The organism is Kribbella sp. NPDC051587, from assembly GCF_044453945.1.
GTDB lineage: Bacteria > Actinomycetota > Actinomycetes > Propionibacteriales > Kribbellaceae > Kribbella.
On record NZ_JBITDE010000003.1, the window covers coordinates 619,293 to 733,052 of the forward strand.

At 68.2% G+C, this 113,760-nt stretch carries 104 protein-coding genes and 1 pseudogene (2 of these 105 running past the window's edge); 62 read left to right on the top strand and 43 right to left on the bottom strand.

Translation table 11 applies throughout. The features are described from left to right. The 4 genes from ACIA49_RS15020 to ACIA49_RS15035 form a co-directional block, all read left to right on the top strand. Nucleotides 1–1,036 carry the 3' portion of a class II 3-deoxy-7-phosphoheptulonate synthase gene (locus ACIA49_RS15020; protein ID WP_396377719.1) on the top strand. It extends 338 nt beyond the left edge of the window, so only the last 1,036 of its 1,374 coding nucleotides appear in the window; its start codon lies beyond the left edge, outside the window; it ends in the stop codon at nt 1,034–1,036. Next, on the top strand, nt 1,033–2,049 hold the full coding sequence (locus ACIA49_RS15025; protein ID WP_396377720.1) for a threonine aldolase family protein: 1,017 nt from the start codon (nt 1,033–1,035) through the stop codon (nt 2,047–2,049). The genes ACIA49_RS15020 and ACIA49_RS15025 overlap by 4 nt, the downstream gene beginning before the upstream one ends. A 452-nt stretch (nt 2,050–2,501) precedes the next feature. Continuing rightward, the gene (locus ACIA49_RS15030; RefSeq protein ID WP_396377721.1) at nt 2,502–3,065 is read left to right on the top strand and encodes an NADPH-dependent FMN reductase; all 564 of its coding nucleotides are present in this window, start codon (nt 2,502–2,504) and stop codon (nt 3,063–3,065) included. A 39-nt stretch (nt 3,066–3,104) separates the two neighbouring features. Next, a complete protein-coding gene (locus tag ACIA49_RS15035) occupies nt 3,105–4,082 on the top strand; it encodes a ribose-phosphate diphosphokinase (protein WP_396377722.1) in 978 nt (325 codons plus the stop codon). Here the strand turns inward: ACIA49_RS15035 and ACIA49_RS15040 are convergent. Both ACIA49_RS15040 and ACIA49_RS15045 read right to left on the bottom strand, forming a co-directional pair. Then, nucleotides 4,079–6,655, bottom strand: coding sequence for a glycoside hydrolase family 97 catalytic domain-containing protein (locus ACIA49_RS15040; protein ID WP_396377723.1), 2,577 nt, complete (start codon nt 6,653–6,655; stop codon nt 4,079–4,081). The genes ACIA49_RS15035 and ACIA49_RS15040 overlap by 4 nt on opposite strands. A gap of 280 nt (nt 6,656–6,935) precedes the next feature. Continuing rightward, a complete protein-coding gene (locus tag ACIA49_RS15045) occupies nt 6,936–10,040 on the bottom strand; it encodes a DPP IV N-terminal domain-containing protein (protein WP_396377724.1) in 3,105 nt (1,034 codons plus the stop codon). Between the two features lie 109 nt (nt 10,041–10,149). On the opposite strand from ACIA49_RS15045, the gene ACIA49_RS15050 reads away from it, so the two are divergent. Continuing rightward, nucleotides 10,150–10,659, top strand: a complete 510-nt coding sequence (locus tag ACIA49_RS15050; protein ID WP_396377725.1) for a hypothetical protein — start codon at nt 10,150–10,152, stop codon at nt 10,657–10,659. A gap of 50 nt (nt 10,660–10,709) precedes the next feature. Beyond that, nucleotides 10,710–11,780, top strand: coding sequence for a glycoside hydrolase family 172 protein (locus ACIA49_RS15055; protein WP_396377726.1), 1,071 nt, complete (start codon nt 10,710–10,712; stop codon nt 11,778–11,780). A 1-nt stretch (nt 11,781) separates the two neighbouring features. Here ACIA49_RS15055 and ACIA49_RS15060 read toward each other — a convergent pair whose 3' ends face one another. The 5 genes from ACIA49_RS15060 to thiO all read right to left on the bottom strand — a co-directional run bounded on the left by ACIA49_RS15060 (nt 11,782) and on the right by thiO (nt 18,164). Beyond that, complete coding sequence (locus ACIA49_RS15060; RefSeq protein ID WP_396377727.1) at nt 11,782–12,957, bottom strand: glucoamylase; 1,176 nt, start codon at nt 12,955–12,957, stop codon at nt 11,782–11,784. 7 nt (nt 12,958–12,964) lie between these two features. Continuing rightward, a complete protein-coding gene (locus tag ACIA49_RS15065) occupies nt 12,965–13,846 on the bottom strand; it encodes a DMT family transporter (protein WP_396377728.1) in 882 nt (293 codons plus the stop codon). A 13-nt stretch (nt 13,847–13,859) separates the two neighbouring features. Next, entirely contained in the window at nt 13,860–15,803 is a 1,944-nt protein-coding gene (pknB, locus tag ACIA49_RS15070) for a Stk1 family PASTA domain-containing Ser/Thr kinase (RefSeq protein WP_396377729.1), read from the bottom strand. A 125-nt stretch (nt 15,804–15,928) separates the two neighbouring features. Next, nucleotides 15,929–16,912, bottom strand: a complete 984-nt coding sequence (locus tag ACIA49_RS15075) for a LysM peptidoglycan-binding domain-containing protein (protein ID WP_396377730.1) — start codon at nt 16,910–16,912, stop codon at nt 15,929–15,931. A gap of 109 nt (nt 16,913–17,021) precedes the next feature. Further along, nucleotides 17,022–18,164: a glycine oxidase ThiO gene (thiO, locus tag ACIA49_RS15080; RefSeq protein WP_396377731.1), complete on the bottom strand. Its 1,143-nt coding sequence runs from the start codon at nt 18,162–18,164 to the stop codon at nt 17,022–17,024. Nucleotides 18,165–18,206: 42 nt separating this feature from the next. On the opposite strand from thiO, the gene thiE reads away from it, so the two are divergent. Genes thiE through ACIA49_RS15095 form a run of 3 tightly spaced genes read left to right on the top strand, consistent with a single transcriptional unit; the run spans nt 18,207 to nt 19,695 of the window. Then, nucleotides 18,207–18,854 carry a thiamine phosphate synthase gene (thiE, locus tag ACIA49_RS15085; RefSeq protein WP_396377732.1) on the top strand — a complete coding sequence of 216 codons (648 nt, stop codon included), beginning with the start codon at nt 18,207–18,209 and terminating at the stop codon, nt 18,852–18,854. Then, nucleotides 18,851–19,273 (top strand): ribonuclease domain-containing protein, encoded by a 423-nt coding sequence (locus ACIA49_RS15090; protein WP_396377733.1) that lies wholly within the window; start codon nt 18,851–18,853, stop codon nt 19,271–19,273. Before thiE ends, ACIA49_RS15090 begins: the two co-directional genes overlap by 4 nt. Further along, the gene (locus tag ACIA49_RS15095) at nt 19,270–19,695 is read left to right on the top strand and encodes a barstar family protein (protein WP_396377734.1); all 426 of its coding nucleotides are present in this window, start codon (nt 19,270–19,272) and stop codon (nt 19,693–19,695) included. The genes ACIA49_RS15090 and ACIA49_RS15095 overlap by 4 nt, the downstream gene beginning before the upstream one ends. Here the strand turns inward: ACIA49_RS15095 and ACIA49_RS15100 are convergent. Next, a complete protein-coding gene (locus ACIA49_RS15100; protein ID WP_396377736.1) occupies nt 19,692–20,795 on the bottom strand; it encodes a polyprenyl synthetase family protein in 1,104 nt (367 codons plus the stop codon). The two genes, ACIA49_RS15095 and ACIA49_RS15100, sit on opposite strands and share 4 nt — an antisense overlap. A 24-nt stretch (nt 20,796–20,819) precedes the next feature. Between ACIA49_RS15100 and metF the strand changes: the two genes are divergently transcribed. Together metF and ACIA49_RS15110 are read left to right on the top strand one after the other, a co-directional pair. Then, nucleotides 20,820–21,737: a methylenetetrahydrofolate reductase [NAD(P)H] gene (metF, locus tag ACIA49_RS15105; protein ID WP_396377737.1), complete on the top strand. Its 918-nt coding sequence runs from the start codon at nt 20,820–20,822 to the stop codon at nt 21,735–21,737. 16 nt (nt 21,738–21,753) lie between these two features. Beyond that, nucleotides 21,754–22,284, top strand: coding sequence for a SixA phosphatase family protein (locus ACIA49_RS15110; RefSeq protein WP_396377738.1), 531 nt, complete (start codon nt 21,754–21,756; stop codon nt 22,282–22,284). On the opposite strand, the gene ACIA49_RS15115 is transcribed toward ACIA49_RS15110, so the two are convergent. The 5 genes from ACIA49_RS15115 to ACIA49_RS15135 all read right to left on the bottom strand — a co-directional run bounded on the left by ACIA49_RS15115 (nt 22,281) and on the right by ACIA49_RS15135 (nt 29,419). Continuing rightward, nucleotides 22,281–23,723: an alpha/beta hydrolase gene (locus ACIA49_RS15115; protein ID WP_396377739.1), complete on the bottom strand. Its 1,443-nt coding sequence runs from the start codon at nt 23,721–23,723 to the stop codon at nt 22,281–22,283. The genes ACIA49_RS15110 and ACIA49_RS15115 overlap by 4 nt on opposite strands. 13 nt (nt 23,724–23,736) lie before the next feature. Further along, nucleotides 23,737–25,173 (bottom strand): alpha/beta hydrolase, encoded by a 1,437-nt coding sequence (locus tag ACIA49_RS15120; protein WP_396377740.1) that lies wholly within the window; start codon nt 25,171–25,173, stop codon nt 23,737–23,739. Between the two features lie 19 nt (nt 25,174–25,192). Then, the gene (locus tag ACIA49_RS15125; protein WP_396377741.1) at nt 25,193–27,409 is read right to left on the bottom strand and encodes a HelD family protein; all 2,217 of its coding nucleotides are present in this window, start codon (nt 27,407–27,409) and stop codon (nt 25,193–25,195) included. Between the two features lie 91 nt (nt 27,410–27,500). Then, nucleotides 27,501–28,808 carry a phytoene desaturase family protein gene (locus ACIA49_RS15130; RefSeq protein ID WP_396377742.1) on the bottom strand — a complete coding sequence of 436 codons (1,308 nt, stop codon included), beginning with the start codon at nt 28,806–28,808 and terminating at the stop codon, nt 27,501–27,503. Beyond that, nucleotides 28,808–29,419 carry a DUF4126 domain-containing protein gene (locus ACIA49_RS15135; protein ID WP_396377743.1) on the bottom strand — a complete coding sequence of 204 codons (612 nt, stop codon included), beginning with the start codon at nt 29,417–29,419 and terminating at the stop codon, nt 28,808–28,810. Before ACIA49_RS15135 ends, ACIA49_RS15130 begins: the two co-directional genes overlap by 1 nt. A 142-nt stretch (nt 29,420–29,561) precedes the next feature. Here ACIA49_RS15135 and ACIA49_RS15140 point away from each other — a divergent pair, with 142 nt between their 5' ends. Beyond that, nucleotides 29,562–31,484 (top strand): N-acetylmuramoyl-L-alanine amidase, encoded by a 1,923-nt coding sequence (locus ACIA49_RS15140; protein ID WP_396377744.1) that lies wholly within the window; start codon nt 29,562–29,564, stop codon nt 31,482–31,484. 1 nt (nt 31,485) lies between these two features. Here ACIA49_RS15140 and ACIA49_RS15145 read toward each other — a convergent pair whose 3' ends face one another. Both ACIA49_RS15145 and ACIA49_RS15150 read right to left on the bottom strand, forming a co-directional pair. Next, entirely contained in the window at nt 31,486–31,956 is a 471-nt protein-coding gene (locus tag ACIA49_RS15145) for a YbaK/EbsC family protein (protein WP_396377745.1), read from the bottom strand. A 10-nt stretch (nt 31,957–31,966) separates the two neighbouring features. Then, nucleotides 31,967–32,503: a DM13 domain-containing protein gene (locus ACIA49_RS15150; RefSeq protein ID WP_396377746.1), complete on the bottom strand. Its 537-nt coding sequence runs from the start codon at nt 32,501–32,503 to the stop codon at nt 31,967–31,969. Between the two features lie 343 nt (nt 32,504–32,846). Between ACIA49_RS15150 and ACIA49_RS15155 the strand changes: the two genes are divergently transcribed. The 4 genes from ACIA49_RS15155 (at nt 32,847) to ACIA49_RS15170 (ending at nt 35,477) form a co-directional block, all read left to right on the top strand. Next, complete coding sequence (locus ACIA49_RS15155; protein WP_396377747.1) at nt 32,847–33,422, top strand: DUF6504 family protein; 576 nt, start codon at nt 32,847–32,849, stop codon at nt 33,420–33,422. Beyond that, nucleotides 33,419–33,892: an SAV_6107 family HEPN domain-containing protein gene (locus ACIA49_RS15160; protein ID WP_396377748.1), complete on the top strand. Its 474-nt coding sequence runs from the start codon at nt 33,419–33,421 to the stop codon at nt 33,890–33,892. Before ACIA49_RS15155 ends, ACIA49_RS15160 begins: the two co-directional genes overlap by 4 nt. 148 nt (nt 33,893–34,040) lie before the next feature. Continuing rightward, a complete protein-coding gene (locus ACIA49_RS15165; RefSeq protein ID WP_391542071.1) occupies nt 34,041–34,787 on the top strand; it encodes a class I SAM-dependent methyltransferase in 747 nt (248 codons plus the stop codon). A gap of 285 nt (nt 34,788–35,072) precedes the next feature. Next, complete coding sequence (locus ACIA49_RS15170; RefSeq protein ID WP_396377749.1) at nt 35,073–35,477, top strand: DUF3040 domain-containing protein; 405 nt, start codon at nt 35,073–35,075, stop codon at nt 35,475–35,477. A 75-nt stretch (nt 35,478–35,552) separates the two neighbouring features. On the opposite strand, the gene ACIA49_RS15175 is transcribed toward ACIA49_RS15170, so the two are convergent. Genes ACIA49_RS15175 through ACIA49_RS15185 form a run of 3 tightly spaced genes read right to left on the bottom strand, consistent with a single transcriptional unit; the run spans nt 35,553 to nt 40,132 of the window. Then, nucleotides 35,553–37,907 carry a transglutaminaseTgpA domain-containing protein gene (locus ACIA49_RS15175; RefSeq protein WP_396377750.1) on the bottom strand — a complete coding sequence of 785 codons (2,355 nt, stop codon included), beginning with the start codon at nt 37,905–37,907 and terminating at the stop codon, nt 35,553–35,555. After that, nucleotides 37,904–39,190 carry a DUF58 domain-containing protein gene (locus ACIA49_RS15180; protein WP_396377751.1) on the bottom strand — a complete coding sequence of 429 codons (1,287 nt, stop codon included), beginning with the start codon at nt 39,188–39,190 and terminating at the stop codon, nt 37,904–37,906. The genes ACIA49_RS15175 and ACIA49_RS15180 overlap by 4 nt, the downstream gene beginning before the upstream one ends. Nucleotides 39,191–39,193: 3 nt before the next feature. Continuing rightward, on the bottom strand, nt 39,194–40,132 hold the full coding sequence (locus tag ACIA49_RS15185) for an AAA family ATPase (RefSeq protein ID WP_396377848.1): 939 nt from the start codon (nt 40,130–40,132) through the stop codon (nt 39,194–39,196). A 478-nt stretch (nt 40,133–40,610) separates the two neighbouring features. Between ACIA49_RS15185 and mraZ the strand changes: the two genes are divergently transcribed. From mraZ to ACIA49_RS15285, 20 genes are all read left to right on the top strand, one after another. Next, entirely contained in the window at nt 40,611–41,042 is a 432-nt protein-coding gene (gene mraZ / locus ACIA49_RS15190; protein WP_396377752.1) for a division/cell wall cluster transcriptional repressor MraZ, read from the top strand. Nucleotides 41,043–41,301: 259 nt separating this feature from the next. Next, on the top strand, nt 41,302–42,267 hold the full coding sequence (rsmH, locus tag ACIA49_RS15195) for a 16S rRNA (cytosine(1402)-N(4))-methyltransferase RsmH (RefSeq protein ID WP_396377753.1): 966 nt from the start codon (nt 41,302–41,304) through the stop codon (nt 42,265–42,267). Further along, complete coding sequence (locus ACIA49_RS15200; protein ID WP_396377754.1) at nt 42,267–42,911, top strand: hypothetical protein; 645 nt, start codon at nt 42,267–42,269, stop codon at nt 42,909–42,911. The genes rsmH and ACIA49_RS15200 overlap by 1 nt, the downstream gene beginning before the upstream one ends. A 274-nt stretch (nt 42,912–43,185) precedes the next feature. Then, the gene (locus ACIA49_RS15205; RefSeq protein ID WP_396377755.1) at nt 43,186–45,147 is read left to right on the top strand and encodes a peptidoglycan D,D-transpeptidase FtsI family protein; all 1,962 of its coding nucleotides are present in this window, start codon (nt 43,186–43,188) and stop codon (nt 45,145–45,147) included. Nucleotides 45,148–45,275: 128 nt separating this feature from the next. Continuing rightward, nucleotides 45,276–46,721 (top strand): UDP-N-acetylmuramoyl-L-alanyl-D-glutamate--2,6-diaminopimelate ligase, encoded by a 1,446-nt coding sequence (locus ACIA49_RS15210; RefSeq protein WP_396377849.1) that lies wholly within the window; start codon nt 45,276–45,278, stop codon nt 46,719–46,721. Next, nucleotides 46,718–48,112, top strand: a complete 1,395-nt coding sequence (murF, locus tag ACIA49_RS15215; RefSeq protein WP_396377756.1) for a UDP-N-acetylmuramoyl-tripeptide--D-alanyl-D-alanine ligase — start codon at nt 46,718–46,720, stop codon at nt 48,110–48,112. The genes ACIA49_RS15210 and murF overlap by 4 nt, the downstream gene beginning before the upstream one ends. Then, nucleotides 48,109–49,185 (top strand): phospho-N-acetylmuramoyl-pentapeptide-transferase, encoded by a 1,077-nt coding sequence (gene mraY / locus ACIA49_RS15220; protein ID WP_396377757.1) that lies wholly within the window; start codon nt 48,109–48,111, stop codon nt 49,183–49,185. The genes murF and mraY (ACIA49_RS15220) overlap by 4 nt, the downstream gene beginning before the upstream one ends. Nucleotides 49,186–49,201: 16 nt before the next feature. Continuing rightward, nucleotides 49,202–50,278 (top strand): phospho-N-acetylmuramoyl-pentapeptide-transferase, encoded by a 1,077-nt coding sequence (gene mraY / locus ACIA49_RS15225; protein ID WP_396377758.1) that lies wholly within the window; start codon nt 49,202–49,204, stop codon nt 50,276–50,278. Next, nucleotides 50,275–51,711, top strand: coding sequence for a UDP-N-acetylmuramoyl-L-alanine--D-glutamate ligase (gene murD / locus ACIA49_RS15230; RefSeq protein WP_396377759.1), 1,437 nt, complete (start codon nt 50,275–50,277; stop codon nt 51,709–51,711). The genes mraY (ACIA49_RS15225) and murD overlap by 4 nt, the downstream gene beginning before the upstream one ends. A gap of 15 nt (nt 51,712–51,726) precedes the next feature. Then, a complete protein-coding gene (gene ftsW, locus ACIA49_RS15235; protein ID WP_396377760.1) occupies nt 51,727–52,971 on the top strand; it encodes a putative lipid II flippase FtsW in 1,245 nt (414 codons plus the stop codon). A gap of 28 nt (nt 52,972–52,999) precedes the next feature. Further along, nucleotides 53,000–54,088: an undecaprenyldiphospho-muramoylpentapeptide beta-N-acetylglucosaminyltransferase gene (murG, locus tag ACIA49_RS15240; RefSeq protein WP_396377761.1), complete on the top strand. Its 1,089-nt coding sequence runs from the start codon at nt 53,000–53,002 to the stop codon at nt 54,086–54,088. Next, nucleotides 54,085–55,545: a UDP-N-acetylmuramate--L-alanine ligase gene (gene murC / locus ACIA49_RS15245; protein WP_396377762.1), complete on the top strand. Its 1,461-nt coding sequence runs from the start codon at nt 54,085–54,087 to the stop codon at nt 55,543–55,545. The genes murG and murC overlap by 4 nt, the downstream gene beginning before the upstream one ends. Nucleotides 55,546–55,578: 33 nt before the next feature. Further along, nucleotides 55,579–56,337 carry a cell division protein FtsQ/DivIB gene (locus tag ACIA49_RS15250; protein WP_396377763.1) on the top strand — a complete coding sequence of 253 codons (759 nt, stop codon included), beginning with the start codon at nt 55,579–55,581 and terminating at the stop codon, nt 56,335–56,337. 151 nt (nt 56,338–56,488) lie between these two features. Continuing rightward, the gene (ftsZ, locus tag ACIA49_RS15255; RefSeq protein WP_396377764.1) at nt 56,489–57,991 is read left to right on the top strand and encodes a cell division protein FtsZ; all 1,503 of its coding nucleotides are present in this window, start codon (nt 56,489–56,491) and stop codon (nt 57,989–57,991) included. 45 nt (nt 57,992–58,036) lie between these two features. Further along, a complete protein-coding gene (locus ACIA49_RS15260; RefSeq protein WP_396377765.1) occupies nt 58,037–59,008 on the top strand; it encodes a S41 family peptidase in 972 nt (323 codons plus the stop codon). 28 nt (nt 59,009–59,036) lie between these two features. Beyond that, complete coding sequence (locus ACIA49_RS15265; RefSeq protein WP_396377766.1) at nt 59,037–59,774, top strand: polyphenol oxidase family protein; 738 nt, start codon at nt 59,037–59,039, stop codon at nt 59,772–59,774. Further along, complete coding sequence (locus ACIA49_RS15270) at nt 59,771–60,481, top strand: YggS family pyridoxal phosphate-dependent enzyme (RefSeq protein ID WP_396377767.1); 711 nt, start codon at nt 59,771–59,773, stop codon at nt 60,479–60,481. The genes ACIA49_RS15265 and ACIA49_RS15270 overlap by 4 nt, the downstream gene beginning before the upstream one ends. Before the next feature lie 70 nt (nt 60,482–60,551). Further along, on the top strand, nt 60,552–61,094 hold the full coding sequence (locus ACIA49_RS15275; protein ID WP_396377768.1) for a cell division protein SepF: 543 nt from the start codon (nt 60,552–60,554) through the stop codon (nt 61,092–61,094). 45 nt (nt 61,095–61,139) lie between these two features. Next, nucleotides 61,140–61,445 (top strand): YggT family protein, encoded by a 306-nt coding sequence (locus ACIA49_RS15280; RefSeq protein ID WP_396377769.1) that lies wholly within the window; start codon nt 61,140–61,142, stop codon nt 61,443–61,445. A gap of 168 nt (nt 61,446–61,613) precedes the next feature. Next, nucleotides 61,614–62,384 carry a DivIVA domain-containing protein gene (locus ACIA49_RS15285; RefSeq protein ID WP_391542050.1) on the top strand — a complete coding sequence of 257 codons (771 nt, stop codon included), beginning with the start codon at nt 61,614–61,616 and terminating at the stop codon, nt 62,382–62,384. A gap of 105 nt (nt 62,385–62,489) precedes the next feature. On the opposite strand, the gene ACIA49_RS15290 is transcribed toward ACIA49_RS15285, so the two are convergent. Next, the gene (locus ACIA49_RS15290; RefSeq protein ID WP_396377770.1) at nt 62,490–62,951 is read right to left on the bottom strand and encodes a pyridoxamine 5'-phosphate oxidase family protein; all 462 of its coding nucleotides are present in this window, start codon (nt 62,949–62,951) and stop codon (nt 62,490–62,492) included. Nucleotides 62,952–62,997: 46 nt separating this feature from the next. Here ACIA49_RS15290 and ACIA49_RS15295 point away from each other — a divergent pair, with 46 nt between their 5' ends. Next, the gene (locus tag ACIA49_RS15295) at nt 62,998–63,474 is read left to right on the top strand and encodes a MarR family winged helix-turn-helix transcriptional regulator (RefSeq protein ID WP_396377771.1); all 477 of its coding nucleotides are present in this window, start codon (nt 62,998–63,000) and stop codon (nt 63,472–63,474) included. Nucleotides 63,475–63,511: 37 nt separating this feature from the next. Here the strand turns inward: ACIA49_RS15295 and ileS are convergent, their stop codons facing one another. Beyond that, the gene (gene ileS, locus ACIA49_RS15300; RefSeq protein ID WP_396377772.1) at nt 63,512–66,667 is read right to left on the bottom strand and encodes an isoleucine--tRNA ligase; all 3,156 of its coding nucleotides are present in this window, start codon (nt 66,665–66,667) and stop codon (nt 63,512–63,514) included. 650 nt (nt 66,668–67,317) lie between these two features. Here ileS and ACIA49_RS15305 point away from each other — a divergent pair. From ACIA49_RS15305 to ACIA49_RS15315, 3 genes are read left to right on the top strand one after another with little or no spacing between them, the layout of a single operon-like run. Next, a complete protein-coding gene (locus ACIA49_RS15305) occupies nt 67,318–67,773 on the top strand; it encodes a TraR/DksA family transcriptional regulator (protein ID WP_391542046.1) in 456 nt (151 codons plus the stop codon). Next, nucleotides 67,746–68,369, top strand: coding sequence for a signal peptidase II (gene lspA, locus ACIA49_RS15310; RefSeq protein WP_396377773.1), 624 nt, complete (start codon nt 67,746–67,748; stop codon nt 68,367–68,369). The genes ACIA49_RS15305 and lspA overlap by 28 nt, the downstream gene beginning before the upstream one ends. Before the next feature lie 14 nt (nt 68,370–68,383). After that, nucleotides 68,384–69,292, top strand: a complete 909-nt coding sequence (locus ACIA49_RS15315; protein ID WP_396377850.1) for an RluA family pseudouridine synthase — start codon at nt 68,384–68,386, stop codon at nt 69,290–69,292. On the opposite strand, the gene ACIA49_RS15320 is transcribed toward ACIA49_RS15315, so the two are convergent. Beyond that, nucleotides 69,284–69,907, bottom strand: coding sequence for a DJ-1/PfpI family protein (locus tag ACIA49_RS15320; protein WP_396377774.1), 624 nt, complete (start codon nt 69,905–69,907; stop codon nt 69,284–69,286). The two genes, ACIA49_RS15315 and ACIA49_RS15320, sit on opposite strands and share 9 nt — an antisense overlap. A 157-nt stretch (nt 69,908–70,064) precedes the next feature. Here ACIA49_RS15320 and dnaE point away from each other — a divergent pair, with 157 nt between their 5' ends. The 4 genes from dnaE to ACIA49_RS15340 all read left to right on the top strand — a co-directional run bounded on the left by dnaE (nt 70,065) and on the right by ACIA49_RS15340 (nt 76,828). Beyond that, nucleotides 70,065–73,616 carry a DNA polymerase III subunit alpha gene (dnaE, locus tag ACIA49_RS15325; protein WP_396377775.1) on the top strand — a complete coding sequence of 1,184 codons (3,552 nt, stop codon included), beginning with the start codon at nt 70,065–70,067 and terminating at the stop codon, nt 73,614–73,616. Between the two features lie 150 nt (nt 73,617–73,766). Next, nucleotides 73,767–74,219 carry a hypothetical protein gene (locus tag ACIA49_RS15330; protein ID WP_396377776.1) on the top strand — a complete coding sequence of 151 codons (453 nt, stop codon included), beginning with the start codon at nt 73,767–73,769 and terminating at the stop codon, nt 74,217–74,219. A 341-nt stretch (nt 74,220–74,560) separates the two neighbouring features. Continuing rightward, entirely contained in the window at nt 74,561–75,154 is a 594-nt protein-coding gene (locus tag ACIA49_RS15335; RefSeq protein ID WP_396377777.1) for a hypothetical protein, read from the top strand. Nucleotides 75,155–75,205: 51 nt separating this feature from the next. Further along, nucleotides 75,206–76,828, top strand: coding sequence for a DUF3352 domain-containing protein (locus ACIA49_RS15340; RefSeq protein WP_396377778.1), 1,623 nt, complete (start codon nt 75,206–75,208; stop codon nt 76,826–76,828). Here ACIA49_RS15340 and ACIA49_RS15345 read toward each other — a convergent pair. Together ACIA49_RS15345 and ACIA49_RS15350 are read right to left on the bottom strand one after the other, a co-directional pair. After that, nucleotides 76,803–77,729, bottom strand: coding sequence for an MFS transporter (locus tag ACIA49_RS15345; RefSeq protein ID WP_396377851.1), 927 nt, complete (start codon nt 77,727–77,729; stop codon nt 76,803–76,805). The two genes, ACIA49_RS15340 and ACIA49_RS15345, sit on opposite strands and share 26 nt — an antisense overlap. A 1-nt stretch (nt 77,730) precedes the next feature. Then, nucleotides 77,731–78,030 (bottom strand): annotated as a pseudogene (locus ACIA49_RS15350) (MFS transporter); the annotation flags it as partial. A 30-nt stretch (nt 78,031–78,060) separates the two neighbouring features. On the opposite strand from ACIA49_RS15350, the gene ACIA49_RS15355 reads away from it, so the two are divergent. Both ACIA49_RS15355 and ACIA49_RS15360 read left to right on the top strand, forming a co-directional pair. Next, on the top strand, nt 78,061–78,879 hold the full coding sequence (locus tag ACIA49_RS15355; RefSeq protein WP_396377779.1) for a helix-turn-helix transcriptional regulator: 819 nt from the start codon (nt 78,061–78,063) through the stop codon (nt 78,877–78,879). Between the two features lie 32 nt (nt 78,880–78,911). After that, nucleotides 78,912–79,271: a VOC family protein gene (locus ACIA49_RS15360; RefSeq protein ID WP_396377780.1), complete on the top strand. Its 360-nt coding sequence runs from the start codon at nt 78,912–78,914 to the stop codon at nt 79,269–79,271. Nucleotides 79,272–79,351: 80 nt separating this feature from the next. Here the strand turns inward: ACIA49_RS15360 and ACIA49_RS15365 are convergent, their stop codons facing one another. Beyond that, nucleotides 79,352–80,053: an SDR family oxidoreductase gene (locus tag ACIA49_RS15365; RefSeq protein ID WP_396377781.1), complete on the bottom strand. Its 702-nt coding sequence runs from the start codon at nt 80,051–80,053 to the stop codon at nt 79,352–79,354. A 97-nt stretch (nt 80,054–80,150) separates the two neighbouring features. Here ACIA49_RS15365 and ACIA49_RS15370 point away from each other — a divergent pair, with 97 nt between their 5' ends. Then, nucleotides 80,151–81,029: a LysR family transcriptional regulator gene (locus ACIA49_RS15370; RefSeq protein WP_396377782.1), complete on the top strand. Its 879-nt coding sequence runs from the start codon at nt 80,151–80,153 to the stop codon at nt 81,027–81,029. 6 nt (nt 81,030–81,035) lie between these two features. Here the strand turns inward: ACIA49_RS15370 and ACIA49_RS15375 are convergent, their stop codons facing one another. From ACIA49_RS15375 to ACIA49_RS15400, 6 genes are read right to left on the bottom strand one after another with little or no spacing between them, the layout of a single operon-like run. Beyond that, the gene (locus ACIA49_RS15375) at nt 81,036–81,605 is read right to left on the bottom strand and encodes a dihydrofolate reductase family protein (protein ID WP_396377783.1); all 570 of its coding nucleotides are present in this window, start codon (nt 81,603–81,605) and stop codon (nt 81,036–81,038) included. A gap of 60 nt (nt 81,606–81,665) precedes the next feature. Beyond that, entirely contained in the window at nt 81,666–83,501 is a 1,836-nt protein-coding gene (recQ, locus tag ACIA49_RS15380; RefSeq protein ID WP_396377784.1) for a DNA helicase RecQ, read from the bottom strand. A gap of 46 nt (nt 83,502–83,547) precedes the next feature. Beyond that, on the bottom strand, nt 83,548–83,958 hold the full coding sequence (locus ACIA49_RS15385) for a VOC family protein (protein ID WP_396377785.1): 411 nt from the start codon (nt 83,956–83,958) through the stop codon (nt 83,548–83,550). After that, on the bottom strand, nt 83,955–84,797 hold the full coding sequence (locus ACIA49_RS15390; protein ID WP_396377786.1) for a helix-turn-helix domain-containing protein: 843 nt from the start codon (nt 84,795–84,797) through the stop codon (nt 83,955–83,957). The genes ACIA49_RS15385 and ACIA49_RS15390 overlap by 4 nt, the downstream gene beginning before the upstream one ends. A gap of 9 nt (nt 84,798–84,806) precedes the next feature. Continuing rightward, nucleotides 84,807–85,820 (bottom strand): SAM-dependent methyltransferase, encoded by a 1,014-nt coding sequence (locus tag ACIA49_RS15395; protein WP_396377787.1) that lies wholly within the window; start codon nt 85,818–85,820, stop codon nt 84,807–84,809. Between the two features lie 54 nt (nt 85,821–85,874). Beyond that, entirely contained in the window at nt 85,875–86,792 is a 918-nt protein-coding gene (locus ACIA49_RS15400) for an RNA polymerase sigma factor (RefSeq protein WP_396377788.1), read from the bottom strand. 115 nt (nt 86,793–86,907) lie between these two features. Here ACIA49_RS15400 and ilvD point away from each other — a divergent pair, with 115 nt between their 5' ends. Next, the gene (gene ilvD, locus ACIA49_RS15405) at nt 86,908–88,758 is read left to right on the top strand and encodes a dihydroxy-acid dehydratase (RefSeq protein WP_396377789.1); all 1,851 of its coding nucleotides are present in this window, start codon (nt 86,908–86,910) and stop codon (nt 88,756–88,758) included. Here ilvD and ACIA49_RS15410 read toward each other — a convergent pair. After that, nucleotides 88,755–89,540, bottom strand: coding sequence for a helix-turn-helix domain-containing protein (locus tag ACIA49_RS15410; RefSeq protein ID WP_396377790.1), 786 nt, complete (start codon nt 89,538–89,540; stop codon nt 88,755–88,757). The genes ilvD and ACIA49_RS15410 overlap by 4 nt on opposite strands. A 62-nt stretch (nt 89,541–89,602) precedes the next feature. Here ACIA49_RS15410 and ACIA49_RS15415 point away from each other — a divergent pair, with 62 nt between their 5' ends. Then, nucleotides 89,603–90,412, top strand: a complete 810-nt coding sequence (locus ACIA49_RS15415) for an SDR family oxidoreductase (protein WP_396377791.1) — start codon at nt 89,603–89,605, stop codon at nt 90,410–90,412. Here the strand turns inward: ACIA49_RS15415 and ACIA49_RS15420 are convergent. From ACIA49_RS15420 to ACIA49_RS15430, 3 genes are read right to left on the bottom strand one after another with little or no spacing between them, the layout of a single operon-like run. Further along, on the bottom strand, nt 90,409–90,711 hold the full coding sequence (locus tag ACIA49_RS15420; RefSeq protein ID WP_391542023.1) for a type II toxin-antitoxin system PemK/MazF family toxin: 303 nt from the start codon (nt 90,709–90,711) through the stop codon (nt 90,409–90,411). The genes ACIA49_RS15415 and ACIA49_RS15420 overlap by 4 nt on opposite strands. Before the next feature lies 1 nt (nt 90,712). After that, a complete protein-coding gene (locus tag ACIA49_RS15425; RefSeq protein ID WP_396377792.1) occupies nt 90,713–90,949 on the bottom strand; it encodes a ribbon-helix-helix domain-containing protein in 237 nt (78 codons plus the stop codon). A gap of 54 nt (nt 90,950–91,003) precedes the next feature. Next, nucleotides 91,004–91,672 carry an LON peptidase substrate-binding domain-containing protein gene (locus tag ACIA49_RS15430; protein WP_396377793.1) on the bottom strand — a complete coding sequence of 223 codons (669 nt, stop codon included), beginning with the start codon at nt 91,670–91,672 and terminating at the stop codon, nt 91,004–91,006. 122 nt (nt 91,673–91,794) lie between these two features. Between ACIA49_RS15430 and hisD the strand changes: the two genes are divergently transcribed. The 12 genes from hisD (at nt 91,795) to ACIA49_RS15490 (ending at nt 104,615) form a co-directional block, all read left to right on the top strand. Beyond that, nucleotides 91,795–93,123, top strand: a complete 1,329-nt coding sequence (gene hisD, locus ACIA49_RS15435; protein WP_396377794.1) for a histidinol dehydrogenase — start codon at nt 91,795–91,797, stop codon at nt 93,121–93,123. Continuing rightward, on the top strand, nt 93,120–94,238 hold the full coding sequence (locus ACIA49_RS15440) for a histidinol-phosphate transaminase (protein ID WP_396377795.1): 1,119 nt from the start codon (nt 93,120–93,122) through the stop codon (nt 94,236–94,238). Before hisD ends, ACIA49_RS15440 begins: the two co-directional genes overlap by 4 nt. Beyond that, nucleotides 94,235–94,834: an imidazoleglycerol-phosphate dehydratase HisB gene (gene hisB, locus ACIA49_RS15445; protein ID WP_396377796.1), complete on the top strand. Its 600-nt coding sequence runs from the start codon at nt 94,235–94,237 to the stop codon at nt 94,832–94,834. The genes ACIA49_RS15440 and hisB overlap by 4 nt, the downstream gene beginning before the upstream one ends. Then, nucleotides 94,831–95,472: an imidazole glycerol phosphate synthase subunit HisH gene (gene hisH, locus ACIA49_RS15450; RefSeq protein WP_396377797.1), complete on the top strand. Its 642-nt coding sequence runs from the start codon at nt 94,831–94,833 to the stop codon at nt 95,470–95,472. Before hisB ends, hisH begins: the two co-directional genes overlap by 4 nt. A gap of 108 nt (nt 95,473–95,580) precedes the next feature. Beyond that, the gene (locus tag ACIA49_RS15455) at nt 95,581–96,975 is read left to right on the top strand and encodes an alkaline phosphatase PhoX (RefSeq protein ID WP_396377798.1); all 1,395 of its coding nucleotides are present in this window, start codon (nt 95,581–95,583) and stop codon (nt 96,973–96,975) included. A 198-nt stretch (nt 96,976–97,173) separates the two neighbouring features. Beyond that, nucleotides 97,174–97,647, top strand: coding sequence for a hypothetical protein (locus tag ACIA49_RS15460; protein WP_396377799.1), 474 nt, complete (start codon nt 97,174–97,176; stop codon nt 97,645–97,647). A gap of 351 nt (nt 97,648–97,998) precedes the next feature. Next, nucleotides 97,999–98,547 carry a hypothetical protein gene (locus ACIA49_RS15465; RefSeq protein WP_396377800.1) on the top strand — a complete coding sequence of 183 codons (549 nt, stop codon included), beginning with the start codon at nt 97,999–98,001 and terminating at the stop codon, nt 98,545–98,547. Further along, on the top strand, nt 98,534–99,391 hold the full coding sequence (locus tag ACIA49_RS15470) for a phosphotransferase (protein ID WP_396377801.1): 858 nt from the start codon (nt 98,534–98,536) through the stop codon (nt 99,389–99,391). Before ACIA49_RS15465 ends, ACIA49_RS15470 begins: the two co-directional genes overlap by 14 nt. Before the next feature lie 771 nt (nt 99,392–100,162). Next, the gene (locus tag ACIA49_RS15475; protein ID WP_396377802.1) at nt 100,163–100,741 is read left to right on the top strand and encodes a hypothetical protein; all 579 of its coding nucleotides are present in this window, start codon (nt 100,163–100,165) and stop codon (nt 100,739–100,741) included. Between the two features lie 315 nt (nt 100,742–101,056). Then, nucleotides 101,057–101,764 carry a hypothetical protein gene (locus tag ACIA49_RS15480; protein ID WP_396377803.1) on the top strand — a complete coding sequence of 236 codons (708 nt, stop codon included), beginning with the start codon at nt 101,057–101,059 and terminating at the stop codon, nt 101,762–101,764. 365 nt (nt 101,765–102,129) lie between these two features. Further along, nucleotides 102,130–103,482, top strand: a complete 1,353-nt coding sequence (locus ACIA49_RS15485; protein WP_396377804.1) for an MFS transporter — start codon at nt 102,130–102,132, stop codon at nt 103,480–103,482. Next, the gene (locus tag ACIA49_RS15490) at nt 103,479–104,615 is read left to right on the top strand and encodes an ROK family protein (RefSeq protein ID WP_396377805.1); all 1,137 of its coding nucleotides are present in this window, start codon (nt 103,479–103,481) and stop codon (nt 104,613–104,615) included. The genes ACIA49_RS15485 and ACIA49_RS15490 overlap by 4 nt, the downstream gene beginning before the upstream one ends. Here the strand turns inward: ACIA49_RS15490 and ACIA49_RS15495 are convergent. The 3 genes from ACIA49_RS15495 to ACIA49_RS15505 form a co-directional block, all read right to left on the bottom strand. After that, the gene (locus ACIA49_RS15495; RefSeq protein WP_396377806.1) at nt 104,597–105,178 is read right to left on the bottom strand and encodes a dihydrofolate reductase family protein; all 582 of its coding nucleotides are present in this window, start codon (nt 105,176–105,178) and stop codon (nt 104,597–104,599) included. The genes ACIA49_RS15490 and ACIA49_RS15495 overlap by 19 nt on opposite strands. A 65-nt stretch (nt 105,179–105,243) precedes the next feature. After that, nucleotides 105,244–106,083 carry an AraC family transcriptional regulator gene (locus ACIA49_RS15500; RefSeq protein WP_396377807.1) on the bottom strand — a complete coding sequence of 280 codons (840 nt, stop codon included), beginning with the start codon at nt 106,081–106,083 and terminating at the stop codon, nt 105,244–105,246. A 100-nt stretch (nt 106,084–106,183) separates the two neighbouring features. Next, the gene (locus tag ACIA49_RS15505) at nt 106,184–106,759 is read right to left on the bottom strand and encodes a TetR/AcrR family transcriptional regulator (protein WP_396377808.1); all 576 of its coding nucleotides are present in this window, start codon (nt 106,757–106,759) and stop codon (nt 106,184–106,186) included. A gap of 85 nt (nt 106,760–106,844) precedes the next feature. Between ACIA49_RS15505 and ACIA49_RS15510 the strand changes: the two genes are divergently transcribed. Further along, the gene (locus ACIA49_RS15510; protein WP_396377809.1) at nt 106,845–107,735 is read left to right on the top strand and encodes an SDR family oxidoreductase; all 891 of its coding nucleotides are present in this window, start codon (nt 106,845–106,847) and stop codon (nt 107,733–107,735) included. A gap of 22 nt (nt 107,736–107,757) precedes the next feature. On the opposite strand, the gene ACIA49_RS15515 is transcribed toward ACIA49_RS15510, so the two are convergent. The 6 genes from ACIA49_RS15515 to ACIA49_RS15540 form a co-directional block, all read right to left on the bottom strand. Continuing rightward, a complete protein-coding gene (locus tag ACIA49_RS15515) occupies nt 107,758–108,126 on the bottom strand; it encodes a YchJ family protein (protein WP_396377810.1) in 369 nt (122 codons plus the stop codon). A gap of 61 nt (nt 108,127–108,187) precedes the next feature. Then, nucleotides 108,188–109,426, bottom strand: coding sequence for an ATP-grasp domain-containing protein (locus ACIA49_RS15520; RefSeq protein WP_396377811.1), 1,239 nt, complete (start codon nt 109,424–109,426; stop codon nt 108,188–108,190). Next, nucleotides 109,423–110,661, bottom strand: coding sequence for an MFS transporter (locus tag ACIA49_RS15525; protein ID WP_396377812.1), 1,239 nt, complete (start codon nt 110,659–110,661; stop codon nt 109,423–109,425). Before ACIA49_RS15525 ends, ACIA49_RS15520 begins: the two co-directional genes overlap by 4 nt. Continuing rightward, nucleotides 110,658–111,899 (bottom strand): acetyl-CoA carboxylase biotin carboxylase subunit family protein, encoded by a 1,242-nt coding sequence (locus tag ACIA49_RS15530; protein ID WP_396377813.1) that lies wholly within the window; start codon nt 111,897–111,899, stop codon nt 110,658–110,660. The genes ACIA49_RS15525 and ACIA49_RS15530 overlap by 4 nt, the downstream gene beginning before the upstream one ends. Nucleotide 111,900: 1 nt before the next feature. Further along, the gene (locus ACIA49_RS15535) at nt 111,901–112,275 is read right to left on the bottom strand and encodes a hypothetical protein (protein ID WP_396377814.1); all 375 of its coding nucleotides are present in this window, start codon (nt 112,273–112,275) and stop codon (nt 111,901–111,903) included. Continuing rightward, nucleotides 112,272–113,760 carry the 3' portion of an FAD-dependent oxidoreductase gene (locus ACIA49_RS15540; RefSeq protein WP_396377815.1) on the bottom strand. It continues 863 nt past the right edge of the window, so the window shows 1,489 of its 2,352 coding nt (coding positions 864–2,352); the start codon falls outside the window, past its right edge; the stop codon is at nt 112,272–112,274. Before ACIA49_RS15540 ends, ACIA49_RS15535 begins: the two co-directional genes overlap by 4 nt.

Below are 113,760 nucleotides of genomic sequence, written 5' to 3' on the forward strand. Positions count from 1 at the left end.
CGTGAAGGTCGGGCGGATTGCCGGGCAGTACGCGAAGCCACGCAGTTCGGGTGAGGAGACTCGGGACGGCGTGACGCTGCCGTCGTACCGGGGTGATGCCGTCAACGGGCTGGAGTTCACGCCCGAGGCGCGGATCCCGGACCCGCGCCGGCTGCGCGGGGTGTACAACGCGGCCGCCGCGACGCTGAACCTGACGCGCGCGTTCACCACGGGTGGGTACGCCGACCTGCACCAGGTGCACGCCTGGAACACCGACTTCGTGAAGTCGTCGCCGGTCGGGCGGCGGTACGAGCAGCTGGCGACCGAGATCGAGCGCGCGCTCGCGTTCATGCGGGCGTGTGGCGCGACGGCCGACGAGTTCCGGACCGTTGATTTCTACGCGTCGCACGAGGCGCTCATCCTCGAGTACGAACACGCGCTGACCCGGATCGACTCGCGCACCGAGCAGCCGTACGACGTCGGCGGTCACCTGCTGTGGGTGGGGGAGCGGACGCGTCAGCTGGACGGCGCGCACATCGAGTTCCTGTCGTCGCTGTCGAACCCGCTGGGCGTGAAGATCGGCCCGACCACGACGCCGGAGTACATCCGGGCGCTGATCGACAAGCTGAACCCGAAGGGCATCGAGGGCCGGTTGACCTTCATCACCCGGATGGGCGCGGGCAAGATCCGCGACGGGCTGCCGCCGCTGCTGGAGGCTGTGCGCGACCACGGTTCGCCGGTCGCGTGGGTCTGCGACCCGATGCACGGCAACACCTTCGAGACTCCGAACGGGTACAAGACCCGCAGCTTCGACGCGGTCATGGACGAGGTCCAGGGCTTCTTCGACGCGCACGAGCAGGTCGGCACCTGGCCGGGCGGCATGCACATCGAGCTGACCGGTGACGACGTCACCGAGTGCGTCGGCGGCGGTGAGGCGCTGGTCGCCGAGGACCTCGCCAACCGGTACGAGACGGCCTGCGACCCGCGGCTGAACCGGCACCAGTCGCTTGAGCTCGCGTTCCTGGTCGCCGAGCGGCTGCGGGCTGCACGGGCATGATCGACCTGCGGTCGGACACTGTCACCCGGCCGTCGGCGGGGATGCTGGCGGCGATGACGAGCGCTCCGCTCGGTGACGACGTGTACGGCGAGGACCCGACGGCCAACCAGCTCGAGGAGACCGTCGCCGGGCTGCTCGGTCATGAGGCCGGGCTCTTCACGGTCACGGGTTCACTCGCGAATCTCCTCGGCGTACGGGCTCTGGTCCCGCGCGGCGGGGAGTTGCTGTGTGAGGCGAGCGCTCATGTGGTGCGTGCCGAGCTGGGCGCGCACGCCGCCGTCAACGGCATCACCACGCGCACGTGGATCGGGCCTACCGACCTCACGCAGGTCGAGGCGTTGATCGCGCCCGACCTCGGCCCGTACTTCGTCACCACCTCGGCCGTCTCGGTCGAGAACACGCACAACTTCGGTGGTGGCGCGATCCAGCGCGGGTACGACGCCCTGGCCGACGAACTCGAATCCCGCAGCATCCCGCTCCACCTCGACGGCGCACGGTTGTGGAACGCCGCCGTCGCCACCGGCCGCACACCCGCCTCGTACGCCGGTCGCGCAGCGGCCGCGAGTGTCTGCCTCTCCAAGGGCCTGGGTGCACCGGTCGGTTCCGTGCTCGTCGGTTCCACCGAACTGATTCGCGAGGCCCGGGTCTGGCGCAAGCGACTCGGTGCGGGCTGGCGACAGGCCGGCGTACTGGCTGCTGCTGGTCTGTACGCGCTGGAGCACAACATCGACCGCCTCGCCGAAGACCACGCCAACGCCCGCCTGATCGCCGAAGCCCTCGCCGACGCGGCCCCCGGCTCGGTCAAACCCGACCAGGTGGACACCAACATCGTCGTCGCCGACCTCGCCGCCACCGGCAAGTCGGTCCCCGAGGTAGTAGCCGCCGCCCGCACCAAAGGCGTCCTCGTCAGCGGCATCGGCGCCACCCAGCTCCGAGTAGTCACCCACCTGGACGCCTCCACCGCGGACTGCCGCACCGCCGCCAACCTCCTGGCCCGCCTCCTCACCACCTGACCCGTCCCGACCAGCCCCCTCCGGACCGGCCGGCCTGCGGACCTTCGCCATTTGGTGGGTCAACCCAGCAGGTTGTGGGTTCTGCACTCGCATGCGGGTCCAGAACCCACCATCTCGTGGGTGAACCCACGAGATGGCGGGTGGCTTGCCCCTCGAGGTGGGTGGGTTGCCCCAGGCAAATGTGAGTGGGCAACCCTCCATTTCAAGGGATGTCCCTTGAGTTGGAGGGTTGTGGCGGAGGAGGGGAGTCCAGCGGGTGGCTTGCCCCTCGAGGTGGTGGGTTGCCCCAGGGAGATGTGAGTGGGCAACCCTCCAGTTGAAGGGATGTCCCTTGAGTTGGAGGGTTGTGGCGGGGGGACGGGAGTCCAGCGGTTGGTTGGGCGGGGGAGGGGCGGTGGGTGGTTGGGGTGGGGTGGTGCGGGGTGGGAGGTGGTTTATGTTTCAATTGTTCTATGACTGACTTGGACATTCTGGGGATCTCGGGCTCGTTGCGGGGCGGCTCGCTCAACACGGCGTTGCTGCGGGCGGCGCAGAAGCATGCGCCGGCGGGGGTGACGATCGACCTGTACGACGGGTTGGCGGGGCTGCCGTACTACGACGGGGACCTGGATACCGAGGAGGCGTTGCCTGCTCAGGTGCGGGCGTTGCGGGAGCGGATTCATGCGGCGGACGGGGTGCTGTTCGCGACTCCGGAGTACAACTACTCGATTCCGGGCGGGCTGAAGAACCTGATCGACTGGGCGTCGCGGCCGTCGGCGACGTCGTCGTTGCTGCACAAGCCGGTGGCGATCATGGGGGCGGCGCCGACGAACTTCGGTACGGTCCGGGCGCAGCTGGCGTTGCGGCAGGTGTTCGTCTGGACGCACTCCGATGTCGTGGTGAAGCCCGAGGTGATGGCGTTCCGGGCGCACGAGCGGTTCGACGAGGCCGGGAACCTGGTCGACGACGACACCATCAAGCTGGTCACCTCGCTCGTGGACGCCCTCGCCGACAAGATCCGGACGGCGGCCAAGTAGGCTTCGCTGTGTCGTAGTCGGCAGCGTTCGGGGAGAGCCGTGCGAGAGATCGTCGTGTTCAGCGGAAATGCCCACACCGAGTTCGCGGAGCGGATCTGCGCCGATCTGGGCGTTGCGCTCTCGCCGGTGGAGATCCATCGATTCAGCAATGACTGCCTGCAGGCGCAGTTGCAGGCGAACTGCCGGCAGCGCGACGTCTACATCGTGCAGCCGTTGGTGCCGCCGACGCAGGAGCACCTGATGGAGCTGCTGCTGATGATCGACGCCGCCCGCGGCGCCTCGGCGCAGCAGATCACCGCGGTGATGCCGCACTACGCGTACGCGCGGTCGGACAAGAAGGACGCATCCCGGATCTCGATCGGCGGTCGGCTGGTGGCCGACCTGCTGGTCGCGGCCGGGGTCGACCGGGTACTCACGATGGCGCTGCACGCTCCCCAGGTGCACGGGTTCTTCTCCGTACCGGTCGACCACCTGACGGCGATCGGCGTACTGGCTGATCATTTCCGCGGCCGCGACCTCAGCGACACGGTCGTGGTCAGCCCGGACCTCGGTGCTGCGAAGACCGCGACCCAGTTCGCCCGGCTGCTCGGGCTGCCGGTGGCGGCGGGCAGCAAGCAGCGGCTGGCCGACGACCGGGTCGTGATCGACGCGATCGTCGGTGACGTGACCGGGAAGCGGGCGATCGTGCTCGACGACGAGATCGCCACCGGTGGTTCGATCATCGAGCTGCTCGACCGGCTGAAGGAGCGTGGTGTCACCGAGGCCGCGATCGCTTGTACGCACGGTCTGTTCGCCGGGAAGGCCGTCGAGCGGTTGCGGTCGCATCCGCTGATCACCGAGGTGATCAGCACGGACACGGTCCCGCGGCCCGACGGCTTCCCCGAGCTGCAGGTCAGCTCGGTGGCCGGCCTGTTCGCCGAGGCGATCAAGCGGATCCACGGTGGCGAGTCGGTCAGCAGTCTCTTCGACGGCGTCGACCCGACCCACGGGCCGCCGCAGCCGAAGCTGCCCTTCTAAGGCCTACAGGTCAGCGCGGCCAGCCCCCAATCGGCGTGGTCGGAGTTCTTACCGTTGCCACCGTCCGTGGTGGCGAGGGTGAGTCGCTTGATCCCGGTGACATCGAGGTCGAGCAAAGTTGCTGCGCCGCGCCGGATGACCGGCGTACTGGCGAGGGTTCGGCCGTCACCGGTGACCACGAACGTGACCGAACCTTCGTCGGTCGTGACGTCGTCGTCCACGCCGACCTCGGCGACGAACCGGGTGCAGGCTGATCCCAGCCAAGTGGTCAACGAGCTGGCCGCATGGGATCCGATGCCCTTGGCATAGGTCTTCCCGCCGATCGTCAACGTCGCCGGCGGGTTCTCGCCGCCATGGCTGTGATCGCGTTGTTGCGGTCGTCCGAAGCCGTTGGTCTCGTCCGTCCAGGGAAGATCACTCACGTACGTCGATCCGCGCGGCGGCAGCGGTTCCGCGAAGATCCGCGCGGCATCCGCGGAGTAGATCCTCCGTCCGTCCGGCGCCGTGTAGTTGCCGCCGACAATGAGATCCAGATCACCCCGGACGCCGTTGGGTCCGAGCGTGAGTGTCCACGACCCGCTCACGCTTTCGCCGTTGCGGAGCAGGCTCTTGCGGACCGGCTTGCCCGACAACGACCACCCAGCCGGTACGTCGGGAGCCAGCACGAGATCGCGGACCGGACCACCGGTTCGTGCCACGAAGATGCCTTGGACCTTGACCGTCGCGCCGGTGGTAACCGTGGTCGGCGTTGCGTCCACGAGGACCGTCGTACTGGGTGCGACCTGGTGTGGTTGGTCGCAGGTCGTCCGGCCGGTTTTGTAGGGGCAGACCTGCAGAACGAAGCCTCCGTGCTCGGCGGTGTTGATCGTGAGCTGATCCTCGCTGGTCCGGACGCTGCTCGACCGCGCCAAGGTAGGCCCGTTGTCGGTGATCGTCTCGACCAGCCATCGGCCGCTGCTCAGGAACGACAGCGGTACGGCGACCGCTCCCGCCGTACCGGAACTGATTCCGCCGACGAACCAGGTGGTTCCGTTGCGCCGGGCAATCACCGCTTGCTCACCTGGTGCACCGGAGACCAGTCGGGTCTCATCCCATGCCGTCGGCAACTGACCCAGGAAGCGGGCGCCTTCGGGTTGGGAGGCGAGCTCTTCGGGGGAGCTGACGATGTGCGTCCAGCCGGATTCGTACACCACGGGCAGTGCCAGCTCGTGGGCGTTGGAGGTCTGCGGTTTGGCGCTGGCGAAGCGGGTCGGCGTGTAGTCCATCGAGCCGATCACGTTGCGGGTGAAGGGCAGGATCGTGTTCCGGGTCGCGTTCAGCCCGTTCTCCTCGCCGCGGACGCCTTCCATCGTCATCAGGTGCGGCCAGGTCCGGGCCAGGCCGTGCGGCACGGTCGAGCCGTGGAAGTTGATCATCAGGTGGCGGCGCGCGGTGTCGGCCAGGATCGCGTCGTACCACTGGTAGCGGGCCTGGGTGTCGGACTCCATGAAGTCGACCTTGATCCCCTTGATGCCCCAGGCAACGAGTTTCGGGAGCCAGTCGTCGCGCTGCGCCTGGGTCTCCAGATTCGTCCAGTGGAACCAGACGAGTACCTCGACGCCACGCGCCCGTGCGTACCGGGTCAGGGCCGGCAGCCAGGCCGGGCTCCAGCCTTCGTCGACAAGGACGTATTTGAGGTTGTTCTTCGCCGCGGAGTCGACATAGTCCTTCTGTCGTTCGAAGTCGCGGGGGCTGGAGTTCTCGGCCAGCCAGGACCACGAGGACAGGCCGGGCTTGATCCAGCTGGTGTCGGTGAACCGCGCGGGGTCGGCCAGGTCGTCCACCAGGGTGGACCCGGTCACGGTCGCGAGGTCGCCGACGATCATGGTCCGCCAAGCGGTTGCCGTGGTCACCACCTCCGGGTCGGCCAGCTGTACGTCGTACCGGCTGGAGCCCTGGGTGTGCGTGAGGCGCGCGCCGGAGTAGCGACCGTCGAGTCCGGATTCGGCCAGCAGCGCGTAGGTGCTGCCGGTGCGGAAGAGCGCGGGGTGGCCGAACTGCCCGGTGGGTGCGGTCGAGGCGGTGGCCTGGGCGTGCTCGTTCTCGTGCTGCGGACTGTATGGCTGCAGCCAGCTGGTCGCGGCGGGCGCCAACTCGTAACCGCCGGTCTCACGCTGCACGGTTACGGGCCCCGGTAGTTCGTACCGGAAGCCGACCCCGTCATCCGACACCCGGACAACGAGCGTGAACGACCCGCTGGCGTTGCCGAAAGTCAGCCGACTCTCTTCCTGTACGACGGTGCGCTGCCGCTGCTTGCCGGTCGTCATCGTGTACGACGTGCGCACGGGCCGATGGCTCTCGGCGCGCAAGGTCAGATCCTTCGACAGGTCACCGGTGGTGGTGATCAGGCCGAGGTCGGCGACTTCGACCGCGTCAATGGGTCCGCTGCGGACCTTGAGCCGGAGCGTGCCGGCGGACGACTCGACGGTCGCGGCGACGGAACCGACGCCGGGGAGCGTCCAGGAAGTGGCCGTAACCGCTGGGAGCGTGGGGATGAGGAGGGCGGTGCTGAGAACGAGGGCGAGACGGGACATGGGCGGTCCTCACGATCGTTGGAAACGATCCCAAGGCTAGCCGAGTTCAAGAGTGTTCGTCGCGAAGATGCCTGTCGTCTCGAGGTCAAGTCGGCGCCGTACCGGACACCTGAGGTCGAGGCGATCGGCTCACCGTCGAGCCGGCCGACGAGGAAGCCGGCCGGGTCGGTGGCGGCGAAGGCGAGGGAATCCGACCGACCCGGGTTCCAGCCTTCGGTAGCGGCCCACTCGCTGAACCGCCGCACATCCGCCGCGCTCGCCGTCGCGATCTCGAACATCCCTACCCTTCACAACACAGTCGGTGCAGCCATTCGGGCTCGTGCCACCAGTATTCCGGGTCGTGGGCGTGTGCCTGCGTCCGGCTGAGCGGCGCCGGGCCTGCCGTCGCCGTCTCCTTCCCGACCCACGGTGCCAGGAGTTGGTCGACCGTGTGCGGTTTGCCCGCGACCATGACCCGATCGACCGCGGCTGCTGCCTGAATGTCGGCCAGCGGATCGCCGGTGACGAACGAGAGGTCGGCCTGGGCGCCCGGCTTGATCACGCCGAGCTTGTCCTCGAGCCGGAGCCAGCGGGCCGGGTTGCGGGTCGCCGTCGTGAGTGCCTCGTACGGCGTGAAGCCGCCGGCCACCATCGACCGCAGGTTGGCGTGCAGTGAGATCGCCATGTTGTCCAGTGGGGTGTCGGTCCCGGAGATCACCAGTCCGCCGCCGCGATGGATCCGCAGCACCATGTCGACGTTCCCGCGCAGCAACTCGCGCGTGGTCACCCCGGCTGGGCCTTTGGCGGTGTCGACCTCGCCTTGCAGGTAGGTGTACTCCCAGGACGGATACAGCGTCGTCGTACGGCGATCTGTGAGCAGCGACGGGTCGTCGACGTGCGCCATCGTCGAGTTGAACAAGGTCGGCGTGACGGACAGCCCGGCCTTGGTGAACAACGTGACGACATCGGCGTACGCGCGGCCGAGCCGGCTGACCGTGTGCGAGTAGCCGAGGCGGTTGGTCGCGCCGGTGTGCTCCATCCCGTCCATGCCGAGGTGCTCGGCCGGGTAGAGGTAGTGCGACGACAGCTGCAGACCAAGCCGATGGACGGCGGCGATCGCGCGGCGCTGGAAGTCGATCGGCAACCGGACGTAGGTCTTCACCAGGTCATAGGCGAGCCCTTCGACCCGGTCGAGCTCGAGTCCCAGCTGCTTCACGGTCAGCGTCGGTCGCATGAAGTTGTAGTAGACGCGTGAACCGTCGATCGCCTCGCCGGTGGCGAAGTACCGCGGGCCGGTCAGAGAACCGTGAGAGAGCGCTTCCCGGGTTTCCTGCATCTGGTACGCCGGGTCGCCGGGAGAGCGCGTACTCGTGATCCCGTAGGCCAGCCAGAGGTGGCCTTGCCGCGCGCCCCACGCCCGGCCACGCAGATGCCAGTGGTTGTGGGCGTCGATCAGCCCGGGCATCACGGTGAGCTTCGACGCATCGATGTCCGCGCGACCGTGATGCGGTCGTACGGCGGCGATCCGGGAACCGTCGAGGACGACGTCGACGTCGCGCCGCAGAGCGGTCTCTCGACCGTCCCACAGCGCTCCCGCGTGGATCGTGACGTGCTGGTTGATCGTTGCCCGCCGCCAGTGCAGGTCGATGTCGACCGTGCGCGGGCGTGCGCCGTGCAGGTCGGTCCGGCGAAGGCGGCCGTTGTTCAGGTACAGCAGCGTGGTGCTGTCCTGCCAGACCGGTGAGTCGGTGACCTCGGACGTGATCGCCCGCGGTTCGCCGGTGAAGCGACCACGTCGGTCGACCGGAACGACGTACAGGAGGCTCTCGACCACGAACGCGAGGTGGCGGCCGTCGGGGGAGAACACCGGGCCGTCGTCGCCGCGAGTGGCGAGTGAGCGGAACGGCATCGGCTCGACGTACTCGAGGGCGGCGGTGGCGACATCGACGTACAGGAGTTGGCTGGTGCCTTCGCGGAAGCGCTTGGAGGTGGGCTTGACCGCGGCGAGGACGAGGGTCTTGCCGTCGCGGGACCAGCTGACGCGGCCGGGCTGGAAGAGGGTCGGGGTCAGTTGGCGGACCGCGTTGGTGGCGAGATCGAGTACCCACGCGATCCCGTCCTGGTCCTGGTAGGCGACCTGCTTGCCGTCCGGCGAGAAGCGAGGCGCGGTCTGGGCACCGGGCAGCGCGGAGAGCTTGCGATCCGTTCCAGTCGTGAGATCGTGCAACCACAGGTCGGCGGTGCCGTCGCGATCGCTTGCGTACAGCAACGACTTGCCATCGGGGGAGAAATCAGGATCGCTGTTGAAGTAGCCGTCAGCAACGAGTTTGCGTGGTTGCCCCCGGCCACTCGTTGCCGCCAGCCACAAGGCGTTCAGGGCTCGGAAGGCGATCCAGCGTCCGTCCGGTGATGCCGTCGGGCCGGCGATCCCCAGTACCGGTCGCGATCCGGTCGGCTCCAGCTCCGGCGACTTCGGTCGCGGGCGGCGGGAGGTGACCGGAACCGTGGCAGCGAACGGTACGACGGTGTGCGCGCCCCCGACCTGATGACGGACGATGTGGCCGTCGGCCGTGTACACGAGCTCGTTCGCCGACACCCAGGACGGTGGTAGGGCGAAGACGTCCTTGCCGCTGGTCACCTTCTGGTCGCCGATCATGAGGTCGCAGACCGGTCCGCTGAGGCGGACATACGCGAGCTGGCCGGTGGGGGAGTAGGCCGGGCCGTAGACGGTGCTGCCGGTCTGCGCCGCGACCACGGTACGGCGGGCGCCGGTGCCGAGGTCGACCTCCGCGATCGACGACGCGTCGACGGTGAACGCGAGCTTGGTGCCGTCGGGCGAGACAGCGGGCTCAGCCTTCTCGGTCGGATCGTCGGTCAGCGTGATGATCTTCGACGTGTCGAGGTCGAGCCGGTAGATGCCGTAGCTGCCGGTGCTGCCGCGGTCGGAGGAGAAGACGACGGCGCGGCCGTCCGGGGTGAAGTGCGGCTCGCGGTGATCCTTCGGGCCGGTAGTGAGCTGACGCAGGTTGTTGCCGTCGGCATCGATCGACCAGAGGTGGAAGTTTCCGTCGCGGTAGGACTGGAAGACGAGCCACCGGCTGTCTGGTGACCATCGTGGCCGGGTGGCGTCCTGCAGGTCGTCGGTCAGTCGCCGGGAAGCGCCACCGGCGGCCGGGGTGACCCAGATCGCGGTGACCAGGTCGAAGGCCAGCCAGCGGCCGTCCGGCGAGGCCGCGACCATGATGTTGGTGCCTTCGCTCAGGATCGCTTGGGCCGGCGTCGCCGCGACGGCGGTCCCAGGCGCGGGCGAGAGAGCGCTTACTGCGGCGACTCCGCCGCTCAGTTGCAGGGCGCGGCGCCGCGAGATGCTCCAGGCGCCGGGGTCGGTCGAGTCCTCGTGAACCACGGTCGTTCCAATCGCTGGGAGGGCGAAGGGGCTCCTCCGACACTGCCAGGCCGATCGGTCGGCAACGACCTGACCGGCGCGTCGCCCGCGCTCGTCTATTGTCTGCGGCATGGTTTCGGTGTCTTCGCGGGTGCAGGCCCTGGCAGTGAGCGCTTTCTGTGTTCTGGTGGCGGTGCTCGCCGCGGTGCTGGTGGACGGCCGGCTCGACCGGCACTGGATCCTGCGGGGGATGACGCTCGCGCTGGCGTTGTGTTGTGCCGCCCTGCTGGCCGGTGACCAGAGCCGGCGGCTGCGGCGGATCATCGTCGCGGTCGGGCTGGCGATGTTCGGAGTGGTCTTCCCGGTGACGACCACCACGTGGGCGAGTCCGCCGGAGATCGACTTCGCCCTGCAGGTCGCTTCGGATGCCGAGGCGGCCGCTCGGAAGGCCGGCCGTTCGGCGATCACGATCGACGAGGTGAAGGCGGCGACCACCGCCCGTGGCGGGGCGGTCGGGTCGCCGGTGGACTCTCGCGGCGCCGACGCCTTCCCGCTCATCGTGCGGGCCGATCCGGCGAAGGGGCGGCCGTGGGCCTGCCTGAGCTTCACCGGCCTGGATGCCAAGGTTCGTCCCTGCTGATCGGCGGTCGGGGGCTGGGCAATCGATTTCTCATCGCCTAGGGTCGCCCTATGACTCTTGGGAACCTGTCCGGAATCAGCGCGCTCGCGGACGTCGAGACGCGCTCCATCAGCGCGGAGAACCCGACCGGTGAGCCGGGGCAGGGCGGCCGTCGTACCGAAGGCACCGGTGCGCACGCGGCCCGGGACCTCGGTCAGGGCTGGAAGGTGTCTCCGTCGATCCAGATCGCGCCGGGGGAGACCGTCACCCTGGCCGACATCACCGGCTCCGGGGCCATCACGCACATCTGGCTGACAACTCATGTAGACCACTGGCGGCGGCTGGTACTGCGTGCGCACTGGGACGGCGACGAGGCTCCGGCGATCGAGACTCCGGTCGGTGACTTCTTCTGCTCCGGCTGGGGCAAGTTCGCTCAGGTGAACTCGCTGCCGGTCGCTGTGAACCCGAACGGCGGCTTCAACTGCTACTGGGAGATGCCGTTCCAGACCCAGGCCACTCTGACGCTGGAGAACACTCACGACGAGGCGGTGGTGGTCTACTTCCAGGTGGACTACTGGCTGGGCGCCGTACCGGACAACTCGGCGTACCTGCATGCGCAGTGGCGTAGGAGCAACCCGCTGGCGGCTGCGACTGTGCACACGCTGCTGGACGGCGTGGAAGGCCCGGGGCACTACGTGGGCACGTACATCGCGTGGGGCGTCAACAGCAGTGGCTGGTGGGGTGAGGGCGAGGTGAAGTTCTATCTGGACGGGGACGAGGAGTTCCCGACCATCTGCGGTACCGGTACGGAGGACTACTTCGGGGGCGCGTGGAACTTCGACGTACCGCACCTGGGTGGGTACACCGAGTTCAGTACGCCGTACCTCGGGATGCCGCAGGTGATCCGGCCGGACGGGCAGTACGCGAGCCAGCAGCGGTTCGGGATGTACCGCTTCCACCTGCCGGACCCGATCCGGTTCCGCACGCGGCTGCGCGCCGACGTACAGGCGCTGGGCTGGCGGTCGGGTGGACGCTACCTACCGTTGCAGGACGACATTGCATCGACTGCGTTCTTCTACTCGGCCAAGACCAGTACGACGCGTCCGGACGCGCCGGTGCACGACGTGATGGAGATCTGCTGACCTAGGGGATCGGGAGAGGCTTCTGCAGGGCCTGATCGGCGAGGACGACCAGGGCGGCGGTCCAGCCCAGGGGTACCTCGCCGGCGGGCTGGTTGTCGCGGTTGACCTTCTCCGACAGGTGTCCGCTCGGAGTGCGGTAGTGATCGAGCCAGCTCAGGATCGACTCGGCCGTGGCGCGGTCACCGCGAGCTGCGGCGCTCAGTGCGAAGAGAGCGGTCTGTGGTGTCCAGGCGACGCCGTCTGCTCGCCAGTCCTCGCCGGGCGTCTGGCCGCCGTTCGGCTGGGTCAGGACAGCGTGGGTGTTGGTGATCGCCTGAGTGACTTCAGCCCGCTCCGGAGCGAATGGCGGGCCGAGCACGGTGACGATCGCATCCGCACCGCCACCAAGCCGGGCCGGCGGTAGACCCGGCTCCAAGAAGCTTTCTGCGTACGCCGGGGTGCGGGGGAAGGTCGGTCCGAACCGGCGCTCTGTTGCCGCCGTCAGGGTCTGCAGAGTGGTCTGCCAGCGGTCGGCCTCGGTGGTGTGACCGAGGTCGGTGGCGATCCGGATCGCTGCTCGCAGTCCGGTGAGCAACGGCGCAACGGTTCCCAGAGTGACCTGGGACTCGTGCTGCTCCCAGTAGTCGGGTGAGGGCGCGGGCAGTCCGCTCGGCTGGAGCTCACGGGTGATCTGGTCGGCGGACTCACGCACCATGTCCCAGTGCTGCTCACCGGTCCGGCAGAACCAGACCGCCCACGGCACCCAGCCGGATCCGTCGAGCTGCTGCTCGCGACCGTCGGCTACCGGCTCGCCGGTCTCGCGGTACCGAGCCTCCCAGCGACCAGTGGCCGGCTTCACCCGCTCCAGGAAGTCGAGCACACGCCTGGCCTCGGCGCTTTGGCCGACCGCACAGCGGGCCGCTGCGACGAAAGACGCGTCCCGCGGCCAGACGTAGCGCCAGGGGCCGTCCCAGCCAGCCAGAGTGGCGCCGTTGGGCAGCGTGAGTGCATCCAGGTCGGCGAGGGCCTGGGAACGCAGGTCCGGCGCTGGAGCCTGCCGCGGTACGCCGGTGATGACGAGGTTCGGCTGTGGGTGGTGAGCGATGTTCACGGCACCACCTCCGGCCAGGACAGCCAGCAGTACGGCGATGGCCGCGGTGGGGAACCACCGGACCCGCCGGGCGCTGTTGTCCCGCATGGCACTCCTACTGGGCGAGGTGTTGCACTTCGGCCTCGAACTTCCGTCGTGGCGCCAGCTCGACCAGGAACATCGCGGCCAGCACCAGAGCGCCACCGGTCAGCATCCGCCAGGTCACACTCTCCGAGCCGAACAGCACCGCGAACGTCGACGCGAACACCGGCTCCATGGTCATGGCAATCGCAGCACGGGTCGGGGTCAGATGGGCCTGTGCCCAGGTCTGCACGATCAGTGCGAGTGCGCCGGCGATCAAAGCCATGTAGACCACACTGATCCAGTCCCGGGTGTTGTCCGGCACCGAGAACCCACCAGGGATGGCGCCGATCGCGCAGACGCAGGTGATGACGACCATCTGCAGCGCCGACAGGCCGAAGGCGTTCTCTGGAGTGGACCAGGCGCCCAGGCCGATGATGTGCAAGGCATACAGACCTGCCGAGGCCAGAGTGAGCAGCTCACCGGTCCCCATGGTGAAGCCGCGCAGCGACAGGACACCGAGACCAACGGTGGCCAGCACTACCGCCACCCACGCCCAGCGGCCGATCTTGTGCCGGAGGATCACTGCGGCCAGCAGCGGCGTGAAGACGACGTACATGCCGGTGACGAAGCCCGAGACGGACGCGGGGGTGTGCCGGAGGCCCTCTGTCTGCACCAGCTGCGCGATGCCGTAAGTGATGCCCAGGGCAACGGCCCGGCCGCGGTCCAGCCGGCTCAGCCTGGCGATGGCCGGCGGATGGATCAGCAGCAGCGCGACCGAGGCGATCAGGAATCGCAACGCCAGGTAGTCGGCGACGTCCATCCTGGTGAGCAGGTCCTTGGTGAGGAAGAACGTCGATCCCCAGGCCGCCGCCACCGAGAGCAACGCCAGTACGGCAAGGCGCGAGCGATTCACACGGGACAGCTAATCACAGCACCGTGACGGTGATGGTGCTGCCTGGCTTGGCCTTCTGGCCGGCACCCGGATTCTGCGCCGCGACGATGTTCAGACCGAGGTTGAGCGCGGCCTTCTCGACCTTCACCTGGAACCCGGCCTGCTTGAGGATCTGCTGGGCGTCGGCGAGCGACTTGCGCTTCACATTCGGTACGTCGACCAGTGGCGGGCCCTTGGAGACGACCACCTGCACCGTGTCCTTGGCGTGCAGCGTGCCGTCCTTCGGCGTCTGGCTGATCAGGGCACCCTCGGGAACCTTCTCGTCGTACTGGTCGGTGCGCTTGACGACGAAGCCGAGTTTGCGCAACGCGCGGTTCGCCTCGCGGTACGTCTTGCCGGTGAAGTCGGGGACCGCGATCGGCTTCTTGCCCTTGCTGACAACGAAGTTGACCGCGGTGTTCGGCTTCACGACCATGTCGAACCGGGGGTAGAAGGCAACCACCCGACCGGCCGGCACGGTCTCGTCGTACTGCTCCTTGACCTGGCCCTGCACGAGTTTGACCGGTGCGAGCGCCAGGTTCGCGGCGTCCAGGTCCAGACCGGCCAGCTGCGGCACGCGGTAGCGCTCCGGGCCCTTGGAGACGGTGAGGTTGATCTCACCGTCCTTGCGGATCCGGTCGCCCGACTTGGGGTCGGTCGACACGACCTGTCCCTTGGGGACGTCCTCGGAGTAGTCCTGGTTGGACAGTGTGGTGCGCAGCCCTGCCTTCTCGGCCTCCGCAGCCGCTGCGGCCGGAGTGAGCTTCACGAGATCCGGAGCGGTCGTGTAGAGGTGCACGCCGTAGTACCAGGCCGTCGTGCCGATACCGATCGCCGCCAGCAGGATGATGATCAACGCGATCAGACCGCGGCGCGGCCCACGCCGTACTGGTGCCGGGGGTGGCTTCCTCGGTGCAGGCTGACCGGTCGGGCGTCCACGGTCCACCGGTACGACGATGGTCTCGTGCTTGAGCACGTTCGGGTTCGACACCTCCCGCGTGTACCCGTCGTCGTAGTCGCTGTCCTGCCGGATCTGCTGGATCGGCACGGTGAGGTCGCCGGTCAGCTCCGGGTCGTCCGGAAGGCCCTCCTCGAGGGCGCTGCGCACCCGGCGTACCTGGCGGCTCAGCACGCGCGCATCTGCCGGGCGGAGGTCACGCTCGCGGGCGGTGGCGCGCTGCACGAGCGCATCGACGTACGGCGGGATCTGCGGCTGCACGAGTGAGGGAGCGGGCACGTCGGCGTGCACGTGCGCGTAGGCGACCTGGATCGGCGTGTCTCCGCTGTGCGGCTTCTCCCCGGTCAGGAGTTCGTAGAGCAGGATGCCGGACGAGTACACGTCCGAGCGGGCGTCGGCACTGCCGTCGGTGACCAGCTCAGGAGCCAGGTAGGAGACGGTGCCCATCAGCAGGCCCTGGGTCGCGGTGTTGCCGGTCGCGCTGACCGCCCGGGCCAGACCGAAGTCGGCGACCTTCACCACGCCGTTGTCCGAGAGCAGGACGTTCTCCGGCTTGATGTCGCGGTGGACGATCCCGGCGTCGTGCGCTGCGGACAGTGCGGACAGGATCGGGGTCAGGAGGTCCAGCGCGCGGGCGGGCGACAGCGGTGCGTGTTCGCGGATCAGGTCGCGCAGCGTGCGGCCGGGGATGTACTCCATGGCCAGGAACAGGGTGCCGTTGTCGTCGCCCTGGTCGAACACTGCCACCACGTTCGGGTGGGAGAGCTTGGCGGCGGCCCTGGCCTCGGCGACGAAGCGGCGGGCGAACTGGGCGTCGTCCCCGAGCCCGTCGTGCATGATCTTCAGTGCGATGGTCCGGTCCAGGCGCATGTCCAGCGCCTGGTAGACGGTGGCCATGCCGCCCTTGGCGACACGGGCGCCCACGCGGTAGCGGCCGTCGAGCACACGCCCGACGAGGCGATCGCCAACCTGCGTGTCCACGTCATCCGTCACTGCTGGTGAGCCGCCTCTCAAGCTACCTCTGCTCCACAGAGTGTAGATAAGGCTCAAGGCCGACAGCGCCAGGCGCACCGCTGCCGGCCCCAGGAGGTGCCCAAGTCAAACGATCACTTGAGCGGGTCCCAGCCCTTCTCGAACTGACCCTTCAGGCGCAGCACGCTCTTCACGTACTGCTTGGTGTCGGGGTACATGCCGTTCTTCCGCACGCCGCCGAGGCCCTGGTAGTAGCCCGCGACCGCGATGTCGAGCTTGGCGGCACCGGTGAGCCGGTCCAGCAGCACGACGCCGGCAGTGATGTTGTCCTGGGCCTTGAGCAGGTCCAGGTCGCGCCCGACGATGCTCGACGAGAACCGTCCGGTGGACGGGATCACCTGCATGGCGCCGATGGCGTTGGCGGGGGAGACCACCCGCTGCTTCCAGCCGGACTCCTGCCAGCTCACGGCGAGCGCCAGCTCCGGATCGACGCCGTACCGCTTGGCCGTCGTGATGATGAGGGCCCGCATCTGCGCCCGGCTCGGGAGCTTGCGCTTCTTCAGCGTGGCCCGGTTCCGGTCGGCCTGGGCGACGATGTGGTCGGCGTAGGTGCGGCCGGCAAAGGTGTTCTTCTTGGTCGCCTTGGGCTTGGCCTTCGCCTTCGGTGCGGTCTTCACCTTGACCGGGACCCGGAGGGTTTTGCCGGCGTAGATGCGGTCGCTGGACCGCATCCGGTTGGCCGCCAGCAGGTTGGCCTGAGAGCACCGGAAACGCTTGGCGATCTTGGAGACCGTGTCGCCCGGCTTGACGACGTACCGGCTCATGCGGAGCTGGGAGCGCTTGGCGGGCGTCTTGGCGGCGGTCCGGCTCTTCGGCGCGGCTTTCGGCGCGCCGGGCAGCTTGATGACCTCACCGGCGTAGATGGCGTTGCCGTTGCCCGGGAGCTTGTTCAGGGCGACCAGCGTCTTGACGCTGGTGCCGTAGCGGCTGGCGATGTGGCTGAGGGTGTCACCGCTCTTGACGGTGTAGGCGCCGAAGCCCGGCGACCCGGCGGTGATCACCCCGGCCACCAGCACCGGGACCGCGATTCCGGTCAGTACACGTACGACGTTCCGCATATCCATCTCCCCGTGTCACGTCACTTGACCGTAAGTGGTGGTACGGATGTGACAACAGAGGCGAATGGGGTGATTGTTACGCCTGTAACTCAATGTTTATATTGTTTGGTCAGAACTGACCGAAACGGCTCCGCAAAAAGGGTTTACCGAGATCCGGCAGTACGCCGGTGCGGACGGTCTCGCCGACGATCGCCGCGGTGATCGGTGTCAGCAGGACGCCGTTGCGGTAGTGACCCGTTGCCCAGAGCAACCCCTCGAGGCCGGACGGCCCGAGGATCGGCGCGTTGTCGGGAGTGGCCGGCCGGAGCCCGGCGATCGTCTCCACCAGTTCGAGTTCGTCGGTGACCGGGAGCACGGTCCTTGCATCGCGCAACAAAGCGAACACCCCGCCGGCGAGCACCCGGGTGTCGTAGCCGAGCTCGTTGCTCGTGGCACCGATCACCAGCTCACCGCCGGGCCGGGGGACCAAATAGACGGAAAATCCGCGGGCGGTGGCACGGACGGTGTGATTGAGCGCCGGGCGATATGCCTCGGGTACGCGCAGCCGCAGTACTTCGCCTTTGACCGGGCGGACCGGAGCCCGCAATTCCGCGGGTACTCCATTCAGTTGTGCCGACCACGGTCCGGTCGCGGCGATCACCTGACCAGCGTGTACGGCGCTCCCGTCCGCGAGCTGGACGCCGACTGCCGTCGTACCGGCGGTGATGACGTGGGAAACGCTCTGGCGGATCAGTGTGACGCCGGAGACCTCCACCGCGCGGAGGAGTGCGGTGACTGCCTGTCGGTTGTCGACGGAGTGGTCGCCGGGGACCCAGACGCCGCCGGAGACCCCAGTTGCCAGCAGGGGCTCACGTTTGCGCGCCTCACGACCGGACAGCACCTCCACGGCCAGACCGAGGCCGCGCTGGTACTCCGCGAGCCTACGGAGCTCGGCGGCGTCGTCGACGTCGTACGCGACCGACAGCGTGCCCGTCTGATGCAGTCCGGCGGACAGACCGGTCGCCTCCTCGAGCCGCGCCGCGAACCCGGGCCACGCTTCGACACCGGCCAGGTTGAGCGCGAGCAGGTCGTCCTCGCCGTACTCGACCTCGGTGACCGGGGCGAGCATGCCCGCGGCGACTATGGAGGTCTGAGCGCCCGGAGTCGGGTCGCAGACCGAGACCTGTAGACCGTCCGTGGCCAACTGCCAGGCGATCGCCAGACCGATCAGCCCACCGCCGATTACCACCACATCAGACGTGTGCTCAGGCATGCCGTCAGCCTACGTCCGGTACGACGTGGCAGGCTGTGCCGTGTGACTGAGTCCACGGACCGCCTGCAGGACGCCCGCCTGTACCTGTGCACGGATGCCCGCGAGAAGCAGGGTGACCTCGAACAGTTCCTGGACGCTGCCCTGGCCGGCGGCGTCGACATCGTGCAGCTTCGCCAGAAGGACATGGAGGCTGCTGACGAGCTTGCGGCGCTGGAGGTGTTCGCGGACGCCTGCAAGCGGCACGGCAAGCTGCTGGCGGTCAACGACCGGGCAGACATCGCCTTCGCCGCCGGGGCCGACGTACTGCATCTGGGCCAGCGTGACCTGCCGGTGCACGCGGCGCGTGGGGTGGTGGGGCCGGAGCCGATCATCGGCCGATCCACGCACACCTTCAGCCAGGTGAACGCGGCCGTGGCTGAGCACGGGTCGGAGTACTTCTGTGTCGGTCCGACCTGGGAGACGCCGACCAAGCCTGGGCGGCAGGCGGCCGGACTGGAGCTGGTTTCGTACGCTGCAAGCCGTCAGCAATCAAAACCCTGGTTCGCGATCGGCGGTATCGATCTGGACCGGCTGGACGAGGTCGTCGGGGCCGGCGCGACCCGAGTGGTCGTCGTACGGGCTATCACCGCGGCTGACGACCCAGGTGCGGCCGCTGCGGAGTTCAGCCGACGACTGCGAGGTCTCGGGTGAACAATCCGAAGACGGTGCGCATCGTCGCGGCCGTCGTAATCGCGATGCTGGTGCTCACGCTGGCGGCGTCACTGTTCGGCTGCTCGCCGCAGAAGCAGCCGTCCGCGACACCGAGCGTCGATCCGGTCAGCGGCCTGAAGTACGTCGCAGTGGCCGATCTGCCCAAAGAAGCCCGGGACATGCTGAAGCTGATCGACAAGGGCGGCCCGTACCCGTACAGCCGCGACGGTGTGGTCTTCGGCAACCGCGAGAAGATCCTGCCCAAGCAGAACAACGGCTACTACCACGAGTACACCGTGAAGACGCCGGGGGAGAGCGACCGCGGCGCCCGGCGGATCGTGGCAGGCAAGAGCGACGAGCGCTACTACACGGACGACCACTACGCGTCGTTCCGCCGGATCGCGGAGGACAACGGATGACCGACCTGCGTGCCTTGCTGACCAAGGGCCTGCGGCCCGGCGTCTACCGCTGGCAGTCCGCCCACACGACCGACCACGTACGTCGTGAGGTCGCCGCGGCCGGCTGGGACTTCGTCCTGCTGGACACCAGCGACATCCACGACAAAGCAGGCTTCCTGGACCTCTGCGCCACCGCTTTCGACTTCCCACGCTGGTTCGGCCGCAACTGGGACGCCCTGGCCGACTCACTCAGCGACCGCTCGACCGGCGAGCCTGAGATCGTCCTGTGGACCGGCCTGGACCACCTGCTCGAACACGACCACGACACGGTCGATGTAGCTCTGCAGATCCTCACCGAGGACACCACCAACTCCGGTCAGCTCCGGGTCATCGTCAAAGACCCCCCGAAGGCCGACCTGCTCAGCGCACTGCCGGCGCTCTAGAGCACCCGAGAGGTTGCGGCGATCGCCAGGTCGGTCAGGCCCTTCCGGGCCGTGTCGTCGGCCAGGGGAGCGCGGTCGAGGGCATCGAGGGCGTCCTCGGTGCGTTCGGTGATGAGGTCTTCGCAGGCCTGGACCGCGCGGGAGTCCTGGAGGATCTCGCGCAGGAGCTGGATCTCGTCGTCGTCGAGGTCGGGGCGGCCGAAGAGGCGATCGAACTCGGCGAGCTGGACCTCGGAGGCGTGGTCGACGGCGTAGGCGACCAGGACGGTTCGCTTGCCCTCGCGGAGGTCGTCGCCGGCGGGCTTGCCGGTCAGGGCCGGGTCACCGAAGACGCCGAGCAGGTCGTCGCGCAGCTGGAAGGCCTCGCCGATCGGACGTCCGTAGGCCGAGAGGGAGTCGATCAGAGGCTGGTCGCAGCCGGCCAGCGCGGCACCCACGTGGAGTGGACGCTCAACCGTGTACGACGCCGCCTTGTAGCGCAGGACTCGCAGAGCCAGGTCCATGTCGGACTCACCACTGGCCTGAGCGACCAGGTCGAGGTACTGACCAGCGGTCACCTCAACTCGCACCGAGTCGAAGAAGCGCGAGGCCCGAGCCAGAGCGGCAGCGTCGAAGCCAGAGGTGTGCAGCAGCTCGTCTGCCCAGATGAGGCACAGGTCGCCGAGCAGAATCGCCGCACCGACTCCGAAGTTCACCGGATCGCCACCGCGACCAGACGCCTGCGAGCGAGCCCGCTGCAACGCTTCGAAACGGCGGTGTGCGGCCGGAGCGCCACGCCGTACGTCGGAGGAGTCCATGACGTCGTCGTGCACCAGAGCGCTGACGTGCAGCATCTCCAGACTCGCTGCTGCGGTCAGGATGGGCTGAGTCGTGTCACCACCGGCGGCGCGGAAGCCCCAGTAGCAGAACGCCGGCCGGAGCCGCTTGCCACCGCTGGTCGCGTCCCGGGCGGCCTGCACCACCTCGGTCAGCTCCGGCCCGATGTCGGTCAGCCGCTGCTGCTGAAGATCCAGGAAGCCCGTCAGCGCGCGCTGGACCTCGGCGGGGATGTCCACTTCGCCATACACGTCTCGGAGCGTAGTCGGTGCCTGCACGAGCATCGACGGCGCGGGTAACCTTGGCGCATGGCAAACGGTCTTCCCTCGACGCTCCCCGGCAGCACTCCGACTGTCCGCGAGCTGCTGGCCAGTGGAAGCCGTTCCTTCTCGTTCGAGTTCTTCCCACCGAAGACTCCGGAGGCGGAGGAGGTGCTGTGGCGCTCGCTGCGCGAGATCGAGCAGCTGCGCCCCACCTTCGTCTCCATCACGTACGGCGCCGGCGGGACGACCCGGGACGGCACCATCCGCGTCACCGAGCGAGTCGCCCAGGACACGTCGCTGACGCCGATCGGTCACCTCACCTGCGTCTCGCACTCCCGTGACGAGCTGCGTTCGGTGATCGGTGCGTATGCCGGTTCCGGCGTCCGGAACATGCTGGCGCTGCGGGGAGACCCGCCCGGCGGTCCGAACCAGCCGTGGGTCGCGCACCCGGAGGGCCTGAACCATGCGGTCGAGCTGGTCGAGCTGATCCGTGAGCTCGGCGACTTCTGCGTTGGAGTGGCTGCGTTCCCGGACAAGCACCCGGAGGCAACCTCACTGGAGGCGGACGCGCAGGTGCTCGCGGCCAAGGCACAGGCCGGTGCGGACTACGCGATCACCCAGATGTTCTTCGGCGCGGACGACTACTTCCGGCTGGTCGATCGGGCCGCGGCGCTCGGCTGTGACATCCCGGTGCTGCCGGGCATCATGCCGGTGACCAACATCAAGCAGATCCAGCGGATGGCCGAGCTGACCGGGATGGCGCTCCCGACGGCCGTCACCGACAGGCTACTCGCGGTCGAGGAGGACCCGGCCGCGGTGCGGCAGGTCGGTGTGGAGCTCGCGACCGAGCTGTGTGAGCAGTTGCTGGCCGGTGGAGCACCGGGCATCCACTTCATCACGCTGAACCGTTCGACGGCCACCCGGCAGGTCTTCCAGAACCTGAGCAGCCACGTCCACTCCTGAGCCCTATTCTGGTCGGATGGCTGATCCGTCCGACCTGTTGGTCGACCGCACTCTCGTCCTGCTCCGGCACTCCAAGGCTGTGCCGCCGGAGTCGATGCCGGACCTGCAGCGGCCGCTGGCCGACCGCGGTCGTGCGGACGCCGCGGCGGCCGGTCGCTATCTGGTTGCCCAGGGCATCGAAGCGGACCTGGTCCTGTGCTCACCGTCGCAGCGCACCCGGGAGACCTGGCAGTACGCCGCCGAGGCCGGAGTGACGGCCACCGACGTCTGGTACGACCGGCGGATCTACAGCGCCGGCACAGACGAACTGCTCGACGTACTGCACGACACTCCGGCCGAGGCTCGCATGGTGATCATGGTCGGACACGCGCCGGGCATCCCGTGGCTGGCCGACGAGCTCGCGCTGGACGGCACCAGCCCCGAGCGTGTCGAGCTCACGCAGAAGTACCCGACGTCCGGTCTGACCATCCTGCATCTCACGTGTCGCTGGGCTGACCTCGCGGCGGACGACGCAGACCTGACGTCGTACGTCGTCCCGCGCGGCTAGGTGCTGGCGGGACAGTTGGTGTTGGCCGGCAGCTGTCCGGTGAGCAGGTACTTCTCGGCCCGGCTGTTGACGCAGTCGTTCTGCTCGTTCAGATACGCCGCATGGTTGCCGTCGTTCTTCACCAGCATCCGTGAGCCCGGCAGGACCGCCTGCATCCGCCGTGCACCCTGCAGCGGGGTAGCGGCGTCGTAGCGCGGCTGGATCAGCAGGATCGGCGGCACCTTCGCGGAGCCGATCCGGCGCTGCAGTACCGGACCCGTCGGCCAGAAGACACAGGGTGCGGTGAACCAGGTGTTGCCCCAGGCGACCAGTGGCGCCCGACGGTCCGAGATCGTGGTGTCGAGGTGCACTCTGGTCCAGCTGCGTGGCCAGCCCGGGTCTGTGCAGCTGTAGGCCAGCAGTCCCGGGTCCACCGACCCCAGCCCGTACTGGTCGACCAGCGACAGCAGGTCGTCTGAGTGGCCCTTGCGGAGCTGAACGACCGCATCGGCCACAGCCGACCACAGGCCGTCGCTGTAGAGGGCTCCGACCAGAGTGTCGTCCACCTCGTTGATCCCGGCCCGTCCACCCAGCGGCTTCTTGGCGGCGTCCGTGCGCACCTTCTGCCAGCTCGCTTGAACCGCCTTCGCCGTCTTGCCGAGGTGGTAGGTCTTGTCCCGCGCGGCGATCCACTGGAACATCGCAGCGGCCCGCGTCTGGAAGCCGGCGTTCTGCGCGAACGTCTGCCGGTACGTCGAGGTCAGCGGATCGACCACGCTGTTGAGGATCATCCGGCCGGTGTGCTGAGGGAACAGCGTCGCGTACGTCGCACCGAGCTTGGTGCCGTAGGAGTAGCCCAGGTAGTCGATCTTGTCCCGGCCGAGCGCGATGCGGATCCGGTCCAGGTCCCGGGCCGCGTTCTCGGTGGTGATGTAGGGCAGCAGTTCCTTGGCCTTACGACCGCACTGCTCTGCGATCTGCTTGGCTTGCTGCACCCGCTGCTGCTCCTGTCGAGCACCGGCAGGCCGGTACGGCGCGGACGGGTGCTTACCGAACTTGGTCAGGTCACCACAGTTGACCGGCGTGCTGTCCCCGACGCCGCGCGGGTCGAAGCTCAGAACGGCGTACTGGTCGTAGAGCTTCTGCGACAACGACACCCGGATGCCCTGCTCCATGCCGATCCCGGGGACGCCTGGTCCGCCGGGGTTCGTGAGCAGGACACGAGATGCGTTCAGGTCGCCGACGCGGGAGATCGTCAGCGTGATCTGCCGGCCGTTGGGCTTCGCGTAGTCGAGTGGGACCTTCAGCGTCGCGCAGGTGGTCTGCCGGGCTGCTCCGGAGTCCAGTGGGCAGTCGCCCCACTTGAGCTTTGTTGGTGCAGCGACAGCCGGAGCCGTGAGCTGTGCGGCCAGCGATACGACGACCACGCCGATCGTGGCCGCACGCAGGACCTTCGTCATGGGTCAGACCTCTCTAGATGCTCGCCGGGCAGGTGCCGTCGGCCGGCAGCTCCCCGGTGAGCAGGTACTTCGCGGCCTTGGCATCGATACAGGGGTTCTGCCGGATCAGGTACGACGCGTGGTTGCCGCCGTTCTCGATCAGGAGACGTGATCCCTGCAGGACCACGTGCATCCGGCGTGCACCGTTCACCGGGGTCGGGCCGTCGTACCGGGGCTGGATCAGCAGGATCGGCGGGACCTTCCCCGAACCGATCTTGGTCTGCTGCACCGGTGCCACCGGCCAGAAGGCGCAGGGCGCGCTGTACCAGGTGTTCAGCCAGGCGAAGTACGGCGCTCGGTGGTCCGCGACCACGGTGTCCCAGTGCCAGGTGCTCCAGCTCCGCGGCCAGCCCGGGTCGGTGCAGTTGTAGGCCAGCATGGCCGGGTCGACGGACTGCTCGGCGAGCTGGTCGGTGATGGACAGCAGCGTCTCCGCATTGCCCTGCCGGTACTGAACGATCGCATCGGCGAGCGACGACCACTCGTCGTCGGTGTAGAGGCTCGACGCCAGCAGGTCGTCGACCTCCGCCATACCGGCCCGCCCGCCAGCCGGCTTCTTCGCCACCTCACTACGCAGCTTGTCCCACACCGCCTGGACAGCCTTCGCGGTCTTGCCCAGGTGATAGGTCTTGTCCTGACCGGCGATCCAGACGAACAGCGCCTGGGCCCGGGCCTGGAACGCGGGGTCCTGCTGGTAGCCGGTCCGGTACGTCGAGACCAGCGGATCGACCACGCTGTTGAGGATCATCCGGCCGGTGTGCTGCGGGAACATCGTCGCGTACACCGCTCCGAGCTTCGTGCCGTACGAGTAGCCCAGGTAGTCGATCTTGTCGCGACCGAGCGCGATGCGGATGCGGTCCATGTCCCGCGCTGCGTTGTCAGTGGTGATGTAGGGCAGCAGGTCCTTGGCCTTGCGGCCGCACTGTACGGCGATCTGCTTGGCCTGCTGGATGCGCTGCTGCTCCTGCTGAGCGTTCGCCGGTCGGTAGGGGAGTGCCGGGTGCTTGGCGGTGACCGCCCCGCAGCTGACCGGCGTGCTGGCCCCGACTCCGCGCGGGTCGAAGCTGAACACGGCGTACTGTTCGCCGACCTTCTCCGGGAGCGCTGCGTTGACCAACTGCTCGATACCGATGCCGGAGGCACCTGGTCCGCCCGGGTTGACCAGCAGGAAGTGCTTGGCGCTGAGACTGCCGACGGCCGAGACAGTCAGCGTGATCTGCCGGCCGTTCGGCTTGGCGTAGTCGAGTGGGACCTTCAGCGTCGCGCAGTACGTCTGCCGGGTCGCGCCCGAGTCCGGCGGACAGGCGCCGAACTTGAGCTTGACCGGTGCGGCTGTTGCGGGGACCGTGAGCTGCGCGGCCAGCGATACGACGGCAACGCCGATCGCGGCCGCGCGCAGAACCTTCGGCAAGGCAAGCCAGCTTTCCTCGTCAAGAGGCGCGGGCGGGCAGCCAATGGGTTGTGCTGTTCACAGTAATCATGCGCTGGGTCGCCCGGGTCAGCACGACATAGAGCGCCCGAACGCCGCCCAGCGTGTCGCTGACGATCCGGTCCGGCTCGACCACCACGACAGCGTCGTACTCGAGGCCCTTGGACTCCAGTGGGGTCAGCGCGACCACTCTGGGGTCGCCGATCTCGGCCAGCACGCTCTCCACGGCCGGACGCTGGGCCGGCGTCACGATGACGCCGACGGTGCCCTCGACGAGCTGCAGGAGCTCGGCTGCGGCATCACCAGCGGCCTCGGCGATCTTGCCGGCATCGAAGATCCGGTGCTCGGGGTCGATCCCGGTCTGGCGGACCGCGTTCGGCAGGTCGGCGTCCGGCAGGGTCTGCCGGATCACCTCACCGGCGAACGCGTAGATCTCGGCCGAGTTCCGGTAGTTGGTGGACAGCCGGAAGCTGTGCCGCTGCAGGTGCGACAGCATCGAGTCCATCGCGGCGCGGGCCTCGTCCGGGTCCGGCCAGGAGCTCTGGGCCGGGTCGCCGACGATCGTCCAGCTGGCCTGCGGGCCGCGCCGGGTGACCATCCGCCACTGCATGGGGGACAGGTCCTGCGCCTCGTCCACCAGGACGTGCGCGTAGTCCTCCGGCTCCTCGGCCTCGCGTGCGGCTGCAGCCCGAGCACGGCGCTCCGAGGTGGTCAGCACCTCGTTCACACCGTCCGACAGACCTTCCAGCCAGTCGAACTCCTCGTCGCGGACCTCCTGGACCGGCGGACGGCCAAGGTACGTGCCGAGCTCGTCCAGAAGCGCCACATCGGCGACGGTGAACTCGTCCGTGCCGCGGATCGCCGCAGCCAGGGTGTCGATCTCGACGGGCGTCAGCTCGTTGCGGGCCCAGCGCTGCAAGCGGCGTGCGTCGCCGAGCCAGCGCAGCACGGCCTCTGGTGTCAGCACTGGCCACCACTGGCTGAAGAACGTCCGGAACGCCGGAGTGTCGGTGACGCGGTCGCCGAACGCCTCACGGTCGGCGTAGACGCCAGTGCGCAGGTCTTCAGGGAACCGCTGCCACAGAGCGGCCACCAGACCCTTGCGGGCCTCAGCAGCGGCTCGGTTGCGTGGCGTCCGGCGCAGCGCGTTCCGGCGAACGTTGTCGAGCTGGTTGGTGTCCACCTCGACGGTGGCACCGCCGATGAAGACCCGCAGCGTGGTCGGTGCGTTGGGTACGCGGTCGCGGGCAGCGCGCGCCAGTACGCCGCTCATCCGCAAGGAGCCCTTGATCGCGGCCGCATCGGCGTCGTCGATCGCGGTGGCCTTCACACCGTCCACCAGTTCGCCGACGGCGCGCAGCGACACGGTGTTCTCACCAAGGCTCGGCAGGACGCGCTCGATGTAAGCCATGAAGGCGGCCGACGGACCAACCACCAGTACGCCGCCACGCTCGAACCGGCGGCGGTCGCTGTAGAGCAGGAACGCGGCGCGGTGCAGTGCGACCACCGTCTTGCCGGTGCCCGGTCCACCACCGATCACGGTGACGCCACGGGCAGGTGCCCGGATCGCCTTGTCCTGCTCGGCCTGGATGGTGGCGACGATGTCGCGCATCGTGTGACCACGAGCCCGGGACAGCGAGGCCATCAGTGCGCCCTCACCCATCACCGGCAGATCCTCCGGCGCACGCTCCGGCGCCAGGAGGTCGTCCTCGATGCCGATGATGCGCGGACCCTTGTTCCGCAGTACGCGGCGGCGGACGACCTTCAGCCGGTCCGTGCCGGTCGCCCGGTAGAACGGCTCCGCGGCCGGTGCGCGCCAGTCGATGACCAGTGGCTCGTACTCGGCGTCACGGACCCCGATCCGGCCGACGTACAGCTTCTCGAGCTCGCTCGCGGCCGCGGCGGCCGGCTGGTCGTCGCCACCGTCGGAGTCGAGCCGCCCGAAGACCAGGCCCTCGTGCTCCGCGTCCAGCTCCGCGATCCGGCGGGCGGCCGCGAACACCAGCACGTCCCGCTCGTACAGGCCGGTCTGCTCCTCTTCACGGACGCGGCCCACGTTCTGGGCCTGGGCGCGCGCGTGACCGTCCACAGCGATCCGGGATGCCGATCGAGCCGCTACGTCGACCCGGTCGTACACCAGGTCAACGTGCTGTTGCTCAGCCGCCAGCTCAGCCCGCTCGACATTCTCGTCATCGGCCGGCAGGGGGGTTTGATCCACCGAGATCCTCTCTACTGCCGGGCACCACCCGACACGAAACACAGGAACGACCAATCTTACGGCGCTGTGTTGAACCAACAGCCGACGGGGCTCAGGCCTTCCCGATTGCTTCGGCGACTATGGCCGCGCCCAGGGTGGTGGCGGGTACGCCGGATCCGGGGTGGGCGCCGGCTCCGACGCAGTACAGGCCTTTGACGGGGGAGACGTTGCCGGCCCGGCGGCGGGCGGTCCGGTAGCCCTCCCAGGCCACTCCGGCCCACCACGACGGCGACACCTGGCGGGAGACCACCTTGTCCCGGATGTGCAGACCACGAGCGACCAGCAGATCCAGTACGTCGTCAGTGGGGTAGCCGTGGACGAGGACCGACCAGGCCTGGTGTCCGGCCGGTGCCTGACCGCCGGTGCGCACCACGACCGTCGGCGTACCGTGCAGGACAGTCTCGAACGGCAGCGCCGGTAGAGGTTCCCGGAGACCGAGGTGGACGACGTAGGCCGCCTGTGCTTGATGGGTCGCCAGAACGCGCTTGCGCACCTTCTTGGCTGCTGAGTCGTCGACGAGCTGCCCGTAGAGCACCTGTGGATCGATGTCGCTGACTACGACATCTCCAGCCAACTCCTCGCCGTCAGCCAGGCGCACACCTGTCACTGTGCCGCTGGTTGTGGTGACGGCGACGACGGAGGCGTTGGTGCGGACGGTGATCTTCCGTTCGCTGGCCCGTTGCACCAGTGCGTCGGCGATCGCACCGAAACCGCCAGGGATGGTCCACCGGCCGAACGTGCGCTCCAGGTAGGACCACACCCCGACATATCCGGGCGTGAGTGATGCATCCGATCCGCCTTGGGCAGCGAAGTGCCGCAGTACGGCGCGAGCCCGGTCGTCGGACAGGTTGCGCTGGGCGACCTTCTCCAGGGACTGCCATGGCTTGAGAGCGCGCACTGCGCTGAGAGGCAACTTGCTCTCCAGCGGCGGTTCGAGTGACGTCTTGCGCAGCAGCTGCCAGGTGTCGCCGTAGCTATCGACCAGGTCGGTCCACTGCTGGGCCACAGCCGCACCAGCCAGGTCGGTCCAGGCCTCGTGCTGAGTACCGCGATCATTCAGCGGTAGGTCGAGTACCGAGCCGTCAGCGAACATGTGCCGACGTGCGTCGAGCACAGGCTCCAGGTTGACGAGACTCTCGATCGGGCGGCCGCTCTTGCGGAACAGGTCGCGCAGGGCGGCCGGGAGCGTCGTACTGGCGGCTCCGGCATCCCACTGGAAGCCGTCGGCCTCGATGCGGCCGAGGACACCGCCCAGCCGCTCGTCCTGCTCGCAGATGGTGACGCTATGCCCCTGCTTGGCCAGTCGCACAGCACTCGCGAGACCGGCGAGGCCGGCCCCGATGACGATCACTTCGGACATCAGACAGCACTGCTCCCGGTCGCTGGATTGCCGCGTTTGTCCCGCCACGCCTTGAACCGCAGCCAGCCCCGCCGGATGAACCGGAAGGCGACATACACACCGATCAGCCCGAGCAGCAGCAGGACCGCGGCGATGATGAGCGCGATCTCCGGGTGGAAGGCGGCCAGCGACATCACGCCGGCGACGGCGACGTCTTCACCGGAGGAGGCGGCGATGTTGGTGACGGGCTCGGGGGAGGTGTTGATCGCGAGCCGGAGGCTGGACTTGACCGCGTGCGAGAGCAGTGCGGTGAGACCGCCGGTGGCCACGATCACCGCCTGGTGCAGGGTGCCGGCCTCGCCCGACATCAGCGCCGCGATGATCGCTCCGACGGTCGGCCGGATCACGGTCGAGATCGCGTCCCAGGCCGAGTCGACGTACGGGATCTTGTCCGCGACGAACTCGAAGGCGAACAGCACGGCGGCGGCGATCAGCACGCCGTTGCTGGTCAGAGCGGTGGGAACGTCCTCGGCTCCGGCGAACCGGCCGAGCAGCCCGAGGATCAGCACACAGGCGTAGGCGTTGACCCCACTGGCCCAGCCCGCTGTGAACGCCAACGGCAGTGCTTCCACCGGCCTACCTTTTCGTCAGAATCGAACCTCTGGAGGGCGAGTCTTGGTTAACCGTTGACATCGCGGGTCGCCTCGACTAACAGTGATCAGAATGCCAGCCTGTGTGACCGGCAGCCCCGCCCTCGGGTCAGGAGAAAACCACATGCTCCGTCGTTCGAAGATTCTCGCCGCACTTGTGGCGGTAGCGTTGCCGATCACCGTGACCGGCGTGTCGTCAGGTGGGCCGCCCGCGGCCGCCGCACCACCGGATCCGGCCGGCGTCGCCGCGTCGGCGTACAGCGTCGCAGCCGCGAAGTACGGCGTACCGGAGTCCGTACTGCTCGCGGTGTCCTATGCGGAGAGCCGCTGGGACGACCACCAGGGCGCATCGAGCTCGTCCGGTGGCTACGGCCCGATGCACCTCACCGCTGTCGACCCCAGCACCGTGGCCGACCTGTCCGGCAAGCAGAAGCTGGCCAAGGTCGACTCGCTGCGCACGCTGTACAAGGCGTCCCAGCTGACCGGGCTGGACCCGGTCGCCCTGCGCACCGACACGGTTGCCAACATCACCGGCGGTGCTGCGCTGCTGGCGTCGTACCAGCGGTCGCTCGGCCTTCCTGTCGGCTCGGACACGTCCGCAGCCCAGTGGTACGGCGCTGTGGCGTCGTACGCGGAGGCATCTGACCGTGCGGGCGCGACGGAGTTCGCCGACGACGTCTACTCGATCATGGCGCGCGGTGCAGCCCGTACGACGAACACCGGGCAGCAGATCGCGATGCCACCGGTCACTGTGACGCCGGACAAGGCTCAGGCCACCAAGCTGGCGCTGCCGGCCGGTGTGAAGCAGTCGAACTCCGATGTCGAGTGCCCGGCCTCACTGGGTTGTGAGTGGCTGCCTGCGCCGTACGCGACGACCGGTACCGGCGCCGGCGACTACGGCAACCACGACCTCGCGAACCGGCCGAAGACCGGCAAGATCGACTACATCGTCATCCACGACACCGAGGGTGGCTGGCAAGGCACTCTCAACCTGGTGCAGGACCCGACGTACGTGAGCTGGCAGTACACGATGCGCTCGTCCGACGGCCACGTCTGGCAGCACGTGAAGGCGAAGGACGTCGCCTGGCAGGCCGGCAACTGGTACGTCAACATGCACAGCATCGGCATCGAGCACGAGGGCTTCGCGGCCCAGGGCGCGACCTGGTACACCGAGTCGCTCTACCGCAACTCGGCCAAGCTGGTGAAGTACCTGGCCGCCAAGAACCACATCCCGCTCGACCGGGCGCACATCATCGGCCACGACCAGGTGCCGGGCACCCTGCCCTCCACCGTCGGCGGCATGCACTGGGACCCGGGACCGTACTGGGACTGGGAGCACTACTTCGACCTGCTCGGTGCGCCGATCTACGGGCACTCGATCTTCCCGGTCAAGGCCGGCTCGATCGTCACCATCAAGCCGGGCTTCGCGGGCAACGCACAGGTCGTCACCGGCTGCACCACGGCCGGCACCGCCTGCCCGACGCAGGCGACCAACTTCGTCTACCTGCGCCAGGCGCCGGACGACAACGCGCCGCTGGTCAAGGACCTCGGTCTGCACAAGGACGGCTCGGCCAGCAGCACTGAGGTCTGGGACCACGGCGCACGAGTCGCCGCAGGTGCCCAGTACGTCGTGGCGCAGCGCCAGGGTGACTGGGTCGGGGTCTGGTACCTCGGGGCGATCGGCTGGTTCAAGAGCCCGAAGTCGGCACCGGACGCGTTCGCGAAGCCGGGTCTCGTGGTGAAGCCCAAGGCCGGCAAGGAGTCGGTACCGGTGTACGGACGCGCGTACCCGGAGCAGGCGGCGTACCCGACGGGTATTCCGTACCAGACCGTCACACCGCTGCAGTACACGATCGGTGCGGGGCAGTCCTACCCGTTGAGCGATGCGTCCATCGAGACCGACTACTACCGGGCTGTCACGTTCGACACGACCACGCCGGGCGACCACGTCCAGGTGCTGGGCAAGGACCGCTACTACCAGATCTGGTTCGGTCACCGGATGTTCTACGTCCGGGCCGCCGACGTGGACATCAAGCCGGCGTTCTGAATCAGTTGACGGTGATCTGGGTCGCCCCGGTGAGGCTGAGCAGTTCGGTGTAGCTCGTCGGGAACACCGAGTGCGGAATGCCGGCGGCCGCCCAGATCACGTCGTACTGCTGCAATGCGGTGTCGACATAGGTCGGCACCGGGGCGGGGTGGCCGACCGGCGCCACTCCGCCGATCGACTGACCGGTGTGTTCCTTCACGAACTCCGGGGACGCCCGCCGCAGCTTGGTGATGCCGAGCTCGGCGGCGACCTTCGCCGTGTCCACCCGGTGCGCGCCCGAGGTCAGGATCAGGACCGGTGTGCCGTCGCCGTCGAAGATCAGACTGTTCGCGATCGCGCCGACCGCACAGCCCAGCTCGGCCGCGGCGGCCGCGGCTGTTGGGACCGCCTCGTCCAGAATCTTGATCGCACCGGTGGCCCCGGCTGCCTGGAGTGCGTCGGCGACGCGTTGCACGTTGGGATGATTGCTCACCCTCCGGAGCTTATTTCAGCGGTGCTGCCCCGAAAGACACATTAAATCGGTCGCACCAGATGGCGACGCTGCGGAAGTCGGCGAGCTCGACGTCCGGGGGGATGGGGTAGTTCTGATTGCCCTGGTTGCCTTTCAGGCGACCGAGCGAGCGGTAGCGGCCGTCGTCGAAGACGTGCCAGCCGGCCCGGCCGGGCCGCACCTCGGCGTCGCTGAGCCAGACCCTCAGGTCAGGACCGTCCGAGGTCTGGAGGTTCTCCAGCCGGAGCACGCGGGTGCCGTCGGGAAGCCGCAGTACGGCGGCGGTGCCCTTCGTGCTGTGTTCGTGCGAGATCAGGCTGCCTCTTGACAACACCTGCACCGAAACTGTCGGTGGCGTCGTCGACGATGGCTTCATGGAGATCGGAACAGCACTCGGGGCGGCGCTGGGGAGCGCCTCGTCGACGACCTTGCCGGTGAGCAGCCGCCAGGGCTGGAAGAGCGGCAGCGCGATCGCTGCCGCCACGACCACGGCGGCCGCCGCCGTGGCGACCAGCGCTGTCCGCTTCATGGACCGTCCTCTCGGTGGGGTGCCTCAAGTCTGTGGGCCGGATCGGTCGCGCGGCGGCGCGCCGGGCTTACGGGGCGTTGACGATTGCCGCCGGGCGACGCTACTCTTCAAGTGTTCGAACAGATGTTCGATTACCTTCGGTCCGGCCTCGTCGGGAGACCGGCCGGAGGTGACCCGGACAGCTGGACGGCCCCGGTGCGGAGTTGCGGCCGCATCGGGATCCGGTGCTCCCGATGGGCCGGGCGCCGTGGTGGACCTCGACCCCCATCACGGTCCCGCCCATCGGGACTCCGCCCCCGCCGTCGACGAAGAGCAGCAGGCCGTTCACAGGAGGCGATGGAGCATGTGGGAGTTCGACGAGGCCGTCGAGGTGCGTTCGAGTGTCGTGGACGGCGTCGAGTCTCCTGAGCAGTTCCTCTGGCGTGGCCGGTTGTGGCGGGTCTGCTCCGTGCAGGCGCACTGGACCGAGACCGCGGCCTGGTGGGAGCGCGGCGTGATCGGCACCTCTTCGTACGACGACCGGCTGGTCGACGACCGCCGCGGCCCCTGGTCGCAGCGGGTTCCGAACGGCGTGGCGACGCCGGTGCATCCCCGTTCCCGCGCCGAGTGCGTCGCCACGCACGCGCCCGGCGGGGGCGCCGCCACCTACGCCCCCGCCGGGACCCCGGAAGAGTGCGCGCCCGGGATGGCGACCGTGGGCGCCGTGATGGCCGCCGGCCTGTTCGACGCCCACCCGGCCGGCTCGGGAATGGCGAACAGCCCGGCCGCCGTTGGTGTCTTGGACGCGGACTGGGGTCCGCGGCGCGCGGTGTACCGAGTGGAGGCGGGCTGTGGCCGGCACGGACGGCGGGAGCTGTTCGACCTGGCGCACGACCCGGACTCCGGCCGCTGGCAACTGGAAAGGGTGACCGACCGATGACCGTTTCTCCGGTGTCTCCGATCGCCGCCGGCGCCGCCGGCCGCGAGCTGTCCCGCGCCCGCGCCGCCCTGGCCGAGGCGATCGACACGAACGACCACCTGCTCCGCTACTCGAGCGCGCACATCGCCGCCCTCCGGGTCGCGGCCGCTGTCCTCGCCGTCCGCGCCCGCCCGGTCCGCTCCGGCAGCCGCCGGCGCGCCCAGCGCAACGCGTGGGTCCTGCTCGCCGAGGTCGCTCCCGAGTTCGCCGAGTGGGCCACCTTCTTCGCCGCCGGCGCTTCCCAGCGCGCCGCCGCCGAGGCAGGCCTCGAGCGTTCCGTCACCACCCGCGAGGCCGACGACCTCATCCGTGCCGTCGAGACCTTCTACGCCCAGGTGGAAGCAAGCCTGCGCCTGTCCACCACCCCGGCCCTCACCGCCACCACCGACCCGGCCTCCGTCCTGGCCCAACCCTGGATGCAAGCCAGCTAACCGCCGCCCAGCGGTCAGCCCATCACCCCACAGGCGCGGGGTGATGGGCTGACTCATGTCCCCGGCAGAGAGTGGGTTTGCCGGTTGTGGCAAGGCGGGAAGTAGGGTGTGGCGCGTCGGGGGTTGGTGTCGTGGAAGGGTTTGCGTGATGGTGGATCGGCGGCGGCGGGCCGTGCGGACGGCGCTGGTGGGCGAGGCTCTGCGCGTTGCGTTGGCGGGGCGGGGCCGGGTCGATCCTGGAGCGGGGCTGGACATCGTGGACCTGGGTGGTGGCACCGGTGGGTTCGCGGTACCGCTGGCGGTCGAAGGACACCGGGTGACGGTCGTCGATCCGAGTCCGGACGCGTTGGCGTCGCTCGAGCGACGGGCTCGTGACGAAGGCGTCAGCGAGCTGGTTCGTGGCGTGCAGGGCGACGCCGCCGAGCTTCCCGGGTTGGCGGGGGAGTCGAGTGCGGATGCAGTGCTGTGTCACGGCGTGCTCGAGTACGTCGACGATCCCGTGCAGGCCTTGCAGGCGATGGCCTCGGTGTTGCGGGAGGGCGGCGTACTGAGTCTGCTTGTTGCCCAGCGCAACGCGGTGGTGCTCGCCCGGGCGCTGGCCGGTCACCTGACCGAGGCGCGGGTCGCATTGCAGGATGCGGATGGGCGTTGGGGTGCCAACGACCCGATGCCGCGCCGGTTCGACGAGGCCGGGATCAGTGCGCAGCTCGCGGACGCCGGCTTCATGGTGCACACCGTGCACGGGGTGCGGACCTTCGCCGATCTGGTTCCGTCGGCGTTCGTGGACTCCGAGCCGGGAGCGGCCGAGTCGCTGGCCGAGTTGGAGCGAACTGCCAGCCAACACCCAGCTTTCCGCGCGCTGGCCACGCAGCTGCACATTCTCGCCACTCGCTGACCTCACTCGCTGACCTCTCAGAGGCCACGCAATCGGGTGAAGGTTGCGGAGTGTGGTTGATCACGCAGTATCTGTTCCGGGAGCGGTTCCGGGACCGATCTGAGCGTTCCGAGGTGCCCGAAGGGGTGCTGACACGCCGCCGGGTGGCGGATTCGGGGGCACTGTGATGGGGGGAGTTGCGCGACCGTGACGCGCGGGACAGGCGGTCAGGGTTTCGTGTGACGCTGGCGCGGCCTAGACTGAAGGTGGCCTATCGAGATCGCGCTCACCATGGAGGGATCGACGGTGCCCCTCTCGGAAGAAGAGCAGCGCCAGTTCGAGCAGCTCGAACGCGCCCTGGCAGCGGAAGACCCGAAGTTTGTCTCCGCCATGCGAGGGACGAATGTGCGCGCTTATTACAAGCGGCGGGCAGTGCTCGCCGGTGTTGGGTTCGTGCTCGGCATCGCGGTGCTGATGACCGGCGCGATCCTGCCCAACACCATCATCGGAGTCATCGGCTTCGTGATGATGGTCGCCTGCCTCTACATCGCCGCGCTGAGTATGAAGCGGATCAGCAACGCGGGCGATGCGGACGACCTCCCGCCCCCGCCGCCGTCCTCGAAGCGGCACCGGACCAAACACGACTCCTCCGGCAGCTTCATGGAGCGGATGGAAGACCGCTGGCGCCGCCGGCGCGACGAAGACCTCTAAAGCGTTCGACGCAAGAACCGCACCTGAGTCCCTGGTGGACTCGGGTGCGGTTCCTTTGTGCGTGCGGAGCTGGAGCTAGTTGGCGTGCCGCCGGCGGAGGATCGTGCTCCGCAGCCGGGCCAGCAGCAGGTCGAACTCGTCCAGCAGGTCGGACGCCTCCGTGGTGCCGCGGCTCAGGTACCAGCGCCACGACGGCGGCAGCAGCCGAGCACGCCAGCGACGACGGGTCGTGGCCTGCTTCCACAGTGCCTTCCGGATCACGGTCGTGTCCGGGCGGAGGTCCACGTCCAGGTCGGCAGCACCGGCGTACCGCATCGCTTCGATGCTGCGGGCAAGCCGCAGGGCCGACGGATGTGCCTCATCGGGCAGCTTGGTGATCAGCCACTCGCCGGACTGGCGTGGCGTCGAGACGTCGTTCCAGTCCAGGCCCAGGTCGCGCGACGTGTCGCGGATCTCCGACCAGAGTCCCTCCGCCGCGAGGCGGCTCGGTGACCGGCTGAACCGCTTCCGCCGGTTCAGGCTGCGCAGGATCCACGGAATCAGCAGCACCAGTACGACGAGCGCCACGATCCCGATCGTCCTTGCGCCACCGTTGGTGAACCAGTTGCCGCTGTCGAAGGCCGCGCCGCCGCCGAGGTCGGTCTGGTCGCGACCGTTGTTGGGCTTGGAGATGTTCGGGTCCTCGGTCTGGCCCGGCGTGGTCGGCACGGTCGTCGGCGCCGTGGTCGGGTTGGTCGAGTCCGGCGACGGAACCGTCCAGTCCGGCGTACTCGCGACCCGGGTGGCCGGGGTCGGTTCGAACCGCACCCAGCCGACACCTTCGAAGTACAGCTCGGGCCAGGCGTGCATGTCGTGCATGCGGACCGTGTACTGACCGTCCTTGCCGGCCTGGCCGGGCAGGAAGCCGATGCCGACGCGGGACGGGATGCCGACCAGCCGAGCCATCAGCGCCATGCCGGTGGCGAACTGCTCGCAGTACCCGGTCTTGTTCTCGAGCAGGAAGTCCTCGATCGCCTTCATGCCGCTGCCGCGCTGGTTCGCGGTGCTGTAGGTGAAGCCGCCGTCGGTACGGAAGAACTTCTGCAGGGCCACCGCCTGGGCGTACTTGTTGTTCTCCGCCCCTTTGGTGACCTGCTCGGTCAGGTCCTTGATCTTCTGCGGAACGTTGCGCGGGATCTGATCGGTGAACTGGTCCGGCGCTCCGCGGGAGATGACGTTGCGCAGTTGCGATTCGGTCGGTCGCAGGTCGTAGGAGGTCACGGTGTACTTCTTGCCGCTGACGACGGCGCCGTCGGAGGAGAAGACATCCAGCGAACTGACGTTGTACGCCCAGTCGCGGCGCAGCGAGATCGACTGGGTCGGGTAGGGGATCGGGGCGAACTGGGACCGGAAGTACTTGCCCACCTCGATCTCCATCTTGACCTTCGGCACCTGGCTGCGGTCACCGGTGAAACCGGGCGGGACCAGTTCGTTGTCGATCTTGCGGCCCTTGCCGCGTTCGGAGATCCGCCAGGTGTTGCCGTCGAACTGGTCGAGTGCGGTCAGCCGCAGATAGGTGCCGCCGGACGGACCGCCCTTGTAGGTCAGGGCGACGTTGTTCGCGCCCTGCTTCAGGTTCTTGCCCATGTCGAGCATCGGGTCGGTCGTCGAGATCGAGGTGCCGATGCCCGTGCCGCCGCCACCGCCACCGCCCAGGCCGTTGCCGATGACACCTTCCGGCAGGGTCGGCAGCAGAGCGGGAATCAACGCGGCCAGAGCGACCACGCTGAGCCCGATCCGTCGGCCTGCTTGGCCGAGCGCAGAGGCCTCGACCGGCTCGGCCGCATCCAGGTGGGAGACGCCGGAGATCCGTCGGCCCCAACGGCTGAGCCGGCTGCGGCCCTCTGCCGACAGCAACACGATGTAGCCCACCGCGGGCGGGATGAAGAGCAGTGCGGGCAATCCGCCGTGCACGGTCGCGGCCGGCACCGTGTACATGATCAGCAGCAGCAGTCCGGCCCACGCCGCCTGCCGCAACTGGACGGCGATGACGTGGATCAGCAGACCGGTGACCGAGATGACCGTGGTGGCGAACAGCAGCAGGTTCCCGTCCGGGGGCAGGGGAGCGCTGTACTGGTTGATCGAGCCCATCGCGTTGACCAGCTGCGAGTTGAACTCGATCGCGGTCCCGCCGGTCGGCAGCAGGCCGAACTTCAGCGTGTCTCGCAGGAAGAACAAGGAGATCAGCTCGACGAGCACCAGCAACTGCACGATCGGTACGACGACCCGTGGCGCGCGCAGGTTCTGCAGCAGCACGCCGACGCCGGTGATGATCGCGCACAGGAACGCACTGATGAACAGGAACGGCCCGGAGAACACCGGCGTCAGCACGAGCGATCCGAGGACGGTGGCGCCCCAGGCGGCGAGTGAGATCCGAGCGTGTCCGGTCATGCGATTCTCCCGGTTCGTAGTCCTAGGCCGGACCACACAGTGGGTAGCTGGTCGCCGCGCTGGACTCTGGCGACTCGCCAGCCGTTGCGGCGGAGCTCGTTCTCGGTGGCGTCCGTGGCGGCGGTCAGCCGGGCCGCCTTCTCGGTCGCCTCGGCACCGACTGCCCAGCTGGCCGCGTCGAGCACGAGGGCGACGCCGGTGGCCTGGCTGGTCCGCCAGCGATTGAGTGCGGTGATGTCGTCACCGGTGCAGGCGCCGAGGATCGCGATCACCAGACTCGGCTCCTGGGCGTGCCGGTCGACGGTCAGCAGTGGCCCGATCTCGGCGTACCGGTGTTCCTCGACGGTCGCGCACTCGGTGAGCAACTGTTGCGAGGTCAGGGGTTGGTGGACGGCGGTCGACGACCGGTGGTTGATCGCCGAGAGGGTGGTCGGGCCGCCGAGCATCGTGGTGGCGTAGCCGCGGCGAATGCGGTCGGCGCCGATCGAGGCGGCCGCGCTGACCGCCCACTCCAGGCTGGACGACGGTCCGTGGCCGTGGTGAGAGATCGTCCGGGCGTCGATGAAGACCGAGCACCGGCTCTGCCAGGGCTGCTCTTCCCGGCGCACCATCAGCTCGCCGCGTCGTGCGGTCGAGCGCCAGTGCACCCGGCGGAGGTCGTCGCCGTCGCGGTACTCGCGGACGGTCGCGTCCTCCTCACCGGCCGAGGCGATCGCGCGCGGCCGGTTCTCACCCGAGCCGGCCCGGTCCGCACCCAACCGGATCTCAGGCAGCTTGTAGACCCGCGGCGTGACCAGCAGGTGCTGGCTGCGGGTGAACGTCCGGCTCGTCTCGACGAGACCGAACGGGTCGGCCACCGTCAGCATCAACGGCCCGACCTGGAACAGTCCCCGGACGTCGGACTTCACCGGATACGAGACGGTACGACGCCAGTTCGGGCTGACGCGGTCGACCACGAACCGGGGCCGATGCCCCAGGACATAAGGAATGCGGTCCTCGAGCAGCAGCAACCCGGCCGGCATCCGGCCCTCGTTGCTCAACGTGAGCTCGACGGTGGCCTGGGTCCCGACCGGGATCTGGTTCGGGGTGAGGCTGCGGCGGACCTGCAGCCGTAGCCGGGTGCGGCCGACGACCAGGGCGGCGACGACCGGAAGCGCGACGAGCAGGATGCCGACGCGCAACAGGTCCTTCTGCCCGAGCAGGAGCGCGCACAGCGACGCGGTGATCCCGGCCGCCACGAACGCCCGCCCTCTGGTGGTCAGCCCGCGCAAAGCCTGCCGCATGGCTCAGTCCCGACGTGTGCGAGGCAGCGGCACCGAGGAGACCAGCCCAGCGACGATGTCAGCTGAGCCGCGCCCACCGAGATGCGCTTCAGCCGCGGGGAGGACGCGGTGCGCGAGCACCGGCACCGCCAGCTCCTGGATGTCGTCGGGCAGGACGAACTCGCGCGAGTCCAGTGCTGCCGCGGCCCGCGCTGCCCGGATCAGGTGCAGTGTTGCCCGCGGGGATGCCCCGAGGCGCAGCTCCTGCGAACGACGGGTCGCGCCGACCAGACCGATGGCGTACTCCTTGACCGACTCCGAGACGTGCACGGACTGCACGGTCTTCACCAGCCGGAGGATCTGCTGGCCGTCGGTGACCGCCTGCAGGTTCGCCAGCGGGTCGTCGGCCGCGTGACCGTCGAGCATCCGCAGCTCGGCCGCCGGCTCGGGGTACCCCATCGAGACCCGGGCCATGAACCGGTCGCGCTGCGCCTCGGGCAGCGGGTACGTGCCCTCCATCTCGATCGGGTTCTGGGTCGCGATCACCATGAACGGCGCCTCGAGCAGGTACGTCGTGGTGTCGACGGTGACCTGACGCTCCTCCATCGACTCCAGCAGTGCGGCCTGGGTCTTCGGCGAGGCGCGGTTGATCTCGTCGCCGACGACGATGTTCGCGAACACCGCGCCCGGCTTGAACTCGAAGTCGCGGATCTCCTGGTTGAAGACCGAGACGCCGGTGATGTCGGACGGCAGCAGGTCCGGCGTGAACTGGATCCGGCGGACGCTGCAGTCGATCGACTTGGCCAGCGCCTTCGCGAGCATCGTCTTGCCGACGCCCGGTACGTCCTCGATCAGGAGATGGCCTTCGGCCAGCAGGACGGTGATGGCGACCTCGACCACGTCGGGCTTGCCTTCGATCACCTGCTCGATCGCGCGGCGGACGCGGCCGGCGACTTCGGACAGTTCGTCGAAGTCTCCGCCTCCTGCCAGCGGGCTGGTCGCGGTGGTGCTCACCCTGAGTCCTCCCCATTGATTTGACGGCCGACACATTCTCACCCGGAGTGAGGGTCGGACCTAGAGCAGCGGATGTTTCGTTACCTGGCGTTTCGGTGCCCTCCCAGCGTACGGGCGGGGGAAATCCCGGGTGCGGCGTTCGACGCCGGAAACAGCCGATCGGTTCGCACCTTTCTTCTACCCGTTCCGCCGGGTCACTCCACTTCCCTCCACTTCGGTCCTCCCTTTTCCTCCACCGGGCCCCGGACGGGTCCCTGCAGGCGCAACGACACGCGGGACACGCCAGCCCGATTTGCGCTTGGAGTGGGGCATAGGGGGCGGAAGTTGGTTGACGGTGGGGCGAAGTGGAGTAAGGTGGAGCGCAGTGGAACCAAAGTGGTAGAAGCAGCTCACCTGAGACAGAGAGCCCGCAACGGGGAGGTGGAGCGTGTTCCTCGGAACTCACTTCCCCAAGCTCGACGACAAAGGACGGCTGTTCCTGCCGGCGAAGTTCCGCGACGAACTGGCGGACGGCCTCGTCATCACCCGCGGTCAGGAACGATCGCTGGCGGTCTGGCCCGAAGCGGAGTTCGTCCAGCTGACCGAGCAGTTGAAGCAGGCGCCGATCACCAACAAGGGTGCGCGGGACTACCTACGGATGTTGTTCGCCGGAGCCTCCAACGAGGTGCCGGACAAGCAGGGCCGGGTCACCATCCCGCCGATGCTGCGCGATTACGCGGGACTGGATCGCGACTGTGTCGTCATCGGGGCGATGAACCGGGTGGAGATCTGGAACACGGAGAACTGGAACAGGTACTCCCAGGAGCAGGAGCAGGCATTCGCCGATCTCTCCGAAGAGGTACTTCCCGGCATCTTCTAAGGCGACAGAGCTTCTGAACAAAAGAATGAGTCTGCGGCGCGCGAGCACACCGGCCGTCCGGTGAGATCACGGGTCCGACCTCCGACTTCGAGTGTTGACGCCACTTCCCCGGCGGCAAACGACGAAGTACTTCCCCGGACGTCGTACCCGCGATCTGACCGGACGGAGTCATATCCGGCCGTCGGCTCACCACAGCACCACGAACATCAGGGACCTGCGGGGGCAGGGTCGCTCCCGCAGCGACGAGAAGGGTCGAGACATGGATGCGTCGGAGCGGCATGTGCCGGTGATGCTGGAGCGCGTGGTCGCGCTGCTGGCTCCCGCACTCGCGCAGCCCGGCGCTGTTCTCGTGGACGCGACCCTCGGGCTCGGGGGTCACTCCGAGGCTTTCCTGCAGCAGTTCCCCGACATCCGGCTGATCGGGCTCGACCGGGACCCGGCCGCACTGCGGCTGGCCGGCGAGCGACTGACGCCGTACCAGGACCGGACCACCCTCGTGCACGCCGTGTACGACGAACTGCCGCAGGTGCTCGCGGACCTCGGCGTACCGGCGATCAACGGCATCCTGTTCGACCTGGGTGTCTCCTCGATGCAGCTGGACGAGGCCGACCGTGGGTTCGCCTACGCCCAGGACGCGCCGCTGGACATGCGGATGGATTCGACCGGCCCGACCACCGCGGCCGACATCCTGAACACCTACAGCGCGGCCGAGCTGGCGCGCATCCTGTTCCAGTACGGCGAGGAGAAGTTCTCCCGACGGATCGCGGACCGGATCGTGCGTGAGCGCGAGACCGAACCGTTCACGAACAGTGCTCGGCTGTCCGAGCTGGTGCGCAACGCGATCCCGCAGGCGGCCCGCCGGACCGGTGGACACCCGGCCAAGCGCACCTTCCAGGCGCTGCGGATCGAAGTGAACGGCGAGCTCGACGTCCTGCGCCGGGCCCTCCCGAACGCGCTGGCCTCGCTGGCGCTGCACGGGCGGATCGTCGTGATGAGTTACCAGTCGCTGGAAGACCGGATCGCCAAGCAGACGCTGGCGGCCGGGACCAAGACCGACGTACCGGATGACCTGCCGGTCATCCCAGCCGGTCACGAGCCCTATCTGCGGGTGCTGACCCGGGGCGCCGAGCGGCCGACCGAAGAGGAGGTCGCGGCGAACCCGCGGGCTGCCTCTGCTCGCGTGCGGGCGGCCGAGCGGGTCCGGGAGAAGGGGATGGTGGCCTGATGAGCACTGTGTTCAGTCCGCAGAAGGCGCGGGTCCAGCCCGCGGCCGCACCTGCGAAGCGGTCGGAGCCGAAGCTCCGCGTCGTGTACGGCGCGCCGTTCCGGCCGCCGCGGATGCCGTTCGTGATCTTCGTGGTGTCGCTGCTCGCGGCCGGCCTGATCGGCCTGCTGCTGCTCAACACCGAGCTGCAGCGCGGGACCTTCGGGATCACCAAGCTGAACGACCAGGCGGGTCAGCTGCGCGACCAGCAGGAGCAGCTGGAGAAGCAGGTCCGCACGCTGGAGTCGCCGCAGAACCTGGCGGACCGCGCGCTGAAGATGGGCATGGTGCCGAACCCGAACCCGGTCTTCCTGCGGCTGTCCGACGGGCAGGTGCTCGGCGTACCGAAGGAAGGCAAGGCAGGGACGGGCAAGGCGATGTTCGGGCCCGGTACGCCGGACGGCGCGCAGCCGAAGCCGTCGGCCGGCGCCACCAAGCCGCCTGCCGCGACCACGACCAAGCCACCAGCCAGTACGGCGACGAAGCCGCCCGCCGGTACGGCGACCAAGCCGCCGGCGAACACGCAGACCAACAAGCCGGTCACGCCGGGCACGAACAAGCCCGGTACGACGAAGCCGCCCGCAAACACGACCACCGGGGGATGATCGGATGACGGACCGACGGGGTAACGAGCCGCCACGCAAGGGCGGATCCGGCCGCGGCACACCGCCGCGTTCCACCCCGTCTCGTCCGTCGTCCGCTACGGACCGCACGCGTGCCACGCCGCAGCGTCCCGAGTCCACCCGCGAACGTCTCCTCCGCCAGGCCCGTGAGCAGGAGGCGCGCGAGCAGGCAGCTGCCGCGCCACGCCGCCCGCGGCCGACTGGCGATGCGCCTCGTCAGCGGGCCGAGTCTCGACCGCGGAGGGACGGCGAGCCGATGCGTCGCCCCGCGGCCAACGGCGGACCGCGGAAGGTGGCAGCCAAGAAGGGTGCCGCTAAGAAGGCGCCAGCCAAGAAGGCCCCGGCTAAGAAGAGCAGTGCGCGGAAGCGGCCGCCACAGAACCGGCCCCAGCCACGGCCGAAGAAGCCACGCGCCAAGAAGCCACCACGCACGCTGACGCTGGGGCGGTCGACGCTGCGGCTGCGGCTGACCTTCGGCGTGATGGCGTTCGTGCTGTCGCTGTTCGCCGGTCGTCTTGTCCTGCTGCAGGGCGTGGACCCGGACAGCTACGCGCTGGCCGCGAGCAAGGAGAACAACAAGACCTACGTCCTGCACGCGTCGCGTGGCTCGATCACCGACCGCAACGGTGTGGAGTTCTCGGTCACCGAGGACACCGTCCGGATCGTCGCGGACCCGAGCCAGACCAAGCCGGTCGCGCCACAGCTGGTGTCGATCCTGGCGCCGAAGCTCGCCGGGATCATCACGCCGGCCGAGCTGCTCGTCCGCCTCACCAAAAAGGGCCGGTACGTCCAGCTGGCCGAAAGGGTCGCCCCGCAGACGTGGAACGAGATCCAGGCCGAGGTCAAGGCCGCCAACAAGGTGATCGCCCAGCAGAACAAGGGCAAGCCGACGCTGGAGAAGGCGCCCGCGCTGCTCGGTCTGTACACCGAGGCGGACCCGACGCGTAATCACCCCAACGGCACCATCGCCGCGACCGTGGTCGGTGTCACCGGTGACGACGGCAAGGGCAAGTCCGGGCTGGAGTACGGCCTCAACGACAAGCTGTCCGGTCAGGACGGTCAGGCGATCTACGAGGTCGACGCGAACGGCAACAAGATCCCGAACGCGAACCACACGGTCGAGGAGCCGCGGCCGGGCGTCGGCGCGCAGCTGACCCTGGACTCCGATCTGCAGTGGTTCGCCGAGAAGCGGATCGAGCAGGCCGTCAAGCAGTACAAGGCCAGCGGCGGCACGGTGATCGTGCAGGAGGTCAAGTCGGGCGAGATCCTGGCGATGGCCAACTACCCGACCTTCGACCCGAACAGCAAGACGTTCAAGTCCAGCGACCTGACGAACGCTGCGCTGGAGCGCACCTACGAGCCGGGCAGTGTGCAGAAGGTCGTCACGATGGCGGCCCTGGCCGACGCCGGACTGATCGACCTGAACACCAAGCTCACGGTGCCGGGCAAGATCAAGCTGCCGGGTGGCTGGGTCAAGGACCACTGGGTCCACGGTGACCTGAACCTGACCATCGCCGGCGTGATCGCGAAGTCGTCGAACGTCGGAACCATCATGGCCGCGCAGCAGATGCGGATCCCGACGTTCGTGAAGTACCTGCACGACTTCGGCTTCGGCGAGCCCACCGGTCTCGGCTTCCCCGGTGAGAGCAAGGGCCGCCTGATGCCGGGCGACGAGTGGCCGGAGATCACCCGGTCGAACGTCGCGTTCGGTCAGGGCCTGTCGGTGAACGCGGTCCAGGAGGCGTCCGCGGTGAACGCGGTCGCCAACGGCGGCGTCTACGTGCCCCCGAAGCTGGTCCGGAACTGGATCGAGCCCAACGGCAGCCTGACCCCGAACACGACGGCACCGCCGCGGCGCGTGGTGAGTGAGAAGGCCGCCAAGGAGGTCGCCACCATGATGGAGGCGGTGACCGCGGAGAAGGGCACCGCGCCGCAGGCGGCGATCGACGGCTACCTGGTCGCCGGCAAGACCGGTACGGCGCAGCAGGTCGACTCGGCGTGCAGTTGCTACCAGAAGTGGGCGACTTCTTTTGCCGGATTTGCTCCGGCCGACAACCCGCGCTTCGTTGTGTACGTCGTACTGCACGACCCGACAGGTGCTCGGGGTGGCGGTTTCCAAGGAGGACCGGTGTTCCGCGACGTGATGAGCTACGCACTGCAGAAGTACGCAGTCCCACCGACGGGGGCGAAGCAGCAGAACGTCCCGATCACCTGGTGACTCAGGGTCAGGTAGGTGTCGAAGGGTCCGGAGCGGTAGCCTCTGGGCCCGTGTCCACCCCTACCGCCGCAGGCGGTGCCGTAGCAGCGATCAGACCCCGGCACGTGGTGCCGGTTGCCCTCTCCGACCTGGCGTTCCTGGTCGGGGCAGCCGCCCCTGACCGGCCGGTCGAGATCACCGGAGTCACCCTCGACTCCCGTTCCGTTCTCCCTGGTGACCTGTACGCCGCTCTGCCCGGTGCGAACACGCACGGCGCGGCCTTCGTGGCCAAGGCGGCCGAGGCGGGAGCGGTCGCCGTACTGACCGACCCGGCCGGAGCGGAGCGTGCCCGAGCGACCGGCCTGCCCGTCCTCGTGATCGACAAGCCCCGTGACGTGCTCGGTGCGGTCGCCTCGCACGTCTACGGTGAGCCGACCAGCCAGATGCGGCTCCTGGGGATCACCGGGACCAACGGCAAGACCACTACCAGCTTCCTGCTCGACTCGGTACTGCGGCAGCTCGGTCCGGCCGGGATGATCGGCACGATCCAGACCCGCGTCGGTGACGAGGTCGTGAAGAGCGTCCGGACCACTCCGGAGGCCACCGACCTGCAGGCGCTGTTCGCGGTGATGCGTGAGCACGCGGTGCAGTGGTGCTCGATGGAGGTGTCCAGCCACGCGCTGGCGATGGGGCGGGTGGACGGCGCGCGGTACGCGGTGGCCGGCTTCACCAACCTCACGCAGGACCACCTGGACTTCCACAAGACGTTCGAGGAGTACTTCGCCGCCAAGGCGTCGCTGTTCACCCCGGAGCGGTGCGATCTGGCCGTGGTGAACATCGACGACGAGTACGGTCGCCGCCTGGCCGCGCAGACCGTCGTACCGCTCCTGACCGTCTCTACGACGCGTCCAGCCGACTGGACGGTCGTGGACACGCACCAGTCCGACCACGGCACCACCGTCATCGACATCCAGGGCCCAGGCGAGACGCTGACCGTGGAGATCTCCCTGCCGGGAGACTTCAACGTGGCGAACGCTCTGCTGGCCACGGTCATGCTGCGGCAGGTGGGTGTCTCTGCTGAGGCGATCGCCGCCGGGCTGAAGGACGCCGCCGTACCGGGGCGGATGGAGCGCTTCGTCCGGCAGGACGGTGTCGCGGTGATCGTCGACTACGCGCACACGCCGGATGCGGTCGCCCTGGCGTTGCAGGCGGCGCGTGGTGCGACCAAGGGCCGCCTGTTCGCAGTGGTCGGCTGCGGTGGTGACCGTGACCCGGGCAAGCGCCCGGCGATGGGTGCGGCCGCAGCCCGTACGGCGGATGTCGTGATAGTGACCGACGACAACCCGCGCAGCGAGGACCCGGCCGGCATCCGGGCCGCTGCGATCACCGGAGCCCGCGAGGCGGTCCGGGAGGTCGACCTGCACGAGATCGGCGACCGCCGGCGGGCGATCGCCACCGCGATCGAGCTGGCCGGTCCGGGCGACACAGTCGTCGTACTGGGCAAGGGCCATGAGACAGGCCAGGACGTCGGCGGTGTGATCCACCCGTTCGACGACCGCGAAACCGTGCGTGAGTTGTTGGAGGCAGAGCAGTGATAGGCGTCAGGTGCGACGAGATCGCCGCAGCGGTCCACGGCGAACTGGTGGGGGTGGACCCCGCAGCCGTCGTCGACGGCGCTGTGGTGACCGACTCCCGCCAGGCCGTCCCCGGCGGACTGTTCGTCGCCCTCCCCGGTGAGCGCGCCGACGGCCACGACTTCGTGCCCGCGGTCAGCGAGGCCGGAGTCACCGTCTCGTTCACCACTCGTCCGATCGACGGTTGTCCCTGCATCGTCGTCGGCGACACCCAGAAGGCCCTCGGCGACCTGGCCGCGCTGGTCATCAGCCGCCTGCCGGACCTGACGATCATCGGCCTGACCGGTTCGTCGGGGAAGACCAGCACCAAGGACCTGATCGCCCAGCTGCTCGCGCCGTACGGCCCGACGGTGGCCGCGATCGGCTCGCAGAACAACGAGATCGGGCACCCGTTCACCGCGCTGAAGGCGGATCTGTCCACGCGCTTCCTGGTCGCGGAGATGGGCGCGCGGCACGCCGGCGACATCACCTACCTGTGCCGGATCACGCCGCCCAAGGTCGGGCTCGTGCTGAACGTCGGTCACTCGCACATCGGTGAGTTCGGCGGCCAGGACGCGATCGCCGTCGCCAAGGGCGAGCTGATCGAGGCCGTCCAGCCGGGCGGCGTCGCCATCCTGAACGCCGATGACCCGCGCGTGGCCGCGATGGCCGGCCGCACCAAGGAGACCGTGGTCACCTGGGGCGAGGGCCCCGACGCGGACGTGCGCGCGACCGGGGTGGAGCTCGATCCGCTCGGCCGCCCTTCGTTCACGCTGCACCTCGGTGGCGAGGAGCACGCCGTACAGCTGCAGGTTGTCGGCGAGCACCAGGTCGCGAACGCGCTCGCCGCGGCGGCCGCCGTACAGGCTGTTGGTCTGACGCCGGCGCAGATCGCCGAGGGTCTCGCTGCCGCGACGGCTGCTTCGAAGTGGCGCATGGAGGTGACCGAGCGCGCGGACGGCGTGACGATCATCAACGACGCGTACAACGCCAACCCGGAGTCGGTGCGCGCTGCACTCAAGGCGCTGGTCGCGATCGGCCGCGCCCGCGGCGCCCGCACCTGGGCCGTGCTCGGCCCGATGGGCGAGCTGGGGGACAGCCACACCGAGGAGCACGACGGGATCGGCCGGCTGGTCGTCCGTCTTGATGTGCAGCGGCTGGTCGTGGTGGGCGAAGAGGCCCGGCCGATCCACCTCGGGGCGTCCCTGGAAGGATCGTGGGGCAACGAGTCGGCGTACGTCGACACCATGGACGAAGCGCTCGAGCTGCTCGGCAAGGAACTGCAGCGAGGGGATGTGGTGCTGGTGAAGGCATCCCGGTACGTCGGTCTCGACAAACTGGCGACCGCGCTGATCGAGGAGGCCGGTCAGTGATCTCGATCCTGTTCGCCGGCGCCGTCTCGATGGTGCTGACGCTGATCGGCACCCGGTGGGCGATCGCCGTGCTGGCCAAGCGCGGCTACGGCCAGGAGATCCGGACCGACGGCCCGACCTCGCACCACACCAAGCGCGGTACGCCGACGATGGGTGGCACGGTCTTCATCATCGCGACCATCGTCGGGTACTTCGCGGCGAAGCTGTTCACGATGACCGAGCCGACCGCCTCGGCGGTGCTGGTGCTGTTCCTGTTCGCCGGGATGGGCGCCGTCGGGTTCGTCGACGACTTCATCAAGATCTTCCGCCAGCGCAGCCTCGGCCTGCGCAGCAAGGCGAAACTGGCCGGTCAGACGATCATCGCGGTCACCTTCGCCGTCCTCGCGCTGCAGTTCCCCGACGCGCGCGGGCAGCGGCCGGCCTCGCCGTTCATCTCGTTCATCCGCGACATCAGCTGGTTGCAGCTGCTGCCGATCCTGGTCGTGGTCTGGATCCTGCTGCTGATCAACGGCATGTCGAACGGCGTGAACCTGGCCGACGGTCTGGACGGTCTGGCCACCGGCGCGTCGATGATGGTCTTCGGCGCCTACACGCTGATCTGCATCTGGCAGTTCAACCAGAGCTGCGCGACCGCTCCGGGCTCGAAGTGTTACGAGGTCCGAGATCCACACGACCTCGCGGTGGTCGCGGCCGCACTGACCGGCGCGCTCTTCGGATTCCTGTGGTGGAACGCGTCACCCGCCAAGATCTTCATGGGCGACACCGGTTCGCTGTCACTCGGCGGCGCCGTCGCCGGCCTCGCGGTGATGACCCGCACCGAGCTGCTCGTGCTGCTGCTCGGTGGACTGTTCGTGATGATCACCGCCTCGGTGATCCTGCAGGTCACCTGGTTCAAGGTCACCAAGCGGACCTCGGGCGTCGGGAAGCGGCTGTTCCGGATGGCGCCGCTGCAGCATCACTTCGAGATGCTCGGCTGGGAACAGGTCAACGTGGTGATCCGGTTCTGGATCATCCAGGGGCTCTGCACGGTCATCGGCCTCGGACTGTTCTACGCCGAATGGGTGGCTGGATGACCGGGCCGGGTCCGCAGTGATCTCGATCCTCTTCGCGGGCGCCGTCTCGATGGTGCTCACGCTGGTCGGTACCCGCTGGGCGATCGCCGTACTGGCCCGGCGAGGTTTCGGCCAGGAGATCCGGACCGACGGCCCGACCAGCCACGCCACCAAGCGCGGTACGCCGACCATGGGCGGCCTGGTGTTCATCTCCGCGACCGTGGTCGGGTACTTCGCGGCGAAGCTGTTCACGATGACCGAGCCGACCGCCTCGGCGCTGCTGGTGCTGTTCCTGCTCGTGGGGTGTGGCGCGGTCGGGTTGCTGGACGACGCGATCAAGATCTTCCGGCAGCGCAGCCTGGGTTTGCGGAGCAAGGCCAAGCTGGCCGGTCAGACGATCGTCGCGGTGACGTTCGCCGTACTGGCGCTGCAGTTCCCGGACGACCGCGGGCAGCGGCCGGCCTCGCCGTTCATCTCGTTCATCCGCGACATCAGCTGGTTGCATCTGCTGCCGGTGCTGGCCGTGGTCTGGATCCTGCTGCTGGTCAACGGGATGTCGAACGCCGTCAACCTGGCCGACGGCCTGGACGGGCTGTCGGCCGGCGCCTCGATGATGGTCTTCGGCGCCTACACGCTGATCTGCATCTGGCAGTTCAACCAGAGCTGCGCGACGTCGCCGGGTTCGAAGTGCTACGAGGTCCGCGATCCGCATGACCTGGCCGTCGTCGCGGCTGCGTTGACCGGCGCGTTGTTCGGGTTCCTGTGGTGGAACGCGTCGCCGGCGAAGATCTTCATGGGTGACACCGGCTCGCTGTCGCTGGGCGGTGCGGTGGCCGGTCTGGCGGTGATGACCCGCACCGAGCTGCTCGTCCTGCTGCTCGGCGGCCTGTTCGTGATGATCACCGCCTCGGTGATCATCCAGGTCACCGTCTTCAAGGTCACCAGGGCGGCGACCGGGGTCGGGAAGCGGGTCTTCCTGATCACCCCGATCCACCATCACTTCGAGATGCTCGGCTGGGAACAGGTCAACGTGGTGATCCGGTTCTGGATCATCCAGGGCCTGTGCACCGTCACCGGGCTCGGACTCTTCTACGCGGAATGGGTAACCGGATGACCCTGACATCACGCACCGACGACGGCTGGGCGACCACGCGGTTCGTCGTCCTGGGCTTCGGTACGGCGGGCTACGCGTGCGCCGACTCGTTGTTGCAGGCCGGTGCCGAGCACGTGATCGTCGTCGACGACCGCGACAACGAGGACCTGCGGGACAAGGGGCAGATCCTCGAGGTGCTCGGCGCGACCATCACGCTCGGTCCGGGCAGTACGGCGACGCTCCCGCCGGAGGTCGACGTCGTGGTGACGTCTCCCGGCGTACCGCCGACCGCGCCGTTGCTGGCGCAGGCGGCCGGGCGGGAGGTCCCGATCTGGAGTGAGATCGAGCTGGCCTGGCGCCTGCGCGATCCCGCCGGCGCCGCGCCCTGGCTGTGTGTCACCGGCACCAACGGCAAGACCACGACCGTGCAGATGCTGACCGCGATCCTGACCGCGGCCGGGCACCGGGCCGTTGCCGCAGGCAACGTCGGGCTGCCGCTGCTGGAAGCCGTCATGGACCCCGAACCGTACGACGTGATCGCGGTCGAGCTGTCCAGCTATCAGCTGCACTTCACGCACTCGATGTCCGCGCACGCGGCCGCCGTACTGAACCTGGCGCCGGACCACATCGACTGGCACGGCTCGATGGACGCCTACGCGGTGGACAAGGGCCGGATCTTCACGAACTGCCAGGTCGCCTGTGTGTACAACGTCGCCGACAAGGTCACCGAGCACCTGGTCGAAGAGGCCGACGTGATCGAGGGCTGCCGCGCGATCGGGTTCACCCTCGGTACGCCGGGACTGTCGATGGTCGGCCTGGTGGAGGACCTGCTGGTCGACCGGGCGTTCGTCGAGCAGCGGCAGACCTCCGCGCTGGAGCTGGCCAAGATCGACGACGTCAACCCGCCCGCACCGCACAACGTGGCGAACGCGCTGGCCGCGGCCGCGCTGGCCCGGGCGTTCGGCGTACCGGCGGCCGCCGTACGGGACGGTCTGCGCGGGTTCCGGCCGGACAAGCACCGAATCGCACACGTCGCAGACGTTGCCGGAGTCAACTATGTCGACGACTCCAAGGCGACCAACCCGCACGCGGCGCAGGCGTCGCTGCTCGCCTACGAGCACGTGGTGTGGATCGCCGGCGGCCAGGCCAAGGGTGCGAAGTTCGACGAGCTGGTGATCGCGGCCAAGGACCGGCTCCGGGCCGTAGTCCTGCTGGGCCAAGATAAAGCGGTCATCGCAGAAGCACTTGAGCGACACGCTCCCGATGTGCCGAGGATCGTCGTCGAGTCAACGGACACTGGAGCCATGGAGATCGTGGTGGGGGAGGCGGCGAAGGTCGCACAGGTGGGCGACACCGTGCTGCTCGCGCCGGGCTGCGCATCCTGGGACATGTTCGCCAACTACGGAGCCCGTGGGGACGCCTTCGCCGAAGCCGTACGCGCCCTCGCGGACTGATCCGGAGGTGATCGCGTGACGTCGATCGCGGATCCGCCGGACGACACGAAGACCCGCGCACCTGAACGCCCCTGGATCACTGCGATCCGTGAGGTGCTGGACCGGCCGCTGACGTCGTACCACATCCTGCTCGGGGCGACCGGCCTGTTGCTGGTGCTCGGGCTGCTGATGGTGCTGTCGGCGTCCAGCGTGCTGTCGCTGCGGGCCAACGGGAACAGCTACACGATCTTCGTCCGCCAGCTGATCTGGGTCGGGGTCGGCCTGCCGATGGCGTACGTCGCCTCCCGGATGACCCCGCGGCACTTCCGGATGCTGGCGTATCTCGCGTTGCTCGGCGCCGTCTTCCTGCTGGTGCTGACGTATGTGCCGGGACTGGGCAAGGGCGTCAAGGGCAACAACAACTGGCTGACCCTGGGCGGTCCGCTGCAGATCCAGCCGAGTGAGTTCGCCAAGCTCGCACTGGTGATGTGGTGCGCGGATCTCTATGCCCGCAAGCAGAAACTGCTCACCCAGTGGAAGCACCTGCTGGTGCCGATGATCCCGGTCTGCGGTCTGGTGATCGCGCTGGTGGTCGGCCAGCACGACCTCGGGACGTCGCTGGTCCTGATGGCGATCATGATCGGGATGATCTGGGTGGTCGGCGCGCCGACCCGCCTGTTCGTCGCGACGATCACGGCGGTCGGCCTGTTCGCGACGTACTTCGTCACCACCGCCAGCCACCGGCTGGACCGGGTCACCTCGTTCATGAACCCGATGGCCGACCCGACCGCGATCGGCTGGCAGGCCTACCACTCGTTCTACGCGCTCTCGACCGGCGGCTGGTGGGGCGTCGGGATCGGCAACAGCCGGCAGAAGTGGGGCAACCTGCCGGAGGCGCACACCGACTTCATCTTCTCGGTGATCGGTGAGGAGCTCGGCCTGTTCGGGTCACTCACCGTGCTCGCCCTGTTCCTCACCCTGGCCTATGCCGGGTGCCGGATCGCGACCCGGAACACCGACCCCTTCGTCCGCTATGCGGCCGCCGGGATCACGGTCTGGATCATGGCCCAGACGCTGGTCAACCTGGGCGCCGTGATCGGACTGCTACCGATCGTGGGAATTCCGCTCCCGCTTTTGTCGTACGGTGGTTCCGCACTGCTGCCGACGCTGATCGCGATCGGCATGCTGCTGTCCTTCGCGAAGGTCGAACCCGGTGCGCAGGCCGCTCTCAAGGAGACGAGACGGTCCCGGTTCCGGTGGCTGCCGTCGCGTTCGTCCTGACCAGAAACGTGCAGGAGATTTGAACGCTGTGCCCAGCATCGTCCTGGCCGGTGGCGGTACCGCCGGCCACACCTCCCCGCTGATCGCCACCGCCGACGCACTGCGCCGGATCGACCCGACCATCGAGATCCTCGCCCTCGGCACCGAGCGCGGGATCGAGACCCGGGTGGTCCCCGAGGCCGGGTACCGGCTCGAGCTGATCCCGCCGGTCCCGCTGCCCCGCAAGCCCACCCCCGCGCTGCTCGCCGTCCCGGGGAAGATGCTGGCCTCGGTGTCGGCCGCCCGGAAGGCTCTGGACGAGGCCAAGGCGGACGTCCTGGTCGGCTTCGGCGGTTACGTGTCCACCCCTGCGTACGTCGCCGCCTGGCGGCGCAAGACGCCGATCGTCGTCCACGAGGGCAACGCCGTACCGGGCATCGCGAACAAGTTCGCGGCCAAGTACTGCACGCAGCACGTCATCACGTCGTTCCCGGGCTCGGAGCTGCCCCACGCCCAGTACGTCGGCCTCCCGATCCGGCGCGCGATCTCGACTCTCGACCGGGCTGCTGTTCGCGCGGAGGCACAGGCTTTCTTCGGGCTGGACCCGCAACTGCCGACGTTGCTCGTGACCGGTGGTTCGCAGGGCGCTCAGCAGCTGAACAACGCGTTCGCCGGTGCCGCCGCGGACCTGCAGGCGGCCGGCGTCCAGGTTCTGCACGTGATCGGCCCGAAGAACTCGCTCGAGGTCGCCCAGACCGGACCGGCGCCGTACCGGGTGCTTTCGTACGTCGACCGGATGGACCTCGCCTACGCCGCGGCCGACCTGGTCGTGTGCCGCTCGGGAGCGAACACGGTCACCGAGGTGTCCGGTGTCGGGCTGCCCGCGATCTACGTTCCGTTGCCGCACGGTAACGGTGAGCAGCGACAGAACGCCAAGCCTGTCGTGGATGCGGGCGGTGGCCTGCTCGTCGACAACTCCGAGGTGACCCCGGAGTGGGTGCGCGCGACGGTGCCGCAACTTCTGCACGACTCCGCGCGTCTGACAGCCATGTCCACAGCAGCGACGGGCGTTATCCGGACGGACGCCGATGACCGATTGGCGCGGATCATCCTCGATGTGGTGAGGTCTGCTTCGTGATCGTCACCGCTCCTGACACCCTGCTCCCAGCCGAGAAGCTAGGGCGGGTGCACTTCGTAGGAATCGGCGGCGCCGGGATGTCCGGGATCGCCCGGATCATGGCGTCGCGGGGGATCGAGGTGTCCGGTTCGGACGCCAAGGACGGCAAGGTGCTGTCCGCGCTGCGCGCGCTCGGCGCCACCTGCTGGGTCGGTCATGCCGCGGAGAACGTGGCGAACGTCGACACTGTCGTCGTCTCCACGGCGATCCGTGAGACCAACCCTGAGGTTGTTGCCGCGCGCGCTGCCGGGATCCCGATCCTGCCGCGGGCGGCCGCGCTGGCCTCGGTGATGGTCGGTCGCCGGACGATCGCGGTCGCCGGCACGCATGGCAAGACGACCACCACGTCGATGCTGACCGTGGCGTTGCAGCACTGCGCCGTGGATCCGTCGTACGCGATCGGCGGCAACCTGAACGAGTCGGGCTCCAACGCCCACGACGGTTCGGGTGACCTGTTCGTCGCCGAGGCGGACGAGTCGGACAAGTCGTTCCTGACCTACTCGCCGGAGGTGTCGATCGTCACGTCGGTCGAGCCGGACCACCTGGACAACTACGGTGACGAGGCGTCGTACCGGAAGGCCTTCGAGGACTTCACCGCCCGCGTGCTGCCCGGCGGGTTCATGGTGATCTGCCATGACGACGAGGGCGCGCGGAAGCTGACGGCGTACGCGCGGGAGCGGGGGGTCGACGTCCGGACGTACGGCGAGTCCGACGACGTCGACCTGCAGGTGACCGAGCTCACCGCGACCGGCGCCACACAGACGTTCGTACCGATCTACCGCGGGCGGCGGCTGCCGATGGTGCAGCTGCAGCAGGCGGGCAAGCACAACGTGCTGAACGCGTCGGCGGCGCTCACGGTCGGGCTCGGGCTCGGTTTCTCCGCGGCCGACCTGGCCGAGGGGCTGGCGGCGTTCACCGGGACCGGACGGCGGTTCGAGTTCAAGGGTCTCGAGGACGGTGTGCGGGTCTTCGACTCGTACGCGCACCACCCGACCGAGCTGACCGCCGACCTGATCGCGGCCCGGCAGGTGGCAGGGGAGGGGCGCGTGATCGCGTGCTTCCAGCCGCATCTGTTCAGCCGGACGCGGATCTTCGCGGCCGAGTTCTCCGAGGCGCTCGCACTGGCCGACGAGGTCGTGGTGATGGACGTGTTCGCGGCCCGCGAGGACCCCGAGCCCGGCATCACCGGCGCCCTGCTGGCCAACCACGTGCCGCTGAAGCCGGAGCAGGTGCGGTTCGAGCCGTCGTGGTCCGCCGTACCGCAGCTGGTCGCGGATCTCGCCGTACCGGGCGACCTGGTGGTCACCCTCGGCGCGGGCGACGTGACCTTGATCGGCCCGGAAGTCGTTGGTTTGCTGGCCGAACGGGCCGCCCTCCGCGAGTCTGCGCCGGTCTCCGCCGACCCTGTGCTGAAGTAATTGCGTGGGGTTTGCTGAACGTGGGGTTGCTGCATGAGCCAGAGCGCTGATCTGGCTCGGGCTCAACAGCGGTTCGCGCGCCGGCAACGGCTGGTGCGCTGGCGCAGCTGGTTGCCGTGGGCGATCGGCGGTGCGGTGGTTCTGCTCGGCGCCCTGGTCGTCTGGCTGTTCTACTTCTCCTCCGCGTTCGCTGTCCACGGAGTCCGGGTGAGCGGCGCCGATACGGTGCCGGTGGCAACGATCGAGCAGACCGCGGCGGCACCGCTGGGCACACCGCTGGCGAAGGTCGATCTGGGCGCGATCGCGACCCGGGTGCGGACCATCCCGGCGGTGGCCGACGCGCAGGTGACCCGGGCGTGGCCGAACAAGGTGGTGATCGTGGTCACCGAGCGGTTGCCGGTGGTCGTGGTGACCGACGGCACGCGATGGGAACTCGTCGACGCGACCGGTACGTCGTTCAAGACTTTGACGACCCGGCCGGCGGGATTGCCTGAGGCCAAGGTGACCGGACCGCGGCGGGATCAAACGATTCGTTCAGTGGTGACGGTCTCGGCCGCGCTGCCGGAGGTTCTGCGGGGTCAGGTGGGGTCCATCTCGGCCGCGTCACCGGACTCGATCACACTGAACCTCGGCGGTGGCGTGAAGGTCGTCTGGGGGAGCTCCGATGACAGCGCGCGCAAGGCCGAAGTACTTACCGTGCTGATGAAACGCAAAGCCGTCGTGTACGACGTGTCCGCCCCCGATCTCCCTGTCACCAAAGGGGAAAAGAGTGTTGGTGGGTCTGGGCGGTGAGCCGTCTCACCACGGCGAGGCGCGTGGACTTTGTTGTCAAGGGTCCCGTACGGTGCGACGTAATCTAAAGTTGACATAAGTCTAAGTATTCAGTTGAGGTTCAGTCTTTTCGCTGGACAACGGGAACAGAACGAGGCGAGAGGCGCGGACTGTGGCGGCACCGCAGAACTACCTGGCACTCATCAAGGTCGTCGGTATCGGCGGAGGCGGCGTAAACGCCGTCAACCGGATGATCGAGCACGGTCTGAAGGGCGTTGAGTTCATCGCCATCAACACCGACGCGCAGGCGTTGTTGATGAGCGACGCGGACGTCAAGCTCGACATCGGCCGCGAGGAGACCCGCGGCCTCGGCGCCGGGGCGAACCCGGCGATCGGGCAGAAGGCCGCGGAGGATCACGCCGAGGAGATCGAGGAGGCGCTCAAGGGCGCCGACATGGTCTTCGTCACCGCCGGTGAGGGCGGTGGCACCGGAACCGGCGGCGCGCCCGTCGTGTCGCGGATCGCGCGCTCGCTCGGCGCGCTGACCATCGGTGTGGTGACCCGGCCGTTCTCCTTCGAGGGCAAGCGCCGGGCGACCCAGGCGGAGGACGGCATCGCCGCGCTCCGCGAAGAGGTCGACACGCTGATCGTGATCCCGAACGACCGGCTGCTCACCATCTCCGACCGGGCGGTGTCCGTGCTGGACGCCTTCAAGCAGGCCGACCAGGTGCTGCTGCAGGGTGTCTCCGGCATCACCGACCTGATCACCACCCCGGGGCTGATCAACGTCGACTTCGCCGACGTCAAGGCGGTCATGTCGAACGCCGGCTCCGCGCTGATGGGCATCGGCTCGTCGCGCGGTGAGGACCGCGCGGTCGCGGCGGCCGAGGCGGCCATCTCGTCTCCGTTGCTGGAGGCAAGCATCGAGGGTGCGCACGGCGTGCTGCTCTCGATCGCCGGCGGCTCCGACCTGGGCCTGTTCGAGATCAACGAGGCCGCGCAGCTGGTCTCGGAATCGGCGCACACCGACGCGAACATCATCTTCGGTGCGGTCATCGACGACGCGCTCGGTGACGAGGTGCGGGTCACGGTGATCGCGGCCGGGTTCGACGGCGGCATGCCGAAGCGCCGCGAGCAGGCGACCAGCCAGGCTCGCCCGCAGACCAGCCGCCCGGCCACCACCCCGCCGCCTGCCCAGCAGCAGCCTGCCCAGCAGTCGGCCCCGGCTCAGCAGCCGCCTGCCCAACAGCAGCCGCCGCAGCAGTCGTCGTACTCGGAGCAGATGTCTACTCCGGCTCAGCCGCCGACCCCGCCTGCTCAGCAGCAGCCGCCTGCCCAGCAGTCGGCGCCGGCTCAGCAGTCAGCTCCGGCGAGCCAGCCTGCCGCGTCGCCGTTCCCGACGTCGCCGACCGACGACACCGTCCCGGTCCCGACGCAGAACGACGGCCGCCCTGGCCAAGGCACTACGCACTCGGCTCGTCCGCAGACCGGTGACCCGGTCCGCACCGTGCAGCCGACGCAGCCCGCACCGGCCACCCAGGGCGGCACCTGGCCGACCAACGGACCCAGCACGTCCACGCCGCCTCCGGCGCAGACGCGTCCGGCCGCTCCCGCCCGTCCGGCCCCCAAGCCGGAGCCGGAAGACGACCTGGACATCCCGGACTTCCTTAAGTAGAAACCCGGACGACCGTCGGCGCATGGCGGTGATTCACTATCCGCCATGCGCAAAGACGAAATCACCGCAGTCATCGATCGAACCGCCGCTCTGGTGCGGACCCACTACGTGTTCCCCGAGGTGGGTGCGGCGGTCGCGGATCGACTGCTGGCAAGCCAGTACGACGACCTGAGCGATCCGCTCGTGCTGGCGGAACGGGTGACCGCGGACCTTCAGGTCGGCAACGACGACAAGCACCTGCGACTGCTCCACCATGTCGACGAGCTCGTCCCCGTGGAGACCGATCCCGTTGCCGAAGAGGCGTTCTGGCGGGCGCGGGCCGAGCTGAACACGGCCGGGATGGCCCGGGTGGAGCGGCTGGCCGGGAACGTCGGCGTACTGGAGATCCGGCCGATGCTGTTCGAGCCGCGGCACGCTGGTGGTGCCTTTGCCGGTGCGATGGCGATGCTGCACACGACCGACGCGTTGCTGATCGACCTGCGCGGTTGCCGGGGTGGCTCGCCGGACATGGTCGCGCTGGTGTGCAGCTACCTGTTCTCCGATGAGCCCGTGCACCTGAACGACCTGGTCACACCGGCGGCCGGGACGGTCCGTCAGTTCTGGACCACGCCGCAGCTGGTCGGCCCGCAGTTCGGTGCGAGCAAGCCCATCTGGGTGCTGACCTCGTCGATCACCTTCTCGGCGGGCGAGGAGCTCACGTACGACCTGCAGCAGCTCGGCCGCGCGGTCGTGGTGGGCGAACGAACGCGAGGCGGCGCACATCCGCGCGAAGGCTTCACCGTGCACCCGCATCTCGAGGTCAGCGTTCCGGTGGCCAAGGCGGTCAACCCGGTCTCCGGCACGAACTGGGAAGGGACCGGAGTCACGCCGGACGTCGAACTGGCGGCCGAGGACGCGTTCGACGCGGCCTATCGCAGTGCTCTCGAGCATGTGCTCGGCCTGTCGGACAAGCCGGGCCGCCGGGAAGTGACCGAGGAGGCCAAGACCGTGCTCGACAGGCTCAGCGTCACTGCCTGAGTGCCAGTACCGCAGGTAGCCTTTGATGGTGTTCAGTTACGACGCGGTTCATGGTGCTGCCCGCTTCGCCGTCACCGACCGCTTCGGCGGGATCAGCGAACCGCCGTACGGCGAGCTGAACCTCGGCGGAGCGGGGGAGCTGGGGGAGGACCCCACCCGGATCGGGGAGAACTTCCGCCGGGTGGGTGCGGCCTTCGGCGTTGCGCCGGAGCACGTGATCCGGGTGAGCCAGGTGCATGGGCGGGACGTTCATGTCATCCGGCCCGGCGATCCGATTCCGCTCGACCCGGTGCCGCGGGTGGACGGGTTGGTCACCACGCGCACGGACATCGTGCTCGCCGTACGGGCTGCTGACTGTCTGCCAGTTCTGCTTGCTGACAGTGAGAACGGCGTCATCGGCGCCGCGCACTCGGGACGACCTGGCATGTACGTCGGTGTCGCGCCCGCGACTGTGGAGGCGATGCGCGCGCTCGGCGCCGACCGGATCACCGCGGTCCTCGGGCCGAATGCTTGCGGCAAGTGCTACGAGGTGCCGGACGCGATGCGGGCCGAGGTCAGCGAACGCGTGCCGGCGTCGTACTCGGAGACGAGCTGGGGAACTCCGGCGCTCGATGTGGCTGCCGGGGTCAAAGCCCAGTTGGAGGAGCTCGGGGTCGACGTGATCGAGGACGCGCGCGGCTGCACGATGGAGTCCGCGGACCTGTACTCGTACCGCCGCGAAGGCAAGCAGAGCGGCCGGCTCGCCGGTCTGGTGAAGCTCGTATGAGCCGAGAGCAAGAGCTCCGCGACAATCTGCAACGAGTGCAGGAGCGGATCGAGAAGGCCTGTGTGGCGGCCGGGAGAGCTCGGGAGGAGGTCACCCTCGTCGCGATCACCAAAACCTTCCCAGTCAGCGACGTAGCGGCGCTGGCGGCCCTCGGGGTCGTGGACGTCGGAGAGAACCGTGAGCAGGAGCTGAAAGTGAAGGCTCCCGAGTGTCCGGAGCTCACCTGGCACTTCGTCGGTCAGCTGCAGTCGAAGAAAGCTCGCTCGGTCGTGCGACACGCTTCGGTTGTCCACTCGGTCGACCGAGTGTCTCTTGTCACCGCTCTGTCGAAGGCTGCCGTGGCCGAGGAGAAGACGCTCCGATGCCTGCTGCAGGTGAGCCTCGCGTCGTACGGGCCTGAGGACGCGGCGACCGGTGCGGACCGCGGCGGGGTGGCACCGGCCGACGTACTGGAGTTGGCTGCCGAGGTCGCGGCCGCGGACGGCCTCGAGCTCGGTGGGGTGATGGCCGTCGCGCCACTCGGATCGGAGCCGGATAAGGCGTTCGCCGGTCTGCAGGAAGTGGCGGCCCGGCTACGCTCCGAACATGCAGATGCCGCCTGGATCTCGGCCGGGATGACCGGGGATCTGGAGGCGGCGATCCGGCACGGAGCAACACACGTCCGGCTCGGGCGCGCCTTACTCGGTACGCGTCCTTCACTCGGTTAGTGTCGACATCGAGCAGGTTTCCTTCCTGCTCACTGTTGTCGTCGAACCGGGATCGAGAGGCTGGAGGGCCATGAGCGGCGCACTGCGCAAGATGGGTGTGTACCTCGGCTTGGTCGAGGACGGGGAGCGCTACAACGCTCGCTACGACGACGAGTACGACGACTACGACGAGTACGACGACGAAGCCGTCGACGGGGACTCCCCAGAGGCCGAGCCGGTGGTCGCCGGCCGGGAGAGCCGCGAGTCCCGCGACGTAGTGCGCGAGGAGCCGGGCGGCACGGTCAGCAAGTTCCCAGAACGACGTGGTGTCGCACCGTCCCCGGAGGTTACCGAGTTGGCCCGCATCACCACCGTGCACCCGCGCAGCTACAACGAAGCGCGCGTGATCGGTGAGCACTTCCGTGACGGCACGCCCGTCATCATGAACCTGACCGAGATGGACCACGCGGACGCCAAGCGGCTGGTGGACTTCGCCGCCGGGCTGATCTTCTGCTGCCGGGGCTCCATCGAGCGGATCACCACCAAGGTGTTCCTGGTCTGCCCGCCGAACGTGACGGTCGCCGCGGAGGAGAAGGAGAAGATCGCCGCGGACGGGTTCTACAACCAGAGCTGACCGCGGCTGTGCTGACTTCCGCCGTCTTCTACACTCATTGACGACATGGTTGCTCTAGTGCTCGTCCTCCAAATCATCGGGTACGCCCTGCTCGCCTTCTTCCTCGTGCTGGTGGCGCGCTTCGTACTCCAGCTGATCGTCATGTTCGCCCCGCAGTGGCACCCGAAGGGCCCGCTGCTGATCCTGCTCGAGGCGATCTACTCGATCACGGACCCGTTCGTACGGCCGCTGCGCCGGATCCTGCCCCCGATCGGGGCCGGCGGGATCCGGATCGACCTGTCCATGCTGATGCTGTTCGTGATCGTCTCCGTGGCGATGTCGATCAACAACACGGCCCTGAATTCGCTGTGAATGAGGGGCTTGGGACCGGGTAGGTAGAGTCTCGGAGAACCGAAGTCGTCGACCGTTGTCGCCCGCCCGGATTCCGTCACAACACAACGAAGCGATAACGTGATCTACTGAGTCGCCGAGGTGAAGGCCACGGGGACTCCGCCAAGACACAGACAAACGAGGTGAAAGATGCCGCTGACGCCGGATGACGTCCGCTCGAAGCAGTTCACGCCCGTCCGACTACGGGAGGGCTACGACGTCACAGAGGTCGACTCCTTCCTCGACGAGGTGGAGGCCGAGCTCGAGCGCCTTCTCGCCGAGAACGAGGAGCTGCGGGCCAAGCTCGCGGCCGCCCAGCGCGCTGGCGCCGGTCAGGAGCGGCCGGTCGACCAGACCGCCGCGCTGCCGCCGGTCGTGCAGCAGCCGAAGCCGCCGGTGGTGGTCGAGAAGCCCATCATCGAGGAGAAGCCGCCGGTCGTGGTGCCCGCGGTCGTGGCCGCGGGGGCTGCTGCGGCAGCCGGCACCGTCGGCGACGCCTCCAGCTCCGCGGTGCGGCTGCTGGAGATGGCCACCAAGCACTCCGACGACCTGGTGCAGGAGGCGAAGGACACCGCCGACAAGATCATCGGCGAGGCCCGCGCCAAGGCCGAGCGCCTGGAGAACGAGGCACGGGGCAAGGCCGACCGGATGACCGGTGAGGCCCGCGCCCGCGCCGAGAAGCTGGACGGCGAGATCGCCGAGCGCCGCGCACAGATGCTGGGCACCCTGGAGAAGCAGAAGGGCCAGCTGGAGCGCACGATCGACGACCTGCACGCCTACGAGCGCGAGTACCGCAGCCGGCTGAAGACGTACTTCACCGAGCAGCTCAAGGCGCTGGGCAACGGCGACGACACGCTGAGCCCGCGGAACGGATTCCGTCCCGAGGCCCGTGCGCAGGCGCACGGCGGTCACGGAGTCTGAGTTTGTAACGTCTGAACCTGTGAAGGGGCGGTGCTTTCCGGCAGCACCGCCTCTTCGGCGTGTCCGGGTACTTTTGACTCACTGTCCGTAACCAGTGACGGAGAGTCAGGGCCACGCGGGCGGTCGCCTCCGACCGGTCAGAGTCTCGACATCGAAGAGCCTCAGCCGGTACGGCGTCAGCCGCAGTAGCGAGGGTGATTCCCCAGCCGGTCCTTCGGGGAACACACTCCAGAAGTCGTAACCGAGCGGCGCCGGAGCAGCGGCGTACAGCTCCCAGACCCGTTGCCGGGTCGCCGTATCGTCGATCCACTCCGCCTGGCAGTCCGCGATGGCCACGTCGTGGCCGGGCTCCCAGTAGCTACAGCTCAAGTAGTTGCTGTACGCAAGGTGCCGCACCTTCACCGGCGTCGCCCGGGTGACGATCCAGCCGGTCAGCTCTCCTTCCGCGTCGATCTCCCAGATCGGGTGCAGGATCCGGCTCCGCGGCCGGTGGTCCGGTCCCACGGTCGCCACGCCGCACCAGACGATCTTGTGCGCTCTCTCGATGAACTCCTTTTGCACAACCATGGTTGTAGATTACCTGATGCACAACCAAGGTTGTATATTGCGTCGCATGGAGCTCGATCCGGCCGCTGCCGATTTGTCCCTCGCCTCGCTCTTCACCGGCTGGGCCCTCGCCGACGAGCTGCAACGGCGGCTGGCGGCCGACGGTTTCGCGGACTCCCGCTTCGCCGACGGCGTCGTGTTCCAGCATCTGGTCGCCGGCCCCGTGACAATCACCACGCTCGCGGAGTCACTCGGCGTCACCCAGCAGGCCGCCTCGAAGACGGTCGCCGATCTCCAGGCCCGCCGCTACGTCACCCGCCGTACCGACCCCGCCGACGCCCGCGCCAAACAAGTCGCCCTCGCCGACCGCGGTCAGGCGGTCATCGCCGCCGCCCGCAAGCATCGCGCAGCACTGGACGCCGAACTGCGAAAAGCCCTGGGCAACGACCGGGTCGAGTCCTCCCGCCAACTCCTCGTCGACGCCCTCACCCACCTCAACGCCACCCCAGCCCTCCGCACCCGCACCGTCCGCCCACCGAGGTGACGGGAGGGAGAGGCTGTGAGCCCCTCCCTCCATCCACCTATGCCTTGGTGAGCCAGTAGGTGAGGTTGAGGTCTTCCTCCGTGCCGGTGACGAGGTTGCCTTCGGCCGGGGCGGAGAGGGTGAGTTCGACAGCTAGGACCTCGCGGGCGAGGTCTTCGCCGTGTTTGCCGAGGGCATCGGCCAGTTCGGTGTCGGTGGTGGTGAGCCAGACCTTGATGCGGTCGGAGACCTCGAGGCCGGCCGACTTGCGGGCCTCCTGCAACGTCCGGACCACCTCGCGGGCGAGGCCGGCCTGCTTGAGCTCGGGGGTGATCTCGAGGTCGAGGGCAACGGTCTCGCCCTGCTCGTTCACCACCGACCAGCCTTCCTTGGGCCGCTCGGACAGCAGTACGTCGGCCTCGGTCACCTCGACGTCAGCGCCATCGACCACGACTGTCGCCGTACCGGAGGCCTTCAACGACGCAGCCAGTACGGCGGCATCCGCCGCGGCGATCGCGGCGGCGACGACCGGGGTCTGCTTGGCGAACCGCTTGCCGAGCTCGCGGAAGTTGCCCTTCGCGGAGAACTCGACCAGGTCCGCACCCGCCGACGACAGCGGCTCGACCGAACCGACGTTGAGCTCGTCGGCGATCTCCTGCAGCAGCTCGGCGGACAGGTCCGCGATCGCGGCCGAGCCGACCAGCGCCCGGGACAGCGGCTGCCGCGTCCGGACCTTGGCCTCGGCCCGCGCCGATCGGCCGAGCTCGACGACCCTCTTGGCCATCGACACGTGCTGCGCCAGTACGTCGTCGATCAGACCGGCGTCGTACGTCGGGAAGGTCGACAGGTGCACGGACTCCGCCAGCTCGGGAGTGACCGGGCGGAACACGTCCTGCCAGACCCGCTCGGTCACAAACGGCGTCAGCGGCGCCATCACCCGCGTCAGCACGTCTAGCGTCTCGTGCAGCGTCGCCAAGGCACCGGCGTCACCGGCCCAGAACCGCCGCCGCGACCGCCGGACGTACCAGTTCGACAGCGTGTCGACGAACTGGCTGATCAGCAGACCGAGCTTCTGGGTGTCGTACACCGCGTAGGCCTCGTCGGTGTCCCGGACCAGCCGGTGCGTCTCGCTGACCAGCCAGCGGTCCAGCACCGAGCGCTCCGCGACCGGCGGTACGTCGGACGGCGACCAGTTGGCCAGCCGTGCGTACAGGGAGTGGAACGCGACCGTGTTCCAGTAGGTGAGCAGCACCTTCCGGACGATCTCGTTCAGCACGTTCGGGCCGATGCCGCGCGCCTTCCAGGGCGACCCGGAGGCGGCCATGAACCAGCGCACCGCGTCCGCGCTGTGGGTGTCCATCAAGGGCATCGGCTCCAGGATGTTGCCCAGGTGCTTGGACATCTTCCGGCCGTCCTCGGCCATGATGTGCCCGAGGCAGACCACATCGCGGTACGACGACTCGTCGAACACCAGCGTGCCGATCGCCATCAGCGTGTAGAACCAGCCACGGGTCTGGTCGATCGCCTCGGAGATGAAGTCACCGGGGTAGGCCGCCTCGAACTTCTCCGTCGACCCCTCCACCCACGGATATCCCCACTGCGCGAACGGCATCGAGCCGGAGTCGTACCAGGCGTCGATCACCTCGGCGACCCGGTGCGACTCACCGCCACAGGTCGGGCAGGCGAAGGTGATGTCGTCGACGTACGGGCGGTGCGGATCGGCGGCGCTCAGATCCTGTCCAGCGAGCTGACCGAGCTCGGCCAGCGAGCCGATGCACACCTGGTGGTCCTCCTCGCAGCGCCAGATCGGCAGCGGCGTGCCCCAGTAGCGCGACCGGGAGACCGCCCAGTCGATGTTGTTCCGCAGCCAGTCGCCGTACCGGCCCCACTTGACCGACTCCGGGAACCAGTTGGTCTTCTCGTTCTCCCGGAGCAGTGCGTCCTTCACCTGAGTGGTGCGGATGTACCAGGACGGCAGCGCGTAGTACATGACCGGGGTGTGGCAGCGCCAGCAGTGCGGGTAGGGGTGCTCGTAGGGGACGTGCTTGAAGAGCACACCGCGCGCGTCGAGGTCCTTGACCAGGTCCGCATCGGCCTTCTTGAAGAACTGACCGCCCACCAGCGGGATGTCCGCTGAGAACGTCCCGTCGGCCTCCACCGGCTTCACGACCGGCAGGCCGTACGCACGGCAGACGATGAGGTCGTCGGCGCCGAATGCGGGGGACTGGTGCACCAGACCGGTGCCGTCCTCAGTGGTGACGTACTCAGCCAGTACGACGTAGTGCGCCGGCTCGGGGAACTCCACCAGCTCGAACGGCCGCTGGTAGGTCCAGCGCTCCATGTCGCGGCCGACGTACCGCTCCGTCACGGTCCAGCCCTCGCCGAGGCGGTCCAGCAGCGGCTCGGCCACTACGAGGGACTCGGTGCCGTCGGTGGCGACGACGTACTGGACGTCGGGGTGTACGGCAACGGCGGTGTTGGAGACGAGTGTCCACGGGGTGGTCGTCCAGACCAGCAGTGATACAGGCTTGCCGGCCTTGTCAGCTAATGGCCCCGACGTGAGCGGGAAGCGGACGTAGACCGAAGGGTCGACGACCGTCTCGTAGCCCTGGGCCAGCTCGTGGTCGGACAGGCCGGTGCCACAGCGCGGGCAGTACGGCGTGATCCGGTAGTCCTCGACCAGCAGGCCCTTGTCGTGGATCTGCTTGAGCGACCACCAGACGGACTGGACGTACTCCGGGTCCATCGTCTTGTACGGGTGCTCCAGGTCGACCCAGTAGCCCATCCGCACGGTCAGCTCGTTGAAGGCGTCGACGTTGCGCAGCACCGACTCGCGGCACTTGGCGTTGAACTCGGCGATGCCGTAGGCCTCGATGTCGTTCTTGCCGTTGAAGCCGAGCTCCTTCTCCACCGCGACCTCGACCGGCAGGCCGTGGCAGTCCCAGCCGGCCTTGCGCTCGACCGAGAAGCCCTTCATGGTCCGGTAGCGCGGGAAGACGTCCTTGAAGACGCGCGCCTCGATGTGGTGCGTGCCGGGCATCCCGTTCGCGGTGGGGGGACCCTCGAAGAAGGTCCACGGCGTGCCGTCGGCGGACTGCTCGAGGCTCCGCGCGAAGGTGTCGTGCTCGTCCCAGTGGGTGAGCACCTCGCGCTCCAGCGCGGGGAAGTCGACCTGGGCGGGTACTTGCCGCCAGGGGGTGTTCGGGGTCGCCATGTCTGAGGTCCTTCGTCGCCGTTGCCTGCCCGACGAGGGACGAAATGCCGTGGCCGGATCGGCCGGGCACCGCGCGGTACCACCCTCCTTGGCGACTCTCAGGGTGAAACCCGGGGAGTTACCCACTTCCTTCGCGCGCCGCTGCCGGTTCTAATAGGTCGCCACGGACTGTTCTTCCGGCGGCTCCGGGGTGATGGCCCCATCACTGCCTTGCAGGTCGCGGTTGCCAGTGTACGGCGTCGTACCGGGCAACTACGAATCGTTAATCCGATGGGGGCGGTGGGGCGGGATCAGGGAAATACAGTCGCCGATCGGGGGTACAACCGTGAGAATGCTGCCTGATGTTCATGCAATTGTCACTGTCGGTAGCGGCTGAGACGCGGCTGTGACGCGCGGAACATCGAGTGAACTTGAAGAAGCGACTACCGTATGTCCACGGTCTGCGCGTCGGACTGGCCAGGCTCTGGAAGCTGGCCTACTGTCTGGCGACCAGTCCGCTTCAGTCTCCGACGACGAGGGGGTAGCTGCCCATGGCTACGGCTCCCAGGAAGTCCGCCCCCCAACGTTCCACCGCGGCCAAGAAGAGTGCCTCGGGATCGAGTGAGTCCAGCACGACAACCCGTAAGGCACCGGCAAAGAAGAGGGTGGCCATGAAGACGAACGAGAACAGGACACCGGCGACGGCGCCGGCCAAGTCCCCGGTGCACAAGGCCGAGACCCTGGCAGTCAAGGACGGCGAGGCGCCGTGGACGGCGGCCGAGCTGGCCGAACTGCGCGCCGAGCTCGAGGCCGATGTGGTCCACCTCCGCGACGAGATCAAGGTCGCCGAGAAGGAGATCGTCGGGCTGCTGCGCGACGGCGGGGACGGCGCCGGCAACGACCAGGCCGACGTGGGCTCCACGACGCTGGAGCGCGACCACGAGATGTCGCTGGCCAACAACGCCCGCGACATGCTCGACCAGGACGAGCGGGCCCTGTCCCGGATCGAGGACGGCACGTACGGCGTCTGCGAGTCCTGCGGCAAGGCCATCGGCAAGGGTCGGCTGCAGGCTTTCCCGCGTGCGACACTGTGCGTCTCATGCAAAGAACGCGAAGAACGTCGCTGAACGACGACGCCCCCACGCCCCGCCAGCCCGGGGACGACGTACCGGCTTCCGAACCGGCCGACCTCGAGTCGGCCGGTTCTCCGTCGTCTCCTGAGCCGCCGGTCCGGTCCTGGAGGTGGATCGGGTTGTTCGCGGTGGCGGGGATCGTGGTGCTGGGTCTCGATCAGCTGACGAAGGCGCTCGCGCTGGCGCATCTGACGCCGGGCGAGCCGGTGAACGTGATCGGCAGCCTGCTGAAGTTCAACCTGATCCGGAACTCGGGGGCCGCGTTCAGCCTCGGCGCCGGGTATACGCCGGTGATCAGTGTGATCCAGATCGCGGTGGCGGTCGGGGTCATCTACCTGTCGCGCCGGCTCGGGTCGACCGGCTGGGCGATCGCGTTCGGGCTGCTGTTCGGCGGCGCGGTCGGCAACATCACCGACCGGATCTTCCGCGAGCCCTCGCCGTTCCACGGGCATGTCGTCGACTTCCTGCAGACGCCGCACTGGGCGATCTTCAACGTCGCTGACATGGCCGTCACCTCGGCCGCCATCCTGCTGGTCATCCAGACCCTGCGCGGGATCCGCCTCGACGGGACGAGGGAGCAGCGCAAGTGAGCGCCCGCACCGTCATGGTCCCGGACGGCTTGGCCGGTGAGCGGCTCGACGCCGCCCTGTCCCGCCTTTTCGGTGTCTCCCGCACCAAGGCCGCCGAGATGATCGAGTCCGGCCTCGTTCAGGTCGACGGCGTCGCGGCGCTCAAGTCGGCCCGCGTCGCGGCCGGTGTGATGCTCGATGTCGAGCTGCCCGCACCGCCTTCCGAGGTGACCGTCGTACCGCAGACCGTGGACAACCTGCGGATCGTGCACGACGACGACGAGATCGTCGTGGTTGACAAGCCGGTCGGCGTCGCCGCCCACCCGTCACCGGGCTGGACCGGCCCGACCGTGATCGGTCACCTGGCCGGAGCCGGCTTCAACATCTCCACCAGTGGTGCCGCCGAGCGCAAGGGCATCGTGCACCGCCTCGACGTCGGCACGTCCGGCCTGATGGTCGTCGCGAAGACGGAGTACGCGTACACCGTCCTCAAGCGTGCCTTCAAGGAGCGGACGGTCAAGAAGATCTACCACGCGCTGGTGCAGGGTCACCCCGACCCGTTCACCGGCACCGTGGACGCTCCGATCGACCGGCACCCGAACCACGACTACAAGTTCGGGGTCATCGCCGGCGGCAAGCCCAGCGTCACGCACTACGAGACGCTCGAGGCGTTCCGCTACGCGACCTTGCTCGAGATCACCCTCGAGACCGGCCGCACGCACCAGATCCGCGTTCACATGTCCGCGATCGGTCACCCGTGCTGCGGCGACCTCACGTACGGCGCGGATCCCGTGCTCGCCGAGCGGCTCGAGCTGAAGCGCCAGTGGCTGCACGCGATGCGGCTCGGCTTCGACCACCCCGGCAGCGGTCAGTACGTCGAGTTCACCTCGCAGTACCCCGAGGACCTGGACCAGGCCCTCGACAAGCTCGCCGATTCATACTGACATCAATTCAAAGAAGCCTGCCGGATCCTTGGCTCCGTAGAGCTTGTACCAGGAGTCGAGGACCGCGGGTTCGTACACCTCGAGCTTCGCCAGGATCTCCCGGGCGAACTCGACCGGTGCCTGCGCCTTTCCGGTGATCAGCGCCCCATCAGTGACCGCGAGCTCATCGCGGTAGAACGCCGAGCCGCCGTACCCGAGGCTCTGCAGGAACTCGAGCGCGTTGCTGGTGTGCGGCCGGTTGTCCAGGAGCCCGGCCAGCGCCAGTCCGCCGGTCGCGCCACAGATCGCAGCCACCGGTACGTCGGCCTCCAGGAACTCGCGCGCCTTCGCGACGAACGGCTGGTACGCCGGGGTCGGGAAGAGGTCGTTCCCCGGCAGGATCAGCATCGCGCTCTCAGCTGGTGACAGTTCGTCGAGGGTCAGGTCCGGGAGCACCCGCATCCCGCCGCTGGTCCGGATCGGGTCCGCGCTCGCGGCGACGGTGCGGACGACGTACCGGCCGGGCTTGCGCTGCCAGTCGGGCCGGTTGATGTGCGCGGTGGCGAAGCCGGCCTCCCAGTCGGCGTAGGTGTCGTAGACGGCGACGTGGACGGGGATCGCGCTGTTCTCGGTCATGACAACATGATGTCGTTATTGACAATATGATGTCAAGAGCTGACGACCGGATAGCGGGCGTTGCGGGCGTCGCCGGTGAGCCGATTCAGAACTGTCCGTGGGCCCGCATACTCTGTACCGGTCCCGCTCATTCACGCCCTGGGAGGTCCGCGCCGATATGGGGTCCAGCGACAGTTTTGTGCATCTCCACGTGCACACCGAGTACTCGATGCTGGATGGCGCGGCAAGGATCGACGAGTTGTTCAAAACGGCCCAGGAGATGGGCCAGCCGGCGATCGCGACCACCGACCACGGGTTCGTCTTCGGGGCCTACGAGTTCTGGCGGACCGCGAAGAAGTACGACGTCAAGCCGATCATCGGCGTCGAGGCCTACCTGACGCCGCACACCCACCGGACCGAGCGCAAGCGGGTCAAGTGGGGCGACGCGAACTCGGGCCGTGACGACGTCTCCGGCTCGGGTGCCTACACCCACATGACGCTGCTCGCGAAGAACACCTCGGGCATGCACAACCTGTTCAAGATGAGCTCGCTGGCCAGTCTCGAGGGCTACTACTTCAAGCCCCGGATGGACCGCGAGCTGCTGCAGACCTACGGCCAGGGCCTGATCGCGACCACCGGCTGCCCGTCCGGCGAGGTGCAGACGCGGCTGCGGCTCGGGCAGTACGACGAGGCGATCAAGGCCGCGTCGGAGTTCCGCGACATCTTCGGCAAGGAGAACTTCTACTGCGAGCTGATGGACCACGGTCTCGGCATCGAGCGGAACATCCAGGCCGACCTGCTGCGGCTGGCCAAGGAGCTCGGGCTGCCGCTGGTGGCCACCAACGACCTGCACTACACCAAGCCCGAGGACGCGACGTCGCACGCGGCGCTGCTGTGTGTGCAGTCCGGCTCGACGCTGTCGGACCCGAACCGGTTCAAGTTCGACGCCAACGAGTTCTACGTGAAGACCGCGGCCGAGATGCGCGAGGTCTGGAAGGACTTCCCCGAGGCGTGTGACAACACGCTGCTGATCGCCGAGCAGTGCGACGTCAGCTTCACCGAGGGCGAGGGCCGGTTCATGCCGCGCTTCCCCTGCCCGGAGGGGCACAACGAGGAGTCCTGGTTCATCGCCGAGGTGGAGACCGGGCTGCACTACCGCTACCCCGAGGGCGTCCCGGACCCGGTCCGCAAGCGGACCGACTACGAGATCGAGGTCATCACCTCCAAGGGGTACGCCGGCTACTTCCTGGTCGTCGCCGACTTCATCAACTGGGCCAAGGCCAACGGCATCCGGGTCGGCCCGGGCCGTGGCTCCGGTGCCGGGTCGATGTGCGCGTACGCGATGAAGATCACCGACCTCGACCCGCTGCTGCACGGTCTGTTCTTCGAGCGCTTCCTGAACCCGGAACGCATGTCGATGCCCGACTTCGACATCGACTTCGACGACCGCCGCCGCCCCGAGGTGATCCGCTACGTCACCGAGAAGTACGGCGACGACCGGGTCGCGATGATCGTCACCTACGGAACGATCAAGGCCAAGCAGGCGATCAAGGACGCCGGCCGGGTGCTCGACTACCCGTTCGCGATGGGCGACCGGATCACCAAGGCGATGCCGCCCGCGGTGATGGGCAAGGACGTGCCGCTGTCCGGCATCTTCGACTCCAGCCACAAGCGGTACTCCGAGGCCGGCGAGTTCCGCCAGCTCTACGAGTCCGACCAGGACGTCCGCAAGATCGTCGACACCGCCCGCGGCCTGGAGAACCTGAAGCGCCAGTGGGGTGTGCACGCGGCCGGCGTGATCATGTCCAGCGAGCCGCTGATCGAGCTGATCCCGATCATGCGCCGCGACCAGGACGGCCAGATCATCACCCAGTTCGACTACCCGAGCTGCGAGACGCTCGGCCTGGTCAAGATGGACTTCCTGGGTCTGCGCAACCTGACGATCATGGACGACGCGGTCAAGAACATCCAGGCCGCGCACGGCATCACGATCGACCTCGACGCACTGAGCAAGTCGCTCGACGACCAGGCGACCTACGACCTGCTGGCCCGCGGTGACACGCTCGGCGTCTTCCAGTTCGACGGTGGCCCGATGCGGGCGTTGCTGCGGCTGATGAAGCCGGACAACTTCGAGGACATCTCCGCGAGTACGGCGCTGTACCGGCCGGGCCCGATGGGTGCGAACAGCCACACCAACTACGCGCTGCGCAAGAACAAGCAGCAGGAGATCAGTTACCCGCACGACTCGCTCGAGGAGGCTCTTGAGCCGGTCCTCGGTGTCACCTACGGCCTGATCGTCTATCAGGAGCAGGTGATGGAGATCGCCCAGCGCCTGGCCGGCTACTCGCTGGGCAAGGCGGACCTGCTCCGCCGGGCGATGGGTAAGAAGAAGCGCGAGGTGCTGGACGCCGAGTACGTCGGCTTCGCCGAAGGCATGAAGTCGAACGGGTACTCCGCGGAGTCGATCAAGGCGCTGTGGGACATCCTGCTCCCGTTCTCCGACTACGCGTTCAACAAGGCGCACTCCGCGGCGTACGGGCTGGTCTCGTACTGGACCGCCTACCTGAAGGCGAACTACCCCGCCGAGTACATGGCTGCCGTGCTGACGTCCGTGAAGGACGACAAGGACAAGATGGCCATCTACCTGAACGAGTGCCGCCGGATGGGCATCAAGGTGCTGCCGCCGGACGTGAACGAGTCCGACTCGAACTTCACCCCGGTCGGTACCGACGTCCGCTTCGGCCTGTCCGGCATCCGCAACGTCGGCGTCAACGTGGTGGCCGAGATCGTCGCGGCCCGCGAGGAGAAGGGCCGGTTCACCGACTTCGTCGACTTCATCGACAAGGTCTCGCTGCCGGTCTGCAACAAGCGCGTCATCGAGTCGCTGGCCAAGGCCGGTTCGTTCGACTCGATGAGCCACGCCCGGCGCGCGGTGGTCGCGGTCCACGAGCAGGCGGTGGACGAGGCGATCGACCTCAAGCGCAACGAGGCGCACGGCCAGTTCGACCTGTTCTCGATGGGTGACGACGACGCGACCGGCGACGACGAACTGAACAGCCGGCTGTCGGTGCGGGTCCCCGAGATCGAGGAGTGGGACAAGGCGACCAAGCTCGCGCACGAGCGCGACATGCTCGGCCTCTACGTCTCCGACCACCCGCTGTTCGGCGTCGAGCACGTGCTCACCAACGGCACCGACTGCACGATCGGGCAGCTTTTGTCCGACGAGGACCGTCCCGACGGCACCCGCGTCACGATCGGCGGCCTGGTCACCGCCGTCCAGCGCAAGGTGAACAAACGCGGCGACATCTACGCCATCGTCACCATCGAGGACCTCGAAGGTTCGATCGAGGTGATGATGTTCTCCTCGGCGTACCAGCTGCACGCGCACCTGCTCAGCAACGACGCCATCATCTTGATGAAGGGCCGCATCCGCCGCCGCGAGGACCGCGTCGAGCTGAGCGGCGACGAGGTCGTCGTCCCCGACCTCACCGAGGGCCCCAGCGGCCCCGTCGTCATCACGATGCCCGTCACCCGCTGCACCAAGCCGGTCGTCGACCAGCTCCGTGACGTCCTGCAGTCCCACCCCGGCATGACCGAGGTCCAGCTCCGACTCGAAGCCCGCCAGAAAACCACCGTCATGCGCATCGGCGACCGCTTCCGCGTCACCCCCACCTCCTCCCTGATGGCCGACCTGAAAGCCCTCCTAGGCCCCTCCTGCCTGGCGGGCTGACAGGAGTGGTGGCGAGATGCGCGACAGGGGCCGGACATGCAAAGGCCCCGGGGGGTTTCCCTGGCCTAAGCCGGTACACCGTGATTCCCGGGGCTCTCGTGCTCGATCAGCATATCAGTGCCGACTGACGCTCGAAAAGGCACAGATGTGATGAACAACGATCACCCGTCGTCGACGCGGACGTCGCGCAGGATGCCCTGGACCTTGGAGAATCTGCTCTCCGAGGCCCGCCTGGGGCCTTACCTGCACGCGTCGGACGGCAGTCTCACCGCTGCTCACCAGCTGTATCAATGGAACACGCAGATCAGCTCGGCGTTCCAGGAGGTCTTGCACTACGTCGAGATCGGGCTCCGCAACGCGATGGACGGTCAGCTCACCTCCTGGGCGACGCAGTTGGGTGCGGAGAGATCCTGGTACGGCGACCCGCGAGTTCCACTGACGCCACCAACCCGCCGCAAGGTCGAAGTGGCACGGACCAACGCGACGCGCGGTGGACGGCCTGAGCTTCACGGAAAGGTGGTGGCTGAACTCATGCTCGGGTTCTGGTGGTCGCTCCTGTCCGACGAGTACAACCGACGGCTGTGGCAGCCCTGTCTCCAGTAGGCATTCGACGGTCCGGTACGTCGCACCAGGATGCATTCGGAGCTGAACGAGCTGCGACGTCTGCGGAACCGGATCGCGCATCATGAGCCGATCCATGGCTGGGATCTCGCAGCAGAACATGCCCGCGTACTCGATGTTGCCGCCCGGATCTCACCCCGGCTGAGCGAGCGTATCGAGGCGGTCAGCCGAGTCCCTGCTGTGCTCCTCGAACGTCCGTGCGGATCGCCGAGCTGACTTGCGTCCGCGGCTCGCCGATGGGTGGTGAATTGCTTCAACCACCCATGCGGCACACTGACGAGGTGAGTGACTCGTTGCCCCCGAGGCCTGTTTACGGACAGCCGATGCAGTATCTGGCGCCACCGACGATGAATCCGTTCGGGACGCCGCCGGAGCCTGAGCCGGAGATGCCGTGGGCGAAGGCGATTCTGGTGACTGTGGTGGTGTTCCTGGTGGCTGGTGTGGTCGGGGGCTGGGCGTGGCAGCAGTTCTCGCCGCTGGCGCAGTACACGGTGGACGAGCAGGGTGGGGCGCTGGGGGAGGAGCAGATGACCCGGGTGTTCGGGCCGGACGGCACGTTCACGGCGATCGGGTTCGTGGCTGCTTTCCTGTTGGGTGGGGCGCTGTTCTGGTGGCTGCGGAACTACGGTCCGTGGTCGGTGGCGATCGTCGGGCTGGGCGCCTGTCTGGGGTCCGGGATTTCCTGGGGTGTCGGGATGTTGCTCGGCCATGATCCGCTGACGCCGCGGCTGCAGGCCGCGAAGCCGGGTGACCTGGTGGCTGCGCCTCTTGAGCTGCACACGTGGACGCCGGCGGTGGCGTGGCTGGTGGGTGCAGCGCTGGCCGCTGCGGTGATCGCGGCGATCACCTGGCGGGCCGAACCGGTTGCAACCGGTTCGAAACCTGTTGCGTCAGAGGGCATGCCCCCGGTGCACTAGGCTCTCCTGGTCCGGTGGGTGAGGCCACCGGTCCGTACGAGGGGGAAGTTGATGTCTGACCAGAACACTCCGCCCGGCCCGCAGTTCCCGGGTCAGGGTGGTCCGCAGTACCCAGGCGCCGGGGGGCCGCAGCAGCCGCAGTTCCAGCCGCCGCAGCAGCCGTACCAGCAGCAGGCGCCGTACCAGCAGCCGAACGCTCCCTATGAGCAGGTGCAGGTTGGTGACGGGTGGCAGCAGGAGCCGCCGAAGAAGAAGCGTGGCAAGCTCATTCCGATCATCGCGGCCCTGGCCATGGTGGTCGTGGTCGCCGGTGGCGGAATCTTTGCCTACGGCAAGCTCAACGGTGGCAAGCAGCCGGACGCGGTCCTGCCCGGTACGGCGATCGGCTACCTGCGCGTGGACCTGAACCCGTCGGCCGGCCAGAAGCTGGCCGCGCTCCGGTTCCTGATGAAGTTCCCGTCCGCCAAGGACAAGCTGAAGCTGACCGGCGACAAGGACGACCTGCGCCAGAAGATCTTCGAGGCGATCAAGTCGAACGACGACTCCGGCGACCTCAAGGACGTCGACTACGCCAAGGACATCAAGCCCTGGATGGGCGACCGGATCGGCCTCGCCGTCCTGCCGACCCCGGAGGGCCAGAAGGAGCCGAGCGTCGTCTTCGCCGTCGAGTCGAAGGACGACGAGGCTGCCGCCAAGGCGCTCGACAAGGGCAGCAAGCCAGGCGAGAAGGTCGGTCGCGCGTTCAGCGACGGCTACCTGCTGGTCGGCGAGACGCAGGCCGAGGTCGACTCCGCCGTCGCGGCCGCGAAGAACGGCGTACTGGCGGACAACGAGAAGTACAAGGCCGACCTGGACAAGCTCGGCGAGCCCGGTTTCGCCACGCTGTGGGCGGACTTCGCGGGCGTGGCCAAGCTGGCCGGCGACAAGGCCCCGGTCAAGGCGAACCCGGTCGGTAACGGGAGCGTCGCCGCGGCGCTGCGGTTCGACGCGCAGTACGTCGAGCTGAAGGGCATCGCGCGGTCCGACCAGGAGCTGGTGGCCAAGGCGTCCGACGCCAGCGAGCTGGTCACCAAGCTGCCCGGTACGACGGCCGCCGCGATCAGCGTCTCGGGGGTCGACTCGTCGATCGACGCGCTCTGGAAGAACCTCGAGAAGGGCGAGATCGGCGATCTCGTGCAGGGCTTCTCGGAGCAGACCGGCCTGAAGCTGCCGGACGACCTGAAGAACCTGCTCGGCAAGAACCTGTCGGTCGTCGTCGACAAGGACGCCTCCGCGGGTCCGAAGATCGCGGCCCGGTTCGAGACCGACCCGGCCAAGGCCGAGCCGGTGGTCGAGAAGCTGACGACGCTGCTGCGGCAGCAGTCGCCGGTCCAGGTCCCGATCGAGATCGCCAAGGACGGTGACACCCTGGTCGTCTCGACGGACAAGGAGTACGCCGCCAAGGTGCTCGAGAGCGGCAACCTCGGTGACTCGGAGAACTTCAAGGTGGCGCTCCCGGACGTGAAGGGTGCGACCGGCATCGTCTACGTCGACTTCGACAACGCCAACGGTGTCCTCGAGGCGATGGGCGAGAAGACCAGCGCCGACGTCAAGGCCATCCGTTCGGCGGGCCTGGTCGCCCGCAACACCGGCAACTTCGAGGGTGAGTTCACCCTCCGGGTCGTCGCGAAGTAGTTCGCTCCAGCTCGGAGGAGGCCCGGACGGCACCACCGTCCGGGCCTCCTCGACGTATCAGGGCAGGCGCGACGATGACCACCGCAGACAGAACCATGCACAGCCGGAACCCCAACGGAGCCAGTACGACGGGCTCGGCGGCGCTGCCGAGTTGGCGGATCGCGTTGAGAAGGCCGGCACCGAGACCGCTCTGGTCGGGCAGGCCGTTGAGCATCAGCGTGGTGGTGGCCGGCGCGATGAGCCCGCCGCCCGCACCAACCGGCAGCAGCCAGAGGGCGAACGCCCAGACCGGTCCGCCGAGCAAGAGACCGACGAGACCAACGGCCATCAAGCACTGACCGAGCAGAAACGTCCGCCGGATCCCGAAGCGAGCGGTCAGCCGACCGGTGATCAGGTTCGCCGGGACGATCAGCAGGGTCATCGGGACGAACACCAGCCCGGTCACCCACGCGGACTGACCGCGACCCTGCTGCAGGAACAGCGTCACCACGAAGATCGTGCCGTACGTCGCGAAGTTCAGCGCGAACCCGGTCGCCGAGCTGAGCACCACCGCCGGTTCGACAAACACCAGCCGGTACGACGTACGCCGTACCGGCTGGTGGTCACGCGCAACCGGCACTCGCAGCGCGACGACCAGCGCAAGCAGCGTGGGCGGGACGGTGAGCCAGAACGTGCCTTGCCAGCCGAGAGCCGAGGTGATCGCGCCGCCGAGTGGTGATCCGATGACGAGCGCGATCGCGCCAGCCGCGCTCCACCGCCCGATCGCGCGGGCACGGTCCAACGGGTAGGCCGCGTTGAGCATCGACAGCCCGGCCGGGAGGATGACGGCGGCCGCGACACCCTGTACGGCGCGCGCTGCCAGCAGCACGGTGAGGTCGCGGGCGAGCGCACAGACCCACAGAAGTCACCGCGAACAGCCCAAGCCCAGCAACGAACGCGCGCCGGGCACCGATCCGGTCGGCCCACGCACCAGCCGGAAGCAGGGCCAGCGCGAAGACGAGTGAGTAGCCCGCGAGTACCCAGGCCAATCCGCCGTGGGCGTTGAGGTCGCGGCCGATCGCGGGTAGAGCAGTGGTCACCGTCGAGGCGTTCAGCGTGATCAGGAAGAACGACAAGGCGGCAGCGGTCAGGGCAGAACGTCGAGTGGGCACAACTACTACCGTGGACCTCGGCACGGACGGACAAAAGGTTGCTGGGTGCACCTGACAGGGCTACCCAGATCGGAGGACACGGTGCGATCGGTACGACGGCGCGAGCTGGGCGAGTTCCTCCGGGAGCGCCGCGGCCGCCTGTCACCACCGCCCACCGACGAAGCCCGCCGTACGCCGGGCCTGCGCCGGGCGGAGCTTGCCGACCTTGCCGGGGTCAGCGTCGGCTACTACACCCGACTCGAGCAGGGCCGCGCTCCGCACCCGTCGGACAGCGTGCTCGACGCACTGATCCGCACCCTCGCACTGACCGACGACGAGTCCACCTACCTCAAGGCGCTCGCCGCTGACACACCCGTGTCCTACTCCCGGAAGGTGTCGCCGTCGGCGCTGCGGACGATCGGGTTCCTGTCTGTGCCCACTGCCGCCGTCGTGGTCGGCCAAATCGGTGACGTGCTGGCCTGGAATGACGCGGCGGCGTATCTGTTCCCGGGGCGGCTGCCTGCGCCGGGGGAGCAGCCGAAGCGCCCACCGAACAACTCCCGCTACATTTTCAGCCCGGAGGCGCGCAGTCTCTACCAGGGCTGGGCTCAGGTCGCCGACGACGTGGTCGCTCACCTCCGCGCGGCCGCTGCGCACATGGTCGACGATCCGGACTACCGTGCTCTCGTCGACGAGTTGCTCGCTGAGAGCCCGGAGTTCGCCGCACGGTGGTCGCGGCGGGACGTGAAACGGCACGTGTCGGGGGAGCGGCACCTGAACCACCCGACGCTCGGCCATCAGACGGTGCGGCACGAGGTGCTCGCCGTACTGGACGTCCCGGATCAGTACCTTGTTCTGTACGGCCTCGAAAACCCACTGCCGCGCGATGTCGAAATCACCGGCACGGTCTCTACGTACTGAGTGAAGACACCATTCGTACTGGAGGAAACACCATGACCCACTTCACGAGCGTGCGCACCGTTGGCATTCCCGTCACCGACCAGGACCGCGCGCTGGACTTCTACACCAAGACCCTCGGCTTCACGCTGGCCTTGGACACACCCCTACCGCAGCTCGGCGGCCGCTGGATCGTCGTCACCGCGCCCGGCGGCGGCACCAGCCTCGCTCTGACCCCAGGCGCTGGCTCCGTAGACACCGGAATCCGCCTGGCCACCCCAGACGCCGCAGCCGCGCATCAGCACCTCAACGACGAGCAGGTGAGCACCAGCGAGCTGCTGGTCTGGCCGGGCGTCCCGCCGATGTTCAACTTCCAGGACCCCGACGGGAACACCTTGTACGTCAGTCAGGACTGAGGCAGCTCAACTCCCGTCAGCGAGGCGCAGGCGGCCAGCAGGGCGTTCTGTGCCTCGGGATCACTGGCCAGCGGGCTCAGTTAGACGAGCACATTGCCGCCGCCGACGGTGACGATGGAGCCGCTGGCGTAGTGCTGGTTCATCAGGAAGACGTAGGCCTCGGCGATGTCCTCGGGCTCGCCGATCCGGCCGACCGGGACGGACTCGGCGGCGGCGTCGTAGTCGAAACCCTCGGGCCACAAGGGGGTTCGGACCACTCCGGGCTTGACGGCGTTGACGCGGATCGGCGCGAGCTCGACGGCGAGGGCGCGGACCAGGGAGTCGGCGGCGCCGCAGATGCTGGCCGCGATGGACCATCCCGGTCCGGGGCGGTCGGCCGCCGTACCGCTGGTGAGGACGATGGATCCGCCGGGGCGGAGCTTGCCGACCGCTGCGTGTATGGCTTGCAGGGCTCCGAAGTAGCGAAGTTCGAAGGCCTGCTTGGCGCGGGCGAGCTCCATCGACCGGACTTCGAGCAGGCTGAGCGCTTCACCGGCGGTGTAGACGAGATGGTCGAACGGGTCGAGCCCGGCGAAGAACGCTTCGACGGCCTCGGGATCGGTCAGGTCGACCGCCGTACCGGAGGCCGTCGCCGGCAGCTCCTTCAGCGCTCGCTCGACCGACGAAGGGTTGCTGGAGGCAACGATCACGGTGGCGCCGTGGTCGGCGGCGAGGCGGGCGGTGGCCAGCCCGATGCCCGACGTACCGCCGAGGAGGACGACGCGCTGGTCCTGCAGAGTCATGATGATTCGCCTTTCGTGGTGGGGTTCCCTGCCACGATGCGCCCGCGAGGTGGTCGCGGTCCAAGACCTGTTCGGGCGTCTGTAATACCCTCAAGGTATGACGGACGTGGATCTGCGCAAGCTGCGGTACTTCGTCGCGGTCGCCGAGGAGCTGCATTTCGGCCGCGCGGCCGAGCGCCTGCACATCGCGCAGCCGGTGCTGTCCCGCCAGATCCGGGCCCTCGAACACGAGCTCGGTGCGCAGCTGTTCGCGCGCACCAAACGCTCCACCGAGCTGACCCCGGCCGGTCGCCAACTCCTCGACGACGCCCGTCCACTCCTCAACTCGGCCGAGGCGCTCCGCCGCCGCGTCGCCCAAACCGCCCGCGGCCCCAAGACCTTCACCATCGGCTTCATGCCCGGCATCACCCTCACCGCGGCGGTCCGCGCCTTCGAGGCCCTCCGTCCCGACATCACTGTCGAGATCCTCCGGACCACCACGCTTGATCAGGCCCAGGTCCTGTACGACGGCCGCGCCGACGTGAGCGTGGTCCGCCTCCCGATCGACCAGCGCGGGCTGAGTATCCGCCCCCTCTTCGAGGAGCCGCGGCTGGCCATGCTCCCCGCCGACCATCGGCTCGCGGACAAGCCGTCCCTCGACATCACCGACCTGGCCGACGAACACCTCCTGCAGCACCCCGACCAGGTACCGGAGTGGCGCGATGTCTCTCTCGAACTACGCTCCGGCCGGTCGCGCCCCGTCCCCGAACTGAACAGTGTCGAGGAGAAACTCGAACACGTCGCCGGCGGTCGCGGCATCTCGATCCTGCCCCGGTCGGTCGCGTCGTTCTACCAACGCCCCGACGTGAACGCCGTACCGGTCAACGACATCGCCCCCAACAAAGTCTGCCTGGCCTGGCTCGCCTCCCGCCGTTCCCGCGCGATCCAGGACTTCGCTGCCCTCGCGGGCACAGTCGACTGGACCCCGACCCGCTGAGTGCGATCACGTGACCACGCGGTACCGGATGTGGGTGGCCGCCGGAGTGTCGATCACCTTCGCGACCTCCAGTTCGATGCGGTCGGGGAGGACGTCGAAGAGGCGCCGGCCCTGGCCTAGCAGGACTGGGATCTGGTCGATCTGGAGTTCGTCGAGCACACCGGCCTCCAGCGCGGCCCGCGCCGCCTCCGCCCCGTGGACGAGGACGTCGCGGTCGCCGGCGGCGGCCTTGGCCTGAGCCATTCCTTCGGCGACGTCGGTGACGAAGTGGACCTGCGGGAAGCGCGGGTCGGGGTCGCGACGGGTGAGGACGAACAGCGGTACGCCGTGGTGGGTGCCGCCGTAGTAGTCCACCTGCTCCGCCGTACGGCGACCGACGAACACGGCGCCGGTGGCGTGAACCTCGTCCCAGATCTCGCCGGCCGGGCCGACCGGACGCCCGAAGGTGCCGTCGGCCTGCTGGTACCAGTCGTGCAGGCGCATGAAGCCGTCCCCGCCGGGGTTACCAGGGGCGTCGTTGGGTGCGGCAATGAAGCCGTCGAGTGACATCGACATCAACAGCACTGACTTGGACATTCGCGTGCTCCTTTCCGAGCGTCTGATCATGCGTCGGACGGGAGCACCCGGAATCGACACCTACTCTTCTGCGAGAGCCTCCAGGACGCCTTCGCCGTACTTGGCGAGCTTGTTCTCGCCGATGCCGCTGATGGTGCCGAGGGCGGACAGGGAGGTGGGCAGATCGATGGCGATCTGGCGGAGGGTGGCGTCGTGGAAGATGACGTAGGCGGGGACGCCCTGGTCCTTGGCGACGGCGGCGCGCCAGGTGCGGAGGCGTTCGAAGACCGGGACCAGCTCGGCCGGGAGGTCGGCGGCGGGGGACTTCTTGCCGCTGCTGGAGCGGGACCTGGACTTGGTGCGCTCGGGTTCGCGGCGCATCATCACGTCGCGGCGGCGGCCGAGGACCTCGGCGCTGTCGTCGGTGAGGACGAGGGTGCCGTAGTCGCCTTCGACGGTGAGCAGGCGCAGGGCGAGGAGCTGGCGGATGACGCCGCGCCACTCGGTGTCCTTGAGTTCGGTGCCGATGCCGAAGACCGACAGCTGTTCGTGGCGGAACTGCTTGACCTTCTCGGTCTCCTTACCGAGCAGGATGTCGATCAGCTGACCGGCGCCGAACTTCTGGCCGCGCTCGTGCTGCAGGCGGTAGACCGTCGAGAGCAGCTTCTGCGCGGGGATCGTGCCGTCCCAGGACTCCGGCGGCGTCAGGCAGGTGTCGCAGTTGTTGCAGGAGTCGCCGTGCTGACCGAAGTACGCGAGGAGTTGGGAACGACGGCACTGCACGGTCTCGCACAACGCGAGCATCGCGTCGAGGTGCGCGCTCAGCCGGCGCCGGTGCGCGAGATCGCCCTCGGAGGTGTCGATCATCTTGCGTTGCTGGACGACGTCCTGCAGGCCGTAGGCCAGCCAGGCGGTCGACGGCAGTCCGTCACGACCGGCGCGTCCGGTCTCCTGGTAGTAGCCCTCGACAGACTTCGGCAGATCGAGGTGGGCCACGAATCGCACGTCCGGCTTGTCGATCCCCATCCCGAACGCGATCGTCGCGACCACGACCAGGCCGTCCTCGCGCAGGAAGCGGGACTGGTTCTTGGAACGGACGCGGCTGTCGAGACCCGCGTGGTACGGGACGGCCTCGATCCCGTTCTGGGTCAGGAAGGCCGCGGTCTTCTCGACGCTGTTGCGGGACAGGCAATAGACGATCCCCGCGTCACCGGCATGCTCGGTGCGCAGCAGATCGAGCAGCTGCCGCTGCGGGTTGTCCTTCGGCACGATCCGGTACTGGATGTTCGGCCGGTCGAAGCTCGCGACGAAGTGCTTGGCGTCGGTCAGGTTCAGCCGGGTCGCGATCTCCTGGTGGGTCGCCTCGGTCGCCGTCGCGGTCAGAGCGATCCGCGGTACTTCGGGCCAGCGCTCATGCAGCTCCGACAGCATCAGGTAGTCCGGTCGGAAGTCGTGCCCCCACTGCGACACACAGTGCGCCTCGTCGATCGCGAACAGCGCGATCTTGCCCTGGTCGAGCAGCCGCACGGTCGCCTCGACGCGCAGCCGCTCGGGCGCGAGGTAGAGCAGATCCAGCTCACCGGCCAGGAACGCCTGCTCGACCTCACGCCGCTGCTCGTAGTCCTGCGTCGAGTTCAGAAAGCCCGCCCGGACGCCGAGCGCCGTCAAGGCGTCGACCTGGTCCTGCATCAGCGCGATCAGCGGCGAGATCACCACCCCGACGCCGGCCCGCACCAGGGACGGAATCTGGTAGCACAGTGACTTGCCGCCACCGGTCGGCATCAGCACGAGCGCGTCGCCGCCGCCGATCACCGTGTCGATGATGTCACCCTGCTCGCCGCGGAAGGCGTCGTACCCGAAGACACGGCGCAGGACATCAAGAGCTTCGTTCGGCAGAGCGTCAGGTGAATCCGTCACCCCGCGATTCTAGGCAGCTCGCCGAACCCGGATCGCCGAAAAACCTTTACTCGCCCGCATAAGTTCCGATACTCCACAGATTCCCCTCCGGATCCCGGACGGTGAAGCCCCGCGATCCGTAGTCACTGTCCTGCAGACCCCGTACGACGATCGCTCCGGCGCCGATCGCTCGTCCGATCAACGCGTCGGGATCGTCGTGGACCAGATACACCGACTGGGCCTGGTCCGCGAGCAGCGTGAACTCGTTCGGCTCGGACTGCGCATCGGTCGAACTCACCATCACGCCGCCGCCCGCCGGCCAGGTCAGCTCGGCATGTGCGACCGACCCCTCGGCCGCACCCGGGTACGACGCGACCAACTCGAAGCCCAGGCCGTCGGTGAGGAACTGCAGCGCCGCCGAGCCGTCCAGGTACACCAAGGTCGGCCAGACGCCGACTGTCTTCGTCAGAGATGTCATACCCCTGACTCTGCGCTCACCAGGCCCGTCTGGTCTTGAACGTTTGGGAGCTCCTCGGCGATCCACTGCCGCGGCGAGCACCCGGCGATCGCCTGCCACTCACGGGTCAGATGCGCCTGATCGGCGTACCCGAGCTCGGCGGCCAGGTCCGCGAGCCGCACCGTCGGCTGTCGCCGTACCCGCTGGACAGCCTGCTCGAACCGCAGCACCCGCGCCGCCACCTTTGGCGCCAGCCCGAACTCCGTGGTGAACCGATCCGTCAGATGCCGTCGGCTCCACCCGATCTCGGCGGCCAGTTCCTGAACCCCGATCGCACCGTGCGACGACCGCAACCGCCGCCAGGCCCAATCCACCTCAGCCCGTACGGCGGACGCCGGGGGAGCGGCCCATCGCCGCAGTAACGCGGCTTCCAGCAGCTCGAACCGTGACGCCCAACTGCCGGCCTCCCGTAACTGGTCCACCAGCACGTGCGCCGACGGACCGATGAACTCGTCGAGCTCGATCACCCGCCAAGCGATCTCACCCGGCGGCAGCCCGAGCAACGCCCGTGAGCCGGCCGGCGTCAACGCCAGCTGAACACCAGCCCGGCTCGGCGACCCACCGACATGCACCGCCCGCGAATGCAGTCCGCCGACGCCCGCGTCGTACTTCCCCGGCGGCTGACCCGGCCAGGCGATCCCGAGCGGTTCGTCCATCGTGATGACGAGCGTGAGGTACTGCGACGGCAGACCGCGATGCAGCGCCGGCGGCTCACCGTCGTACGCGTAACCGCTGAGGTCACCGACCAACGGGCGCAAGGCAGGGTGCACTTCACGATGAACGTGCGTGAACCCTGCCATGCCACCAATCTAGAGCGGCCTACGGACAAGAACCATGCGGCCGAAGTCGGTCTGCGCTATCCGCACCAGTTCGAACCCGACCGCGACAGCCTCCTCGGCCAGGTCCTCGGCGGTCGGCCCGAACGGGATACCCCAGCCCTGAGCGACCAGCTTGCGCAGTGTGTACGACGGGCGCCCGGCCTCGTCCGGCACCGGCTCCATCTCCTGCACGAAGAGGATCCCGCCGGGCCGGAGCGCGCGCAGGATCATCTCGAGGGTCGCCTGGCGAGTCGGCGCGGGGAAGAACGGCTGCGCCCAGAAGGCGGCTCCGAACGCATCCTTCTCGTCGAAGTCGCGCGCGTCCATCACCTTGAGGTCGACCCGGTCGTCGACGCCGAGTGCGTCGATCCGCCGCTGGGTCTCCGCAGCCACGGTCGGGATCAGCTCGATCGCCGTACCGCGCAGATCGGGGAACATCCCGGCCAGCGTCGTCGTCGCGCCCGCGACACCACAGCCGACGTCCAGGAAGCGGTCGGTGTGGATGAGCTCCGGCAGTTCGGGGATCTGGGGGAGGAACAGCTTGTTGTACAGCGCCTCCGTGACCGCGCTGGCCTTGCCGCCGGTGGCGCGCGCGGTGACCAGCGCATCTGCTTCGGACAGCGGCAGCGGGCTCGGGTCCTCGGCCGCCGCCCGGACCGTCCGGGTCAGCAGCTCCGCCTGGTCCAGTACGTCGTCCAGGCCGATGTAGGCGTCGTCAGCCACCAGCGCCGCGAATGCGTCGGTCAGCTGAACCGTCTCGCCGGACGTCACGACACCATGCGCCTCGAGCACGGTCACGAGGTCGGCAACGCGCTGCGGCGGCAGACCCGAGAACGTGGTCAGCGCGTCGAGGGTGCGCGGTTGGGTCAGGTACGTCGTCCAGCCCTTGTCCCGCAGCGCTGTCACGAGGGACAGGATCTGCGCGCCGTCGACCCAGGCCTTGACCGCGGTCCGGGCCGCGCCGGCGAGAGCGAAGCGTGCGAGTTGATCGTCTTGGTTGCTCACACAGACAGGATGCTGCAGCGGCTCGGGAGTTCGCTGGATTGGCAGTGACCTGAGTCACGCCGGGACGGCCTGTGCGCTCCGCCGCGGGTGGAAGAGGTGCAGGCTGCTCGTCCGGCCGGCCTGCAGATGCTGGATCCAGACCACGGCCGGTGGGCAGTGGAACGGGTCCTCAGGTGGACTGGTCAGGTCGATCTCGCAGACCGCGACGTCCCGGCTGGCGAGCACGTTCGTCAGCCGCCCTCGGACGCCGTCTTCGATGTCTCGGTACATGGCGCGGAGGAAGGACGCTGTGTCGCCGCCACCACCGGACCAGCTGTACTTGGCATCCGGTCGCCAGTACGCCGCCAGTACGTCGTCCAGCGTGCCGTGCTCGGCCCCGTCCAGCACCTCCTCGACCTCACGCCGTCGTACGGCGGTCTGCGCGGCCACGTCGCCGTACGGGTCGTCGGCGGTCGCCAGCAGACGGGCACTGAGCTGACCGCGAGCCTTCGCGAGCCGACTGCGCACCGTGCCAACCGGGATGCCACAAGCAGTAGCGATGTCCTCGTACGCCGTGACGCCGCTGAAGTGCCGCAGCATCATGACCAGGCGCAGGGGCGGCGAGAGGTCCTCAAGTGCACGCCAGACCCAGTCCCGGTTCGCGTGCTGCTCCAGCAGTTCAGCGGGATCCGGCTCGGTGGACGGCAGGCCGTCGTACAGGGTGGGGAGCGGTCGCCGGGCGCGCAGTTGCGTGCGGCAAGCATTCCGGACGACCTGCCGGAGCCAAGCCCCGACGGCGGCCGGATCCCGGACATCGCCGATCCGCGCGAGCGCGATGGTGGTTGCCTCCTGTACGGCGTCCTCCGCGTCCGGGCCGGCGCCCAGGACCGAGACCGCCACCGCGGTCATCCCGGGACGATGCCGGGTGAGCAGGGTGCCGAGGGCACCGATCGCACCGGACTGTGCGGCCCGCACCAGCTCGGAGTCGTCCATGCCCACCACGATACGGGGGCCCGGGAATCCGCCATCCGGGACCGCCGTTTCGGCATTCGGGACGCGAGTGGCACCATGGACGGAGCCGTTCGCAGCTCGAGTTCTGGAGATTGACGTGCCTGATCTGAGGTCCCGTACCGTCACCCACGGCCGCAACATGGCGGGCGCCCGCGCCCTCATGATGGCCTCCGGCGTCGACCGGGGAGACTTCGGCAAACCGATCGTCGCGGTGGCGAACAGCTTCACCGAGTTCGTTCCCGGGCACACCCACCTGGCCCCGGTCGGCCGGATCGTCTCCGCGGCGATCCACGCGGTCGGCGGGATCGCGCGCGAGTTCAACACGATCGCCGTCGACGACGGGATCGCGATGGGGCACGGCGGGATGCTCTACAGCCTGCCCTCGCGCGACCTGATCGCGGACTCGGTCGAGTACATGGTCGAGGCGCACTGCGCGGACGCGCTGGTCTGCATCTCGAACTGCGACAAGATCACCCCGGGCATGCTGATGGCCGCGCTCCGGCTGAACATCCCGACCGTGTTCGTCTCCGGCGGCCCGATGGAGGCCGGCCGGGCCACGCTGGTCGACGGGACCGTGCGCAAGCTGGACCTGATCGACGCGATGTCCGAGGCCGTCAACGAGAACGTCTCCGACGCCGACATCCAGCGGATCGAGGAGAACGCCTGCCCGACCTGCGGTTCGTGCTCGGGCATGTTCACCGCGAACTCGATGAACTGCCTGACCGAGGCGATCGGCCTGTCGCTGCCCGGCAACGGCTCGGTGCTCGCCACGCACACCGCGCGCAAGGCGCTGTACGAGAACGCCGGCCGCACGGTCGTCGAGATCACCAAGCGGTACTACGACACCGACGACGCGACCGTGCTGCCGCGCACCGTCGCGTCGCGGGCCGCGTTCGAGAACGCGATGGCGCTCGACATCGCGATGGGCGGCTCGACGAACACGATCCTGCACCTGCTCGCCGCGGCCCAGGAGGCCGAGGTCGACTTCGACCTGGACGACATCAACGCCGTCTCGCGCCGCGTGCCCTGCCTGGCGAAGGTCGCGCCGAACGTCGCGCCGGGCGGCACCTACTACATGGAAGACGTGCACCGCGCCGGCGGCATCCCCGCGATCCTGGGTGAGCTGTACCGGGCCGGCCTGCTGAACGAAGACATCCACACCGTGCACAGCGCCTCGATCGGTGACTGGCTGAAGAACTGGGACGTGCGCAGCGGCTCGCCGTCCGCCGAGGCGGTCGAACTGTGGCACGCAGCGCCCGGCTGCAAGCGGTCCGCGACGGCGTTCTCACAGTCGGAGCGTTGGGACACGCTGGACACCGACGCTGCCGGCGGTTGCATCCGCGACTTCGAGCACGCCTACTCTGCCGACGGCGGGCTGGCAGTACTCAAGGGAAATCTGGCCGTCGACGGCTGCGTCGTGAAGACAGCCGGGGTGGACGAGTCGATCTGGACGTTCCAGGGACCTGCGGTGGTGTGTGAGTCGCAGGAGGAAGCGGTCGAGAAGATCCTGGCCAAGAAGGTGCAGCCGGGTGACGTCGTGGTGATCCGCTACGAAGGCCCGAAGGGCGGGCCAGGCATGCAGGAGATGCTCTACCCGACCTCGTTCCTGAAGGGCCGCGGCCTGGGCAAGGTCTGCGCCCTCGTCACCGACGGCAGGTTCTCCGGCGGTACGTCGGGTCTATCGATCGGGCATGCCTCACCGGAAGCCGCCTCGGGTGGCACGATCGCGCTCGTCCAGGACGGCGACCAGATCCGCATCGACATCCCGAACCGCTCGATCGAGCTCCTGGTCGACGACGCCGAGCTGGACGCCCGCCGTACCGCACTGAACGGCGTCTACGCCCCCAAGGCTCGTGAGCGCAAGGTCTCCCAGGCACTGCGCGCGTACGCCGCGATGGCGACCAGCGCGGACAAGGGCGCCGTACGGGACGTCTCGAAGCTGGGTTAGACCAGCCGGGCCAGAGCCGCTTCCGACGAGCTGCCGGGAGCGGCCTGGTAGACGATAATCACCTGGTCCTCGGAGCCGCCGACGGTGAGAGCCTGACGCCGTACGGCGAGGTCGCCGACGACCGGGTGCGCGAAGCGCTTGAGCTCGTCACGGGACGGCCTCGCGTCGTGTTGCGCCCACAGAGTGCGGAAGTCGGCGTCGGTCTCCAGATCAGCGATGAGCCGGTTGGTCCGCGCGTCGCGTGGGTCCGCCTCGGCGCGCAGAGCGGCTGCGGTCTGGGCGGCGATCAGAGGCCAGTCCGGGAACAGATCTCGGGTCGTTGGGTCGAGGAACATGTCGCGCGCCAGGTTGTGCCCGGGCTCGTACATCGGTGCGAGCGCACGGGCCCACTTGTTGGCAGCCAGTACGTCGAAGCGCCGGTTCCGCACGTATGCGGGAGTGTGCGACCACATGTCGAGCAACTGGTGAACGTCCTCGGAGACTGCGGTCTCGGGCGGCCGCTCGGAGTCCGGATTCGCGAGTGAGTACAGGTATGTCGAGGTGTCGGCGTCGAGCTCCAACGCGCGCGCGAGCGACCGCAGGACCTGCGGTGACGGGTTCTGATCTACACCTTGTTCCAGGCGGGTCAGATAGGGCTCGCTGATCCCGGCCAACCGGGCCAGCTCGTCGCGGCGGAGGCCCGCGACCCGGCGGCGGGTCGACGTAGGGAGATCGGCGCGAGCGGCCGGTACCCGGGCCCGCCGGGCCTTCAGAAACTCTCCCAACACGTTCTCGGCAGCCACCTTCGAAGGGTAACCCTGGCGGGGTGCTGGTTGCCTCGCGGCCAAAGTCAGAGGGTCGAGACATGACAAAGACCTGGTTCATCACCGGCGCGTCCCGCGGCTTCGGCCGGATCTGGGCGAGCGCCGCCCTGTCCCGCGGCGACCGCGTCGCCGCCACGGCTCGCACCGTCGAGTCCTTGAAACCACTCGTCGACCAGTACGGCGACCGCGTGCTGCCGATCCGCCTGGACGTCACCGATCGGGGTGGCGTGGCAGCCGCCGTACAGGAGGCTGTTGCGGCTTTTGGCCGGCTGGATGTGGTCGTGAACAACGCGGGGTACGGCCTGTTCGGGATGGTCGAGGAGGTCAGCGAGGAGCAGGCCCGTGCTCAGCTCGAGGTCAACCTGCTCGGGCCGTTGTGGGTGACGCAGGCTGTGTTGCCGTTCCTGCGGGCCCAGGGGAGCGGGCACATCCTGCAGGTGTCCAGCCTCGGAGGGCTCGCGGCGTTCCCGACGCTTGGGCTGTACAACGCGTCCAAGTGGGGGCTCGAGGGTTTGAGTGAGGCGCTGGCTCAGGAGGTCGGGCCGCTCGGCATCCACGTCACGATCGTCGAGCCCGGGCCTTATGGGACCGACTGGTCGGGTGCCTCGGCTGACCACGCTGCACCGATTCCGGCGTACGAGCCAATTCGGTCAGCGCGGCGAGCGGGTGCGACGCAGCGGTCGCCTCAGGATCCTGAGGCGACCGCTGCGGTCATCCTCGAACTGGTCGACACCGAGGAGCCGCCGCTGCGGCTGTTCCTGGGGGAGTACCCGTACCCGGTGGTCGAGGCCGCCTACCGGCAGCGCCTCGAGACCTGGGACGCCTGGCGGCCACTCGCGGTCAAGGCCTAGATCTCCAGGTCGTAGGCGAGGCTGATCGCTTCGGCGAGGGCCGGCTCCTGGTCGGGGTGCAGGTAGCCGATCAGGCGGCCGAGCTGGGACTTCGGGATGGTCTGGATGTTGTCGCAGGAGATCGCGCTCGGATGGTCGAGCCCGTTCTGCGGGCCGACCAGCACCTCGGTGGACAGCCCTCGGATCGTGCTGGTGATCGGCGCGACGGTGACATTGGTCAGGCGCGGGCGGATCAGTTCGCGCGTGAGCACGACCACCGGCCGCGGCTTGTCCAGCCGCGCGATGTGCAGCGGCCGCATCTCAGTCGAGGTCGTTCAACGCGGTCCCGGACACGGCCGACGCCAATCCCTCGAGCTCGGGATCCTCGCCGTACTCGGCCAGAATCGCCAGATCGCGCGCCGCCAGCTCCCGCCGCCGTTCACGCTCCATCGCCCGGGCCACCACCGAGGCCCGGCTCGTCGCCTTGTCCGTCGCCACCAACTGGTCCATGAAGTCCACCAGCTCATCCGGCAACCGGACCGTGATCTGCTTACTCATACCAAAACCATACCGCTGCGGGATTCACTCCGGTAGCGCCGCGGACGGTCCGGCTCAGTTGGGGGACATGCTGGACCAGCTGAGGTCGGTGGCCGGGAGGGAGGGGAGGGCAGCTATGGCGGCCAGCTCGGCGTCCAGGTGGCCGACGAGTTGGGTGAGACGGCTGGTGGTGTCGGTGGCTTCGAGGAGCTTCTGGCGGTCCGGCGTCAGGAGGGTCATGGCGGCGGACATCAGGTAGGACAGGGTGCTGGGGTCGTCCGGGAGGTCGCCCAGGTGGAGGCCGGGGCGGCTGATGGCGGAGACGGCTTCGGCGTACCGGCGGAAGCGGGCGACCGCGATGGTCGCGGCGCCGAGCGGGTCCTCGCCGAGCTCCTCGTCGAGCCATTCGACGTCGGCGACCAGGTAGTCACCGCCGCCGTCCAGCTCGGCGACCTTGAACCGCCGGTTGCCGGTGAGCGTGATCTCGACCGGGCCGTCGTCGTCCGCGTCGAGGCGGATCTCGGAGATCGTGGCCGAGCAGCCGGTGCCGTACAGCGAGCGGAACACCCGTTCGCCGAGCTCGTACCCGTCGCGGACGGCGAGCGCGCCGCACGCCATCTCGCCGCCGTTCTCGACCAGGTCGCGGATCACCGCCCGCCCCTGGACATCGGTCACCGGGATCGGAAGCACCAGCCCGGGAAAGATCACCGTGTCGACAGTGAGCAACGGCAGGCGGGAGTCCATACCAATGAGACTAGTGGACAACGCATCTCACTACGTGGCGTGACGGTGCGTACGGCCCGGTGGCGAGCTCGGTGGTTGGATGGGCGGTCGGAGGCCGGGCGGGTCAGCACTAGACTGAGCGCATGATTCGCCGCGTCGACCTGCGGGGCCGAGTGGCGGCCGGTGAGGTGTCCGACCTCCAAGCCGAAGTGAACGCCCTCGTCCCCCGAGCCGTGTTCGACGTCGAGAAGGCTCTCGACGTCGTCCGACCCCTGTGTCTGGACGTCCGCCATCGCGGACTGACCGCCATCCGGGAGTACGGCGAGAAGTTCGACCATGTGCGGGTGGACGACGTCCGGGTGCCGGAGGCGGCGCTCAAGACCGCGCTCGAGGAGCTCGACCCGACCGTGCGGGCGGCGTTCGAGGAGTCGATCCGCCGGGTTCGCGAGGTGAGCGAGGACGAGAAGACCGCCGACATCGCCTCCGAGCCGGCGCCGGGTGGTCGCGTCACGCAGCGCTTCGTGCCGGTTCAGCGCGTCGGCCTGTATGTCCCGGGCGGCCGCGCGCCACTCGCGTCATCGGTCGTGATGAACGTCGTACCGGCTCAGGTTGCCGGCGTACCTTCGCTTGCGGTCGCATCGCCTCCGCAGAAGGAGTTCGGTGGTCTGCCGCACCCGACGGTGCTGGCGGTCTGCGCGATGCTCGGGATCACCGAGGTCTATGCGATGGGCGGTGCGCAGGCGATCGCCGGGTTCGCGTACGGCTTCGAGGGCTGCCGCAAGGTGAACCTGATCACGGGTCCCGGCAACATCTACGTCGTTGCCGCGAAGCGATTCCTGCAGAGCGAGGTCGGTATCGACTCCGAGGCCGGGCCGACCGAGATCGCGATCCTGGCCGACGACTCCGCCAACGCGCAGCACGTCGCCGCCGATCTGATCAGCCAGGCCGAGCACGACCCGATGGCCGCTTCAGTCCTGGTGACCCCGAGTGAGACGCTCGCGGCGGCGGTCGAGGCCGAGCTGCCGATCCAGGTCGCCCGGACCAAGCACAGCGACCGCGTGAACGAGGCACTCGACGGTCAGCAGTCGGCCGTCGTACTGGTCGATGATCTTGACCAGGGCACTGCGGTGGTGGACGCGTATGCGGCCGAGCACCTGGAGATTCAGACCGTCGACGCCGAGGAGCGCGCGGCCCGGATCACCAACGCGGGCGCGATCTTCGTCGGCGGCTGGTCGCCGGTCTCGCTCGGCGACTACTGCGCCGGGTCGAACCACGTGCTCCCGACCGCCGGGTGCGCCTGCCACTCGTCGGGTCTGTCCGTGCGCAGCTTCCTGAAGGCCGTGCACGTCATCAACTACTCGCGCGACGCCCTCGAAGAGGTCGCCGGCCATGTAGTTGCCCTCGCCAACGCCGAAGACCTGCCCGCCCACGGCGCAGCCGTCTCCGTCCGCTTCCCCGGAGCAGATTCATGAGCAGCTTTGACGGATTACCGATCCGGGACGAGCTGAAAAGCTTCGAGCCGTACGGCGCTCCGCAGCTCGACGTACCGATCCTGCTGAACGTCAACGAGAACCCGTACCCGCCGAGTGAGGAGACGGTCGCGGACATCGCGGCGTCCGTGACGGCGGCGGCTCGTGGTCTCAACCGCTACCCGGACCGCGAGTTCCTGAACCTGCGGGCCGACCTCGCGGCCTACCTCGGCCGGGAGTCCGGCGCGCACCTGACCGCCGAGCAGATCTGGGCGGCGAACGGTTCGAACGAGGTGATGCTGCACATCCTGCAGGCCTTCGGTGGTCCGGGCCGGACGGCGCTGTCGTTCGCCCCGACGTACTCGATGTACCCGGAGTACGCGCGCGACACCAACACCGGCTGGGTGACCGGCCGCCGGTCCGAGGATTTCACGCTCGACCAGAGCAAGGCGCTCGCCGCGATCTCCCGGCACCGCCCCTCGGTGGTGCTGCTCGCCTCACCGAACAACCCGACCGGTACGGCGTTGCCGATCCAGGTCGTCGAGGCGATCGCGGCCCGGACGGCGGCGATCGGCGCGGTGCTCGTCGTCGACGAGGCGTACGGCGAATTCCGTCGTACCGGGACTCCGAGCGCGCTCTCGCTGCTGCCGGCGTACCCGAATCTCGCGGTCGCCCGGACGATGTCGAAGGCGTTCGCGCTGGCCGGCGGCCGGGTCGGATACCTTGCCGCGAGCAACCAATTGGTCGACGCGCTGCGGATCGTGCGGCTGCCGTACCACCTGTCCGCGGTGACCCAGGCGGTCGCCCGGGCCGCGCTGCGGCACTCCGACGAGCTGCTCGGCCGGGTCGAGCAGTTGCGGACCGAGCGGGACGAGACCGTCAACTGGCTGCGCGCCCAAGGTCTGCGCGCGGTCGACTCGGACGCGAACTTCGTCCTCTTCGGTACCTTCGCCGACCGGCACGCGGTCTGGCAGGCGCTGCTCGACGACGGCATCCTGATCCGCGAGACCGGCCCGGACGGCTGGCTGCGGGTCTCGATCGGTACCAGCGAGGAGATGGCCGCGTTCCGTGCTTCGCTGGAACGCATCCTCAAAGCAGACACGGGAAGGTTGTCATGAGCCGCACGGGGCGAGTTGATCGCGAGACGAGCGAGTCGAAGGTCCTGGTCGACCTGAACCTCGATGGCACGGGCCGGGCCGACATCTCGACCGGTGTCGGGTTCTACGACCACATGCTCAACGCGCTGGCCAAGCACGCGCTGCTCGACCTGCACGTGAACACCGTCGGCGACCTCGAGATCGACGCGCACCACACCGTCGAGGACACCGCGATCGGCATCGGCCAAGCCTTGAAGGAGGCGTTGGGGGACAAGCGTGGCATCCGGCGCTTCGGCGACGCGACCGTCCCGCTCGACGAGGCGCTCGTGCACTGCACCGTCGACCTGTCCGGCCGCCCGTACTGCGTCCACACCGGCGAGCCCGACGGTCAGGTCTACGCGATCATCGGCGGCGACTACGCCGGTTCGCTGACCCAGCACGTCTTCGAGACGCTCGCCTTCAACGCCGCGATCTGCATCCACATCCGCGTGCTGTCCGGTCGCGACCCGCACCACATCGTCGAGGCCCAGTTCAAGGCGTTCGCCCGTGCACTGCGCGCGGCCGCCGAGCTCGACCCGCGGCAGCCGGGCATCCCGTCGACCAAGGGCGCCCTGTGACCAAGAAGGTTGTGCTCTTCGACTACGGGTCGGGCAACATCCGGTCCGGAGAGCGAGCCCTGCAACGCGTCGGCGCCGATGTCACCGTCACCTCCGACTTCGACGAAGCGCTGAACGCCGACGGCCTCCTGGTCCCCGGCGTCGGCGCCTTCGCCGCCTGCATGGCCGGCCTCAAGTCGGTCCGCGGCGACGTCATCGTCGACCGCCGCCTGACCGGCAGCCGTCCGGTCCTCGGCATCTGTGTCGGCATGCAGATCCTCTTCGCGCGCGGTATCGAGCACGGCGTCGAGACCGACGGCTGTGAGCAGTGGCCCGGCGTCGTCGAGCGCCTTCAGCCCTCAGACGCTCAGCCGGTGCCACACATGGGCTGGAACACCATCGACGTACCGGCCGGCACGTCGTTGTTCGACGGCGTCGACAAGGAGCGCTTCTACTTTGTCCACTCGTACGGCGTCCGCACGTGGGAGCTCAACGACGCCCGCGAGTCGGTCGCGCCGCTCGTGACCTGGACGACGTACGGCGAAGATCGTTTCGTCGCCGCCGTCGAGAACGGACCGCTGGCCGCCACGCAGTTCCACCCGGAGAAATCGGGCGACGCGGGCGCGACCGTCCTGGAGAACTGGGTGCGCTCGCTGTAAGGCTTCCCTCAGTAAATCGGGAACACTCGTTCACTTGTCGTTTGCCATCCGTTTACCGTACGTTCACTGGCGACCACTGCTTGTTCTCGAGCTTCGGAGGCCGCCCGCATGTCTCAGTTGTCCAGACGTCAGTTCGTCGGTACCGCTGCCGCAGCCGGAGCCGGAGCCGCCGTCACGGTGGCCGGCTCGGTGGAGGCGCTCTACACCGCGCAGCCGGCGCTCGGCACGTCCGGCCCGAAGATCGGCTACGGCCCGCTCATCCCGGACCCCGCCGGAATGCTCGACCTGCCCCGAGGATTCCGGTACGACGTCCTGTCGCGCGAAGGGACCGTCCGTCCCGACGGCCTGAAGACCCCGAGCCGCTTCGACGGGATGGGTACCTTCCCCGATCGCGACGGCGGCGCCCGGCTGGTCCGCAACCACGAGTGCAGCCCCACCTCGAAGATCAAGGTCGTCGCACCGCCCGAGCGCACCTACGACCCGGGCGGCGCCGGCGGCACCAGCACGCTGATCGTCAACCGGCACCTGCGTGCCACCAAGGAGTACGTCAGCCTCGGCGGTACGGCGATCAACTGCTCCGGCGGCATCACCCCGTGGCGCACCTGGCTGACCTGCGAGGAGACCGAACTCAAGGCCGGCGACAGCGGCTACACCAAGGACCACGGCTTCATCTTCGAGGTCGACCCGTACGACGACCGCCGCAACAACCACCCGTTCCCGCTGAAGGAGATGGGGCGCTTCCAGCACGAGGCCGTCGCGATCGACCCCTCGACCGGCATCGTCTACGAAACCGAAGACGCCTTCGTCGCACCCCTCGGCGGCTTCTACCGCTTCCTCCCGAACCGCCCCCGCGGCGGCTGGGGCTCGCTCCGCCACGGCGGCGAGTTGCAAGCGATGCACATCCCCGGCCTGCTCGACATGTCGACCGTCCAGGAAGCCGGCACGATCTTCCATGGCGTCCAATGGGTCAAGGTCCCCGACCCGCTCGCCAAGACCGAATCCGTACGAGCCCAGGACTACGCCAAGCCGATCACCGGCGGCTACAAGCTCGAAGGCTGCTGGTGGGGCACCCGCGACCGCTGCGTGTACTTCGTCTCCTCCTTCGCCCGCACCGAACTCGGCCCCAAGATCGACCACGACGGCCAGGTCTGGCGCTACGACCCCCGCAAACACACCCTCCGCCTCGAAGTCATCTTCAAACGCTCCAAGCCCGGCTCCGACAACCCCGAGTTCGACGCCCCCGACAACATCACCATGTCGCCGTACGGCGGCCTGATGATGTGCGAGGACGGCATCGGCGACCAGCACATCCTCGGCACCACGGAAGACGGCCAAGTCTTCAAGTTCGCGAAAAACACCGTCAACATCGGCACCCCCACCGCCCCCGAGTACGGCGAACTAACGGGTGTCGGCTTCTCCGCCGACGGCCGCACCATGTTCTTCAACGTCTACAACCCCGGCATCACCTACGCCATCACCGGCCCCTGGCGCCGCCGCCGCTAACTCTGGCTGAGGAGGTCAAGCCCACCCGTGCCGGCCCGCTGTGGCGCGGGTGGCCTTGCCCACCCGGGCCCGGCAGGTGGTTGCCCAAGGCGTGCAACGCGGCGGCCGCAAGGGGCTGGCAATCCAAGGCATCGGGGATGCCCTTCTCAAGGGTGAGCGGATGCTCGCGTTTGAGATAGCGTCGGTTGCGTGACAGATATGCCATCAAGCCATCAGGTGATGGTGGTCTATCACCAGTTCTTCCTGACTCCGCTCGGCCAGACGCCCATCATGGATCCGCGGACGACGAGTCGGCTGTTGGTTTTCAGCCCGACGGGACCGGCTGCCATCATCTGCTGTGGCTGCGCCAGGGGTCCGGTGAACGTTACGGTCACTGTTGGCGCGGGCGACCTCCCGGACCTCGCCGTCGCTGCGGCCGACTGGGAGATCGCCGAGGAAGTGACATTACGGGTCACGAAGGATCTGTACCTGGTGCCGCTTGTCCCCGAAGGCCCGGTGGTCAAGGTCTACAGCCCTGTCGTACCGGGGCCGCACGTCATCCAGGCATTTGCTCGAGGGCGCGTGACCCACTATGACTCGGTCGTCGAAGAACCGACCGAGGACTACCTGATCACCATCGCGCCGGCGACGGCACCACGCCCTCGGCGACGAGTCGGCGACGACAGCGTCTGATGGTCCGAGCCGGGCATCCCGCTGAGGTTGTCCATAGACAGGGCCGGCTGCAGTTGCCGCGAGCGGTTAGGATCGTCGGGACGGACGGCTCGCGGGTGCGGGCTCGTTCCTTGGATTCAGTGGAGAGGCTGCTGATGGCAGATGGCGTCTGGGGTCGGGTGCATCGTCACCTGCCCGGCCGGCGGGGCACGCGCTGACACGGTAGGTACGGACGTGTCGTCGCGTGCTGCGGAGGTGTGCAGCACTGCGATCCTGCCGTGTCGCAGAAGGTTATTTGCCGGCTTCGATACCTAGGCGCAGACAGCCTTCAGGTGGTCGGACCTGGCACCGCTGCGACTCCAAGAAGGTGTCATGTACCCCAACGAAACTCAACGCCGCGTCGTCGTCACCGGGATGGCTGGATCCGGGAAGTCCACGTTCTCCCGGGCACTTGCGGTCAAATACGGCCTGCCGCTCATTCACCTGGACCTGCACTTCTGGAAGGCGGGCTGGACCGAACCGTCGGAGGCCGAGTGGCGTGAGAAACAACATGTCCTGCTGGCCGGCGACGCGTGGGTTGCCGACGGCAACTACACGGAGACGCTCGATCTCCGGCTCGAACGCGCCGACACGGTGGTGGTTCTGGCCACGCCGTGGTGGCGGTGTGCGGGGCGAGCCTTGCTGCGCGGCTGCCGAATGCCGGACAAGCTGCCTGACGGATGTGAGTACACAGCCTGGCAACGGTTGCGCGATGAGTGGCGCCTCATCCCGCTCATCTGGCGGAACCGGCGTACGGAACTCGAACGCGAGCAAGAGATCATCGCCCGTCACGGGCAACACGCGACTCTGCATGTGCTCAAGTCCAAAGCGGCGATCAGGGAATTCCTCGACGGGAGGAGACGTCGCGATGAAAGCAACTGATGTACGGCGTGCGATCGCTGCGGTCAAGTTGATCGCCTCAGACCTCGACTTACCCGTCGACGACGCGATCGTTCTCAGCGACTCGAACCGGCTCGTCATCCGCCTGATGCCTTGCGATACCGTCGCCCGAGTCACGCCTCTGACGCATTTCGCCAGCGCAGAGCAGGAAGTCGAACTCGTCAAACAGCTAGCGCAGACGGACAGCCCGGTCGCCCCGCTCGAGCCTCGGGTCGAACCACGCGTCTTCGTGCGCGACGGCTTCAAGATCACCCTGTGGGCCCACCTCGAACCTGCGCAGTCTCGAGTGCTTCCCCCCGCCGAGTACGCGCAGGCGCTCGCAGGTCTACATGCCGGCCTGCGGCGGATCGAGGTCGCGACGCCACACTTCATGGATCGAGTGGCTGCTACTCAACGAGACGTTGCCAACCGTGACGTCACGCCCGATCTCGCGGACACGGATCGAGCGCTGCTCGCTAATACGCTGCACGAGCTGGGGCGATCAATCGTCAGCCGGCGCGGCGCCGTACAAGTGCTGCACGGCGAGCCGCACCCGATGAACATCCTGACCACGAAGGACGGGCCGCTCTTCATCGACTTCGAGAACACGGCCCGCGGGCCCGTCGAGTACGACCTGGCGTGGGTGCCCACCGAGGTCAGCCGGCACTATCCCAACGCTGATCAAGACGTCGTCGACGAGTGCAGAGGCGTCGTACTCGCGATCGTCGCAACGCATCGCTGGAGTCTCGGCGACCAGCACCCAAGCGGCAGGGAATCGGGCGTGGCGTTCCTTCGCGCCCTGCGAGACGGTCCACCGTGGCCCGCGCTCGACGACGTCGTCTGGTAGAGCGACAGACAGTTGGAGACGGCTCTCCGTCGCGAGCGGAGAGCCGTCCAGTGACAAGTCGCGCCGTGCCTGTCTGTACGGCGTGAATTGCCCTGGCGCGCCCAGTGAGTGGCGCCTGGCCTGGGACTAGTGTTTTCGCCTCCTCCTTGCCCGCACCGAACTCGGCCCCAAGAGCGACCACAACGGCCAGGTCTGGCGCTACGACCCCCGCAAACAGACTCTTCGCCTCGAAGTCATCTTCAAAGGCTCCAAGCCCGGCTCCGACAAACCCCGAGTTCGACGCCCCCACCACCCCCGAGTACGGCGAACTCACCGGCGTCGGCTACTCCGCCAGCGGCCGCACCACGTTCTTCAACGTCTACAACCCCGGCATCACCTACGCCATCACCGGCCCCGGCGCCGCCGCCGCTAACCCATGGTGCGGTTGATAGCCCACCCGTGCGGCCCGCGGATGGTGCAGCAGGCACTGCCCGCCCGGGCCGGCTCGTGGTGGCCCGCCGCGGGCAGTTGACCCATGTGTCAAAGGAGGAGTTTTGCGCGCTATTCATACGCCATGCGCCGGAGCGGATGGCGGGATGAATCTGACAGACGCCCGCCAAGTCTGTGGCCAACGGATCGGCGGCTGGGAGTCGCGACTCGGAGGCGCGATCTTTCACGGTCGGTGCTGACCCGCGATTCCTTTTGGCCGTGGCCGGTACTACCGTGCCGGATGTGAGGCGTGCGACAGATCGGGGGGCGATCTGATCTATCACCCCTCCACGGGAGGAACACATGTCCGAGCATGATTCGCGAGACGAGTCACGGCCAAGAAGGCAGGAGCCGCCGATACGAAAGACGCATCCTGTCCGCAGTACATTCGTCGTTCTCTGCGCTCTTGCCCTTCTTGTGGGCTGCGGCGGGAAGGCCGATCAGAACGCGGCGACGACGACCGTCACGTCCACCCCCTCGCCAACCCCGAGCATGTCCGTTCGGCAGGCCGCAAGCAAAGTTGCGGGCCTACGCGCGAAAAACCAGAAGCTGGTCAAGGACTTTGAGGATCTGTGCGATTTGACCAAGTGGAGCGATTCATTGGTTGACGCGCAAGCGCTGGCTTGCAGTCTCGTTGTCCAGCGAGCTCCGCTCGAGGGGCAGATCGCAGCCAAGGCACTGACGATGGCACATCCGCCTGCAGAGGTTGCGGAGCTACTTGTTGCTACGCGCGCCAGCGCTTCAGCGCTCGGCAAGGTCTCGTCCGAGGAGTGCGAGAAGTCGGCGAAATCTGATGGTTGCCTGATCGTAGAGCGGTTCAAGGCCAGTGAGGCTGCAGATGCTTTTCAACTCGCATTCGCCGACTGGGAGCCGTACCTCTGACGCTTCAACGCGGAGATCCGCAGACCAAGGCCGAGGGGCCTGCATTGCCTGGCGGTCATTGCCAAACGCGACAAGTGGCCCGGGGACGACCGGCCTGGCAGGCCCTTGGGTGCTACCGCTAACTCTGGTGAGCGACCCACTGCTCGTCGTCGTTGCTAAGTAGGTCACCACCGCGCCGACGTTTCGCCAGGCGTCGGCTGACTCGTAGTCCCGTGCCTGCCGGCATGCGATTGCCTTCGAGCATGTGGGTTTGCCGCGAAAATACTTAGGGCTCAGATGAAGACGAATGGTGGCTTTGCCGGGATGATGCGTTGAATGACAGATTCAGGGGAAGGCGATGCTGCGGACATCGACAGTGCTGCGCATAGGCCGTCGGCGTCCATCCTTGAGCGAGTGTTGGCGGGGATTGCCGGAGTCGCAACGACGGCTCTCGGCGCGTTGGCCGTCTTCACGACCGAGAACGAGGTCGGTACCGGAGCCCTGCTGGTGGCAGGCGCGGCCTTCCTGGCCATGGCCATCTTCGGACTGGTACCTGTGCGCCTCAAGGTGGGGGACAGAGAGGTCTGGGTTGCGAGAGCGGCGTTGAGGGCAATCACGGAGGTTGCCAAGGCGACCGACTCGGCCGCGCAGGAGGAGATAGTCGAACAGTTCGAGGAAGAGTTGGAGACGCACGGTATTCAGCGCGACCAAGCGGAGGCTGTGGAGTCGATGTTGAGCCGCTTCGAGCGTTACTCCGGATCGCCTGACGCACGTCTCGTCCACGATGCCCTAGTGGGCATGGGGTGGCGGCCATCGGTGCCTCCGAAGAGTACCTACATCCGGTGGGTCTACACGGGGAGAAAGGCCGTCAGCCTCTTCCAGCGAAGCGGCTCGCTGGCTGTGGCGACCGTTCAAGCCCGTGAGTACGCGAAGACGCTCCCCGGCGCTGCTGATGGGACGAAGGATGTGGTGTTCGCCTACGCAGGCGATCCCAACATCGCGATCGACGCTGCCGCCGCCCTCCAGCGGTATGCCGACACCTGATCCAGCTGACACTAGCGCGGCGCTATCAGATCGAAGTAGCGCTGTGGAGGTCCGCGAGCTTCAGGTTGTCGGTGTTTGCCATTGGGAGAGCGCATGCGTCAGTAGCGTTCGTGCGTCTGCGCCGTAGGACTGGTAGGGCGGTCGCAAGGGCCTTCGACGGTGGCACGGCGGTCAGGTGCGTGCGGCGGGGCAGGCTCGCCGAGCTGGGGGCGGGCGCCATCACTCGCGCCACCTCAGGCGTGCACGGGTGGGGTTTACCGCCTGTCGTGTGTTGGTTGGTGCCTGTCTGTACGGCGTGGATTGCCCTGACACACCCAGTGGGGTGGTCTCTGACCTGGGACTATTTTAGTGTTTGTCGCACATAAATGCGTCGAGTCCTGGGGGATCGAGCGATGGCGATGGTGATGGCGAGTCCGCGGCGGGCGCGGTTTGCGCGGAACTGGACCGGGCGGCTGGTCGCGTTCGGGGAGTTCATCGACGGGTACGACCTGCTGGTGGTGGGGGCGGCGGTGCTGTTTCTGCGGCCGGCGTTCGGGCTCAGCAACGGTGAGGTCGGGTTGGTGACGGCGTCGGCCTTTGTCGGTACGGCGTTGGGCCTGCTGGTCTTCGGTGATCTGTCCGACCGGTTCGGGCGGCGGACGATCTTCATGGTGAACCTGGTGTTCTTCGTGGTGGCGTCGATCGGGGCGGCGTTCGTTCACGAGGTCTGGCAGTTGGTGCTGGCGCGGTTCGTGCTCGGTGTCGCCGTCGGCATGGACATTCCGACGTCGCATGCCTTCCTGACCGAGATCGCGCCGAAGGCCAGGCGGGGCCGGATCGCGGGGAGCCTGCCGAACCTGATGTGGCTGAGCGGAGCCATCGTTTCGGTGCTGCTCGCGCTGGCTCTCAAGCCGGTCTTCGGGAACGAGACCTGGCGTTGGCTGTTCGGCCTGGCCGCGATCCCCGCCACGGCGGTGTTGGTGGCGCGCCAGTTCCTGCCCGAGTCGCCACGCTGGCTGCAGGCGCAAGGCCGTACCGAAGAAGCCCAGCAGGTGTACGACGCGCTCGGACTCGAACCGCCGAAGCCTGAACTCGAAACGCCGAGGAACTACAAGGCGCTCGTGGCCGGGGGAGCGTGGCGCCGGCTCGTGGCCGTCACCGCGTTCTTCGCCTTCCAGGCGTTCGGTGGCGCGGTGGCGACGGTCGCCGGCCCGTTGATCATCAGCAGCATCGGGATCGGAGTGTCCAACACGCTGCATTTTTCCTTGCTGGGCTTCGTGATGGGCCTGATCGCGGTCTCGGTCGGCTCGCTGATCATCGACCGGGTCAACCGCCGGTGGCTGGGCGTCTGGACCTGTCTCGGAGTCTTCGTAGCAGGTCTGGGTATCGCGATCACCGGCCGCCATCCCGGTGCCGGCCTGGTGATCTGCTGGGCCGTGTACGCGACCCTGGTCTGGCTCGGCCCCGGCGTACTGTCGTGGGTCTGGAGCACCGAGGCGTTCCCGACCGCCTTGCGCGGGCTCGGCTCGGGGATCGCTCAATGCGTGACCCGGCTGGCGATCGCCCTTAATGTCTTCCTGGTGCCGACCCTCTTGCAGAAGCACGGCATCGCCGTCGTCGCCTGGTACGCCGGTGCGTTCGCCGTCAGCGCACTGATCGTGGTGGCGTCGCCATGGCTTGCCACCACCGGCGTCGAACTCGAGGATCTCGCCGAGACCCGAACGGCGGAGACCGGGTGACTTCGAACCTGAGTGGGACACAGCCGCGCCAGGCCCGCCGGTCGAACACGTCCGCGGTGCTGCAGTTGCTGGCTCAGCGTGGTCCGCTGGCACGGGCCGACATCGCCAAGGAGTTGTCGCTCAACCATGCGAGTGTCGGCCGGATCCTTGATCCATTACTTGCCGACGGCATCGTTCGTGAGTGTGCGCGGGAATCCAGCGGCATCGGCCGGCCGCGGACACCGGTGGAGCTCGATCCAGACGGCCGGTTCGCCATCGGTATCCACCTCGGTGTCGAGCGCACGACGATCGGGTTGACCGATCTGACCGGCCGCTGTGTCGAGACGTACGCCGAGGACCGCGACCCGGCCGATCACGCCACCACTGTTCGCCGGGCAGGTGAACTAGCAGCGGGTCTGGCGGCCCGAGCTCGCGGGCGAGTCCTCGGCATCGGTGTGGTCGTCGGCGGTGACGTGGACCGGACGACCGGAACCGTCGTACGGAACGAAGCACTGGGCTGGTACGACGTCGGCGTTGCCGAACCACTTCGCCGACGCACGGGCCTCGACGTCCTGGTGGACAGCAATGCCCGCGCACACCTCAATGCCGAGCTGACCTTCGGAGCCGGGCAAGGCCTGCGCAGCGTCCTGTACCTGTTCGTCGGCAACGTCGCCGAGATCGGATTCGTCAACCATCCGGCACCACTCAACGCCGACAACATCGTGCACGGCAGCCTGCGACGGATCGCCGTACCGAAGCTCACGCGCGACGGCGACGCACGCTTCGACGAGTGCGGAACGGATCTGATCCTGCTCGCCGCAGCACGATCCGCCGGACTCGCTACCCCCACACTCGCCGATCTCGTCCGCCTCGCCGACGAGCACGATCCGACCGCGGTCGACCTCCTCACCGCCCACAGCGCCCAAGTCGCCGTCCTCGCCGACACCGTCTACGACCTCATGCGACCAAACCTCGTCATCCTCGGCGGCAGCGGCGCCCCCACCGACCGTTGGCTCGAGGTTGTTCGCGGTCAGGTCGAGACCGTCCCACCGCAATCCCTCACCCGCCCCCGCGCCACCACCAACCCTCTCGTCACCGCTTCAGGCAGCCTCGTCGTACGCCAATTCTTCGCCGGTCAGTTGCGGACCTGGTAGCGGAGGTGGAGGACTCGGTTGGCTTGAAGTACGACGTCGGGGTCTTCCAGTAGGTGCTGGGCGTTGACTGAGCCGAAGTAGCGTTTGCCGGAGCCGAAGACGACGGGTACGACGTCCATGCGGACCTCCTCGACGAGGCCGGCCGCGAGGATCTGGCCACCGACGTCGCCGGCGGCGACCTCGACCAGGCGGTCGCCGGCGAGCTCTTGTGCTTTGGCTATGGCTGCTTCGATGCCGTTGACGAAGTGGAACGGTGCTTCGGGGTCCCAGCCCTCGGGTGCTGGGCGGTGGGTCACGACGACCACGTGGTCGATGCCGCCTGGGGGCTTGCCGTCCCAGCCGTCGGTCATGTCGAAGACGTGGCGGCCGACGATCGTCGTACCGATCTGGTCCCAGTACGGGCGGACATAGTCGTAGGAGGCCTGCGACACCTTGAGTTGGCCGCTGTCGTCCATCGCGACCTCGCCGCTGGTCAACCAGTCGAACAGCGGGCCGGGCATGTCGTTCTCATCCGCGATGAAACCGTCCACCGACACCGTGCTGTACATGACGACCTTGCCCACGGGGCTCTCCTCTGCTTTGGGTGCCCCTAAATTAACGTGTGGTGATCAGTCGCTCTTGTAAGAAATCAATCGGCCGGGAGCGGCCAGCTGTCGAGCGTGTGGTCGGGATGCTCGCGCAGGAAGCGTCGCCGGACTTCGACGTACTGGGTCGGGGTGAGCCCGGTGAACGCACGGAACTCGTGCGTGAAGTGCGCCTGGTCGAAGTAGCCCGCGCGGGCGGCGACGTCGCCCCAGTCGATCGGTACGGCGGGATTGATCGCCAACACCGTGGTGGCGAAACGCTGGGTGCGGGCCAGCCGCTTCGGGGTGACGCCGACGAGTTCCTTGAACCGTTGGGTGAGGTGAGTGCTGCTGACACCGGCCGCCGTGCTCAGGTCGCCGATCGCCACGGCTCCGTTGGTCGCCGCGATCACCTTGCTGGTATGACGAACGAGCCCCAGTCCGGCGGTCTCGCGGAGCCGTCGCCTGAGCTCATCCTCGAGCAGCGTCAGCATCTCGTGTGGTCCGTGCGCCGTCGCCAGCCGATCTCGCAGCTCGGCAACGGCGGGCCGGCCCCACACTTGCTCGACCGTCACCGGGCGGTCGCACAGTTCGGCCGCGGGCATCGGCAGTAACGGCGCCAGGCCCCAGGGCTTCAAGTGCACGCCGACGGACCGAGTGTGGAGTGGATAGCCGAACTCCAAGGCACGAGTGGGTGTCGTGATCACGCAGCCGTCGGCGTACTCGGCTGCGGTGATGTCAGTGCCGGCCCGGATGCGGAACGGCGCGCCGAGATTGACGATGAGCAGCGCACCAGGCATCGGCGGCAGCGTCAGTCGCGCGTACGGCGACACACCCTCCAGGTAGTAGAGGTCGTCGACCAGCCCGTCCAGCGGCGGCCGCGGCACTCTGGACACGTACTCCATCCCCACAGCATCGCCTACGCCGGAGTCGTCGAGAACGACATGAGGTGTGCACTTCGGGAGGATGGGTTCACGCTCAGGCCGTGGTCCGGACGGCACAGTGTCAGCCGAGGGCGGTGGTGGCGGCTTGGAGTTCTTTGAGGGCCGCCAGCGCGTACGGCGCGAACTCGGCGTCGGCGCGGTCGCTCTCGGACCAGGTGAGGTAGCCGCGTTTGAAGGCGAGGGCGCCTAGTTCGGCGGCGAGGGCGGCGACCGGGTCAGGGATGCCTCGGGTGACCAGCGCATCCACCATGGCGGCGGTGAGGCCGACTGTTTTGAGGGCGTCGCGTTGCTGGAGTTCGGTGCTGGCGGCGATGGCTGCCTTGAGCCGGGGGGCCAGCTCGCGGTTCATGGGGCCCATGAACGTCGCGGCGCGGGCCAGACCGGCGGCGACTGCTTCGAGGGGTGTCGCGCCGGCGGGTGCTTCGGTGATGCCTTCGACCAACAGGTCGCTGAGGGCCTCCTGGCCGGCGGAGAGGAGTTCGCGCTTGTCGGGGAAGTGGCGGAAGAACGTGCTCTTGGTGACGCCGGCGCGCTCGGCGATCTGGGCGACGGTGGTGGTGTCGTACCCCTGCTCGGTGAACAGGTCGACGGCGGCCAGCACGAGGCGTTCGCGTGCTCCCGGTTCCCAGCGACTCATGGCACCATCATAGGTGACGGGACTTTTGTCCCATCGCGGCGTACAGTGATGGGACAAAGGTCCCATCACTTGCAGGAGAGCTCTCATGAAGGTCTTCATCACCGGCGGTACCGGTCTGGTCGGCTCCGCCGTCGTCACCGAACTGCTCGGCAACGGCCACACCGTCGTCGCCCTCACCCGCTCCGACGCCTCGGCACAGGCCGCCGTACAGGCCGGCGCCGAGATGGTCCGCGGCGCCCTCACCGACCTCGACGTACTCCGAGCCGGCGCGGCTCAGGCCGACGGTGTCATCCACCTTGCCTTCGGCAACGACTTCAGCAGCGCCGAGGCGGTAGCGGCCAACGTGGCCGAGGAGACGGCCGCTCTGCAGGCTCTGGGGGAGGAGCTGGCGGGAAGCGGCAAGCCGTTCGTCACAGTCTCCGGTACGCCGGCCGCACCGGACCGGCCGTCTCTCGAGACCGACCCGCTTCCCGCCGAAGGTCTGGTCGGTGGGCGCAGTCTCGCGGTCGCAGGTGTAGTGACGCTGGCCGATCGGGGCGTCCGGAGTTCGGCCGTCCGCTTGCCGCGCACGGTGCACAACAACGGCGACGGCGGTTTCGCAGGCCTGCTGGCTCTCATGGCCCGCCGCACCGGCGTCGTCACCTACCCGGGCGACGGCACCCAGTGCTGGCCCGCCGTACATGCTCTCGACGCAGCCGTGCTCTTCCGCCTGGCCCTGGAGAACGCCGAGGCCGGTACCTACTGGCACGCGGTAGCCGATGAAGGTGACCGGGTCGCTGACATCGCCGAGGTCATCGGCCGCCGCCTCACCCTCCCCGTCAAGGCGGTCGCCGTCGAGGAGTTCGGCCCGCTCGGTCAGATCTTCGCCGCGGACCAGCCTTCATCCAGTGCTCACACCCGCCAAACCCTCGGCTGGAACCCCGAGCACCCCAGCCTGCTCGCCGACCTCGAGAACATTCAGCCCACCATCATCTGATGGGATGGCTGGGCGGTGGCGTTCACCGACCTACGTACTTCCACTCGCCGGACTCGCGGGTGAAGTGGCTGTTCTCCTGCTGGGAGCCGCCGCGGTAGTTGGCGCGGAAGGAGACGGTGCCTTCGGTGTGGAAGGGGGTGCCGTCGGTGGTGGCCAGGATCTCGAGGCCGGTCCAGCGGATGTTGGGGGAGAGCTCCAGCACCGGCGGCCGGGTTGTCGAGTGCCAGGTGCGGAGGAGGTAGGCGGTGTCGCCGACCACGAAGGCCGAGTAGCGCGACCGCATCAGCTGCTCGGCAGTGGCCGCCGTACGGGTGCCGTTGTGCAAGGCGCCGCAGCAGTCGGCGTACGTCGCGGGGAGGCCGCACGGGCAGGGAGATGTCGGACCTGGCATGCAGGCGATTGTTGCAGCAGGCCCGGGCGGTTGGTGGTCCGCCCGGACCCGGTACGACGTACTAGGGGGTCTCGATGACGATCTTGGCCTCCATCTCCAGGACCCGCTGGTAGTCCTCGTCGAGGGTCTGGGGGTCGCTGTGGATCAGGATCACCCAGGCCAGGCAGGTGAACAGGTCGACCGTGGCCGGTACGACGGCGTCCTGTTCGTGCAGCACCTTCATCCAGTGGAACGACTTCAGCGACTCGATCCCGTCGAACACCTCGCGGTTGCGGAAGTACCCCTCCGACGGCGCGATGATGAAGATGCCGCGCAGGTGCTGGACCAGGTCGAACCCGTCCCGCACCTCGCCACGCACGCGATGTGCGACGGTTCGCTTGATGTGGTTGTCGCCGGTGGCCAGTTCGCTGACCATCTGGTGACCGCCACCGGCCGGGCGGGCCGCGACCTCGATCAGGCGCGGACCGTCGGCCGTCATCATCACCTCGACGTGCCCGCAGCCGATCCGGATGCCGACCGCGTCCAGGACGTCGCGGGTGTAGGGCCAGAGCGCCTGCACCTCCGGGTCGTCCTCGGCGAGGAAGTCGATCCGCCGGTAGATGCCGATCTTGTCGCCGCGACCGACCTTCGTGTACCGGCAGACGTCGACCAGCGCGTGCACGCCGTCGACGCTGTAGGTGTCGACCAGGTACTCCGTCCCCTCGGCGTACTCCTGGATCAGTACGGCGTCGTTGACCAGCCCCATCTTGTTCGCCCGGCCGAGCACGCGGTGGAAGCGCTCACGCCAGTCGCCGCCCTCGAAGACGACGTACACCTCGTCACCGGCCGCGCTCTTCGGCGGCTTGATCACCAGCCGTTTCCCGAGCAGATCGTTGGCCCGCAACCATTCCTCGGCCTCGGCCTCGTCGGCGGTCAGCACCTGCCGCAGCCGAGGTACACCGGCCGCAGTCAGGGCCTGCGCCATGTCCCACTTATGGCGTCGGGCGGACGCCAGCGCGGGCACGTTGCCCGTCCCCGGCAGCAGGATCTCGATCAGCTGATCACACAGCTCGACCCCGCTCTCGGCGCCTGGCACCAGATACTCCGGCTCGTACTGCCGCAGCTCCTCGGCCAACGCCTGTACGTCGCCGGTGAAGTAGTGCACGTGGTCGAAATCCTGCGGGTTCCAGCTCGTCGTGTACGCCGGTGGCGGCTCCAACCCACTCAGTACGGCGACCGGCCGCCGGCCCGCGGTCCGGAACGCGGCCGGATACTCCTGACCCGTGGACAACGGATCCACGATGATCGCGTAATCACTCATGCCGGTTCTCCTTCGACAACAACGGAGGCAAGTTCGTCGACGCGGGCCGGCGCCATCCCGAAGTACGCCAGCACCAGCCCGACGGCACCGAGCGCGCCGCACCACAACCACACCTGGGTTCCGGCGCTGTTCCACACCCAGACCCCGAGGAACGGGCCGAGGGCGGACCCGAGACCGAACATCGCGTGCGCCCCACCGACGTACCGGCCGAGCAGCGGCTTCGGCGCGGCCATGCCGGGATAGGCGAACATGGTCGGCCCGCCGACGATCTCGGCCAGCGTCCAGAGCAGCGTGCCGATCACGAAGATCGCCAGCCCGCCGGGCAGGGCGTAGAACGCGAGCCCGCCGCCGAGCAGGACGAAGCCGAGCATCGCGACCGTGCGGGCCGGCTTGTTCTGCACGACCTTGGTCACCAGCAACTCGCAGGTGATCACGATGAAGCCGTTCAGCGCGACCATCGCGCTGTACCACCACGTCGAGAACCCGTCGGCCTTCATGTGCAGCGGCAGTACGGCGAGGTACTGCATGTAGATCGCCGCGTTGATGAACATGCAGACGAGGAACAGCACGTACTTGTGATCCCGCAGTACGGCGAGGTAGCTGCCCTTCGGCTCCGGCTCCGCGGACTCTGCCGGGGCAACCCGCTTCCGGCCAGGCAGCGCGACGATCGCGACCAACGCATAGGCGAGGGCGGCGATCGCTTCGCCGATGAACAGCAGGTTCCACGAGATCGCGACCAGCGCTGCACCGATCAGCGGTGCGGCCGTCGTACCGAGGTTCATCGCCAGCCGGTAGATCGCGAACGTCATCACCTGCCGGTTCTGCGGGGTCAGCTCGGTCAGCAGCGCGGCCGAGGCCGGCCGATAGAACTGCCCGACCGCGCCGGCCAGCGCGACCACGATGATCACCGTCGCGTAGTTCGGCACGTACGCGATCGCCAGGACGAACCCGGCCATCCCGAACATGCTGATCATCACCGCGGCCCGCGGACCGATCTTGTCCGTCAACGAGCCGCCGATGATCAGGCCGATCACCGAGCCACCGCCGTACACGCCGAGCGCCGTACCGGCCTGAACCGGGGTGAAGCCCTTCGACGTGGTCAGGAACAGCACCAGGAAGACCTGCAGGAACCAGCCGAGCTTGTTCACGAAGACGCCGACCAGCAACGCTTTCACCGGCGCGGGCGCCTCCTTGATGGTCCGCCAGATCCCGACGCTCTCGTCAGTTGTGCTCATGAGGCCGGCTCCTTGGGATGACCGGACCAGCGCAGCGCGTGCTCGGCCGCGTCCAGACCGGCCCGGCTCTCCGCGATCGAGCCGGCGACGGCGGTCGCGTAAGCGATCCGGCCCCACAGCGTTCCGTCCGGCGGGGGACTGGTCGTCACCCCGGCCTCCATCAGTACGACGAGCTGGTCGATCGCCGGCGCATCGACCGGGTCGAACGCGACCGAGTCGAGCACAGTGTCGTTCTCGTCGACGTAGAAGAACCGGACCCCACCGACCTGCGTCCGCGTCGGCGCCAGGTCGGGCGCCCGGCCACAGGCCACCGCAGCGGCCGCCAGACCCGGATCGGCGCCGGTCGCCTGCAAACCGAGATAGGGAATGAGATCGCCGCCGATCCGGGCGTTGATCTCGATCACCTTCGGCCCGTCGGCCGTCATCATGATCTCGGTGTGCGTGACGCCGTCGGTGAACGCGATCGCCTTGTGCGCATCGACGAGCACCTGCTGCAGCTGGTCGTCGGCGAGCAGCGGGTCGGTGGCGTCGACGAAGTGCCCGATCTCCTCCGCGTACGGCGGGTAGCCGATCTCCTTACGAGCAAGGCAGAACGGCGTCACCTGCCCATGGAAGACCGCGGCATCGATGCTGATCTCGTAGCCGTCGGCGAATTCCTCGACCAGGACCTTCACGTCGTAGTGCGGCGCTTCGGGCACGGTCGTGTCGTGGGCGAACGCCCAGTTGTCCCGCAGTTCGGTGGCGTCGTTCACCTTCACCACACCCAGGCTCGCAGCCAGTGCACGCGGTTTGAGGATGATCGGATAGCCGAGGTCGTCGGCGGTCGCCAACGCTTCGTCCACGGTGTTCACCAGCACGGACTTCGGCTGTGGTACGCCGTGCTCGGCAAGCGCCGTACGGGTCAGGTGTTTGTCACGACACCGGTTGATCATGGCGACGTCACCGCCCGGCAGGCCGAGCGCTTCGGCGACGTGAGCGGTCTGCAGGATCCGCGCCTCGTCCCAGCAAAGCACTCCGTCGATCGGGTCCTGCTCATTCAAGGTGCGCGCCGCAGCGACCAGCGCCTCGGCGTCGAGCGTGGACTCCAGCACGGTCCAGCCGTCCAGGTACTCCTTCTCCCAGGTCGGCTCGCTGTGCAGGAACATGTGCAGCCGGTACTGCGGCGCGATCGACCGCAGGATGTACTCCCGGAACAACCGCATGCCGGTGGCAACCACCAGCAGATGAGGCCTCGTCATCTCATGCCTCCCTCAGAGGGCTGGGGATCTGCCGGATCCGGCTCACGCCGCGCGAACCGTCGGCCCGCTCGAAGTGGTCGGAGATCACGATGTTGCCCTGGGCATCGAACTCGGGGACGCTGTGGCAGCCGCCGCTGATCAGCTCACCGCTCTCGGTCAGCAGGCAGTACGACGCGTCGAACGTCCCGTCGGCGCGGAGCCGACCGACCAGCCGGCCGCTGCGCAACGTGCCGCCGGCGTAGAACTCCGCCCAGACGAGGTCGTCCTCGCGGTGATACTGCCCGTACGGCGCCTCGCTGTCCGGATCGTCATTCTCGAGCCGGAACCACACCCCGTCCACATCCGGAAAGACCGGCTCCGGCAGTGCCGCGATCACCAGTGCACCGCGCAGACATCGTCGGAGATCGGGTAGATCTCGCGCTCGAACATCGAGTTGAGCACGATCGCGGCCCGGACCGGCAGCTGGGTCAGCCCGGCGTTCGTCAGGCCGTGGCTGTACCGGCTCGCGTTGAACGTGAAGATCTTGTGCCCGTTCATGCCCTTCCAGCGCACCGAGTAGTCCGACTCGACCACCGCGTGGCCGTCGTCGTCGGTCTCGATCCGCTCCCGCAGCTCGTCGTCGAGCGGCGCCCGCACGTGCTCGCGACCGGCTGCGACGACCACCTGCCGTACGACGTGCTCCTCGGGCAGCGTCGACGTCGAGCAGCACAGGCGGATATTCCCGTCGGACAGGAGATCCGACGTACGGACATCGCGACCGGGCAGCAGCGTGACCGGGAACTGGCCGAGCGTGAGGAAGCCGTCGTAGTTGGCCTGGTAGAGCGCCCGCAGCCCACCCGGCGTGATGGCGTCACCGCTGTAGCGCGAGTCGTCGATCATCTGCCGGCGGGTGGTGCGGTTCAGGCCCTGCAGGTACTGGATGTGCGACGGCCGGTACAGCTCGTTGGCCATCGGCGAGTCGTCGATGCTGCGGAACCACTGGTTCCGGCCGATCCACTTCACGTCGGTGAAGCCCGAGCCGAGCAGACGCAGTACCGACTCGAGACCGGTCTGGCCGCCGCCGACCACGGCGGTCGGTGCGGTCCGGTCGAGCGCGGCCAGCCGCTGGCCGAGGTCGTCGGCGATGAAGGCCCGCTCGGCCGGCAGACCACCCAGGTACGCCGGTCGCACAGCGCGGGTACCGAGTCCGAGGACGAGATGCTCGGACACGGCGGTCGGTACGCCGTCGACGCTGATCTCGAAGCCGTCGTCGGTGATCGAGATCGAGTCCACCTGGGCGCCCCACTTCACCACGCCGAGCCGTTCGGTGGCCCAGGTCAGGTAGCGCTCGTACTCGATCCGGGGGAGCGAGTCGAACTGGGAGTTGATCAGCGCGTAGAGCCGTCCCGAGGTGACCAGGTAGTTCAGGAAGGTCAGCTCGTGCCGGGGATCGACCAGCGAGACGAGATCCTTCATCCAGCCGGTCTGCATCCGGACCCCGGGGTAGAGCAACGGGGTGTGCCAGCCGGATCCCGGCCGGGAGTCGAACAGGGCGAGCCGGTCACTGGTGACGCTCTTGTAGAGCGCGGCCAGGGACAGGTTGGAAGGTCCGGCCCCGATACCAACCGTGTGGTAGCGGGGCGTGGTTCGGACCTGCTGGTGCGTACCTCGTTCGGTGATCGTCATGCGCTGGTGCTCCGTCCGCGAAGTGGAGTTGGCTGTTGCCAGTAGTTCGGTTGCTGCGGCCCGGCTTGCGGCCAGCGCGGTCTTCACGCTGCCCCCGGACCCACCGGTGAAGGTGTAGAGCCGATGGGTTCCACCAGGGACCGGCCAAAGGGTCAGTACCGGTGGATCGGCATAACTGTCGGCCGTGCTGACCACG

What these genes read in the sequence shown, in the direction of transcription:
- ACIA49_RS15390 (WP_396377786.1), bottom strand. Translation starts at nt 84,797, where the DNA reads ATGGCAGGGTTCACGCACGTTCATCGTGAAGTGCACCCTGCCTTGCGC.
- lspA (WP_396377773.1), top strand. Translation starts at nt 67,746, where the DNA reads ATGCAAAGAACGCGAAGAACGTCGCTGAACGACGACGCCCCCACGCCC.
- ACIA49_RS15200 (WP_396377754.1), top strand. Translation starts at nt 42,267, where the DNA reads ATGAGCACTGTGTTCAGTCCGCAGAAGGCGCGGGTCCAGCCCGCGGCC.
- ACIA49_RS15055 (WP_396377726.1), top strand. Translation starts at nt 10,710, where the DNA reads ATGACTCTTGGGAACCTGTCCGGAATCAGCGCGCTCGCGGACGTCGAG.
- ACIA49_RS15280 (WP_396377769.1), top strand. Translation starts at nt 61,140, where the DNA reads ATGGTTGCTCTAGTGCTCGTCCTCCAAATCATCGGGTACGCCCTGCTC.
- ACIA49_RS15030 (WP_396377721.1), top strand. Translation starts at nt 2,502, where the DNA reads ATGACTGACTTGGACATTCTGGGGATCTCGGGCTCGTTGCGGGGCGGC.
- thiO (WP_396377731.1), bottom strand. Translation starts at nt 18,164, where the DNA reads ATGCCTGAGCACACGTCTGATGTGGTGGTAATCGGCGGTGGGCTGATC.
- ACIA49_RS15295 (WP_396377771.1), top strand. Translation starts at nt 62,998, where the DNA reads ATGGAGCTCGATCCGGCCGCTGCCGATTTGTCCCTCGCCTCGCTCTTC.
- ACIA49_RS15315 (WP_396377850.1), top strand. Translation starts at nt 68,384, where the DNA reads ATGGTCCCGGACGGCTTGGCCGGTGAGCGGCTCGACGCCGCCCTGTCC.
- ACIA49_RS15100 (WP_396377736.1), bottom strand. Translation starts at nt 20,795, where the DNA reads ATGCTCGTGCAGGCACCGACTACGCTCCGAGACGTGTATGGCGAAGTG.
- ACIA49_RS15530 (WP_396377813.1), bottom strand. Translation starts at nt 111,899, where the DNA reads ATGACGAGGCCTCATCTGCTGGTGGTTGCCACCGGCATGCGGTTGTTC.
- ACIA49_RS15115 (WP_396377739.1), bottom strand. Translation starts at nt 23,723, where the DNA reads ATGACGAAGGTCCTGCGTGCGGCCACGATCGGCGTGGTCGTCGTATCG.
- ACIA49_RS15365 (WP_396377781.1), bottom strand. Translation starts at nt 80,053, where the DNA reads ATGACTCTGCAGGACCAGCGCGTCGTCCTCCTCGGCGGTACGTCGGGC.
- dnaE (WP_396377775.1), top strand. Translation starts at nt 70,065, where the DNA reads ATGGGGTCCAGCGACAGTTTTGTGCATCTCCACGTGCACACCGAGTAC.
- ACIA49_RS15025 (WP_396377720.1), top strand. Translation starts at nt 1,033, where the DNA reads ATGATCGACCTGCGGTCGGACACTGTCACCCGGCCGTCGGCGGGGATG.
- ACIA49_RS15430 (WP_396377793.1), bottom strand. Translation starts at nt 91,672, where the DNA reads ATGGACTCCCGCCTGCCGTTGCTCACTGTCGACACGGTGATCTTTCCC.
- ACIA49_RS15290 (WP_396377770.1), bottom strand. Translation starts at nt 62,951, where the DNA reads ATGGTTGTGCAAAAGGAGTTCATCGAGAGAGCGCACAAGATCGTCTGG.
- ACIA49_RS15525 (WP_396377812.1), bottom strand. Translation starts at nt 110,661, where the DNA reads ATGAGCACAACTGACGAGAGCGTCGGGATCTGGCGGACCATCAAGGAG.
- ACIA49_RS15485 (WP_396377804.1), top strand. Translation starts at nt 102,130, where the DNA reads ATGCGTCGAGTCCTGGGGGATCGAGCGATGGCGATGGTGATGGCGAGT.
- ACIA49_RS15375 (WP_396377783.1), bottom strand. Translation starts at nt 81,605, where the DNA reads ATGTCCAAGTCAGTGCTGTTGATGTCGATGTCACTCGACGGCTTCATT.
- hisB (WP_396377796.1), top strand. Translation starts at nt 94,235, where the DNA reads ATGAGCCGCACGGGGCGAGTTGATCGCGAGACGAGCGAGTCGAAGGTC.
- ACIA49_RS15510 (WP_396377809.1), top strand. Translation starts at nt 106,845, where the DNA reads ATGAAGGTCTTCATCACCGGCGGTACCGGTCTGGTCGGCTCCGCCGTC.
- ACIA49_RS15305 (WP_391542046.1), top strand. Translation starts at nt 67,318, where the DNA reads ATGAAGACGAACGAGAACAGGACACCGGCGACGGCGCCGGCCAAGTCC.
- ACIA49_RS15520 (WP_396377811.1), bottom strand. Translation starts at nt 109,426, where the DNA reads ATGAGTGATTACGCGATCATCGTGGATCCGTTGTCCACGGGTCAGGAG.
- ACIA49_RS15475 (WP_396377802.1), top strand. Translation starts at nt 100,163, where the DNA reads ATGTCCGAGCATGATTCGCGAGACGAGTCACGGCCAAGAAGGCAGGAG.
- ACIA49_RS15330 (WP_396377776.1), top strand. Translation starts at nt 73,767, where the DNA reads ATGAACAACGATCACCCGTCGTCGACGCGGACGTCGCGCAGGATGCCC.
- ACIA49_RS15420 (WP_391542023.1), bottom strand. Translation starts at nt 90,711, where the DNA reads ATGCGGCCGCTGCACATCGCGCGGCTGGACAAGCCGCGGCCGGTGGTC.
- ACIA49_RS15455 (WP_396377798.1), top strand. Translation starts at nt 95,581, where the DNA reads ATGTCTCAGTTGTCCAGACGTCAGTTCGTCGGTACCGCTGCCGCAGCC.
- ACIA49_RS15160 (WP_396377748.1), top strand. Translation starts at nt 33,419, where the DNA reads ATGACCGTTTCTCCGGTGTCTCCGATCGCCGCCGGCGCCGCCGGCCGC.
- ACIA49_RS15465 (WP_396377800.1), top strand. Translation starts at nt 97,999, where the DNA reads ATGTACCCCAACGAAACTCAACGCCGCGTCGTCGTCACCGGGATGGCT.
- ACIA49_RS15140 (WP_396377744.1), top strand. Translation starts at nt 29,562, where the DNA reads ATGCTCCGTCGTTCGAAGATTCTCGCCGCACTTGTGGCGGTAGCGTTG.
- ACIA49_RS15505 (WP_396377808.1), bottom strand. Translation starts at nt 106,759, where the DNA reads ATGAGTCGCTGGGAACCGGGAGCACGCGAACGCCTCGTGCTGGCCGCC.
- ACIA49_RS15335 (WP_396377777.1), top strand. Translation starts at nt 74,561, where the DNA reads ATGCAGTATCTGGCGCCACCGACGATGAATCCGTTCGGGACGCCGCCG.
- ACIA49_RS15155 (WP_396377747.1), top strand. Translation starts at nt 32,847, where the DNA reads ATGTGGGAGTTCGACGAGGCCGTCGAGGTGCGTTCGAGTGTCGTGGAC.
- ACIA49_RS15165 (WP_391542071.1), top strand. Translation starts at nt 34,041, where the DNA reads ATGGTGGATCGGCGGCGGCGGGCCGTGCGGACGGCGCTGGTGGGCGAG.
- ACIA49_RS15180 (WP_396377751.1), bottom strand. Translation starts at nt 39,190, where the DNA reads ATGCGGCAGGCTTTGCGCGGGCTGACCACCAGAGGGCGGGCGTTCGTG.
- metF (WP_396377737.1), top strand. Translation starts at nt 20,820, where the DNA reads ATGGCAAACGGTCTTCCCTCGACGCTCCCCGGCAGCACTCCGACTGTC.
- murD (WP_396377759.1), top strand. Translation starts at nt 50,275, where the DNA reads ATGACCCTGACATCACGCACCGACGACGGCTGGGCGACCACGCGGTTC.
- ACIA49_RS15060 (WP_396377727.1), bottom strand. Translation starts at nt 12,957, where the DNA reads ATGCGGGACAACAGCGCCCGGCGGGTCCGGTGGTTCCCCACCGCGGCC.
- ACIA49_RS15370 (WP_396377782.1), top strand. Translation starts at nt 80,151, where the DNA reads ATGACGGACGTGGATCTGCGCAAGCTGCGGTACTTCGTCGCGGTCGCC.
- ACIA49_RS15205 (WP_396377755.1), top strand. Translation starts at nt 43,186, where the DNA reads ATGCGTCGCCCCGCGGCCAACGGCGGACCGCGGAAGGTGGCAGCCAAG.
- ACIA49_RS15360 (WP_396377780.1), top strand. Translation starts at nt 78,912, where the DNA reads ATGACCCACTTCACGAGCGTGCGCACCGTTGGCATTCCCGTCACCGAC.
- ACIA49_RS15260 (WP_396377765.1), top strand. Translation starts at nt 58,037, where the DNA reads ATGCGCAAAGACGAAATCACCGCAGTCATCGATCGAACCGCCGCTCTG.
- ACIA49_RS15470 (WP_396377801.1), top strand. Translation starts at nt 98,534, where the DNA reads ATGAAAGCAACTGATGTACGGCGTGCGATCGCTGCGGTCAAGTTGATC.
- ACIA49_RS15150 (WP_396377746.1), bottom strand. Translation starts at nt 32,503, where the DNA reads ATGAAGCGGACAGCGCTGGTCGCCACGGCGGCGGCCGCCGTGGTCGTG.
- ACIA49_RS15340 (WP_396377778.1), top strand. Translation starts at nt 75,206, where the DNA reads ATGTCTGACCAGAACACTCCGCCCGGCCCGCAGTTCCCGGGTCAGGGT.
- ACIA49_RS15480 (WP_396377803.1), top strand. Translation starts at nt 101,057, where the DNA reads ATGACAGATTCAGGGGAAGGCGATGCTGCGGACATCGACAGTGCTGCG.
- ACIA49_RS15270 (WP_396377767.1), top strand. Translation starts at nt 59,771, where the DNA reads ATGAGCCGAGAGCAAGAGCTCCGCGACAATCTGCAACGAGTGCAGGAG.
- ACIA49_RS15385 (WP_396377785.1), bottom strand. Translation starts at nt 83,958, where the DNA reads ATGACATCTCTGACGAAGACAGTCGGCGTCTGGCCGACCTTGGTGTAC.
- ACIA49_RS15040 (WP_396377723.1), bottom strand. Translation starts at nt 6,655, where the DNA reads ATGTCCCGTCTCGCCCTCGTTCTCAGCACCGCCCTCCTCATCCCCACG.
- ACIA49_RS15320 (WP_396377774.1), bottom strand. Translation starts at nt 69,907, where the DNA reads ATGACCGAGAACAGCGCGATCCCCGTCCACGTCGCCGTCTACGACACC.
- ACIA49_RS15275 (WP_396377768.1), top strand. Translation starts at nt 60,552, where the DNA reads ATGAGCGGCGCACTGCGCAAGATGGGTGTGTACCTCGGCTTGGTCGAG.
- ACIA49_RS15415 (WP_396377791.1), top strand. Translation starts at nt 89,603, where the DNA reads ATGACAAAGACCTGGTTCATCACCGGCGCGTCCCGCGGCTTCGGCCGG.
- ACIA49_RS15425 (WP_396377792.1), bottom strand. Translation starts at nt 90,949, where the DNA reads ATGAGTAAGCAGATCACGGTCCGGTTGCCGGATGAGCTGGTGGACTTC.
- ACIA49_RS15460 (WP_396377799.1), top strand. Translation starts at nt 97,174, where the DNA reads ATGCCATCAAGCCATCAGGTGATGGTGGTCTATCACCAGTTCTTCCTG.
- ileS (WP_396377772.1), bottom strand. Translation starts at nt 66,667, where the DNA reads ATGGCGACCCCGAACACCCCCTGGCGGCAAGTACCCGCCCAGGTCGAC.
- ACIA49_RS15175 (WP_396377750.1), bottom strand. Translation starts at nt 37,907, where the DNA reads ATGACCGGACACGCTCGGATCTCACTCGCCGCCTGGGGCGCCACCGTC.
- ACIA49_RS15500 (WP_396377807.1), bottom strand. Translation starts at nt 106,083, where the DNA reads ATGGAGTACGTGTCCAGAGTGCCGCGGCCGCCGCTGGACGGGCTGGTC.
- ACIA49_RS15075 (WP_396377730.1), bottom strand. Translation starts at nt 16,912, where the DNA reads ATGCGGAACGTCGTACGTGTACTGACCGGAATCGCGGTCCCGGTGCTG.
- ACIA49_RS15515 (WP_396377810.1), bottom strand. Translation starts at nt 108,126, where the DNA reads ATGCCAGGTCCGACATCTCCCTGCCCGTGCGGCCTCCCCGCGACGTAC.
- ACIA49_RS15285 (WP_391542050.1), top strand. Translation starts at nt 61,614, where the DNA reads ATGCCGCTGACGCCGGATGACGTCCGCTCGAAGCAGTTCACGCCCGTC.
- ACIA49_RS15440 (WP_396377795.1), top strand. Translation starts at nt 93,120, where the DNA reads ATGAGCAGCTTTGACGGATTACCGATCCGGGACGAGCTGAAAAGCTTC.
- hisD (WP_396377794.1), top strand. Translation starts at nt 91,795, where the DNA reads ATGATTCGCCGCGTCGACCTGCGGGGCCGAGTGGCGGCCGGTGAGGTG.
- ACIA49_RS15050 (WP_396377725.1), top strand. Translation starts at nt 10,150, where the DNA reads ATGGTTTCGGTGTCTTCGCGGGTGCAGGCCCTGGCAGTGAGCGCTTTC.
- ACIA49_RS15250 (WP_396377763.1), top strand. Translation starts at nt 55,579, where the DNA reads ATGAGCCAGAGCGCTGATCTGGCTCGGGCTCAACAGCGGTTCGCGCGC.
- rsmH (WP_396377753.1), top strand. Translation starts at nt 41,302, where the DNA reads ATGGATGCGTCGGAGCGGCATGTGCCGGTGATGCTGGAGCGCGTGGTC.
- ACIA49_RS15095 (WP_396377734.1), top strand. Translation starts at nt 19,270, where the DNA reads ATGACCGACCTGCGTGCCTTGCTGACCAAGGGCCTGCGGCCCGGCGTC.
- ACIA49_RS15130 (WP_396377742.1), bottom strand. Translation starts at nt 28,808, where the DNA reads ATGTCCGAAGTGATCGTCATCGGGGCCGGCCTCGCCGGTCTCGCGAGT.
- ACIA49_RS15110 (WP_396377738.1), top strand. Translation starts at nt 21,754, where the DNA reads ATGGCTGATCCGTCCGACCTGTTGGTCGACCGCACTCTCGTCCTGCTC.
- ACIA49_RS15400 (WP_396377788.1), bottom strand. Translation starts at nt 86,792, where the DNA reads ATGGACGACTCCGAGCTGGTGCGGGCCGCACAGTCCGGTGCGATCGGT.